At 72.7% G+C, this 112170-nt stretch carries 105 protein-coding genes, 2 tRNA genes and 1 pseudogene (1 of these 108 cut by a window edge); 31 read left to right on the top strand and 77 right to left on the bottom strand.

Annotation, left to right across the window (positions count from 1 at the left end; genetic code table 11):
- The 6 genes from ABD067_RS01335 to ABD067_RS01360 all read right to left on the bottom strand — a co-directional run.
- On the bottom strand, positions 1 to 528 hold a 528-nt coding region (locus ABD067_RS01335), incomplete at its 3' end, for a hypothetical protein (RefSeq protein ID WP_343893330.1).
- A complete protein-coding gene (locus tag ABD067_RS01340; RefSeq protein WP_343893331.1) occupies positions 518 to 802 on the bottom strand; it encodes a hypothetical protein in 285 nt (94 codons plus the stop codon). The genes ABD067_RS01340 and ABD067_RS01335, both read right to left, overlap by 11 nt.
- 231 nt (positions 803 to 1033) lie before the next feature.
- Positions 1034 to 4177: an efflux RND transporter permease subunit gene (locus ABD067_RS01345; protein WP_343893333.1), complete on the bottom strand. Its 3144-nt coding sequence runs from the start codon at positions 4175 to 4177 to the stop codon at positions 1034 to 1036.
- A 22-nt stretch (positions 4178 to 4199) separates the two neighbouring features.
- Positions 4200 to 5300 carry an efflux RND transporter periplasmic adaptor subunit gene (locus ABD067_RS01350; protein WP_343893334.1) on the bottom strand — a complete coding sequence of 367 codons (1101 nt, stop codon included), beginning with the start codon at positions 5298 to 5300 and terminating at the stop codon, positions 4200 to 4202.
- Between the two features lie 66 nt (positions 5301 to 5366).
- Positions 5367 to 5993, bottom strand: coding sequence for a TetR/AcrR family transcriptional regulator (locus ABD067_RS01355; RefSeq protein WP_343893335.1), 627 nt, complete (start codon positions 5991 to 5993; stop codon positions 5367 to 5369).
- Positions 5994 to 7441: 1448 nt separating this feature from the next.
- A complete protein-coding gene (locus tag ABD067_RS01360; protein WP_343893336.1) occupies positions 7442 to 9085 on the bottom strand; it encodes a flavin-containing monooxygenase in 1644 nt (547 codons plus the stop codon).
- 176 nt (positions 9086 to 9261) lie between these two features.
- Between ABD067_RS01360 and cuyA the strand changes: the two genes are divergently transcribed.
- Both cuyA and ABD067_RS01370 read left to right on the top strand, forming a co-directional pair.
- On the top strand, positions 9262 to 10278 hold the full coding sequence (gene cuyA, locus ABD067_RS01365; protein ID WP_343893338.1) for a D-cysteate sulfo-lyase: 1017 nt from the start codon (positions 9262 to 9264) through the stop codon (positions 10276 to 10278).
- A complete protein-coding gene (locus ABD067_RS01370; RefSeq protein WP_343893339.1) occupies positions 10275 to 11321 on the top strand; it encodes a YeiH family protein in 1047 nt (348 codons plus the stop codon). The genes cuyA and ABD067_RS01370 overlap by 4 nt, the downstream gene beginning before the upstream one ends.
- Before the next feature lie 31 nt (positions 11322 to 11352).
- On the opposite strand, the gene ABD067_RS01375 is transcribed toward ABD067_RS01370, so the two are convergent.
- The 14 genes from ABD067_RS01375 to ABD067_RS01440 all read right to left on the bottom strand — a co-directional run bounded on the left by ABD067_RS01375 (position 11353) and on the right by ABD067_RS01440 (position 23271).
- The gene (locus tag ABD067_RS01375; protein WP_343893340.1) at positions 11353 to 11844 is read right to left on the bottom strand and encodes a flavodoxin family protein; all 492 of its coding nucleotides are present in this window, start codon (positions 11842 to 11844) and stop codon (positions 11353 to 11355) included.
- A 47-nt stretch (positions 11845 to 11891) separates the two neighbouring features.
- Positions 11892 to 13028, bottom strand: a complete 1137-nt coding sequence (locus tag ABD067_RS01380) for a DegT/DnrJ/EryC1/StrS family aminotransferase (protein ID WP_343893341.1) — start codon at positions 13026 to 13028, stop codon at positions 11892 to 11894.
- Between the two features lie 19 nt (positions 13029 to 13047).
- The gene (locus ABD067_RS01385; protein WP_343893342.1) at positions 13048 to 14343 is read right to left on the bottom strand and encodes a glycosyltransferase family 4 protein; all 1296 of its coding nucleotides are present in this window, start codon (positions 14341 to 14343) and stop codon (positions 13048 to 13050) included.
- Positions 14340 to 15377, bottom strand: a complete 1038-nt coding sequence (locus ABD067_RS01390) for a glycosyltransferase family 4 protein (RefSeq protein WP_343893343.1) — start codon at positions 15375 to 15377, stop codon at positions 14340 to 14342. Before ABD067_RS01390 ends, ABD067_RS01385 begins: the two co-directional genes overlap by 4 nt.
- Positions 15374 to 16414, bottom strand: coding sequence for a glycosyltransferase family 4 protein (locus tag ABD067_RS01395; RefSeq protein WP_343893344.1), 1041 nt, complete (start codon positions 16412 to 16414; stop codon positions 15374 to 15376). Before ABD067_RS01395 ends, ABD067_RS01390 begins: the two co-directional genes overlap by 4 nt.
- Positions 16411 to 17046: a NeuD/PglB/VioB family sugar acetyltransferase gene (locus tag ABD067_RS01400; RefSeq protein ID WP_343893345.1), complete on the bottom strand. Its 636-nt coding sequence runs from the start codon at positions 17044 to 17046 to the stop codon at positions 16411 to 16413. The genes ABD067_RS01395 and ABD067_RS01400 overlap by 4 nt, the downstream gene beginning before the upstream one ends.
- 20 nt (positions 17047 to 17066) lie before the next feature.
- Complete coding sequence (locus ABD067_RS01405) at positions 17067 to 18455, bottom strand: FkbM family methyltransferase (RefSeq protein ID WP_343893347.1); 1389 nt, start codon at positions 18453 to 18455, stop codon at positions 17067 to 17069.
- A 46-nt stretch (positions 18456 to 18501) separates the two neighbouring features.
- Positions 18502 to 18584 (bottom strand) — tRNA-Leu (locus tag ABD067_RS01410).
- Between the two features lie 26 nt (positions 18585 to 18610).
- Positions 18611 to 19528, bottom strand: coding sequence for an NAD(P)-dependent oxidoreductase (locus ABD067_RS01415; RefSeq protein WP_343893349.1), 918 nt, complete (start codon positions 19526 to 19528; stop codon positions 18611 to 18613).
- 56 nt (positions 19529 to 19584) lie between these two features.
- Entirely contained in the window at positions 19585 to 20520 is a 936-nt protein-coding gene (locus ABD067_RS01420; RefSeq protein WP_343893350.1) for an SAM-dependent methyltransferase, read from the bottom strand.
- Positions 20517 to 20885, bottom strand: a complete 369-nt coding sequence (locus tag ABD067_RS01425) for a DUF423 domain-containing protein (RefSeq protein WP_343893351.1) — start codon at positions 20883 to 20885, stop codon at positions 20517 to 20519. The genes ABD067_RS01420 and ABD067_RS01425 overlap by 4 nt, the downstream gene beginning before the upstream one ends.
- A gap of 9 nt (positions 20886 to 20894) precedes the next feature.
- Entirely contained in the window at positions 20895 to 21605 is a 711-nt protein-coding gene (nfi, locus tag ABD067_RS01430) for a deoxyribonuclease V (protein WP_343893352.1), read from the bottom strand.
- Positions 21602 to 22519 (bottom strand): metal ABC transporter solute-binding protein, Zn/Mn family, encoded by a 918-nt coding sequence (locus tag ABD067_RS01435; protein ID WP_343893353.1) that lies wholly within the window; start codon positions 22517 to 22519, stop codon positions 21602 to 21604. The genes nfi and ABD067_RS01435 overlap by 4 nt, the downstream gene beginning before the upstream one ends.
- A complete protein-coding gene (locus tag ABD067_RS01440; RefSeq protein WP_343893354.1) occupies positions 22516 to 23271 on the bottom strand; it encodes a hypothetical protein in 756 nt (251 codons plus the stop codon). The genes ABD067_RS01435 and ABD067_RS01440 overlap by 4 nt, the downstream gene beginning before the upstream one ends.
- A 135-nt stretch (positions 23272 to 23406) precedes the next feature.
- Between ABD067_RS01440 and pip the strand changes: the two genes are divergently transcribed.
- Positions 23407 to 24357 (top strand): prolyl aminopeptidase, encoded by a 951-nt coding sequence (gene pip / locus ABD067_RS01445; protein ID WP_343893355.1) that lies wholly within the window; start codon positions 23407 to 23409, stop codon positions 24355 to 24357.
- Between the two features lie 19 nt (positions 24358 to 24376).
- Here pip and ABD067_RS01450 read toward each other — a convergent pair whose 3' ends face one another.
- A complete protein-coding gene (locus ABD067_RS01450; protein ID WP_343893356.1) occupies positions 24377 to 24886 on the bottom strand; it encodes a ferritin-like domain-containing protein in 510 nt (169 codons plus the stop codon).
- Between the two features lie 128 nt (positions 24887 to 25014).
- Between ABD067_RS01450 and ABD067_RS01455 the strand changes: the two genes are divergently transcribed.
- Positions 25015 to 25091 (top strand) — tRNA-Arg (locus ABD067_RS01455).
- Positions 25092 to 25114: 23 nt separating this feature from the next.
- Here the strand turns inward: ABD067_RS01455 and purD are convergent.
- Positions 25115 to 26389: a phosphoribosylamine--glycine ligase gene (gene purD / locus ABD067_RS01460; RefSeq protein ID WP_343893357.1), complete on the bottom strand. Its 1275-nt coding sequence runs from the start codon at positions 26387 to 26389 to the stop codon at positions 25115 to 25117.
- 70 nt (positions 26390 to 26459) lie between these two features.
- Between purD and xseA the strand changes: the two genes are divergently transcribed.
- Complete coding sequence (gene xseA, locus ABD067_RS01465; RefSeq protein WP_343893358.1) at positions 26460 to 27959, top strand: exodeoxyribonuclease VII large subunit; 1500 nt, start codon at positions 26460 to 26462, stop codon at positions 27957 to 27959.
- Positions 27956 to 28774 (top strand): M23 family metallopeptidase, encoded by an 819-nt coding sequence (locus ABD067_RS01470; RefSeq protein WP_343893359.1) that lies wholly within the window; start codon positions 27956 to 27958, stop codon positions 28772 to 28774. Before xseA ends, ABD067_RS01470 begins: the two co-directional genes overlap by 4 nt.
- Here the strand turns inward: ABD067_RS01470 and ABD067_RS01475 are convergent.
- The 10 genes and pseudogenes from ABD067_RS01475 to ABD067_RS01520 all read right to left on the bottom strand — a co-directional run bounded on the left by ABD067_RS01475 (position 28716) and on the right by ABD067_RS01520 (position 40691).
- Positions 28716 to 29567, bottom strand: a complete 852-nt coding sequence (locus tag ABD067_RS01475; RefSeq protein WP_343893360.1) for an RNA methyltransferase — start codon at positions 29565 to 29567, stop codon at positions 28716 to 28718. The two genes, ABD067_RS01470 and ABD067_RS01475, sit on opposite strands and share 59 nt — an antisense overlap.
- A complete protein-coding gene (gene cysS / locus ABD067_RS01480; protein ID WP_343893361.1) occupies positions 29564 to 30997 on the bottom strand; it encodes a cysteine--tRNA ligase in 1434 nt (477 codons plus the stop codon). The genes ABD067_RS01475 and cysS overlap by 4 nt, the downstream gene beginning before the upstream one ends.
- Before the next feature lie 4 nt (positions 30998 to 31001).
- Complete coding sequence (gene gltX, locus ABD067_RS01485) at positions 31002 to 32339, bottom strand: glutamate--tRNA ligase (protein WP_343893362.1); 1338 nt, start codon at positions 32337 to 32339, stop codon at positions 31002 to 31004.
- Between the two features lie 8 nt (positions 32340 to 32347).
- Positions 32348 to 32737 (bottom strand): hypothetical protein, encoded by a 390-nt coding sequence (locus tag ABD067_RS01490; RefSeq protein ID WP_343893363.1) that lies wholly within the window; start codon positions 32735 to 32737, stop codon positions 32348 to 32350.
- Positions 32738 to 32778: 41 nt separating this feature from the next.
- Positions 32779 to 33639, bottom strand: a complete 861-nt coding sequence (locus ABD067_RS01495; RefSeq protein ID WP_343893364.1) for a DMT family transporter — start codon at positions 33637 to 33639, stop codon at positions 32779 to 32781.
- 103 nt (positions 33640 to 33742) lie between these two features.
- Positions 33743 to 34879, bottom strand: a pseudogene (locus ABD067_RS01500) (nicotinate phosphoribosyltransferase); the annotation flags it as partial.
- Between the two features lie 4 nt (positions 34880 to 34883).
- A complete protein-coding gene (locus ABD067_RS01505; protein WP_343893365.1) occupies positions 34884 to 36278 on the bottom strand; it encodes a class II 3-deoxy-7-phosphoheptulonate synthase in 1395 nt (464 codons plus the stop codon).
- A gap of 78 nt (positions 36279 to 36356) precedes the next feature.
- The gene (gorA, locus tag ABD067_RS01510) at positions 36357 to 37736 is read right to left on the bottom strand and encodes a glutathione-disulfide reductase (RefSeq protein ID WP_343893366.1); all 1380 of its coding nucleotides are present in this window, start codon (positions 37734 to 37736) and stop codon (positions 36357 to 36359) included.
- A gap of 83 nt (positions 37737 to 37819) precedes the next feature.
- A complete protein-coding gene (locus ABD067_RS01515; RefSeq protein ID WP_343893367.1) occupies positions 37820 to 39052 on the bottom strand; it encodes a YeeE/YedE family protein in 1233 nt (410 codons plus the stop codon).
- Between the two features lie 160 nt (positions 39053 to 39212).
- Complete coding sequence (locus ABD067_RS01520; RefSeq protein ID WP_343893368.1) at positions 39213 to 40691, bottom strand: NAD-dependent succinate-semialdehyde dehydrogenase; 1479 nt, start codon at positions 40689 to 40691, stop codon at positions 39213 to 39215.
- Positions 40692 to 40834: 143 nt separating this feature from the next.
- On the opposite strand from ABD067_RS01520, the gene ABD067_RS01525 reads away from it, so the two are divergent.
- The 8 genes from ABD067_RS01525 (at position 40835) to ABD067_RS01560 (ending at position 50063) form a co-directional block, all read left to right on the top strand.
- Complete coding sequence (locus ABD067_RS01525; protein WP_343893369.1) at positions 40835 to 41788, top strand: tripartite tricarboxylate transporter substrate binding protein; 954 nt, start codon at positions 40835 to 40837, stop codon at positions 41786 to 41788.
- A 143-nt stretch (positions 41789 to 41931) separates the two neighbouring features.
- Positions 41932 to 43548, top strand: coding sequence for a flavin-containing monooxygenase (locus ABD067_RS01530; protein ID WP_343893370.1), 1617 nt, complete (start codon positions 41932 to 41934; stop codon positions 43546 to 43548).
- A gap of 575 nt (positions 43549 to 44123) precedes the next feature.
- Positions 44124 to 46991: a monovalent cation/H+ antiporter subunit A gene (locus tag ABD067_RS01535; RefSeq protein ID WP_343893371.1), complete on the top strand. Its 2868-nt coding sequence runs from the start codon at positions 44124 to 44126 to the stop codon at positions 46989 to 46991.
- A 1-nt stretch (position 46992) separates the two neighbouring features.
- Positions 46993 to 47364, top strand: coding sequence for a Na+/H+ antiporter subunit C (locus ABD067_RS01540; protein ID WP_343893372.1), 372 nt, complete (start codon positions 46993 to 46995; stop codon positions 47362 to 47364).
- Complete coding sequence (locus ABD067_RS01545; RefSeq protein ID WP_343893373.1) at positions 47361 to 48908, top strand: monovalent cation/H+ antiporter subunit D; 1548 nt, start codon at positions 47361 to 47363, stop codon at positions 48906 to 48908. The genes ABD067_RS01540 and ABD067_RS01545 overlap by 4 nt, the downstream gene beginning before the upstream one ends.
- A 2-nt stretch (positions 48909 to 48910) precedes the next feature.
- A complete protein-coding gene (locus ABD067_RS01550) occupies positions 48911 to 49402 on the top strand; it encodes a Na+/H+ antiporter subunit E (RefSeq protein ID WP_343893374.1) in 492 nt (163 codons plus the stop codon).
- The gene (locus tag ABD067_RS01555) at positions 49399 to 49668 is read left to right on the top strand and encodes a K+/H+ antiporter subunit F (RefSeq protein ID WP_343893375.1); all 270 of its coding nucleotides are present in this window, start codon (positions 49399 to 49401) and stop codon (positions 49666 to 49668) included. The genes ABD067_RS01550 and ABD067_RS01555 overlap by 4 nt, the downstream gene beginning before the upstream one ends.
- A gap of 11 nt (positions 49669 to 49679) precedes the next feature.
- Positions 49680 to 50063 (top strand): Na+/H+ antiporter subunit G, encoded by a 384-nt coding sequence (locus tag ABD067_RS01560; protein ID WP_343893376.1) that lies wholly within the window; start codon positions 49680 to 49682, stop codon positions 50061 to 50063.
- A gap of 149 nt (positions 50064 to 50212) precedes the next feature.
- Here ABD067_RS01560 and glmS read toward each other — a convergent pair whose 3' ends face one another.
- From glmS to thrC, 8 genes are all read right to left on the bottom strand, one after another.
- Positions 50213 to 52036 (bottom strand): glutamine--fructose-6-phosphate transaminase (isomerizing), encoded by a 1824-nt coding sequence (glmS, locus tag ABD067_RS01565; protein WP_343893377.1) that lies wholly within the window; start codon positions 52034 to 52036, stop codon positions 50213 to 50215.
- On the bottom strand, positions 52036 to 53355 hold the full coding sequence (gene glmU / locus ABD067_RS01570; protein ID WP_343893379.1) for a bifunctional UDP-N-acetylglucosamine diphosphorylase/glucosamine-1-phosphate N-acetyltransferase GlmU: 1320 nt from the start codon (positions 53353 to 53355) through the stop codon (positions 52036 to 52038). The genes glmS and glmU overlap by 1 nt, the downstream gene beginning before the upstream one ends.
- Before the next feature lie 142 nt (positions 53356 to 53497).
- Positions 53498 to 53677, bottom strand: a complete 180-nt coding sequence (locus ABD067_RS01575; protein WP_343893381.1) for a hypothetical protein — start codon at positions 53675 to 53677, stop codon at positions 53498 to 53500.
- A 143-nt stretch (positions 53678 to 53820) separates the two neighbouring features.
- The gene (locus ABD067_RS01580; RefSeq protein WP_343893382.1) at positions 53821 to 54807 is read right to left on the bottom strand and encodes a Tim44 domain-containing protein; all 987 of its coding nucleotides are present in this window, start codon (positions 54805 to 54807) and stop codon (positions 53821 to 53823) included.
- 268 nt (positions 54808 to 55075) lie between these two features.
- Entirely contained in the window at positions 55076 to 55501 is a 426-nt protein-coding gene (locus tag ABD067_RS01585; RefSeq protein WP_343893384.1) for a hypothetical protein, read from the bottom strand.
- A 7-nt stretch (positions 55502 to 55508) separates the two neighbouring features.
- On the bottom strand, positions 55509 to 56852 hold the full coding sequence (locus ABD067_RS01590; RefSeq protein ID WP_343893385.1) for a TldD/PmbA family protein: 1344 nt from the start codon (positions 56850 to 56852) through the stop codon (positions 55509 to 55511).
- Positions 56853 to 56877: 25 nt separating this feature from the next.
- Positions 56878 to 58143, bottom strand: a complete 1266-nt coding sequence (locus ABD067_RS01595) for a M16 family metallopeptidase (protein ID WP_343893386.1) — start codon at positions 58141 to 58143, stop codon at positions 56878 to 56880.
- 34 nt (positions 58144 to 58177) lie between these two features.
- The gene (gene thrC, locus ABD067_RS01600; protein ID WP_343893387.1) at positions 58178 to 59587 is read right to left on the bottom strand and encodes a threonine synthase; all 1410 of its coding nucleotides are present in this window, start codon (positions 59585 to 59587) and stop codon (positions 58178 to 58180) included.
- 156 nt (positions 59588 to 59743) lie between these two features.
- Between thrC and ABD067_RS01605 the strand changes: the two genes are divergently transcribed.
- A complete protein-coding gene (locus tag ABD067_RS01605) occupies positions 59744 to 59905 on the top strand; it encodes a hypothetical protein (RefSeq protein ID WP_343893388.1) in 162 nt (53 codons plus the stop codon).
- A 28-nt stretch (positions 59906 to 59933) separates the two neighbouring features.
- Here ABD067_RS01605 and ABD067_RS01610 read toward each other — a convergent pair whose 3' ends face one another.
- A complete protein-coding gene (locus tag ABD067_RS01610) occupies positions 59934 to 60749 on the bottom strand; it encodes an alpha/beta fold hydrolase (RefSeq protein WP_343893389.1) in 816 nt (271 codons plus the stop codon).
- 165 nt (positions 60750 to 60914) lie between these two features.
- On the opposite strand from ABD067_RS01610, the gene ABD067_RS01615 reads away from it, so the two are divergent.
- Both ABD067_RS01615 and ABD067_RS01620 read left to right on the top strand, forming a co-directional pair.
- Positions 60915 to 61535, top strand: coding sequence for a DUF938 domain-containing protein (locus ABD067_RS01615; protein WP_343893390.1), 621 nt, complete (start codon positions 60915 to 60917; stop codon positions 61533 to 61535).
- A gap of 310 nt (positions 61536 to 61845) precedes the next feature.
- A complete protein-coding gene (locus ABD067_RS01620) occupies positions 61846 to 62226 on the top strand; it encodes a hypothetical protein (protein WP_343893391.1) in 381 nt (126 codons plus the stop codon).
- Between the two features lie 80 nt (positions 62227 to 62306).
- Here the strand turns inward: ABD067_RS01620 and ABD067_RS01625 are convergent, their stop codons facing one another.
- The 9 genes from ABD067_RS01625 to ABD067_RS01665 form a co-directional block, all read right to left on the bottom strand.
- On the bottom strand, positions 62307 to 63788 hold the full coding sequence (locus ABD067_RS01625; protein ID WP_343893392.1) for a carboxypeptidase M32: 1482 nt from the start codon (positions 63786 to 63788) through the stop codon (positions 62307 to 62309).
- Positions 63785 to 64465, bottom strand: coding sequence for an SURF1 family protein (locus tag ABD067_RS01630; protein ID WP_343893393.1), 681 nt, complete (start codon positions 64463 to 64465; stop codon positions 63785 to 63787). The genes ABD067_RS01625 and ABD067_RS01630 overlap by 4 nt, the downstream gene beginning before the upstream one ends.
- 91 nt (positions 64466 to 64556) lie before the next feature.
- A complete protein-coding gene (locus ABD067_RS01635; RefSeq protein WP_343893475.1) occupies positions 64557 to 65396 on the bottom strand; it encodes a cytochrome c oxidase subunit 3 in 840 nt (279 codons plus the stop codon).
- 183 nt (positions 65397 to 65579) lie between these two features.
- Positions 65580 to 66221: a cytochrome c oxidase assembly protein gene (locus tag ABD067_RS01640; RefSeq protein WP_343893394.1), complete on the bottom strand. Its 642-nt coding sequence runs from the start codon at positions 66219 to 66221 to the stop codon at positions 65580 to 65582.
- Between the two features lie 45 nt (positions 66222 to 66266).
- Positions 66267 to 66425, bottom strand: coding sequence for a hypothetical protein (locus ABD067_RS01645; RefSeq protein ID WP_343893395.1), 159 nt, complete (start codon positions 66423 to 66425; stop codon positions 66267 to 66269).
- Complete coding sequence (locus ABD067_RS01650) at positions 66422 to 67375, bottom strand: heme o synthase (protein WP_343893396.1); 954 nt, start codon at positions 67373 to 67375, stop codon at positions 66422 to 66424. The genes ABD067_RS01645 and ABD067_RS01650 overlap by 4 nt, the downstream gene beginning before the upstream one ends.
- A gap of 27 nt (positions 67376 to 67402) precedes the next feature.
- On the bottom strand, positions 67403 to 69022 hold the full coding sequence (ctaD, locus tag ABD067_RS01655) for a cytochrome c oxidase subunit I (RefSeq protein ID WP_343893397.1): 1620 nt from the start codon (positions 69020 to 69022) through the stop codon (positions 67403 to 67405).
- 56 nt (positions 69023 to 69078) lie between these two features.
- Positions 69079 to 69990, bottom strand: coding sequence for a cytochrome c oxidase subunit II (gene coxB / locus ABD067_RS01660; RefSeq protein ID WP_343893398.1), 912 nt, complete (start codon positions 69988 to 69990; stop codon positions 69079 to 69081).
- A 158-nt stretch (positions 69991 to 70148) separates the two neighbouring features.
- On the bottom strand, positions 70149 to 70475 hold the full coding sequence (locus ABD067_RS01665; protein WP_343893399.1) for an ArsR/SmtB family transcription factor: 327 nt from the start codon (positions 70473 to 70475) through the stop codon (positions 70149 to 70151).
- A 139-nt stretch (positions 70476 to 70614) separates the two neighbouring features.
- On the opposite strand from ABD067_RS01665, the gene ABD067_RS01670 reads away from it, so the two are divergent.
- Complete coding sequence (locus ABD067_RS01670; protein WP_408871498.1) at positions 70615 to 71988, top strand: Nramp family divalent metal transporter; 1374 nt, start codon at positions 70615 to 70617, stop codon at positions 71986 to 71988.
- A gap of 27 nt (positions 71989 to 72015) precedes the next feature.
- Here the strand turns inward: ABD067_RS01670 and ABD067_RS01675 are convergent, their stop codons facing one another.
- The 3 genes from ABD067_RS01675 to ABD067_RS01685 all read right to left on the bottom strand — a co-directional run bounded on the left by ABD067_RS01675 (position 72016) and on the right by ABD067_RS01685 (position 74277).
- Positions 72016 to 72702, bottom strand: a complete 687-nt coding sequence (locus ABD067_RS01675) for a class I SAM-dependent methyltransferase (protein WP_343893477.1) — start codon at positions 72700 to 72702, stop codon at positions 72016 to 72018.
- A 69-nt stretch (positions 72703 to 72771) separates the two neighbouring features.
- Complete coding sequence (locus ABD067_RS01680) at positions 72772 to 73638, bottom strand: DMT family transporter (RefSeq protein ID WP_343893400.1); 867 nt, start codon at positions 73636 to 73638, stop codon at positions 72772 to 72774.
- 135 nt (positions 73639 to 73773) lie between these two features.
- Complete coding sequence (locus ABD067_RS01685; protein WP_343893401.1) at positions 73774 to 74277, bottom strand: GcrA family cell cycle regulator; 504 nt, start codon at positions 74275 to 74277, stop codon at positions 73774 to 73776.
- Positions 74278 to 74463: 186 nt separating this feature from the next.
- Between ABD067_RS01685 and ABD067_RS01690 the strand changes: the two genes are divergently transcribed.
- On the top strand, positions 74464 to 74862 hold the full coding sequence (locus ABD067_RS01690) for a DUF6152 family protein (protein ID WP_343893402.1): 399 nt from the start codon (positions 74464 to 74466) through the stop codon (positions 74860 to 74862).
- A 7-nt stretch (positions 74863 to 74869) separates the two neighbouring features.
- Positions 74870 to 75331, top strand: a complete 462-nt coding sequence (locus tag ABD067_RS01695) for a DUF2214 domain-containing protein (RefSeq protein ID WP_343893403.1) — start codon at positions 74870 to 74872, stop codon at positions 75329 to 75331.
- 4 nt (positions 75332 to 75335) lie between these two features.
- Here ABD067_RS01695 and ABD067_RS01700 read toward each other — a convergent pair whose 3' ends face one another.
- The 7 genes from ABD067_RS01700 to ABD067_RS01730 form a co-directional block, all read right to left on the bottom strand.
- On the bottom strand, positions 75336 to 76310 hold the full coding sequence (locus tag ABD067_RS01700; protein ID WP_343893404.1) for an acetamidase/formamidase family protein: 975 nt from the start codon (positions 76308 to 76310) through the stop codon (positions 75336 to 75338).
- 67 nt (positions 76311 to 76377) lie between these two features.
- Positions 76378 to 77058, bottom strand: coding sequence for a hypothetical protein (locus ABD067_RS01705; RefSeq protein ID WP_343893406.1), 681 nt, complete (start codon positions 77056 to 77058; stop codon positions 76378 to 76380).
- Complete coding sequence (gene corA / locus ABD067_RS01710) at positions 77055 to 78044, bottom strand: magnesium/cobalt transporter CorA (RefSeq protein ID WP_343893407.1); 990 nt, start codon at positions 78042 to 78044, stop codon at positions 77055 to 77057. The genes ABD067_RS01705 and corA overlap by 4 nt, the downstream gene beginning before the upstream one ends.
- Positions 78045 to 78310: 266 nt before the next feature.
- The gene (locus ABD067_RS01715) at positions 78311 to 79123 is read right to left on the bottom strand and encodes a glucose 1-dehydrogenase (RefSeq protein WP_343893408.1); all 813 of its coding nucleotides are present in this window, start codon (positions 79121 to 79123) and stop codon (positions 78311 to 78313) included.
- Between the two features lie 342 nt (positions 79124 to 79465).
- Positions 79466 to 80452 (bottom strand): Bug family tripartite tricarboxylate transporter substrate binding protein, encoded by a 987-nt coding sequence (locus tag ABD067_RS01720; protein ID WP_343893409.1) that lies wholly within the window; start codon positions 80450 to 80452, stop codon positions 79466 to 79468.
- A gap of 130 nt (positions 80453 to 80582) precedes the next feature.
- Complete coding sequence (locus ABD067_RS01725; RefSeq protein WP_343893410.1) at positions 80583 to 81653, bottom strand: methyltransferase; 1071 nt, start codon at positions 81651 to 81653, stop codon at positions 80583 to 80585.
- A gap of 82 nt (positions 81654 to 81735) precedes the next feature.
- Positions 81736 to 82257, bottom strand: coding sequence for a MarR family winged helix-turn-helix transcriptional regulator (locus tag ABD067_RS01730; protein WP_343893411.1), 522 nt, complete (start codon positions 82255 to 82257; stop codon positions 81736 to 81738).
- A gap of 254 nt (positions 82258 to 82511) precedes the next feature.
- Between ABD067_RS01730 and ABD067_RS01735 the strand changes: the two genes are divergently transcribed.
- Both ABD067_RS01735 and ABD067_RS01740 read left to right on the top strand, forming a co-directional pair.
- Positions 82512 to 83288 (top strand): IS5 family transposase, encoded by a 777-nt coding sequence (locus tag ABD067_RS01735; RefSeq protein ID WP_343893412.1) that lies wholly within the window; start codon positions 82512 to 82514, stop codon positions 83286 to 83288.
- 483 nt (positions 83289 to 83771) lie between these two features.
- Positions 83772 to 84749, top strand: coding sequence for a Bug family tripartite tricarboxylate transporter substrate binding protein (locus tag ABD067_RS01740; protein WP_343893413.1), 978 nt, complete (start codon positions 83772 to 83774; stop codon positions 84747 to 84749).
- Between the two features lie 15 nt (positions 84750 to 84764).
- Here ABD067_RS01740 and uraD read toward each other — a convergent pair whose 3' ends face one another.
- From uraD to phnC, 7 genes are all read right to left on the bottom strand, one after another.
- A complete protein-coding gene (gene uraD / locus ABD067_RS01745; RefSeq protein WP_343893414.1) occupies positions 84765 to 85259 on the bottom strand; it encodes a 2-oxo-4-hydroxy-4-carboxy-5-ureidoimidazoline decarboxylase in 495 nt (164 codons plus the stop codon).
- 13 nt (positions 85260 to 85272) lie between these two features.
- Positions 85273 to 85599 carry a twin-arginine translocase TatA/TatE family subunit gene (locus tag ABD067_RS01750; RefSeq protein WP_343893415.1) on the bottom strand — a complete coding sequence of 109 codons (327 nt, stop codon included), beginning with the start codon at positions 85597 to 85599 and terminating at the stop codon, positions 85273 to 85275.
- 228 nt (positions 85600 to 85827) lie between these two features.
- Positions 85828 to 86811: a Bug family tripartite tricarboxylate transporter substrate binding protein gene (locus ABD067_RS01755; RefSeq protein WP_343893416.1), complete on the bottom strand. Its 984-nt coding sequence runs from the start codon at positions 86809 to 86811 to the stop codon at positions 85828 to 85830.
- Positions 86812 to 86892: 81 nt separating this feature from the next.
- On the bottom strand, positions 86893 to 87756 hold the full coding sequence (gene phnE / locus ABD067_RS01760; protein ID WP_343893417.1) for a phosphonate ABC transporter, permease protein PhnE: 864 nt from the start codon (positions 87754 to 87756) through the stop codon (positions 86893 to 86895).
- Entirely contained in the window at positions 87756 to 88691 is a 936-nt protein-coding gene (phnE, locus tag ABD067_RS01765; RefSeq protein ID WP_343893418.1) for a phosphonate ABC transporter, permease protein PhnE, read from the bottom strand. The genes phnE (ABD067_RS01760) and phnE (ABD067_RS01765) overlap by 1 nt, the downstream gene beginning before the upstream one ends.
- Before the next feature lie 17 nt (positions 88692 to 88708).
- Positions 88709 to 89707, bottom strand: a complete 999-nt coding sequence (gene phnD / locus ABD067_RS01770; RefSeq protein ID WP_343893419.1) for a phosphate/phosphite/phosphonate ABC transporter substrate-binding protein — start codon at positions 89705 to 89707, stop codon at positions 88709 to 88711.
- A gap of 26 nt (positions 89708 to 89733) precedes the next feature.
- The gene (gene phnC, locus ABD067_RS01775) at positions 89734 to 90555 is read right to left on the bottom strand and encodes a phosphonate ABC transporter ATP-binding protein (protein WP_343893420.1); all 822 of its coding nucleotides are present in this window, start codon (positions 90553 to 90555) and stop codon (positions 89734 to 89736) included.
- A 142-nt stretch (positions 90556 to 90697) separates the two neighbouring features.
- Here phnC and ABD067_RS01780 point away from each other — a divergent pair, with 142 nt between their 5' ends.
- Complete coding sequence (locus ABD067_RS01780; protein WP_343893421.1) at positions 90698 to 91681, top strand: Bug family tripartite tricarboxylate transporter substrate binding protein; 984 nt, start codon at positions 90698 to 90700, stop codon at positions 91679 to 91681.
- Between the two features lie 105 nt (positions 91682 to 91786).
- Complete coding sequence (locus ABD067_RS01785) at positions 91787 to 93427, top strand: long-chain fatty acid--CoA ligase (RefSeq protein ID WP_343893422.1); 1641 nt, start codon at positions 91787 to 91789, stop codon at positions 93425 to 93427.
- A 60-nt stretch (positions 93428 to 93487) separates the two neighbouring features.
- On the opposite strand, the gene ABD067_RS01790 is transcribed toward ABD067_RS01785, so the two are convergent.
- The gene (locus tag ABD067_RS01790) at positions 93488 to 93922 is read right to left on the bottom strand and encodes a YybH family protein (protein ID WP_343893423.1); all 435 of its coding nucleotides are present in this window, start codon (positions 93920 to 93922) and stop codon (positions 93488 to 93490) included.
- A gap of 163 nt (positions 93923 to 94085) precedes the next feature.
- On the opposite strand from ABD067_RS01790, the gene ABD067_RS01795 reads away from it, so the two are divergent.
- The 3 genes from ABD067_RS01795 (at position 94086) to ABD067_RS01805 (ending at position 99378) form a co-directional block, all read left to right on the top strand.
- Positions 94086 to 97361, top strand: coding sequence for an AAA family ATPase (locus ABD067_RS01795; protein ID WP_343893424.1), 3276 nt, complete (start codon positions 94086 to 94088; stop codon positions 97359 to 97361).
- A 128-nt stretch (positions 97362 to 97489) separates the two neighbouring features.
- A complete protein-coding gene (locus ABD067_RS01800) occupies positions 97490 to 99112 on the top strand; it encodes an ABC transporter substrate-binding protein (RefSeq protein ID WP_343893425.1) in 1623 nt (540 codons plus the stop codon).
- A gap of 38 nt (positions 99113 to 99150) precedes the next feature.
- Positions 99151 to 99378, top strand: coding sequence for a hypothetical protein (locus ABD067_RS01805; RefSeq protein WP_343893426.1), 228 nt, complete (start codon positions 99151 to 99153; stop codon positions 99376 to 99378).
- Here ABD067_RS01805 and ABD067_RS01810 read toward each other — a convergent pair whose 3' ends face one another.
- From ABD067_RS01810 to ABD067_RS01820, 3 genes are read right to left on the bottom strand one after another with little or no spacing between them, the layout of a single operon-like run.
- Positions 99379 to 100176: an N-acyl homoserine lactonase family protein gene (locus ABD067_RS01810; protein ID WP_343893427.1), complete on the bottom strand. Its 798-nt coding sequence runs from the start codon at positions 100174 to 100176 to the stop codon at positions 99379 to 99381.
- On the bottom strand, positions 100173 to 101075 hold the full coding sequence (locus tag ABD067_RS01815) for an NAD(P)-dependent oxidoreductase (protein WP_343893428.1): 903 nt from the start codon (positions 101073 to 101075) through the stop codon (positions 100173 to 100175). The genes ABD067_RS01810 and ABD067_RS01815 overlap by 4 nt, the downstream gene beginning before the upstream one ends.
- Before the next feature lie 2 nt (positions 101076 to 101077).
- Positions 101078 to 101476, bottom strand: a complete 399-nt coding sequence (locus ABD067_RS01820) for a carboxymuconolactone decarboxylase family protein (protein ID WP_343893429.1) — start codon at positions 101474 to 101476, stop codon at positions 101078 to 101080.
- A gap of 110 nt (positions 101477 to 101586) precedes the next feature.
- Here ABD067_RS01820 and ABD067_RS01825 point away from each other — a divergent pair, with 110 nt between their 5' ends.
- The 3 genes from ABD067_RS01825 to ABD067_RS01835 all read left to right on the top strand — a co-directional run bounded on the left by ABD067_RS01825 (position 101587) and on the right by ABD067_RS01835 (position 104882).
- Positions 101587 to 102465 (top strand): alpha/beta fold hydrolase, encoded by an 879-nt coding sequence (locus ABD067_RS01825; protein ID WP_343893430.1) that lies wholly within the window; start codon positions 101587 to 101589, stop codon positions 102463 to 102465.
- Between the two features lie 14 nt (positions 102466 to 102479).
- Positions 102480 to 103454: a Bug family tripartite tricarboxylate transporter substrate binding protein gene (locus tag ABD067_RS01830; protein ID WP_343893431.1), complete on the top strand. Its 975-nt coding sequence runs from the start codon at positions 102480 to 102482 to the stop codon at positions 103452 to 103454.
- Between the two features lie 171 nt (positions 103455 to 103625).
- Entirely contained in the window at positions 103626 to 104882 is a 1257-nt protein-coding gene (locus ABD067_RS01835; RefSeq protein WP_343893432.1) for a calcium-binding protein, read from the top strand.
- 42 nt (positions 104883 to 104924) lie between these two features.
- On the opposite strand, the gene ABD067_RS01840 is transcribed toward ABD067_RS01835, so the two are convergent.
- The 3 genes from ABD067_RS01840 to ABD067_RS01850 form a co-directional block, all read right to left on the bottom strand.
- A complete protein-coding gene (locus ABD067_RS01840; RefSeq protein ID WP_343893433.1) occupies positions 104925 to 105923 on the bottom strand; it encodes a GNAT family N-acetyltransferase in 999 nt (332 codons plus the stop codon).
- A complete protein-coding gene (locus tag ABD067_RS01845; protein WP_343893434.1) occupies positions 105920 to 107122 on the bottom strand; it encodes a pyridoxal phosphate-dependent aminotransferase in 1203 nt (400 codons plus the stop codon). The genes ABD067_RS01840 and ABD067_RS01845 overlap by 4 nt, the downstream gene beginning before the upstream one ends.
- Before the next feature lie 75 nt (positions 107123 to 107197).
- Complete coding sequence (locus ABD067_RS01850) at positions 107198 to 108400, bottom strand: pyridoxal phosphate-dependent aminotransferase (RefSeq protein WP_343893435.1); 1203 nt, start codon at positions 108398 to 108400, stop codon at positions 107198 to 107200.
- 219 nt (positions 108401 to 108619) lie between these two features.
- Between ABD067_RS01850 and ABD067_RS01855 the strand changes: the two genes are divergently transcribed.
- Positions 108620 to 109831, top strand: a complete 1212-nt coding sequence (locus ABD067_RS01855) for a TAXI family TRAP transporter solute-binding subunit (RefSeq protein ID WP_343893436.1) — start codon at positions 108620 to 108622, stop codon at positions 109829 to 109831.
- 28 nt (positions 109832 to 109859) lie between these two features.
- Here ABD067_RS01855 and ABD067_RS01860 read toward each other — a convergent pair whose 3' ends face one another.
- The 3 genes in view from ABD067_RS01860 to ABD067_RS01870 are tightly spaced (each overlapping or abutting the next) and all read right to left on the bottom strand, a layout consistent with a single transcriptional unit that may run on beyond the window.
- Positions 109860 to 110690 (bottom strand): ABC transporter permease subunit, encoded by an 831-nt coding sequence (locus ABD067_RS01860; protein ID WP_343893437.1) that lies wholly within the window; start codon positions 110688 to 110690, stop codon positions 109860 to 109862.
- Complete coding sequence (locus ABD067_RS01865) at positions 110687 to 111547, bottom strand: ABC transporter permease (RefSeq protein ID WP_343893438.1); 861 nt, start codon at positions 111545 to 111547, stop codon at positions 110687 to 110689. The genes ABD067_RS01860 and ABD067_RS01865 overlap by 4 nt, the downstream gene beginning before the upstream one ends.
- A protein-coding gene (locus ABD067_RS01870) for an ABC transporter ATP-binding protein (protein ID WP_343893439.1) crosses the window boundary here: on the bottom strand, positions 111544 to 112170 show its 3' portion. It continues 444 nt past the right edge of the window; 627 of the gene's 1071 nt are visible here — the last part of the coding sequence; its start codon lies beyond the right edge, outside the window — the gene reads right to left on this strand; its stop codon occupies positions 111544 to 111546. Before ABD067_RS01870 ends, ABD067_RS01865 begins: the two co-directional genes overlap by 4 nt.

A 112170-nucleotide genomic window follows, 5' to 3' on the forward strand; every position in this document is an offset into this window, starting at 1 on the left:
CTCGCGATACCGATCGGCGAGAGCTTCCGGTCCGAGATCAGCGAAGCACTCCGCAGGGTTCTCCCGTCTATAGCTCTCCGCTTCGTACGTCAGAACCTCCAAAAAGAAGGTATAAGGATTAGGTGATTTTTTTGTGAACGTTGTTTCCGAAACCCGGCGCATGAACTCGCCACGAACTTTCCTCAAAACCGGCCTGACAAGCTGCTGCACATGCTTAATCTGAAGTTCTTCGGATGGGCACCAGACCTGGGCCAGGTAGTCGAAGAACGCCGCAGGGGCATCAACCGCGCGAGCGAAGCGGCAGCAATGCTTTGAGGTTCGAAACTGTTTGATCGCCAGGTCGAGCGGAACCCCCATGAACTCCAAGTTATTGAAGATCATCACGCCTAGCGGGTCGGAAGTGGAGAGTTCGAACAGCTTGTCCGCTGAAGGATAAATCTTCTCTGCACCGCCGATCGTCATGGTCACTGCGCTGTCCGCTGCGAGTGTCACGGCAGACCGGTTGATGATGGCGACCTCAGCGGTCATCGCGCTTCCACCGCGCTGCGGCCGCAACGCGCGCGATCTCCCGCCTCTGTTCCTGCGTGAGCTTCTCTGCCCGTGCAGCACCGCCTTTGAGCCCGCCGCGCCGGCCGAGTGCGACGGCGGCAGCGTTCTTGCCGTCCGGGGTCAGGAGTGGGTCTTCTTGCTCGCCCGTGGCTATGTCCACCAGGAGCTTCGCAAGTTGGTTAAGGTCACGCGGGCGTTTGCTTGAGCGGTTTGGCATGGCCGGACCCTGCACCAGCCAGTCGTGGCCCGTCAAGGATGCCTTTCCGCTCAAGCAATCCAGCAGGATTTCGAACTGGGTGCCTACCGGGCGGACAGCCGCGCGTTCCGCGCGAGACCCGACCCGCTGACCAGCCCGACGCAGGCCAGCCAGAGCGCGAGCCCGACCGGCACGAGGCGGGCGGCCCCGCGCGGCAGATGGCGCCTGGCGCCGGCAGCCAGGGCGATCGCGGTGGCCGCGAGGGAGCGAGGGAGGACGCGGCCGCCGTCAGTCGGCCCCCGCCGAGGCCAGCGGCAGCGCCCGCTCCGGGAAGGCTCCCGCGTCCGGCGCGCGGCGGGCGCCCGGGGCGGCGCGGCCGAGGAAGCGCCGGACGGGGCCGGGCGCCGCCTTGGGCAGCGCCAGGGCGTAGAGCGCCGGGGCGACCAGCAGCGTGGCGAAGGTCGCCAGGGTCAGGCCGCCGATCATCGCCACCGCCATCGGCCCCCAGAACACGGAGAGCGTCAGCGGCACGAAGGCCAGCACGGCGGCGAGCGCGGTCAGCAGCACCGGCCGGGCGCGGCGCACCGTGCTCTCCACGATGGCCTCGCGCAGCTCCGCCCCGGCCTCCAGGTCCTGGCGCACCTGGTCCACCAGGATCAGCGTGTTGCGCATCACCATGCCGGCCAGCGCGATGACGCCGAGCAGCGCCACGAAGCCGAAGGGCTTGTCCATGAGCAGCAGCGCCGCCGCCGCGCCCGGGATGCCGAGGGGCGCGGTGGCCAGCACCAGCGCCGTGCGTCCGAAGTGGCGGAGCTGCCACATCAGCAGCAGGAGCATGGCGCCGACCATCACCGGGAAGAGGGCGTAGAGCGCGGCGTTGGCCTTGGCGCTCTCCTCCACCGCGCCGCCGGTGACGATGCGGACGCCGGGCGGCAGGGCGGCGCGCAGGGCCTCGATGCGCTGCAGGGCCGCCATCGTCACGTCCGGCCCTTGCAGGCCCTCCGCCACGTCGGCGCGCACGGTCAGGAAGGGCTCGCGGTTGCGGCGCCAGAGGATCGGCTCCTCCATCACCGGCTCCAGCCGCGCGAGCTGGGACAGGGGGACCGCGCCCGCCGGCGTCGAGACCGTCAGGTCGCCTATGGCGCCGAGGCCGAGCCGTTCGGCCGCGGGGGCGCGCACCACCACGTCCACCAGCCGGTTGCCTTCGCGGAGCTGGGTCGCGGTCGTGCCGGACAGGAGCGCTTGCAGGGACTGCGCGACCGAGGCGGGCGAAAGGCCGAGTTGCGCCAGCCGTTCGCGGTCCAACGCGATCCGCATCGCAGGCGCGCGCTCGCCCCAGGAGAACTGCACGTCGCGCGTCCCCGGCGTGGCGCGCAGCGCGCCCATCACGTCGTCGGCCGCGCGGCGGAGCGCCTCCGCGTCCGGGCCGTGGACGCGGAACTGCACCGGGAAGCCGACGGGCGGGCCGAATTCCAGGCGGGACACGCGGACGCGGGCCTCCGGAATCGTGCCGTCGTCGGCCAAGGCCCGGAGCTTCGCCAGCAGCCGCTCGCGCGCGGGCAGGTCGGCGCTCTGGATCACCACCTTGGCGAAGGCCTCGTTGGGCAGGTCCGGGTTGAGCGCCAGGAAGAAGCGCGGGGCGCCGGCGCCGAGGTAGGTGGTGAAGGTGCGCGCGTCCGGGTCGCCGCGCAGCGCGGCCTCGACGGCCTCCGCGGCCTTCTGCGTCGCGCGCACCCCGGCGCCCTGGCGCAGGTTGATGTCCACCAGCAGTTCGAGCCGCGCGGAGGTGGGGAAGAACTGCTTGCGCGTGGCCGCCATGCCGGCGAAGCCCGCGGCCATCACCGCGAGCGTGGCGAGGAGCACGGCGGCGCGGTGGTCCACGCACCACGACACCGCGCGCCGGAGGGCGCGGTAGCCGCGCGTGTCGTAGGCCTCGTGGTGGCCCGCCGCGCGCTTGGGCATCGGCAGCAGCTTCACGCCGAGGTAGGGCGTGAACACCACGGCGACGAGCCAGGACGCGACCAGCGCCGCGCCCACCACCCAGAAGATGCCGCCCGCGTACTCGCCCGCGGTGGAGGCGGCGAAGCCCACCGGCAGGAAGCCCGCCACCGTCACCAGCGTCCCGGAGAGCATGGGGAAGGCGGTGGAGGACCAGGCGAAGGTGGCCGCGCGCACCCGGTCCCAGCCCCCCTCCAGCTTCACCGCCATGGCCTCGATGGCGATGATCGCGTCGTCCACCAGGAGGCCGAGGGAGAGGATGAGCGCGCCGAGCGTGATGCGCTCCAGCTCCATCCCCCAGGCGAGCATGACGAGGAAGACGACCGCCAGGGTCAGCGGCACGGAGAGCGCGACGATGATCCCGGCGCGGAAGCCGAGCGACAGGAAGGAGACGAGCATCACCACGGCCAGCGCCGCGGCGAACTTCAGCAGGAACTCGGACACGCTCTCCTGCACGACGCGCGGCTGGTCGGCGATCTTCTCGATCTCCAGGCCGGCGGGCAGCTCGGCGCGGGCGGCCGCCACGGCGGCGTCGAGGTCGCGGCCGAGTGCCAGCACGTCGGCGCCGGCGCGCTTGGCGACGCCCACCAGCACCGCGGGCTTGCCTTCGTGCCGGATGGCGTTCGTCGGGGGATCGGCGGTGCCGCGGCCCACCGTGGCGATGTCGCCGAGGCGGAGCGTGCGGCCGCCGCTCTCGATGGGGATGGCGCGGATCGCGGCCAGGCCGTCGAAGCCCTCCTCCGCGCGGAGGAAGACGCGGGAGGAGCCGGTTTCCGCCACGCCGGCGGGCGAAACGGCGTTCTGGCGCGCGAGCGCCTCGACCACCGCCGCGGGCTGCACCGCGAGGGTCGCCAGCCGGGCGTGGCTCACGTCCACGAAGACCTTCTGCGCCTGCTCGCCGAAGATGGCGACCTTGCCGGCGCCGGGGAGCGCCAGCAGCCGCAGCCGGATCGCCTCCGCTTGCCGCACCAGCTCGGCGTTGTCGGCGCCGGTGACGGCGAGCACGGAAGCGTAGACGTCCGAGTACTCGTCGTCGAAGAACGGCCCCTGCACGCCGGCGGGCAGGAAGTGGCGCATGTCGCCGACCTTCTTGCGCACCTGGTACCAGAGGCCCTGCACCTCGCGCGGCGGCGTGGTGTCGCGCAGCACCACCGTCGTCACGGCGGCGCCGGGCCGGGTGTAGGTTTGCAGGTAGTCGAGGTGGGGCAGGTCCTGGAGCTTGCTCTCGATCCGGTCGGCGACCTGGGACTGCATCTCCTCCGCCGTGGCGCCGGGCCACTGGGCGGAGACGACTATCAGCTTGAGGGTGAAGCCCGGGTCCTCGGCGCGGCCGAGCCGGAGGTAGGAGAAGGCGCCGGCGGCGGCCAGGATCAGGATGAGGAACAGGGTCAGCGCGCCGTTCCGCACCGCCCAGTCGGAGAGGTTGAGCTTCATCGCGGCGGCCCTCCCGTGGCGGTCAGCGCAGGGTGGCGGACAGGCGGGTGCCGGCGACCCGCACCCGCGAGTCCGGGTCCAGCACCTGCGGGCCGACCGCGACGACCCGGTCGCCGTCCGCGAGCGGGCCGCGGAGCGTCGCCGTGACCTCGCCGAGCGAGACCACCTCCACCGGCACGGCGGAGACCTTGGCGCCCTCCACGCGCCACACCATCGGGCCTCGCCCGCGGTCGTGCAGCGCGGAGAGCGGCAGGGTGGCGGCCGCCTCGCCGCCGCCATCGGCCGCGGCGAGGCGCACCGTCCCCGTCATGCCGAGCGCGACCCAGTCGGGGGCGCCGGGCAGGGAGAAGCGGGCGGTGTAGGTGCGGAGCGCGGTTTCGGCCTGCGGCGCCAGCTCGCGCAGCCGCGCTGGGAGCACCTCGTTGGGGCGGGCCCAAAAGGCGGCTTCGGCGCGCCCCCCGGCGGCCTCGGCCATCGCCGCTTCCGGCACCTGCACGACCAATTCCCGTTCTTCCGGGTTGGCGACGCGGAGCACGGCTTGGCCTTCCGCCACGACCTGCCCGGCTTCGGCGAGCAGGGCCGTCACCACGCCGTCCGTCGGCGCGCGCAGGACCGCGTAGTCCAGGCGGCGCTTGGCCAGATCGAGTTGCGCGCGGGCGGAGGCCGCGCGCTCGGCGGCGCTGCGGGCGGCGGCGACGCGCTGGTCGTCAAAGGCGGCCGAGACGTGGCCGGCGGCGAGCAGGGTCCGCGAACGGGCGGCGTCCGCCGCCGCTTGGCGCGATTGCGCTTCGGCCGCCGACAGGTCGGCCTCGGCGGCGCGTACCGACAAGGCCAGGTCGGCGGGGTCGAGGCGGGCGAGTTCCTGCCCGGCCGTGACGCGGCCGCCGACCTCCACCAGCCGCGCGGCGATCCTGCCGCCGACGCGGAAGCCGATGTCGGCCTCCCGCCGCGCCCGGACGAAGCCGGTGTAGGCCTGGGCGGCGCCGGCCGGGGCGAGCCGGACCTCGGCCACCTGCACGGGCTTGGGCGCTTCGGCTTGCGGCGTCGGGGTGCCTTCGGCCTTGCACCCGGCGAGGGCGGCGGACGCGAGGGCGGCGAGGGCTAGGTGCTGGACGGGACGCATGGCGCTCTCCGGCATGGGCCTGAGCGCAGATTAGCTAATGACTGATGATTGTCAATAGTCGTCACATCAGGAAGCATCGGGCCGGAGGGCGCGGAGGACGAACGCCGTCATCTGCTCCGCCTGCGCCGCCATCTCCGCCTCCGGCATCAGCCGGGACATGCACTCCTCGACCAGCACCGGGTGGTTGAAGGCCAGCACCGCCTGCTTGACCGTGCGCGCGGTTTGTTCCGGGTCCAGCTTGGCGAAGTCGCCGGCCGCCATGCCGTCCATCAGCACGTGCCGGATCGCCCCTTGGACGCTGTGGATGAAGCGTTCGATCACGCCCCAGTGCTCGGCCATGGCGGCGGTGACCATGTCGTGCATGCGCTTTTCGCTGAAGAACAGGGCCACGTGTTGGGTGTGGATGTGCCGGAGCAGGGCGGCCAAGCGCTCCGGCGCCGGTTCCGGGCCGCGCGCGATGGCCCAGGCGGCGTCCACCAGCCCTCCCAGCAGGCGTTCCGCTATGGCCTCGTTGATGGCGCTCTTGGAGGGGAAGAAGCGGTAGACGTTGGCCGGCGACATGCCGAGTTCGCGGGCGATGTCGGCCACTGCGGTTTTCTGGTAGCCCATGGTCCGGAACAGCCGCTCGGCCGTTTCCTCGATGCGGGCTCGGGTGGCTTCGGCGCGGTTCTTCGGGCTGGTCGTGGCCGACATGGTCTGACGGTTTTCCTCAATCGTCACAGACTGCACCGGTGAATCGCTTCGTGGAAGCTCGAGGCGCGGCATGAGACCGCAACGCCGGCGGCGGGCGGTCGTCACCCGCGCCCGCCGGCCAGCCGCGCCGCCGCCGGGCTGCGGCCGAGGCGCAGCATCGCCACGCAGCCCAGCGCCGGGCCGATCGCCAGCGCGGCGAAGGCCCCGCCCCAGCCCAGGCGGGCCACCAGCACGGGCATCAGGTGGATCGTTACCAGCGTCAACGCGAAGCCGAGGCAGGTCTGCACCGTGAGCATGGTGCCGGTCAGGCCGGGTTCGGAAAGCTCCGCCACGCTCGCGGAGAACTGCGCGGAGTCGGCGACGGCCGCCGCGCCCCAAACCAAGCAGAGCCCGACCGTGAGCGACGGGTGCGAGCCGAAGGCCGGCCCGGCGAGCAGGCAGCAGGCGCCGGAGGTCGCCATGGCCCACACCGTCACCCGCACCCTCCCCACCCGGTCCGCCAGCAGCCCGGCCGCGACGCAACCGACCGCGCCCGCCGCGATCACGGCGAAGGCGGCCAGCGCCGCCACGCCCGCCGCGGCACCGCCTCCCGCGTCGCCGCCGGCACCCNCCGCCGCCAGCTTCGCCGCCACGCCCGGCGGCGAAGCTGGCGGCGAGGTAGGGCCCGACCCAGGCCCACAGGGCGTACAGCTCCCACATGTGCCCGAGGTAGCCGAGGGTCGCCAACCGCGTGCCGCGGTTGCGCCACAGCCGCAGCGCGTCGCCGGGCCGGAAGCCGAACGGGGCGGGCGCGTGGCGCGGGCCGAGTTCGGCCAGCCCGACCAGCGCCGCCCCGGCGACGGCCGCGAGCGAGGCCGCGCCCACCGTCAGCCGCCAGTCCAGCCCGCCCAGGGCGTTGACCAGGTGCGGCGAGGCCGAGCCCAAGGTGAGCCCGCCCACCAGCAGGGCCACCACCAAGCCCGTGTCGCCGCGGTCGGCCCAGCCGGCCGCCAGCTTCATCCCCACCGGGTAGACTCCCGCCAGCGCCGCCCCCGTGGCGAAGCGCGCCGCGATGGCGGCGTCGGCGCCCGCCGGCACCGCCAGCATCGCGGCGTTCGCGGCCGCGCCGAGCAGCGCGGCGGCGGCGAGCACCCGCCTCGGGTCGTAGCGGTCGGGCAGGGACAGGGCGGCGCTGAACAGCGTGCCGGCCACGAAGCCCGCCTGAACGGCCCCCGTCAGCAACGATTGGAAGCCGGCGCCGGCCGCCGCCGCGGCTTCCCGCGCCATCCCGGGACCGGCGGCGGTGCCCGAGAACCACAACGACAACGCCAGCACCTGCGCGGCGATGATCAGGGCCAGGTTGGCGGCCTTGCCGGCCAAATCGCGTCCTCCGTTCCGTGCCCCGGGCGGGAATCGGGCCTCCCGCGCCGGGGCCGCCGAGGCGCCGCGGGCCGGCCCCGCGGTCCGGCCTAGGCCAGTTCGAGTTCCCGGTACCCCTTCGCCGCCACCTCGTCGCACCACGCGCGGTACGCGGGCGCGCTCCCGCTGTAGCGCGCGACGATGCGGGTCTGCTTGCCTTCCACGTTGGTGTTGACGCCGGTGAACCAGGAATCGACCTCGTTGGACAGGAGGCCCGAGCCCACCGCCTTGACGTGGTCGGTCCAGGCCGCGACCGCCTCCGGCCGGGCGTCGACGCGGGTGAGGCCCCGCTCCCACATGTGGCGGAGCAGGCCCGTCACCCAGTCGACGTTGTACTCGATGCTGCGCGGGATGTTGCCGAGGGCGGTGTGCGGCCCCATCAGCATCAGCATGTTGGGGAAGCCTTCGACCAGGACGCCCATGAAGGTCTGCGGCCCGCCCGCCCACCGGTCCTTCAGCCGCTGCCCGCCCGCGCCCCTGATGTCGATGCGGTCGAAGCTGCCGGTGATGGCGTCGAACCCCGTCGCGTAGACGATCATGTCGAATTCGTGCTCGGCGTCGGTGGTCCGGATGCCTTGCGGCGTGATGCGCTCGATCGGCGTTTCCCGGAGGTCCACCAGCCGGACGTTGGGCTGGTTGTAGACCTCGTAGTACCGCGTCTCCAGCGGCACGCGGCGGGTGCCGAAGCCGTGGTTCTTCGGGATCAGCTTCTCGGCCACCGCGGGGTCCTTCACCCGTTGGCGGATCTTGCGCGCGACGAATTCGGTGATGGCCGCGTTCGCCTCCCGGTCGGTGAGGACGTCGCGGAAGTTGCCTTGCCAGATGCCGAAGCCGGGCGAGGCGTACAGCTCCTCGAAGAACGCTTCGCGCTCCTCCGGCGTCACCTCGAAGGCGCCGCGCGGGTCGGGCGTGTGCAGGAAGCAGGCGAAGGACTCGCGGCAGCGCGCGAAGATCCCCGGGTAGCCGGCCTTGATCCGGCGCTGCTCCTCTTCGGTGATCGGGCGGTTGTGCAGCGGCGCGCACCAGTTCGGCGTGCGCTGGAACACGGTCAGGTGCGCGGCGGTCTTGGCCACCTCCTGGATGGTCTGCACGCCGGTGGCGCCGGTGCCGATCACCGCCACGCGCTTGCCCGCGAAGCTCACCGGATGGTGCGGCCAATGGTAGGTGTGGAAGGCCTCGCCCCGGAAGGTCTCGACCCCTTCGATGCGCGGCAGGGTCGGCGCCGAAAGCGGGCCGACGGCGGTGATCAGGAAGCGCGCGGTGTGGCGGCTGCCGTCTTCCAGCGCCACGTCCCAGCCCCGGAAGTCCTCCCGCCAGTGGGCGGCGGCCACCCGGCTGCCGAAGCGGATGTCGCGGCGCAGGTCGAACTTGTCGGCGACGTGGTTGAGGTAGCGCAGCGTCTCGGGCTGGGGCGCGAAGTGCTCGGACCAACTCCACTCCTCCAGCAACTCCTGCGAGAAGGAGTAGCCGTAGGAGTAGCTTTCCGAGTCGAAGCGCGCCCCGGGGTAGCGGTTCCAGTACCAAGTGCCGCCGACGCCGGAGCCGGCCTCGAACACGCGCACCCGCAGGCCGAGTCCGCGCAGGCGGTGGAGCTGGTACAGGCCCGACATGCCGGCGCCGATGATGATGGCGTCGTGGTCCAAGGCCGGCGCCGCGTCCGCCGCGGCTGCCCCCATCTCGCGCGAGGTGGCCATCCGTCGTTCCTCCCGCATCCGGCGCCGGAGAAGATTGCGCCGTCCGTGCCGTCCATCCCATAGCGGCGGCCGGGCGGGCGGGATACGGGTCCGATGACTCCCCGGGAAATCGCGTCCGCCAGCGCCCGCGGGTATCGTGCCCGCCGCCTGACCAGACCCACGAGAGGACGACGCCCATGAACCTGGCCCGCTTCCCGCGCATCCGCCTCGGCCACGGCCCGACGCCGCTGGAGCCGATGGAGAACCTGACCAAGCGCCTCGGCGGGCCGCGGCTCTGGATCAAGCGCGACGACTGCACCGGCCTGTCCACCGGCGGCAACAAGACGCGCAAGCTGGAGTACCTGATGGCCGACGCGCGGGCGCAGGGCGCGGACACCGTCATCACCCAGGGCGCGACCCAATCCAACCACGCGCGGCAGACGGCGGCGGCTTGCGCCAAGCTCGGCTTCCGCTGCCACATCCTGCTGGAAGACCGCACCGGCTACACCGACGACGCCTACCGCATGTCCGGCAACGTGCTGCTGGACAAGCTGCACGGCGCCAGCGTGGAGCGGCGTCCCGGCGGCGCCGACATGCAGGCGGAGATGGAGGCGGTCGCGGAGCGGATGCGCGGGGAGGGCAAGCGCCCCTACGTCATCCCGGGCGGCGGCTCCAACCCCATCGGCGCGCTGGGCTACGTGACGGCGGCGCTGGAGTTGGTGAACCAAGCGGCGGAGATGGGCCTCAAGATAGACCACCTCGTCCACGCCACCGGCAGCGCCGGCACGCAGGCGGGGCTGGTGGCCGGCTTGGTCGGGCTGAACAGCGGCATCCCCGTGCTCGGCATCGGCGTGCGCGCGCCGCGGGAGAAGCAGGAGGCGAACGTGCTGGCGCTGGCGCAACGCACCGCCGATCACCTCGGGCTGCCTCCCGGCACGGTGCGGGCGGAGCACGTGGTGGCCAATTGCGACTACGTCGGCCAGGGCTACGGCATCCCGACGCGGGGCATGGTGGACGCGGTGCGGCTGGTGGCCGAGACGGAGGGCGTGCTGCTCGACCCGGTGTACTCTGGCAAGGGCATGGCGGGGCTGATCGACCTCGTGCGGAAAGGCTCCTTCCCGGAGGATTCGAGCGTCGTGTTCCTGCACACCGGCGGCGCGGTCGGCCTGTTCGGCTACCCGGACGCCTTCGACTTGCCCGCCGAAGCGGCGTGACGCTGGAGGCCGCGCGCCGCGTCGCGCCCGGCCTGCTGCTCGCGGCCGCGGTCGCCGCGGCCTCCCTGGCCTTGGCGCCGGCTTCCGGTGCGCTGGTGCGCGCGGCCTTCGGCCCGCAGGCGCCGGCGGTGCCGGCGATGGTGCTCGCCCTCGTGCTCGGCATGGCTTTGGGCAGGGTCGCGGCGCGGCCGGCCTTCGCGGAGGGGCTCGGCTTCTGCGCCAAGCGCCTGCTGCGCGTCGCCGTGGCGCTGCTGGGGCTGCGCATCGCGGTCGGCGACGTCTTCGCGCTCGGCGCCGGCACGGCCTTGCTGGTCGTGGCGGCGATGGCGGGGACGCTCGCCTTCGCGGTCTGGATGGGGCGCCGGCTGGGGCAGGAGGCCGGCGCGGGCGCGCTCGCCGGCGCCGCGACCGCCATTTGCGGCGCCTCGGCCACCCTGGCCGCGGCGGCCGCGCTGCCGGCCTGGCGGGACAAGGGGCGGGACGTCGCGTTCACGGTGGTCGCGGCGAACGCCGCCTCCACGCTCGCCATGCTGGCCTACCCGCCGGTCGCGGCGGCCCTCGGCTTCGACGCGCGGGAGACGGGCGTGCTGCTGGGGGCGACCATCCACGACATGGCGCAGGTGGTCGGCGCGGCCTACGCGGTGTCGCCGGGGGCGGGCGACGCGGCGGTGGTGGTGAAGCTGTTCCGCGTGCTCCTGCTGCTGCCGGCGGTGCTGGCGCTGGGGTGGTGGTTCGCGGCGCGCGGGCCGGCGACGGGCGGGGCGCCCACGCCGGCCGTGCCGGGCTTCGCGGTCGGCTTCCTGCTGCTCTGCGCCCTGAACTCGGTCCTGCCCGCCACGGGCGCGGTCGGCGCGGCCTGGGTGCCGCTGCGCGCGGCGCTGGTCGAAGCCTCCTCGCTCGGCCTGCTGGTCGCCATCGCGGCGCTCGGGCTGGGCACGTCGGTGCGCGCCGTCCTCGGCGTGGGCTGGCGGCACTTGGCCGTGTTCGGCGGCGCGAGCTTGGCGCTGTTGGTCTTCGTCGCCGGCGCGCTGGCGCTGGGTTGAGCGTCGTCCGGGCGGGGTAGGCGCCGCGGTCCTAGAAGATGCCCATCGCCATCCCGGCCGCGAGCGTCGCCCCGAGTTCTTCGCAGCGGGCCAAGTCGCCGGCGCCGATCGTCTTGGTCGCCAGGATGGCCTCGGGCGTTTGGGCGTGGGTGCAGACGATGAGCGGCCCGGCGACGGCGCGCAGCCGCCAGCCGGTGCAAATGCGCTCGATCTGGCGCGCGGCGTTGCGGCCGTCGCTGCCGGCGCAGACCATCGCGGCGTAGGGCCGGCCTTCGATGCGGCCCAGCGCCGCGTAGTAGGTGCGGTCGAAGAAGTCCTTCATCAGCCCGGACACGGCCGCGAGGTTCTCGGGCGTGGCGAAGACGTAGCCGTCGGCCGAGAGCACGTCCGCGGGCCCGGCGTCCGTGGCGTGCAGCAGGCGCACCCCGACCTCCGGCTCGGCTTCCGCCGCCCGCGCCGCCGCCGAAGCCATCTGGCGCGTGCCGCCGGTCATGGAATGGAAGACGACCAGCAGCGTCCTCATGGGCGTGTACCCGGCGGCGACGGCTCACGGCCTCCGGCGGAGGACCGTCACGCCAAGCCTTGCCCCCGGAGGGCCGCGCCGAGCGCGTCCGCCACCCGGTCCATGTCCGAGTCGGAGAGCGTCGGGTAGCTGGGCAGCGACAGGCCGCGGGCGGCGATGTCTTCCGCGACGGGGAAGCGCTCGCCCTTGGCGTACATCGGCATCTCGTGGGCGCAGAAGAAGACGGGGCGCGTGTCCACGCCGCGGGCCGCCATCTCCTTCTGGACCGCGTCGCGGTCGGCGCCCGGCGGCAGCAGGACGCTGACCAGCCAGTGCGAGCTTTCGACGCCGTCCATCGGCCGCTGGAACGCGACGGGCAGGCCGCGGAGCAGCGCCTCGTACCGGGCGGCGAGGGCGCGCTTGCGGGCCAGGATGGCGTCCAGCCGCTCTATCTGCGCGAGGCCGATCGCGGCGACGATGTTGGTCATCCGGTAGTTGAAGCCGAGCACCTCGTGCCAGTAGCGGCGCGTCGGGGACTGGCCCTGGCCGCGGACGATGCGCATCCGCTCCGCCAGCGCCCCGTCCCGGCTGATGACCATGCCGCCTTCGCCGGTGGTGATGGTCTTGTTGCCGAAGAAGCTGAAGGTGCCGACGTCGCCGAAGGTGCCCACGTGCCGGCCGTCGAGCGTGGTGCCGAACGCCTCGGCGCAATCCTCCACCACGCCGAGGCCGCGCTCCTTCGCCAAGGCCCCGAGCGCCCGCATGTCGCAGGCGGCGCCGTAGAGGTGGACGGGGAGGATGGCCTTGGTCCGAGGCGTGATCCGGGCCGCGGCGTCGGCGGGGTCGAGCAGCCAATCGCCCTCGCGGCAGTCGGCGAAGACCGGCGTGGCGCCGCACTGCGCGATGGTGTTGACGGAGGCGATGTAGGTGAAGGTCGGGACGATCACCTCGTCGCCCGGGCCGACGCCGAGGCAGTGCAGCGCGAGGTGGAGCGCCACGGTGCCGTTGCACAGGCCGGTCGCGTGTTCGGCGCCGGTGGCGGCGCGGACGGCGCCTTCGAACCGCTCGATGAAGCCGCCGAGCGAGGAGATCCAAGTGGTGTCCAGGCATTCGAGCACGTAGCGCCGCTCGTTGCCCGACAGGTCCGGTCGGTACACGGGTATGTTCGGCAGGGGGCCGGGGGCCGCGGCGCGGAGCGGTGTCATGGGTGCCTTCTTTCCGCCCTCAACCCCGCCGGTCAAGCAGGTCGTCCAGCGCGTCGGCGACGCGACGGCCCGCCGGGTCGTCCGGCGGCATGCCGAAGCCGGCCAGAGTCCGCCCCAGATCCATCGCGGCGCGCACGGCGGGGAGGTGTTCCGTGACGCGGTCGATATGGGCGAGGAGGCCGTCGACGTACCGTCCCGCCGTGAAGGTTTCCTCCGCGTAGGCGCGGGCCTGCTCCGCCGTGGCGCGGGCCGGGGCCGGGTCGGCCAGCAGCGCCTCCAGGTGCAGCCGCACGTCGGTCGCTTCGTGGCCCGGGCGGCACTTCAGCACGAGCCCGTCGGGCACCTCGGCGTAAGGCCCGTGGTCCGACACCAGCACGGGCCGGCCCGACCGCATGGCCAGGATCAGCGAGGCCGAGGCGCCTTCCAGCACCGGGTTGCGGAGGCAGCACATCACGTCGACCGCGGCCAGGTGCCGAGGCATGTCGGCGTCGTCCACCCAGCCGGTGAATTCGGGCTCCGGCACCCCGAGCGAGCGGGCGAGGTCGCCGAGCGCCGCCCGCTCCGCCGGCTCCACCGGCCCGATCAGGCGGTAGCGCACCCGCTCCCGCAGCGGCTCCGAGTCGGCCATGGCGCGGAGCATGTCCGCCACGCGCTTGTTCCGGTTGATGTGGCCGATGGTCGCGACCACCACCTCCGGCCCGACCTCCCGCGGCGGCGGCACGGCCGCGCCGCCTCCGAAGGCGAGCGGGATGACCTCGACAGGCCCGGGGCAGACCGACCGCAGGCGCCTCGCGTAATGGTTCGCGTGCGCCACGGCGCCGCCCGCGAGGGCGGCGAACCATTCGAGCATCGGGCGGCGGGCGGCCATCTCTTCCAACGGCAAAAGGAACGGGTCGGGGGTTTCCCCGGCGCCGTACACGGCGGACAGCGCGGGGCCGGCGGCCGCGCCCCCGCCGCCGGCCACGATCCACCCGTTGAACAGGTTGGCCAGGAACGCGTCGTGGAAGACCAGCAGCGCCGGCGTCCGGAGGAGCACCGGGATCGCCGCGCCGTGGTGGCCGTAGTGGTCGCCGAGGTTCACGACGAACGCGTCGTAGTCGCGGGCCAGCGTTTCGGGCGGGGCGCCGGCGAGGGGCGACACCGGGCCGGGCGCCGGGCGCGGGGGGAGGTCGAGGAGTTCGCCCGTTTCCGTGCGGAACACCTCCACCTCGTGCCCGCGGGCGGCCAGCTCGGCGACGACGAGCCCGCCGAACGCCGCGATGGCGGAGCGGGCGTTCCACGGCCCGGCCCAGGCGATGCGCCGCGGCGCCGTCACGCCAGCAGCTTCTCGATCGTGGCGGGCCAAGTGATGCCGCGCGAGGCCAGCAGCGCGCGGGCGTCGCGGCCGAGGCGGGCGGCGCGCGCGGGCTCCGCCGCCAGCGCGGAGAGCGCGGCCCCGAGCGCCTCGGGCGTCGGCTCGCACACCACGCCGGTCTCGCCGTCGCGCACGATCTCCAGCACGCCGCCGGCGTCGCTCGTGGTCAGGACCGGCTTGCCGGCGTGGAAGGCCTCCATGGTGACGTAGCCGACGGAGTCCTCGTCGAACGGCAGGTAGGCCACGGCCGTGGCGCCGTTGACCAGGCGCGCCAGGTCCGCGCGGGGCAGGAACCGTAGGTCGAGCGTCAAGCGGTCCTCCACGCCTTCTTCGGCGGCGAGGCGGCGGAGGTCGTCGGCGTCCTCCGGCCGGTCCGGCGGTCCGGCGACGACCAGCCGCAGCCCGGGGGCGTGCCGCATCGCCCGGACCAGCAGGTGCTGCCGCTTGCCGAGCCCCACCCGCCCGCTGGCGAGCACGTAGCCTCCCGCCTCGCCGCCGGGGAAGAGTTCCGGGTCGTTGAGCGGTTGCGGGAGGATCTCGGCCCCGAAGCCGTTGTACCGCCGCAGCCGGTCCGCGCCCGTGGGCGAGAGGGTGAAGATGCGCCGCGCTTCGCGGAAGGCCCGGTCGTCCGCGGTCCGGATCATCGCCCGCAAGGCGTCGCCGCGCGCATCGGTCCCGATGTTCGACTGGCCGGCGTCGAACAGGTCGTAGGCCTGGCGGTACTGGTGCAGGAGCCAGAGCACCTTGTTCGGGTGCGGCGCCAGGTAGGCCGGGAACTTCAGCGGGATCAGGCGGTCCACGTTGAAGATGCCCAGCGACCGCGCGATCAGCATCTCTTCGACCAGCCCTTCGGCCGGGTCCCACGTGAAGGGGATGCGCATCGCTTCCGCCTCCACGCCGCGCCGGAGCCGCAGGTTGCGGACCAGGTGGTCGCACAGCTCCTCCGCCCCGCCGCGCACGAACGGCACCATGGTGCTGAGGACGAGGACCTTCACGCGAGCAGCTTTCCCACCACGGCGCCCCAGTCGATCCCCAGCTCCGAAACGCGCTCGGCGGCGTTGGCGCCCAAGCGGCGCGCGAGGGCGCGGTCGCTGTGGAGCCGGTCGAAGGCCTCGGCCAGAGCCCTGGGTTCCGGCTCGGCGACGAGGCCCGTCACGCCGTCCTGCACGAATTCGGTCACGCCGCCGGAGTCCGGCACGGTCACGGTGCAGCGCCGCGCGTGCGCCGCCTCGATCGTGGGAAAGCCGTATGAGTCCTCGTCGAACGGCACGTAGGCCGCGGCCAGCGCGTGCTCCAGGCGGGCCGCCTTCTCCTCCTCGGTTATCCAGCGGTCCTCCACGACGACGCGGTCGGCGACTCCGCCCTCGGCCGCGGCGCGCCGGAGCGACCGGACGTACTCGGCGCTGGTGCCGACGCCGCAGAGGCGGAGGCGCACGGGCGTCCGCGTGTGGCGCATCGCTTCGACCAGCAGGTGCTGGCGCTTGTGCCCTTCGACCCGGCAGACGCAGACGATTTCGTCCCCGTGGTCGCCGGAAGCGAAGAGTTCGGGCCGCAGCACCGGCGGGTAGAGCACTTCGCTGTCCACGCCGTTGAAGCGGCGGAGGCGGTCGCCCACCACGCGGGAGTTGGTGAAAACGCGGTGCGCCTCGCGCAGCGCCGCCGTGTCGGCCCGGATGATGGCGGCGCGCAAGGCGCGCTGCGTGGCGCGGTCCGGCACGGGCCGGTACGGCGTGTCCCAGAGGTCGTAGAAGACGCGGATGTGGTGGATGAACCAGACGACCTTGCGGGGGTGCCGCACCACATGGGAGGGCGGCCGGAAGGTCACGACCCGCTCGAAGTAGTCCTGGAGCCGCATCATGCGGAACGCGGCCATCTGCGGGAGTATGGCCTCCGGGACGATCTCGTTGCTGGGGACGTACACGGTCTCGACCTGGTGGCCGTGCTCCTCCAGCTTCTCCCGCAGCCAGTCCACGATGAAGCGCCCCCCGCCGCCGATGAGCGGGACCGCGGAGGACACCAACCCGATCTTCATCGCGCCGCCGCCCCGCCGCGCGCGCGCAGCGGGCGCGCCGGGACGCCGCCGACCGTGGCGCCCGCCGGGACGTCCGCCACCACCGCCGCGCCCGCGCCCACCACGGCGTCCGCCCCCACCGAAACGCCGGGCCGCACCGCGGAGCCGACGCCGATCAGGGCGCGCGCGCCCACGCGCACGTTGCCCGCCAGGGCCGCCAGGGGCGCGACGTGGGCCGCCGCGCCGATGAGGTTGTCGTGCTCCACAACCGCGCCCGTGTTGAGTATCGCCAGGTCGTCCACCCGCGCCTCGGCGCTCACCGCCACGCGGGCCATGACGACGGCGCCCTCGCCGACGGTGGCGCTGGGCATGACCTCGGCGCTCGGATGCACCAGCGTCGCCAACCGGAAACCCGCGGCGCGGAGCTCGCCGCCGATGCGCTCGCGCAGTGCGTTGCCTCCGAGGGCCACGAACGCCCACGCGACGCCGTCGGCGCGCAGCCGCGGCAGCGCCTCGTCGCCGCCGAGCACGGGCACGCCCAGCACGCGCGGCCCGGGCGGGCGCGGATCGACCACGCCCACGATTTCGAAGCGGCCTTGGGCGCGCGCGACCTCGATGACGACCTTGGCGTGCCCGCCCGCGCCGACGAGCACCAGCTGTTGCGGCCCCCTCGTCACGCGAACACGAGGCCCGGGTGCCGTTCGGCCGCGCCGGGGCGGAGGAGCAGGACGTTGACGGAGAACACGTCGGACAGCGAGGACGCGCTCGCCGGCCGGCAGACGCCCGCCATGTCGTCGATCATGTACGGCACGAAGCCCGGCGCTTCGACCTCCCGCAGCCACGCCTCCGGGGAAACGCCGGCGCGCGCCAGGTGGGGGCGGCCGAACTCCAGCACCGCGGCGAGGCCCGGGCTTTCCGCCAGTATCCGTCCCATGCCGCGCCAGACCTGCAGCTCCGCGCCTTCCGCGTCCACCTTGGCGACGTCGACCGCCGTGCCCGCCGGCACCAGGGCGTCCGCCGGCGACACCCGCACGCGAACGGTGCCGCGGCCCTCCGCCTCGTCGGGCGGGAGCAGCGTGTTGTGGCTCATGACCTCTTCGAGGTGGAGCAGCGCCTCGCCCTCCCCGTCGCCGGCGGCGCACTCCGAGATGGCGACGCGGTCGGCCACGTCGTTGACCGCCATGCTCCGGCGCAGCAGGGCGGCGATGCGCGGCGTCGGCTCCACCGCGAAGACGCGCCCGGCCGGACCGACCGCTCGGGCCGCGAACAGGGTCATGGTGCCGACGTTGGCGCCGACGTCGAGGAAGGCGGACCCGGGGCGCAGCAGGGCGGCCAGCACGCGGCGCGTGCCGGTTTCCAGGACGCCGCCATCGGCGATCACGGCCAGGAAGCGGAGGTCTTCGCCCGGCACCAGCAGCATGCCGTCGGGTGTGTGGACCAGGAAGTCGCCGCCGACCGGGATCGGCGGGCGGCGCGGCGCGTTCGAGCGCACGGCGTCGGACACCGACGCGACGTCGCCCCGGAGCGCGTCGAGGCGGCGCGCGTTGTCCGCGGCCACTTCCATGACGCCCGCGACATCGCGCTTGGTCGCGGCGATCTCCGCAGCTTCCGCGATGTCGCGCCTGGTCGCGTCCGACGACCGGCCTAGGGCCTCCAGCCGCCGCGCGTTGTCGGCGGCGAGGCGCCTGAGCCCGGCGATCTCGTGCAGTATGGCGGCCTCCGCGTCGTGCCGCTCGCCCAGCCTCGCCAGAGCCCGCTCGATCCCGGCGATCCGCGCGGCGGCGTCCGACTCGTCGACGGCCGTCCTGACGCGCATCTGGAACCGGTGCAAGAACGGCGCCGCCAAGGGCCGGACCGCGAGCAATCCGCGACGCCCCGCGGCGCGGAGCGACGCGCCGAAACCGCGCGCCGGCGCCGGCTTCGGGGCCGCCTCCGCCGCCGGCGGCGCTTCTTCCGCGTCGCCGGCGGCCATCGCCGCCAGGACGCCGCCCCGCACGGCGTTGTGGGTGGACGACGCCGGGTGCGCGCGCGGTTGCGGTTGGCCGGCGTCGTCAGGCGGCATGATTCTTCCCCGGGCGCCCCCGCGCGCCGCGGCGCCGGCCGCGGCCTGCCCGCCGGGGGACTCGAACCCCCACGCCCTCGCGGGCTGCGGATTTTAAGTCCGCTATGTCTACCGTTCCATCAGGCGGGCGGAGCGTCACGTCGGGCAAGCGGCCCCTAAGCGCCGGTTTGCGCGATGCGCCGGCAATGGTCCAGCGCGGCGCCGATCAGGTTGTCGCTCGCTTCCGGCGTGCGGAAGGCGCTGTGCGAGGTGAGCGTCGCGTTGTCCAGCTTGGTCAGCGGATGGCCGGCCGGCAGCGGCTCCTCCGAGAACACGTCGAGCGCGGCGTGGCCCAAGTGCCCCCGCTCCAGTGCGGCCACCATCGCCGCCTCGTCCACCACCGCCCCGCGCGCGGTGTTGACCAGCACGGCCCCCGGCCGCATCGCCATGATGCGATCCCGCGACAGGAAGCCGCGCGTCTCGTCGTTCAAGGCGAGGTGGAGCGACACCACCGCGCTCTCCGCCAGCAGGCGTTCCAGATCCACGAACCCCACGCCCGGATGCGTTTTCGGCGTGCGATTCCAGGCCAGCACGCGCATCCCGATCCCGGCGCAGAGCCGCGCCATCTCGGCGGCTATGCCCCCGAAGCCCACCAGCCCGACCGTCTTGCCGGTGAGCTGCGTGCCCTCGCTCCGCGGCCACCCGCCCTTGCGGATGGCGCCGTCCATCATCGCGGTCTTGCGGGCGGCGTCCCACATCAGCGCGAAGGCCATCTCGGCGACGGCCGTGTCGCCGTAGCCCTTGATGGTGTGGACCCGGACGCCGAGTTCGGCCAGCTCCTCGGGATTCATGTAGGAGCGCGGGCCTGTGCCGAGGAACACCACGTGCTTCAGGTCCCTGCACTCCCGGACGACGTCGGTCGGGAAGTGCGTGTGGTCGTCGATGGCGATGGGGTGGCCGGCCAGCAGGGCCGGCAGATCCGTGGCCTTGATGTCCGGGTCGCGGTTGATCGCCACCGGCGGGTCGCCGGGGCGCATCAGCCGCTCCGTCACCGCCGCGAGCGACGGGTTCGCGTCCACGAAGATCGCGCGCATCGCGTTCCTGTTCCTGTCTCCTCGGGGCGCACCGTAGCGGCGGCGGCGGCTCGTTGCTAGGCCGCGCCCTCGCCATCGTCCGGGGCGAGGCGGCAGAAGGTCAGCTCGTGCCGGTTGTGCGCGCCGTGGAACAGCACGGCGCCCGGGATTTCGGCGAAGGCCGCGGCAGTCTCGTGGTCCGTGGCGCCCTGGAACTTGACGGTGCAGACGAGGCGGCGCGCCCGCCCCGCGTCGAGCCAGCGCCGCACCAGCCCGAGCAGCCTTTCCGGGTAGCAGACCACGTCGCTGAACAGCCAGTCCACCGGCTCCTCCCGCCGCGGGTCGAGGCCGAAGGCGCTTTCCTGGCGGACGGAAACGTTCGGCAACGCCGCCACCGCCGGGTCCAACGGGGCCTTGTCCACCGCCACGACTCGCGCGCCGAGTCGCGCCAGCGCCCAGGTCCAGCCGCCGGGCGCGGCGCCGAGGTCGAGGCAGGTCTCGCCAAGCGCCGGCCACCGGCCGATGCGCGTGAGCGCTTCCCACAGCTTGAGGTAGGCGCGGGAGGGCGGCCCTTCGCGGTCCTCCACGAAGCGGGGTTCGCCGTTGACGAAGGGGCTGGTCTTGGCCGGGCTCGCCAGCACGCGGTCGGCGTCGAGCAGCGTCCAGGCGCCGAGCGGCGCTGCGGGCGCCGGCTCCGGGAACGCCAGCGGGCGGGCCTTCACCGGCGGCAAGCGCGCCTCGATCAAGGCCGCCCGGCGGAACTGCGCCGCGGCGTAGAGGCTCCAGTTGCGCTGGATCGCGCGCAGCGCGCCGGCGGCCGCCGAGATGGACGGAGCGGGCAGCTCGCGCGGATCGGTCCAGGTGTCGAGCGCCCAGGCGGCGGCGGCGGGCTCCTCCGGCGACAGCGCGAGGCGGCCGTGCCACCGGGCGACGGAACGGCCCGCGCGGCGCAGCTCCTCCTCCAGCTCCGCCTCGAAGCCCTCCGCGGCCAGATAGGCGGCGCGGACGGTCAACGGCGCAGCACGGCGGCCACGAGCAGCAGCAGCCAGCCCCCGATCAGGAGCGTCCCGCCGGCCGGCGCCACCGGGCCGAGCCGCGCGCCCGCCACCGCGCCGAGCACGCCGCCGCAGAAGAGCAGCAGGCCGAGCGCGAAGGCGCCGCCGGCGAGGTGCGGCAGCCGCCCCCCGGGCCGGCGCTCCGCCCAAAGCCCGGTGGCCAGCAGCGCGAGGGCGTGCCAGCCGAGCATGGTGGCGGCGTTCTGCGCCATGCCGAGGCGGGCGGCGTCCAAGCGGGCCGGCGCGCCGTGCGCCAGCCACGCCGAGAGGGCGACGGCGGCCGCGCCGGCGAGCGCCCCCGCGCCCAACCAGATGCGATGCATGGGCGGAGTCTAGCGCGGGGCCCCCGCCTCCGCCACGCGCAGCGCGTTCGCGGCCAAGTGCGCCTGCCGGGTCGGTTCCGGCAGCCGGTAGCCGCCGGCCGCGCGCCGCACCCAGGCCACGGCGGTTTCCAGCGAAACGCGGTGCCCGACCGAGACGTAGAGCGGGTTGGCCCGGCGCCGCGTCCGCAGCGCCGTGCCGATGCGCTCGCCGCGCCACACGAGGGGCGTTTCGGCGCCCGCCTCGTCCGCCAGCGGCGGGTCCTCCGCGCCGACCAGCACCGATTTGGCCACGCCTACGGAGGGCACGTCGAGGACCACGCCCAGGTGCGCGGCGATGCCCAGGCCGCGGGGATGCGCGACGCCGTGCCCGTCCACCAGCAGCAGGTCGGGTTTCGCGCCGAGCTTCCCCCAGGCGGCGAGCAGCGCCGGTATCTCGCGGAAGCCGAGCAGGCCGGGGATGTAGGGCATCGCGGCCCGCGCCGCCGCGCCGGCCGTTTCCGCCACGCGGAGGTCGGGGACGGACAGCGCAACCACGGCGGCGAAGACGCGCCCCTCCGGGTCGAAGCGGTTGTTGCTGACGTCCACTCCGCCGAGGAGCCGCACCTCCCCGAGCGCGTCCTCCCGCACCACCCGTTCCGCGAGCGCGGCCTGCACGCGCCGCGCCGCCGCGGGGTCGGACGGGTCGAGCCATTCGGCGGGGACGGCCGGTCGCCCCGTCACACGGCCCCGCCGCGCATCCCGGCGACCAGCAAACCGACGTTGTGCCGCTGCATGGCTTCGTAGGTCGGCGCCGGGCCGTCCGGGGCGGAGAGCGTGTCGGCGTAGAGCCGCCCGCGCGGCCGCACGCCGGCTTCGCGCGCCAAGCGCTCCATCACCGCTTGGCTGCCCGGCCCGTCGATGAACACGGCGGTGACCCGCTCCGCCCGGATCTGCCGGAGCAGCGCAGCGACCTGCGCCGCGGAGGGCTGCGACCCGGTGGCGATCCCCTGCGGGGCGAGGAAGCGGACGCCGTAGGCGGCGCCGAAATAGCCGAACGCGTCGTGCGAGGTGACCACGACCCGGCGCTCCTGCGGCACTTCCGCGATCCGCTCGCGGACGTGCCGGTCGAGGGTTTCCAGGCGGGAGTCGTAGGCCGCCGCGGCTTCGCGCCACGCCGCCGCGCGCGGCGGGTCGGCATCGGCCAGCCCTTCGCCGATCCTCGCAACGTAGGCGCGGGCGCGCCCGACGTCCTGCCACGCATGCGGGTCCGTGGCGCCGTGGCCGTGCCCATGGCCCGACGACGCCTGAACCGGCGCGACGCCGTCGCTCGCCGTGACCACCACGCCGCGGTGCCCGGCGCTCCGCAGCAGCCGGTCGAGCCAGGGCTCGAAGCCGAGGCCGTTGCGCACCACCACCGCGGCGCCGCGCACAGCCTCGGCGTCGGACGGCCGCGGCTGGAAGGCGTGCGCGTCCGTGTCCGGCCCGGCGAGCACGCGCAGCGCCACGCCGTCGCCGGCGATCTGCCGCACCATGTCGCCGAGGATGGAGAAGGACGCCACGACCGGGAGCCGGGCCCGCTCCTGCGCCCGTGGCCCGGACGGCGCGGCTAGGGCCGCCGCCACCAGGACCGCGCGGCGCGGCAGGTCCGGGCTCACCCCCCGCGGAACCAGCGCTTCAGGCGCGCGAAGAAGGGTTCGCCCCGCCCCGCGATCCGCTGGTGGGCGACGTGCGGCCGCCGCGCGGGCGGAGGCAGCGCGCTGGCCACGGTGTGGCGCCCGGAGTCGCCGGCGCCGATCAGGCGGCGTTCGAGGGCGAGGACCTGCGCCACCGCTTCCGGCGGGTTCGACTTGGCCAGCGCCGCCGCCGTCGCTTCGGCGTCGTCCCAAGCCTCGGCGCGGCGCAGGGCGTCCACGACGCGGACGGTCTGTTCGGCGTCGAGCGGCGGGCCGCTGCGCCAGAGCGCGACGGCTTCGAGGCGCCAAGTCCGCGCCAGGTCGGGCCGGCTGAGGTCGTCGGCCACCCACGCGGCCTGGAGGGACGCTTCGGCCGCGGCGTGCAGCGCGCCGGTTTCCTCGAGCACGTGCGACCAGGCGAGGAAGCGTCGCGCAAGCGCCGGGTAGCTGGCGTCCGCCATCAAGGCCCGGAACGGCGCCGCGAGCACGGCCTGGGCCGCCGCGGGGTGCGCGCGGCCGATGTTGGGCGCGGCGTAGCCGCAGTTCGGGCATTGCTGCAGCCACCGCGCCATCGTCGAGCGCACCGGCTCGCCCGGCCGGAGGTCGAGGTCGGGCGCCTGTTCCGGCGGATCGGGCCGGAAAGGCGGCTGGCGGCTGCCGGTTCCGCACACCGCGCAACGCGGCAGCGCGTCGGCGCCGCCGGGCCTGGAGTTCGCGGGGGACGGGGCGGGCATGGCATTGCAAGTTAGGTGCGCCGGAGCCAAAGGCGAAGGGGCGGGGCGCCCCCGAGCCCGATGTTGTGTCCGCGGCCTCGTGTTCCGGTCGGCCGTATTGCCCTGCGGACACGGCTTGCCGATAGTGCCGGCACCATGCCCCGCGGCGACCTCTTCCCCGACATCGCCCCCTACGAAACCGGCCTGCTTCCGTTGTCCGGGCGGCACGTGATGTATTGGGAACAAGTCGGCAATCCGCGCGGGCAGCCGGTGCTGTTCCTGCACGGCGGGCCGGGCGCGGGGGCCGGCGCGGTGCACCGCCGGTTCTTCGACCCCGGGCATTGGCGCGTCGCCATCTTCGACCAGCGCGGCGCCGGGCGGTCGCGCCCCATGGGTGAGTTGCACGAGAACACCACGCCCATCCTGGTCGAGGACATCGAGGCGCTGCGGCGCTTCCTCGGCATCGAGCGTTGGCTGCTGTTCGGCGGATCCTGGGGCTCGACTCTGGCGCTCGCCTACGCGCAGGCGCACCCGGAACGCGTCATCGGCTGCGTGCTCCGCGGCGTGTTCCTGGGCCGGCCGAGCGAGGTGGAGTGGTTCCTGTACGGCCTGAAGCGGGTGTTCCCCGACGCCTGGGCCGCCTTCGCCGAACACCTGCCGCTCGAAGAGCGCGGCGATCTGCTGGGCAGCTACCTGAAGCGCCTGTGCGACCCGGACCCGGCGGTGCATCTTCCGGCGGCGCGGGCCTGGAGCCAATACGAAGGCAATTGCAGCACCCTCCTCCCCAGCCCGGACACGGTGGCGAGCTTCGCGCAAGACCGCACGGCGTTGGGGCTGGCGCGCATAGAAGCGCATTACTTCGCCAACGGCCTCTTCCTGCCGCCCGGCGGCCTGCTCGGCGGCATGCACCGCATCGCGCACGTGCCGGCCGAGATCGTCCAGGGCCGCTACGACATGATCTGCCCGCCGGAAACCGCTTACGATCTGGCCATGGCTTGGCCTCGGGCACGGCTCACCGTGGTGGCCGACGCCGGGCATTCGGCTCTGGAGCCCGGCGTGCGCACCGCGTTGGTGGCGGCAGTGGAGCGGTTCCGCCGCAGGGGCTGAACCGCTCCGACGGCCAAGGTCAGACGCCCGCCTTCTGGCCGGCCGCGGTGAGCTGGACGTACTTGCGCGTGGTCGCGTCCAGGTTGTCCTCGATCCACTTGGCCATGCGGATCTCCTCGTTGAGGCTCTGCTGAAGCAGCTTCGGGCTGCTGTTGTCGCCGGCGAGTTCCGCCATGGTCAGCAGCGAACGGTAGGCCGCGATCTCGAAATGCTCGAAGGCGAAGTTGGCGAAGGTGTTCTTCATCACCTCGTCCTGCATCGGCGCGTGCGCCAGCGCGGCCATGTTGCCGGTGAAGGAGGTGACGAGATCCTTCAACGTCGAATGGCTGGTGCCGAGCGATTGCAGGATCTCTTCGAGCCGCTGCGCTTGCGCCTTGGACTCGTCGATGTGCAGCCGGATCTGCTCCGACATCTCGGGGTAGCTCTCGAGCCGTTCGACCTGGCGGCTGAGGATGCTGACGGCTTGGTTCTCCAAGGCGTGGGCGTTGACGAGGCCGGTGATGTAGGTGTCGCGCGGGCTGGTGGCCATTGTTTCGGTCTCCTCAGGACGATGACCCGGCGAAAACTCGACTGCCCCGCCCAAGTTCATTGGCGCTGCCGAATGGCCCGACGGCGATCCTTCCTGGGCCGGCGGCATTGTGGTAGCCCTCCCCTCGGGTCCTCGTAGCTCAGCCGGATAGAGCACCAGATTCCTAATCTGGGGGCCGTGGGTTCGAATCCCGCCGAGGACACCACGCGCCCCTGCCCGCCGGCCAGTTCACCGCAGCGCGCGGTGGCCTATGTCCCGCCTGTAGAACCCTTCCGGCCAGTCGACCGCGGCCGCTGCCTCGTAGGCGGCCTCGTAGGCTTCCCGTAACGTCCCGCCCGTGGCGCCGACGCCGAGCACGCGCCCGCCGTCCGCCAGCACCGCGCCGCCCGGCCCCGCCCTCGTCCCCGCGTGGAAGATCCGGGCGCGCGGCACGGCGGCGGCCCGATCCAAGTTGCGTACCGCCGAACCCTTGGCGTACGCGCCGGGGTAGCCGCGGGCCGCCATCACCACGACCAGACTGTGCCCCGCGTCCCAGCGCAGGCCCGTTTCCGCCAACCGGCCGTCGCAGGCGGCGAGCAGCGCCCCGAGCAGGTCGGAGCGCAGCCGCAGCATCAGCGCTTGGCATTCCGGGTCGCCGAAGCGGACGTTGAACTCGATCAGGCGCGGGCCCGACGCCGTCAGCATCAACCCGGCGAACAGGACGCCGCGGAAGGGCGCGCCGCGCCGCGCCATTTCCGCCAAGGCGGGCCGCACGATGCGTGCCATCGCCTCGTCGCGCAGCGCGTCCGTGAAGGCGGGAGGCGGCGAGTAGGCGCCCATGCCGCCGGTGTTGGGGCCGGTGTCGCCTTCGCCGACCCGCTTGTGGTCCTGCGCGGCGCCGAGCGGCAGCGCCGCCTCGCCGTCGCAAAGCGCGAAGAAGGAAACCTCCTCGCCGATCAGGCACTCCTCGACCACCACCGAAGCGCCGGCCGCGGCGCCGTGAACGCGGCTTTCCATGATGTCGGCGATGGCCGCCTCCGCTTCGGCGACGGTGGCGGCCACGACCACGCCTTTGCCCGCCGCGAGCCCGTCGGCCTTCACCACGATCGGCACCCCTTGTTCCCGCACGTTGGCGCGGGCGGCGGCCGGGTCGTCGAACCGGCGCCAGCGCGGGCCGGGCACGCCGGCGGCGTCCGCGACCTCGCGCGCGAAGGACTTGCTGCCCTCCAGCCGCGCCGCCGCGGCGCTCGGGCCGAAGCATCGGATGCCCGCGGCGGCGCAGGCGTCCGCGAGGCCGGCGGTGAGCGGCGCCTCCGGCCCGGGCACGACGAGGTCCACCGCCCGCTCCCGCGCGAAGGCGACCAGGCCGGCCACGTCCTCAGCCGCGATCGGCACGCATTCGGCGTGCTCCGCGATGCCGGCGTTGCCCGGGGCCGCCCAGAGTTCGGAAAGGAGGGGCGACTTGGACAGGGCCCAGGCGAGGGCGTGTTCCCGGCCGCCGCCGCCGACCAGCAGAACCCTCATGCGCGACGACTCCGAGGAAAGCCGTTGGGAATCGTTCCCAACCGGTGCGGCCTTAGCATAAGGTCGCCGCATGGACATGCCCCCTCCCCGCGAGCTCCCGGTATCGCCGGCCGACAACGTGCCGGACTACGCCGTGTCCGAGATCGCCGGCGCCATCAAGCGCACCCTGAAGGACGCCTTCGGGCGGGTGCGGGTGCGCGGGGAGATCACGGAGCTGAAGCGCTACCCCTCCGGCCACGTGTACCTCTCGTTGAAGGACGAGACCGCGAAGCTGGAAGCGGTGGTGTGGAAAACGAACGTGCCGCGCCTCGCCATACGGCCGGAGAACGGCGTGGAGGTGATCGCCACCGGGCGGATCGACACCTACGCGGACCGGTCCAAGTACCAGCTCGTCATCGACCGGCTGGACTACGCCGGCGAGGGCGCGCTGCTCGCCCGGATCGAGCGGCTGCGGGCGCGGCTGCTGGAAGAAGGGCTGTTCGATCCGGAACGCAAGCGGCCCATCCCGCTGCTGCCGCGCGTCATCGGCGTGGTGACGAGCGAGCGCGGCGCCGTCATCCAGGACATCCGCACCACCGTCGCCCGGCGCTTCCCGCGGCGCATCCTGCTCTGGCCCGTCCCCGTCCAGGGCGCCGGGGCGGCGGAGCAGATCGCCGCCGCCATCGAGGGCTTCGGCGCGTTGCCCCCCGACGGTCCGGTGCCGCGCCCGGACGTGCTGATCGTGGCGCGCGGGGGCGGTAGCCTCGAAGACCTGATGGCGTTCAACGAGGAGATCGTGGTCCGCGCCGCCGCGGCCTGCCCGATCCCGCTCATCAGCGCGGTCGGCCACGAAACGGACACCACGCTCATCGACTTCGCCTCCGACCGCCGCGCGCCGACGCCCACCGCGGCGGCGGAAATGGCGGTGCCGCAGCGCGCCGACCTGCTGGCCGACGTGGCGCAGCACGAGGCGCGGCTCCGGCACGCCATGCAAGCCGCGCTGGAGCGCTCGCGGCGGCATCTGATGGTCGCGGAGCGCGGGCTGCCGGACCTGCCGGGCATCCTCGGCGGCCTGCGCCAGCGCATGGAGGACCGGGCGGAGCGCCTGGACCTCGCGCTACCCGTCGCCCTGGACCGCAAGCGCGGCGCGCTCGGCCGGCTGGCGCCGCGCCTGCCGCACCCGCGCGAGGGCATCGCCAACCGGCGCGCGGCCCTCGCGGCGTTGTACGGGCGGGCGGAGGTGGGCGCGCAACGCGTGCTCGCGCGCGGGCGGACGGAGAAGGCGTTCGTTTGCTTCTCGCCGGCGCCGATGCGGGCGCTGCTGCGCGAGAACGCGGTCCGGCTGGAGGGCGTCGGCGCGCGCTTGGGCAGCGTCTCTTACCAAGCCGTGCTGGCGCGTGGGTTCGCGCTGGTGCAGGACGCGGAAGGCGCGACAGTGACGGCGGCGGCGGACGTCCCCGGCGGTGGACGGCTGACCCTGACCTTCGCGGACGGGCGGGTCGGCGCCACTGCGGACGGGACCGCCAAGCCGCCGAACGGCCGCCGCCGCAGCGACGGCCGCGACTCGGCCGGGCAGGGCGCGCTGCTGTGACCATCCCCCGCCGCGCGGCGCTGTTCGCCCTCCCCGTGCTGACGGCGAAGCCCCGCGCCGCGGCGGCCGCGACGTGGCGGGGCGAGCCCGCCCAGGGCGCGCTGCTGGTCGGCCAAGCGGGCGCCGGCACCCGTTTGGCGCTGGACGGCAACCCTGTGCGCGTCGGCGCCGACGGCGCGTTCGTCCTGGCCTTCGGCCGGGACGCGAAGCCGGACGCTGTGCTGGAGATCGCCCACGGCGGGGGGCGGAAGGAAGCGCTGCGCCTCTCGGTCGCGCGGCGCGAGTGGCAGATCCAGAGGATCGAAGGCCTGCCCGGTGGCATGGTGACGCCGCCGCCCGACGTGCTCGACCGCATCGCGCGGGAGCGGGCGGCCATGGCCGCGCTGCGGAAGGTGGACAGCCCCGAAGCGCTGTTCGCCGGCGGCTTCTACTGGCCGGCGCAGGGCCGGATCAGCGGCGTCTACGGCAGCCAGCGCGTCCTGAACGGGGAGCCGCGGGCGCCGCACCTCGGACTCGACATCGCCGCGCCGGTGGGGGCGCCGGTCGCGGCCATGGCGCCGGGGCGGGTGCTGCTGGCCGCGGACTTCTACTTTTTGGGCAAGGTGGTCGTGCTCGACCACGGGCACGGCGTGCAGTCGCTCTACGCGCACCTTTCGCGCTTGGACGTGGCAGAGGGCGAGGCCGTGGCGCGGCGGCAAGGCATCGGCGCGATCGGCGCCACCGGGCGCGTCACCGGCGCGCACCTGCACCTCGGGCTCAACTGGTTCGCAACGGCGGTCGATCCGCAGCCGCTGCTCCCCCCGGTGCAGGGGTAGGCTCCTCCGGGTCTGGGCGGCCGCGCCGCATCCGGCCGCGCGACAGCTCCGTCACCACGCCGTGCAAGGTGCGCAGCTCCTGCTCCGTCACCTCGCCGCGCTGGAACCAGTGGCGGAGGTTGCGCACCATGCCGGGGCGCTTCGGCCCGTTGTCGAGGAAGCCGCAGGCGTCCAGCTCCGCCACCAACCGGCCGAGGAAGCCTTCCAGTTCGCCCTTGGTCGCCACGCGCGTCTCGTTCGTCACCAGCTCGCGCGGCGGCGTGGCTTCGGCGGCCGTCCACCACTCGTAGGCGAGGATCATCACCGCCTGTGCCAGGTTGAGGGACATGTGCGCCGGGTTGAGCGGGTAGCGGACGAGCGTGTCGGCGCAGGCCATGTCGTCGCTGTCGAGTCCGGCGCGCTCCGGCCCGAAGAGCACGGCGGCGCGCAACCCGCCGGCGTTGGCCGCGCGCAGGTCCTCCGCGGCGGCCCGCGCGGTGCGGAGCGGCTTGATGACGTGGCGCGGCCGCGGGCAGGTGGCGAAGACGCGGTGGCAGTCCGCTACGGCCGCCGGCACGTCCGGGAACACGACGGCGGCTTCGAGGATGCGGTCGGCTCCGGAGGCCATGCGCCAGGCGCGGTCCTGCGGCCAGCCGTCGCGCGGCGCCACCAGCCGGAGGTGGAACAGGCCGCCGTTGGCCATGGCGCGCGCGGCGGCGCCGATGTTCTCCGCCAGTTGCGGCCGTACCAGCACGACGATCGGCGACTCGCCGGGCGGCGGGGCGAGGTCCGCGCCGCCCTCGCGGCCGGTCACGCGCGCCGCCAGACCGTTCCCTGCGGCCCGTCCTCCAGCACGATGCCCTCGGCCGCGAGTTCGTCGCGGATGCGGTCGGCCCCGGCGAAGTCTCGCGCCTTGCGCGCCGCCGCGCGCGCCGCGATGGCGGCTTCTATGCGTTCGGCGTCATCGCCGGCGCCGCCGCGCAGCCAAGCCTCGGGATCGGACGACCACAGCCCGAGGAGGCCCGCCGCCTCCCGGAACGCCGCCGCGGCCAAGCCCGGCGACACGGGCCAGTCGCGGCCGATGCGGCGCAGCACGGGCTTGGCCGAGCCGCCGACGCTGGCCACGTTCTCCAGCGTCCGGAGGTCCCGCAGGCGAGACAGTGCCAGCGGAGTGTTCAGGTCGTCGAGCAGCGGCTCCGACGCCCAGGCGGCCATCTCCGCCACCGTCGCGCCCATGTTCTCCAGCGGCGCTTCGGCGCGGGCGAGCATGGCGTAGGCGTCGTCCAGCTCCGCCTTGGCCTCGTCCAGCCCTTCCAGGGTGAAGTCCACCGGCTGGCGATAGTGCGTCCGCAGCACGAGGAGCCGGAACGCCTCGCCGGCCCACGGGCCGCGTTCGAGGATGTCGCGAACGGTGGAGAAGTTGCCGAGCGACTTCGACATCTTCTCGCCGTCCACGCGCAGCATGCCGTTGTGCAGCCAGATGTTGGCCATGCGTTGCGTACCGAAAGCGCAACGGCTTTGCGCGATCTCGTTCTCGTGGTGCGGGAAGACGAGGTCGTGGCCGCCGCCGTGGATGTCGAACACCTCGCCCAGCGCCTGCCACGCCATGGCGGAGCACTCGATGTGCCAGCCGGGCCGGCCGGGGCCCCAAGGGCTGTCCCAGGCGGGAACGCCGGGCGGCGAGGGCTTCCACAGCACGAAGTCGCCAGGATCGCGCTTGTACGGCGCCACGTCGATGCGCGCGCCCGCGAGCAGCTCTTCCCGGTCGCGGCCGGAGAACCGGCCGTACTCCGGGAAGGAGGACACGGAGAACAGCACGTGGCCTTCGGCCGCGTAGGCGTGCCCGCGCTCGACCAAGCGCCGGATCAGCTCGACCATCGGCGCGATGGAGGCCGTCGCGCGGGGCTCGTGGGTCGGCTGGAGGCAGCCCAGGGCCGCCATGTCGCGGTGGTAGTCGGCCGTGGTGCGCGCGGTGATGACCTCGATCGGCTCGCCGCTCTCCTGGGCGCGCGCGTTGATCTTGTCGTCCACGTCCGTGATGTTCCGGACGTAGGTGACGCGCGGGAAATGGTGCCGCAGCAGCCGGAACAGCACGTCGAAGACGATCGCCGGCCGCGCGTTGCCGAGGTGCGCGAGGTCGTAGACCGTGGGGCCGCAGACGTACATGCGGACGTGCGCCGGGTCGATCGGCGCGAAGTCCTCCTTGGCGCGGGTCAGGCTGTTGTGGAAGCGCATGGGGGCCATGCCGCTAACCGCCCGTCGCCGCCGTGCGCAGCCGCTGCGCCGCGCGCTCGCGGCCGATCAGCGGCAACAGGTCGTGCAGGTCCGGGCCGTGGTCCTCGCCGGTCAGGGCGAGGCGGAGCGGCAGGAACAGCGCCTTGCCCTTGCGGCCCGTCCTCTCCTTCAGCGCGCCGGTCCAGCCGGTCCAGGTCTCCTTGCCCCAAGGCTCGGGCGGCAGCGCGTCGAGCGCGGCCCGCAGGAAGTCGCCCTCGCCGGGCTGCGGCGGCGGCACCACCGTGCCCCGCGCGACCTCCCACCACTGCCGCGCCTCGCCCAGCATGTCGAGGTTGCCGCGCACCGCCTCCCAGAAGGCCGGGTCGGCGCCCTCCGGCAGACGGTCGCGCACGCTCTCGAACGCGGCCGTGTGCAGGAGGCGGCGGTTCAGGGCGAGCAGTTGCTGCGCGTCGAAGCGCGCGGGCGAGTGCGACACGGCGCCGAGGTCGAAGCGCTCCACCAGCTCCCGCGGCGCGCCCGGGACGGGGTCGTGCGAGGTGCCGAGCGCCGCCAGGTACCCCGTGAGCGCAGCCGGCTCGATGCCGTCGCGCCGCAACTGCCGCAGCGAAAGGCTGCCCAGGCGCTTCGACAGCGGCCCGCCGTCGGAGTCCATCAGCAGCGGCAGGTGGGCGAAGCGCAGCGCCGACGGGTCGCCGCCGAGCGCTTCCCAAAGGTCGATCTGCACGCCGGTGTTGGTGACGTGGTCCTCGCCGCGCACGACGTGGGTGACGCCGCTCTCCAGGTCGTCCACGACGGAGGTGAAGGTGTAGAGCGGCGTGCCGTCGGCGCGGATCAGCACCGGGTCGGACAGGCTGGGCAGCTTCACCGTCCGCCGCCCGAGCACGCCGTCCTCCCATTCCACGCTGGCGCCGCTGAGCAGGAAGCGCCAGTAGGGCGTCTTGCCGTTGGCGCGCGCGCGCTCCAACTGCTCCGGCGTCATCTTGAGGGCGCCGCGGTCGTAGATCGGCGGCCGGCCTTGGCGGATGCGCTGCTCGCGCTTGGAGCGCAACTCCTCCTCGCTCTCCAGGCACGGGTACAGCCGGCCGGATGCCTTCAGCCGCTCAGCCGCCGCTTGGTAGCGCGCCATCCGGTCGGATTGGCGGAAGCTCTCGTCCCAATCCAGGCCGAGCCAGCGCAGGTCCTCTTCCAGCGCCGCCGCGTACTCGGCGCGCGACCGTTCGGCGTCGGTGTCGTCCAGGCGCAGCAGGAACGTGCCGCCGCCCCGGCGCGCCAGCAGCCAGTTCGCCAAGGCGACGCGGGCGTTGCCCACGTGCAGCAGGCCGGTCGGGGACGGGGCGAAGCGCAGCTTCATAGGGCGGCTCACTCCTCGTCCTCGCCCTCTTCGCCGTCCTCGTCGCGCCGCGGGTCGAGGGCGCGCCAGTTCCGCTCCTCGCCGTCGCGCACGGGCCGGTCGGCGAAGTCGCGCAGTTCCGGGCCGCTGCGCCAAGCGCCCTCCGCGTCGCCCACGACCTCGGCGTCCTCGCCGAAGGCGAACCACGCGGCGACGACCTGCTCGGCCGTCATGCCCGCCACGCGGCAGCGCTCCAGGCTGTCGCGCACGTAGCGCCGGGCGAAGCCGTTGGCGTGCTCCAGCGTGCGGAAGCCCTTGATCGTCTCCACCGGTTCGGAGCCGTTGCCGCCGGACAGGTCCATGATCCGCACGGAATAGCCGCCGGCGGCGAAGAGGCCGGGATCGAGGCCGCCGCTCATGGCGACGGCGCGGTTCGGAGGGGTTCGGTCATCGCCCGAAGCTAGGTACGGGGCACCGGGGGGTCAACGCGCCCGGCCGCCGCGGGCGTCGGCGCCGCCACGCCGAGCGCCATGCCCGCGGAGACCAGCAGCACCGCCAGCAGGCCGAGCGGCGGCAGCGCCTCGCCCAGCAACGGCCACGCCGCCAGCGCCGACAGGGCGGGCACGGCGGCGCCGACCATCGTGGTCGGCCCCGGCCCGATCAGCGTCACCGCCTTGGTGTAGAGCAGGCCGGCCAACACCGCCGCGAAGGCCCCCTGGAACACCGCCTGGAACAAGGCGGCGGCGGGCGCGGCCTGCCCGATGGTGGACGGCAGGGCCAGCCACCAGACGGGCAGGTACGCCGGCGCGGCCATGAGCCCGATGGCGAGCATGGAGTCCAGCGCCGGCAACCTCCAGCGCTGCACCATGATGGTGTAGGCGGACCAGGACAGCACGGCGGCGAGGAACAGCAGGTCGCCCTTCCAGGCGCCCTCCCAAGCCCCGCCGCCGGTGGCGGCCGCCAGCAGGACGCTGCCCGCCACGACGACGGCCAGGCTGAGGGCGCGCCGGCCGTCGATCCGGGCCACCCCGAAAGCCACGCCGAGCAGCGCTGTGCCCACCGGCAGCCCGGCCGCCATGACGGTCGCCCCGTGCGCCGCCGGCGCCAGTTGATAGCCGGCGAAGGCGCAGAGCGGGAAGCCGAAGCCGGCGAAGAGGAGCACCCCCAGCGCCCTTCCCGGCGCGATGCGCGGCGGCCCGCGCCAGAGCGCGAACGGCAACACGGTGAGGAAGGCGCCGACGAAGCGGAGCGCCGCCACGTCCCAGGCCGTCATCGATTGCGCGGTGGAAAGGCGCGAAACGATGTGGAAGCCGACCCACACGAGGAGCAGCAGCCCCGCGCACGCCCAGCCGGCGGCGCGCTCCCGGCGCCACCGGGCGCCCGCCTCGGCGGCNNNCGGCGGCGTCCCCGCCGCCGTTCTGCCGCCGGCCGCCGTTCCGGCGCAGCAGGAACTCGCGCCCGACCTTCACGCGCGGCTCGCCGTCGTAGGAGACGATGTCGGCGGTGGCGTAGGTCTCGCCCCAGCGTTCGGGGAGGAAGCTGCCGGTGCCGACCGTGTCGATCGGCGCCTTGGCGTCCGCCATAACCCGGCATTTGTCCACCCCGAAGCCGGACGACGCGACGATGCGGACGCCGGTGAAGCCGGCGTCGTCCAGCGCCTCCCGCATCCGCCAGACGGCCGCGGCCGAGACCCCGGTGCCGACTAGGTAGCGCAACTCGGCCTCGCTGCGGTAGCGGCGGATGGCGCCGGGCACGTGGCGCTCCAGCGCCGCGTAGCTTTCCGCGGGGTCCAGCCCTTCGAGGAACCGCCCGCCGTGGGTGTCGAGCCGCACGGCCAACCGCCCGGCCGCCGCCAGGTCGGGAAAGCGCCGGCAGACCTCCAACCCGTCGCTGATCTCGCGCCCGAAATAGTCCACCAGCACCGTCAGGTCCACGTCGGGGAAGGTTTCGTGGAACATCTCGGCGGCGCGCAGCGTGGACCGCGCGTAGCCGATCAGCGCGTGCGGCATGGTGCCGCGGCCGGCGTTGGCGCCGAACCAGTGGGCGGTCGCGTCCGTGGCGTTGCCGATGAAGCCCTTCGCCCCCTCCCGCTTGGCGGCGTCGCTGCCGACGCTGGCGGCGTAGGCCATCATGTCCTGCATCTCGAAGCCGGCGCAGTGGCGCGCGTCCATGGCCAGGAAGGCGACCCCCGGCAGGGCCATGCACATCTGGTAGGCGTTGTGCGCGGCGACGCAGGGCGGGCCGATCTTCTGCAGGAACAGCGTTTCCAGGTCGGCGAGTTCGCGGAAGGAGCCCGTCAGGTAGAGCACGGGGTCGCCGGCGCCGACCCATGTGCCTTCCGGGTGCACCAGGTCGATATCGAATTCGGTCCCCCGCGCGGCCGCCACGCCCCGGAGCCAGTCCACCATGAGGCGCGGGGCGCTGACGACGGGGCGCCGGAGGAACACCGCGTAGGTCACGCGCGAGTCGCCGAAGCGCTCCACGACGGCGCGGGTGCGGTTGAAGTAGGCGTCGGTCCGCGTCTGGACGTCGGCGTCGGCTTTGCGCGCCACCCCCGTCACGATCCTACTGCGCCGCCTGCGCGGGTTGCGAGGCCGCCGCTCCGGACGCCGCCGCGCCCCGCCGCTCCTTCAGCTCCTCCGCCAGCAGGAAGGCCAGTTCGAGCGACTGCTCGGCGTTGAGGCGCGGGTCGCAGAAGGTTTGGTAGCGCAGCGCGAGGTCGGATTCGGACAAACGGTGCGCGCCGCCGAGGCACTCCGTCACCTCCTGCCCCGTCATCTCCACGTGGACGCCGCCGGGCTGGGTGCCCTCGGCGGCGTGGGCGTCGAAGAAGCGACGGACCTCCGCCAGCACGGCGTCGAAGCTGCGGGTCTTGTAGGCGCCGACGGTGGTGGTGTTGCCGTGCATCGGGTCGCAAAGCCAGGTCACGTTGCGGCCGGCGCGCGAGACGGCGCGCAGCAGCGGCGGCAGCTTCTCCTCCACCATGCCGGCGCCCATGCGGGAGATGAGGGTGAGCCGGCCGCCGGTGTTCGCGGGATTCAGGATTTCGGTGAGGCGCACCAATTCGCCGGCGTCCGTGCTCGGCCCGACCTTCAGGCCGATGGGGTTCTTCACGCCGCGCAGGAATTCGACGTGCGCGCCGTCCGGCTGGCGGGTGCGGTCGCCTATCCAGAGGAAGTGCGCCGAGCAGGCGTAGCTGTCGCCGGTGGTGGAGTCCACGCGGGTCAGCGCCTGCTCATAGGGCAGCAACAGCGCCTCGTGGCTGGTGTAGAACTCCGTCTCGCGCACCTGCGGCAGGTCGGACATGCCGCAAGCGCCCATGAAGGACAGCGTCTCGTCGATGCGGTGGGCGAGGTCGGCGTAGCGCGAGGCGAGCGGGCTGCGCGCCACAAAGCCGAGGTTCCAGCGGTGGACCTGGTGCAGGTCGGCGTAGCCGCCGGTGGCGAAGGCCCGCAGCAGGTTCAGCGTGGCCGCCGACTGCATGTAGGCGAACTCCATCCGCGACGGGTCGGGGACGCGCGCCTCGCGGGTGAAGTCGGGGCCGTTGACGATGTCGCCGCGGTAGGAGGGCAGGGTCTGGCCGTCGCGCGTCTCCGTGTCGGAGGAGCGCGGCTTGGCGAACTGGCCCGCCATGCGGCCGAGCTTCACCACCGGCAGGCCGCCGCCGAAGGTCAGCACCACCGCCATCTGCAGCAGCACGCGGAAGGTGTCGCGGATGATGTTGGCGGTGAAGTCGGAGAAGCTCTCGGCGCAATCGCCGCCCTGGAGGACGAAAGCCTTGCCCTCGCCGGCGGCGGCGAGGCCCGCTTGCAACCGCCGCGCCTCCCCGGCGAAGACCAGCGGCGGCCAAGCCGCGATGCGCCGCTCCGCGGCTTCCAGGCCGGCCGCGTCCGGGTACTCGGGCACCTGCCGGATCGGCATGTCCCGCCAGCTTCCCGGGTGCCACGCGCGCGAGTCCATAGCTCCGCATTCCTCCACAAGATCGGGCAGCTTAGACCGGAAACGCCCCCGCCGTGGAAGGGCAAACAGCGCCGCCGGTCATTCCGCCGCCGCGCGCACCCCGGCCTCCCGCGTCCGGGTGCGGAGCGTCACGAACTCCTCCGCCGCCGTCGGGTGGATGCCGATGGTGCGGTCGAAGTCCTCCTTGGTGGCCCCCATCGCCACCGCGATGCCGATGCCCTGCATGATCTCGGGCGAGTCCTCGCCCAGCATGTGCGCGCCCAGCACCCGCCGCGTCCGCTGGCACACCACCAGCTTCATCAGCGCCTTCCGCCCCTCGCGCCGGCTGATGCTGTGGCGCATGGGCGTGAAGCGCGTCGTGTAGATGTCCACCGGCCCGAGCGCCGCCGCGTCCGCCTCCGTCATGCCCACCGTGCCGATGGGCGGCGAGGTGAACACCGCGGTCGGCACGTCGCGGTAGCTGGCGCGGCGGGGGGTCTTGCCGAACAGCGTGTCGGCCAGCGCGTGGCCCACCGCCGTCGCCATGGGCGTGAGGTTCAGCTTGTCGGTCACGTCGCCTATGGCGAAGATGTTCGGCACGGTGGTGCGGTGGTCTTCGTCCACCTCGATGGCGCCCATCTCCGTGCATTCCACCCCGGCGGCGTCGCATCCCAAGCCGTGGAGGTTGGGCGCGCGGCCCGTCGCCAGCAGCACCGCGTCCGCCTCGATGCGCGAGCCGTCGTCCAGCGTCACCGCCACCCCGCCCCCGGCGGCGCGGTCCAGGCGCGCGAGTTGCCGCGGCGCGTGCTGCCGGATGCCTTGGGCCGCCAGCGCTTCCTTCAGGGCGGCGCGTATGTCGTTGTCGAATCCGCGCAGAGGCAGCTCGTTCCGGTAAACGATGTCCACCTCCGACCCGAGGCCGTGGAACACGCAGCCGAACTCCAGGCCGATGTACCCGCTGCCCACCACCACCAAGCGGCGCGGCAGCTCTTTGAGGCCGAACACGTCGTCCGAGACCATGCCGAGTTCCGCGCCCGGCACCTCCGGCCGCACCGGCTTGCCGCCCACCGCGATGACGATGCGCTCCGCCGTCACGCGCCGGCCGCCGACCTGCACCGTGTGCGGATCGACCAGCGTCGCCCGCGCTTCGAAAATCGTGCACCCGGCGCCCTGGAGCAGCTTGCCGTAGATGCCGTTCAGCCGCGCCACCTCGGCGTCCCGCGCGGCGGCGAGGCGGGCGAGGTCGAAGCCCGTCCGTTGCGCCGCCCACCCGAAGGCCGGCGCGTCGGCGATCCACTGCCCGTACTCGGCGGCGTTCACCATGATCTTCTTCGGCACGCAGCCGACGTTGACGCAGGTGCCGCCCCAGAACCGCTCCTCCGCGATCGCCACCTTGGCGCCGTGCGTGGCGGAGATGCGGGCGCAACGGACGCCCGCCGAGCCGCCGCCGATGACGAAGAGGTCGTAGTCGTAGGGCATCCGCCGCCTTCCCTCGCACCGGCCGGGGCCGGATCTTTCCTCCCAGTATGCGCCCGGCCGGCCCGGAAGGTAACCTGCGGCCGTCAGCAGCCGGTCTGCCGCGGCAGGCGCTCGACCTCCAAGCCGAAGAGCGGGCGCAGCCGCGTGCCGAGGACGTTGCCGAAGAAGGCCGCGGCCAGCCAAGCCCAGCCGTGCAGGCTGCCGGAGGCGATGCCGGAGAAGTACGCGCCGATGTTGCAGCCGTAAGCGAGGCGCGCGCCGTAGCCGAGCATCAGCCCGCCCACCACCGCCGCCACGGCCGAGCGCAGCGGCACCCGCCAGTTCGGGGCGAAGCGGCCGGCGAGCGCCGCGGCCAGCAGCGCGCCGAGCACGATGCCGAAGTCCATCACCGAGGTGACGTCGGCGAGCACGCTGCCCTCGAGCGCCGCCCGCTGCGCCGGGGCCGACCAGAACGGCCAGCTCGCAGGGTCGAAGCCGATCAGCGCCGCCGCTTTGGAGCCCCAAAGGGCGAAGGCCGAAGTGATCCCCCAGGGCCGCCCGGCGAGCGCCAGGGTGGCGAAGTTCAGCACCGCCAGCGCGACGGCGCCGGCCACCAGCGGCCAGGGACCGCGCAGAAACCGGGCCAATCCGGCGCGCGGCGCGGGACCGGCACCCACCAGCCTCCCATGGCGCCGGCGCTCCAGCACCACGGTGAGACCGGCGACGGCGGCGAAAACAGCGAGGTTCGCGGCGAGCGCCGGCCAAGGTCCCCACTCCTTCACCAACGAGATCGGGGGCAGGTGCGGCAGCGCCGCCCACCAGTGCAGGTGCGCCGCGCCAATGGCCGAACCGGCGATGAAGGCGGCCAAGGTCAGCAGCATCCGCACGGAGCCGCCGCCCACAGTGTAGAGCGTGCCGGAGGCGCAGCCGCCGCCGAGTTGCATGCCGATGCCGAAGAGAAAGGCGCCGAACAGCACCGAAACGCCGGCCGGCGCCACCAACCCTTGCACCGGCTGGCCGAAGAGGGTGCCGGACGCGAGGACCGGGAAGAACAGCGCCGCCGCGACGGCGAGCATGACCATCTGCGCCCGGAGGCCCTCGCCGCGCCGGTCGGCGATGAAGACCCTCCAGGCCGAGGTGAAGCCGAACGCCGCGTGGTAGAGCACCAAGCCGAGCGCGGCCCCGAGCAGGTAGAGGGCCGCTTGGCGCGGGCTGACCGCTTGGCCGATGGCGAAGGCGCCCGCGAGCAACAGGGCGCCGGCGCCGAGGGCGGCCGGGGCGTTGACGGCGCCGCGCGGCGACGGGATTGGGGCAGCGGCGAGTGTTGTTGCGGACATGCGGCGGGCGTCCCCTCAAAGGCGGCAGATGATCGCTGCCGCCGAGATGGCGCCGCCCGCCGGCGATTTCACCAGCGCGACAGGGGCGATCGTTGAAAACCCGCCCTGCCGCTGCTGCATGGCTGAGGTTCCACGTCAACGCGACGTGGAACCTACCGGGTCACGTTCCGATGCCGCCAAGGGCGAGGTATTTGACCTCCAGGTACTCGTCGATCCCGTAATGGCTGCCCTCGCGCCCGAGGCCGCTCTCCTTCACCCCGCCGAACGGCGCCACCTCGGTCGAGATCAGCCCTTCGTTGATGCCGATGATGCCGGCCTCGAGCGCTTCCGCCACGCGGAAAATGCGGCCCACGTCGCGCGCGTAGAAATACGCCGCCAAGCCGAAGGGCGTGTCGTTGGCGAGGCGAACAGCCTCCTCTTCCGTCTTGAAGCGGAACAACGGCGCCACCGGGCCGAAGGTCTCCTCGCGGAACATCATCGCCTCGGGCGGCACGTCGGCCAGCACGGTGGGCTCGTAGAAGTTGCCGCCGCGGCTGTGGCGCTTGCCGCCCGTCACCACCTTCGCGCCGCGCTTGGTGGCGTCCGCCACGTGCTCCTCGACCTTGGCCACGGCGTCGGCGTTGATGAGCGGGCCCTGTGTCACGCCCTCCTCCGTGCCGGGGCCGACCTTCAGCGCCTCCACCGCCGTCTTCAGCTTGGCGGCGAAGGCGTCGTACACGCCGTCCTGCACCAGGATGCGGTTGGCGCACACGCAGGTCTGGCCGGTGTTGCGGTACTTGGACTGCATGGCGCCCTGCACCGCCGCGTCCAGGTCGGCGTCGTCGAACACGATGAAGGGCGCGTTGCCGCCGAGTTCCATCGAGGTCTTCTTGATGGTGGGCGCGCACTGCGCCAGCAGCGTGCGGCCGACGTCCGTGCTGCCGGTGAAGGTCAGCTTGCGCACCAGCGGATTCCCGGTCAGCTCCTTGCCCGTCTCCCCCGAAGGCCCGGTGATGACGTTGCACACGCCGGGCGGCATCCCCGCCCGCTCCGCGAGCACGGCGATCGCCAGCGCCGAGAACGGCGTCTGCGAGGCCGGGCGGATCACGCCGGTGCAGCCGGCGGCCCAGCCCGGCCCGGTCTTGCGGGTGATCATCGCGGCCGGGAAGTTCCAGGGCGTGATCGCGGCGAAGACGCCGATCGGCTCCTTCTGGACGATGATCCGCCGTCCCTTGGCGTTCTGCGGGATGGTGTCGCCGTAGACGCGCTTCCCTTCCTCGGCGAACCATTCGATGAAGCTAGCGGCATAGGCGACCTCGCCCTTGCTCTCGGCCAGCGGCTTGCCTTGTTCGGCGGTCATGATGGCGGCGAGGTCGTCGGCGTTCGCCAGCATGAGGTCGTTGAGCTTGCGGAGGATCGCGGCGCGGTCCTTGGCCAGCATCGCGCGCCAGGCCGGTTGCGCGGCGTGCGCGGCCTCGATCGCGCGGCGCGTCTCTGCGGCGCCCATCGCGGGCACCTCGCCCACCGGCTCGCCGGTGGCGGGGTTGCGGACGGTGAGGGTCTTGCCGCTGTCGGCCTTCACCCACTTGCCGTCGATGAAATTCGCTTGCCGGAACAGCTCGGGGTCCTTGAGCGGCAGCGTCGCGGTCGCGTCCAGCATGGGGCGATCTCCTTCCCGGTGGCCCGGAAGATAGGTCCCGGCCCCACGGCTGTCACCGCGTTGCCCCGCCAACGGCGGTCCGGCTACCCTCCCCGAAACGAAGCGGCGCGGCGGCTGTCCGCGCGGCCGGAGGGAGACCGTCCATGCGCCTCTTGGTGGCCGCCGCGGCTCTGATTGCCGCCTTCCTGCCCGCCGGGCCCGCCCGGGCTTTTCCGGATCGGCCGATCACGGTCGTCCTGCCCTATTCACCGGGCAGCGCGGCGGACGCCTACGCCCGCGCGCTCGGCGACCACATGGCGCGCGCCCTCGGCCAGAACGTGGTGGTGACGAACCGCGACGGCGGCTCCGGCGTGGTCGGGATGCGCTCCGTCGCGGCGAGCCCGCCGGACGGCCACACCCTCGGCCTGACGCCCATGACGGCGATCGTCGTGCAGCCGCACCTCGTCAAGAACCTCGGCATCGGGCCGGAGAGCTTCTCGCCGGTGTGCGGCACGAACGAGAACGTCATCGGCGTCGTGGTGCGCGCCGACAGCCCGGTGCGCGACCTGTCCGCGCTGGTGGCGCTCGGCCGGCAGCGCCAGCTTTCCTTCGGCAGCGCCGGCCCGAACTCCCTGCCGCAGCTCGCCGTGTGGCGCGTCCAGCGCGCCGCAGGGAACCTCGACTTCACCCACATACCCTACCGCGGCGACCCGCCGCACCTGAACGAGCTGCTGGGCGGGCGGCTCGACTTCTCCTCCACGGTGGTCGCCTCCGCGAGCGAGCTGATCGACTCCGGCCGCTTGCGCCTGATCGCCGTGTTCTCGCGCCGCCGCCACCCGGACTACCCGGACGTGCCGACCGCGCGGGAACAGGGCTTCGACGCCGAGCAGTTCAGCCAGGTCGGCATCTACGCGCCCCGCGGCACGCCGGAACCCGTGCTCGACCGCTTGGAAGAGGTGTGCCGCGCCGGGTTGGACGACCCGGCCTTCCGCCGCGTCGCGGCCAGCAGCCGCGTGGTGGTGAACTTCATGCCCAGGGCCGACTTCGCGCGCATGGTGCAGGACGAATTCGCCAACTACGCCCGCATCCTGCGCGACCTGGGCGTGAAGGCGGAGTAGCCGGCCGGGCCGCCCGTCGCGCCGCGGCCGATCCTTGCCGCGCCGGAGCGGAGCTTGAAACGCGCACGGCGAGTCGTTGAGAGTCCTCGGAGGCCCGAAGGGGCCAAGTCCGTTGGCGAAACGAGAACGGATCGGAGGGACGAATGGCGAGCGCAACCCAGGGCCTCGACGCGGTGGTGGTGGGCGCGGGCTTCTCCGGCATGCACATGCTGAAGTCGCTGCGCGACAGGCTGGGGCTGAAGGCCCGCGTTTACGAAGCCGGCGAGACCGTCGGCGGCACGTGGTACTGGAACCGCTACCCGGGGGCGCGCTGCGATTCCGATTCCTACGTCTACTGCTTCACCTGGGACAAGCAGCTCCTGCAAGAGTGGGAGTGGTCCGAGCGCTACCCGGAGCAGCCGGAGATCCTCCGCTACCTCGAGCACGTGGCCGCGCGCCACGACCTGAAGCGCGACATCCAGTTCAACACCCGCGTGACCGGCGCCGAGTTCGACGAGGACGCCAATCTTTGGCGGGTGCGCACGGACAAGGGCGAAGAGGTCGCGGCGCGCTACCTCATCACCGCCGTGGGCACGCTGTCGACCACGAACATCCCGCAGTTCAAGGGTTTGGAGAACTTCAAGGGCAAGTGGTACCACACCAGCCGCTTCCCCAAAGGCGGCGTGGACTTCACCGGCAAGCGCGTGGCGGTGGTCGGCACCGGCGCGACCGGCGTGCAAGCCATCCCGGTGATCGCGCAGCAAGCCAAGCACCTGACGGTGTTCCAGCGCACCGCCAACTACTGCGTGCCGGCGCGCAACGGCAAGGTGGACCCCGAGGTGGTCCAGGCCCGCAAGGCGGAATACGACGCGATCAACAAGCGCGTCCGCGAGTCGCCCTTCGGCCAGGAGCGCTGGCCCATGCCGAAATCCGTGCTCGAAGCCACGCCCGAGGAGCGGGAGCGCGAGTTCGACCGGATGTGGGACGTGGGCGGCTTCGATTTCTGGCTCGCCAACTACCAGGACATGCTCACCGACCGGGAGGCCAACGAGGTCTGCGCCGAGTACCTCCGGCGCAAGATCCGCAGCGCGGTGAAGGACCCGGCGGTCGCCGAAAGGCTCATTCCCAAGGGCCATCCCTACGGCACCAAGCGCCAGCCGCTCGACACCAACTACTTCGAGACCTTCAACAAGGACAACGTGCTCCTGGTGGACGCCAAGACCGACGGCGCCATCGGGGAGGTCACCGAGAAGGGCATCCGCGCGGGCGGCAAGGAGTACGGGTTCGACATCATCGTCTTCGCCACCGGCTTCGACGCCATGACCGGCCCGCTGAAGGCGCTCGGCATCAAGGGGCGCGGCGGCCGCGCGCTGGCGGACGAATGGGCGGACGGGCCGCGCACCTACCTCGGCGTCGCGGTCGCCGGCTTCCCCAACCTGTTCACCATCACCGGCCCGCAGAGCCCGTCGGTGCTGACCAACATGCCGGTGGCGATCGAGCAGCACGTCGAATGGATCACCGACTGCATCGACGCCATGCGGAAGGAGGGCAAGACGCGCATCGAGGCGACGCCCGACGCGCAGGACGCCTGGGTGGCGCACGTCAACGAGGCCATCGGCGGCACGCTCTTCCCGGCTGCCAATTCCTGGTACATGGGCGCCAACATCCCCGGCAAGCCGCGCACCTTCCTGCCCTACCTCGGGCCGGAAGGCGTCGGCGGCTACCGGAAGAAGTGCGACGAGATCGCGGCGAAGGGCTACGAGGGCTTCGGATTGGCGTAGCGCCGCTCGCCGGAACGGACCCGGGGCGGGCCGCGGGCGGCGGCCCCCGCCCGCCCAGGACCGCTGCGCACGAGGGAAACGATGGTCGAGAACCGCTGCTGCCCGCGAGACGTGCGCGGCCCTTGCGGGCTGCGCGACACCGGCGACCTGAGACTGGACGAAGGCGGCGCCAACCGCTCCTTTCCCGAAGCCCGCGCCCGCAATGTCGCTGATGCCTTGATGGCCGCGGGCGTCGCGCCCGGCCGCATCCGCTGCTCGCAACCGCGCGGACCCGCCCCCGCCGGCGCGACGCCTGCGGAGGCCAGGCGGGGGTGCCGTCGCGGCGCCCCCTACCTCTCCGCCGGGCCGGCCCAGGCGCCGGTGAGGGCCGGTGCCGCGCCGGCCACCGGACGCCGGTCTTGTCCAGCAACTCAGAACCGCGGCCGGGACGCGATGTTGAACGTTCCTTCGCCACGCCCCACACCCGGTCGCCCCCTCAGGGGATCGGCGCGGACGCGTGCGCAATCGCTCGCAGGCCGCGGTGCGGCGCAAGCCGTTCTGGCGGGCTGTGAAGGGAGGACGAGCTTGTCGGGAGCATGCTGATCGCCCTTGTTCCCATCCTGCCCTTCCTCGGGGCGGCCATCCTCCCTTGGATGGCGAGGGCCGGCCGGACGTCTTGCGCGCTGGTCGCGGCCAGCGCGACGTCCGCCGCCCTGGCGCTCCTGCTCGCCGCCGCCCCGGCCGTTTACGGGGGGGCGGTCGTCCAAGCGCGGCATGAGTGGGTGCCGCAGATCGGGCTCTCGTTCGGCTTCTTCGTGGACGGCCTGGGCTTCTTCTTCGCGTCGATGATACTCGCCATCGGCTTGCTCGTCATCGCCTACGCCCGCTTCTACCTGTCGCCGAAGGACTCCATCACCCGGTTCTACGCCTACCTGCTGCTCTTCCAGGGGGCGATGGTCGGGATCGTGTTGAGCGACAACATCCTGCTGCTCGCGGTGTTCTGGGAACTGACGAGCCTCAGCTCCTTCCTGCTGATCGGCTTCTGGCGCCATTCGGCCGAGGCGCGCCAGGGCGCGCGCATGGCGCTGGTGGTCACGGGCGGCGGCGGGTTGCTGCTGCTGGCCGGGCTGCTCGTGCTGGGCGGGATCGCCGGATCCTACGAGCTGACCGAGATCCTCGGGCAGGGCGAGCGGGTGAAGGCGTCGCCGCTGTACCCGCTCGCGCTGCTCCTCATCCTGGGCGGGGCCTTCACCAAGTCGGCGCAGTTCCCGTTCCACTTTTGGCTGCCGCACGCCATGGCGGCGCCCACGCCCGTCTCGGCCTACCTGCACTCGGCCACCATGGTGAAGGCGGGCGTGTTCCTCCTGGCGCGCCTCTGGCCGGTGCTCGCCGGCACGGAGGCCTGGTTCCTGGCCGTGTCGTCGGTCGGCCTCGTCACCATGCTGGTGGGCGCCTGGATCGCGCTGTTCAAGGACGACCTGAAGGCCATCCTCGCGTACTCCACGGTGAGCCACCTCGGCCTGATGGTGATGCTGCTGGGCTTCGGCACGCCGTCGGCCGCGCTCGTGGCGGCGTTCCACATCCTGAACCACGCGACGTTCAAGGCGGCGCTGTTCCTGAGCGCCGGCATCGTGGACCACGAGACCGGCACGCGCGACGTCCGCCGCTTGGGCGGCTTGGCGCGGCTGATGCCGATCAGCGCGGCGCTCGCCCTGGTGGCCGCCGCATCCATGGCCGGCCTGCCGTTCTTCAACGGCTACCTGTCCAAGGAGATGATGCTGGAAGAGGCCGCGCGCACCCGGTACCTGGGCCAGGACTGGTTGGTGCCCGCCTTGGCGACGCTGGGCGCGCTGCTGTCGGTGGCCTATTCGGCGCGGCTCGCCATCAAGGTGTACCTGGGGCCGGCCCGGGGCGACTACCCGAAGCCGCCGCACGACCCGCCGGCGGGGATGTGGCTGCCGGTGGCGGCGCTGGTCCTGCCCGTGGTCGCGATCGGCCTGCTCCCGGCTACGTTCGCGGGCCCGGTGGTGGAGCGGACGGCCCTCGCCATCGTCGGCGGCCCGCTCCCGTACCACAGCTTGGCGATCTGGCACGGCTTCACGCCCGCGCTGTTCCTGGGCATCGCCGCCATCCTCGGCGGCTTCGCGGCCTTGGCCTCCCACCGCGCGCTCGACGGCGCGCGCCGCGCGTCGCCGAGGCCCGACGCCAAGCGCGCCTTCGACGCGGCGGTCGCGGGCGCCGTCGCGGCCTGCCGGCGCACGACCGACGCGCTGCAGAACGACTCCCTGCCGCGCTACTTGGCGGCGATCTCCGCCGTGGTCGTCGGCGTCGGGGCGTTCGGGTTCTACACCGGGGCGCACGCGCCCGGCTTCCGCGAGGTCCAGCCGGCCAACCTGCCGGCGCTGGTGTCCTGGGCGGTGCTGCTCGCCGCGTGCGGCGCGGTCGTGCTGACGCACCGCGACAGGCTGCTCACGTTAATCCTGACGAGCGTCGCCGGGCTGGTGGTCTCCTTGGCCTTCGTCCAGTTCTCGGCCCCCGACCTGGCGCTGACCCAGATCTCCGTGGAGGTCGTGTTCACGATCCTCCTGCTGCTCGCGCTCAACCTCCTGCCGAAGGAGACGCCGCCCGAGCCCGCGCGGCTGCTCCGCCGCGCGCGCGACGGCCTCCTCGCCGCCGCGGCCGGCATCGGCGCGGCCGGCCTCGCCTTCGCGGCGATGACGCGGGACGTGCGCTCCATCTCCGAGTACCACCTCGCCCAATCGAAGCCGGGCGGCGGCGGCACCAACGTCGTCAACGTCACGCTCGTGGACTTCCGGGGCTTCGACACCTTCGGCGAGATCATCGTCCTGTGCGTGGCGGCCCTGGCGATCTACGCCCTGCTCGACGGCGCGCTGCGCGGGGAAGCGGCGCGCCGGCTCGCCTCCATGCGCCAGGGCGAGGAGGCGGCCGACGCCCACCCCCTGCTGCTGGTCGTCGCCACGCGGGTGCTGCTGCCGCTGGCGCTCACGGCGGGGGCCTACATCTTCCTGCGCGGCCACAACCAGCCGGGGGGCGGCTTCATCGCCGGCCTCGTGGTCGCCATCGCACTCCTGATGCAATCGATGGCGAGCGGCTACGAGTGGGCGGCGCGGCGCCGGCGGGTGGAGGCGCACACCATGCTGGGCCTCGGCGTGCTGATCGCCGGCCTGACGGGCGCGGCGTCCTTCGCGTTCGGGCGCCCGTTCCTCACCAGCGCCTTCGGCTACTTCCACCTGCCCGTCGTCGGCGAGGTCGAACTCGCCTCCGCCATCGCCTTCGACCTCGGCGTGTTCCTCGCCGTGGTGGGGACGGTGCTGCTGTCCCTGTCGCAGATCTCGCGGGTGCAGGGGCGCGCGGAGCGGAAGCCGGTGCCCGCCGGCCCGACCGACATCCGGCTGCCGCGGCGCGAACAGGTGGCCGAGCCCGCCGCGCAGGGGGGCGATTGAGGTGGAGTACCTCGTCGCCAGCGCCATCGGCGCACTCACCGCCGCCTCCGTCTACCTGTTCCTGCAGGCGCGGAGCTTCCCGGTCGTCGTCGGGCTGACCTTCCTGTCCTACGCGACCAATCTGTTCCTGTTCGCCATGGGCCGGCTGGAGGTGAACAAGCCGCCGATCATCGCCCCGGAGACCTCCGCGTACGCCGACCCGCTGCCGCAGGCGTTGGTGCTCACCGCGATCGTCATCTCCTTCGGGATGACGGCGCTGATCGTCGTGCTCGCCCTGCGCGGATTCCTCGAATCCGGGACGGACCGGGTGGACGGGCCCTTGCCCGCGGACGACGGGCCCGGGCCGGCGGCGGAACGGCCGGCGCGCCGATGAGCGGCGCCTGGATCATCGCGCCGGTCCTGCTGCCGGCGCTGGCCGCGCCCTTCCTGATCCTCGCCCTGCGGCACGACCTCGGGCGGCAGCGCCGGGTGTCGCTGGCGGCCACTTGGCTGCTGCTCCTCGCGGCCGCGGGCCTCTACGCCCTCGCGTCGGACGGCGTCACGCGGCCGTACCTCCTGGGCGACTGGCCGGCGCCCTTCGGCATCGTCCTTGTGCTGGACCGCCTTTCGGCGACGATGGTGCTGCTCGCCGCCGTGCTGGCCGTGGTGGTGGCCCACTACGCGGCGCGCGGCTGGGACGCGGCGGGGCGGCACTTCCACCCGCTGTTCCACTTCCAGCTCATGGGCATCAACGGCGCCTTCCTGACCGGCGACGTCTTCAACCTTTTCGTGTTCTTCGAGGTGATGCTGATCGCCTCCTACGGGCTGCTGCTTCACGGCGGCGGGCCGCGGCGGATCGGGGCGGGTTTCCACTACGTGGCGATCAACCTGGTCGGTTCGACGCTGTTCCTGTTCGCCGTGGGGCTCATCTACGCCGTGACCGGGACGCTCAACATGGCGGACCTCGCGCGCAAGGTCCGCGAGGTGGGCGCGGGCGATGAGGCCTTGCTGCGCACGGGCGCTTCGCTTCTGTTCGTGGTGTTCGCCCTCAAGGCCGCGCTCGTCCCGCTCCACTGGTGGCTGCCCCGGGCCTACGCCGCGGCGCCCGCGCCCGTGGCCGCGCTGTTCGCGGTGATGACCAAGGTGGGCGCCTACTGCATCATCCGGGCGTCCACGCTCATGTTCGGCGTGGAGGGCGGGGCGGCCGCGCAGATCGCCGCCCCGCTGATCGCCCCGGCCGCGCTGGCGACGCTCGTCGTCGGGGCGGCGGGCGTCCTGGCGAGCCGCTCGCTCTCCGACCTGACCTGCTTCGCCATCGTCTGGTCGATGGGGTCGCTGCTGGTCGCGGCGGCGCTGCCCGGCGTGGGCGGCTTGACGGCCGCGCTCTACTACACGCTCCACAGCACCCTGGCCGGCGCCGCCCTGTTCCTCATCGCCGACCTCGTGGCGGCGCGGCGCGGGCGCTGGCGCGACCGCCTCGCGGAGTCGCCCGGCATGGCGCAGGTCTCGTCGGTCGGCGGCGTGTTCTTCCTCGCCGCCATCGCCATGGCGGGCTTGCCGCCGCTTTCGGGCTTCGTGGGCAAGGTCATGATCCTCGACGCGTCCCGGGACGCGCCGGCGGCGGCCTGGATCTGGGCGGTGCTGCTCGGCACGAGCCTCGTGGTCATCGTGGGGTTCGCGCGCGCCGGCAGCCTGCTGTTCTGGAAGAGCGGATCGGCGGCGGGCGACGGCGACGCGCCGGAGAACGGCCCCGCGCGGGGCCGCGCGGGGCCGGTGGCCGCCGCGGCGCTCCTGGTGGCCGGGACGGCGCTGTTGACCGCGTTCGCCGGCCCGGTGACCCGGCATCTGGAAGCCGCCGCGCGGCAGGCGCTCGACCCCGCCTCGTACGTCGGCGCCGTGCTCGGGCCCGTGTCCGAGACGCGGCTTTCCGGGAGGTGACGATGCGGGCGCGCCTGCTGCCCCACCCCGTGCTGAGCGCCTCCCTGGCGGTGCTGTGGCTCTTCCTGGTGAACGACTTCTCGGCCGGCCACGCCGTGCTCGGGGTCCTCCTGGGCGTCGCCGTGCCCTTGGCCACCAGCGTCTACTGGCCTGGCAGCCCGCGGCTGAGGCGCCCGGCGGCGGTGCTGGGCTACGCCGCCGTGGTCCTGGCGGACATCGTCGTGTCCAACGTCGAGGTCGCCTACCTCGTGCTGTTCCGGCGCGGCGAGACGCTCCGTTCGCGCTTCGTGACCGTGCCGCTGGCGCTCAAGAGCCCGGAAGCCGTCGCCGTGCTCGCGGGCACCATCACGCTCACCCCCGGCACCGTCAGCGCGGACCTGTGCGCAGACGGCGGCGCGCTCCTGGTCCACTGCCTCGAAACGGAGGACCCGGACGGCGTCGTCGCGCGGATAAAGGACCGGTACGAGAGCCGGCTCAAGGAGATCTTCGAATGATCGACGCCGCCTGCGTGGTCGCCCTCGTGACCATCGCCGCCGCCATGCTGCTGTGCGTGTACAGGCTGGCGCTGGGGCCGGACATCCTCGACCGTGTGCTCGCGCTCGACACGCTCGTCATCAATTCGATCGGGCTCATCGTCGTGGTCGGGCTGTGGTACCGGAGCACGATGTACTTCGAGGCCGCCCTGCTGTTCGCCATGGTGGGCTTCGTCACCACGGTGGCGTTCTGCAAGTACCTCCTCCGCGGCAACGTCATCGAATAGGGGCGGAAGCGATGCTCACCGAAGCCGTCGTGGCCGCCACGCTCCTGGTCGGCGCCCTCTTCCTGTTCGTGGGTTCGTTCGGGCTTGCGAAGCTCCCGGACCTCATGCGGCGCCTGCACGCGCCGACCAAGGCGACGACGCTGGGGATCGGGGCGTCCCTGGTCGCGTCCATGCTCTACTTCCTCCTGGTCGAGGGCGACCCGTCCGTCCACGAGTTGCTGATCACCGTTTTCCTTTTCCTGACGGCGCCGGTCAGCGCCCAGATGATCTCCAAGGCGCACATGCTGCGCGAGAGGCGCCTCCGCGACGCCCTGCCCGGCACGGGCCGTGCCGTCGGCTGGGCGACGCTCGACCCGGCGCGGGCGGACAAGCGGGCGGAAACGGCGGAGCGCTGAACCGCTCGGGCAGGCCGCCAAGTCCCCGGCGCGCGTGACGCCGGCCGAGTCCGAGCGGCGCACGGGGGGCGGGGCCGGCTGGCGAAGCGCGGGCGCAATTGGCGACACCCCATTGGGGGCGGACGTGATCGGGGCGGCGGAAGGCGCCGCTACTCCACCGTGACGCTCTTGGCCAGGTTGCGCGGCTGGTCCACGTCGGTGCCCTTCAGCACCGCCACGTGATAGGCCAGGAGCTGCACGGGAATCGCGTGAAGTATGGGCGCTGCGAAGGCGCACGCGTGCGGCAGCTCCACCACCCGTTCGGCGAAGCGGCGCAGCGCCGGCGCCCCTTCCGCGTCGGTGAAGGCCATGATGCGGCCGCCCCGCGCCGCCGCCTCTTGCAGGTTGCTCATCGTCTTCTCGAACAGCGGCCCGGACGGGCACAGCGCCACCACCGGCACGTCGGAGTCGACCAGCGCGATCGGGCCGTGCTTCATCTCGCCGGCGGCGTAGCCCTCGGCGTGGATGTAGCTGATCTCCTTCAGCTTCAACGCGCCTTCCAGCGCGATCGGGTACAGCGGCCCGCGCCCGAGGAACAGCACGTCCCGCGCCTTGGCCACCTCGGCGGCCAGCTCCCGGATCTCGGCGTCGCGCTCCAGGATGGCGGCGGCGTTGCCCGGCACCTCCAGCAGCGCCTGCGTCAACCGGCCCTCGTCGAGCGTGCTCAGCTCCCGCCGTGCCCGGCCGAAGCCGATCGCCAGGCAGGCCAGCACCGCGAGCTGCGCGGTGAAGGCCTTGGTCGAGGCGACGCCGATCTCCGGGCCGGCGACGGTCAGGAGCGCGCCGTCGCTCTCGCGCGCCATGGAGCTTTCCGGCACGTTCACCACTGCCAACACGCGCTGCCCGCCGGCGCGGAGGAGCTGGAGGGCGGCCATGGTGTCCGCGGTCTCGCCGCTCTGGCTGACCAGGATGGCGCCGCCGCCCTCGGCCAACGGCGGGTCGCGGTAGCGCAGCTCGCTGGCGACATCCGCGTCCACCGGCAAGCGCGCCAGCCCTTCGATCCAGTAGCGGCCGACCAGCCCGGCGAGGAAGGCGCTGCCGCAGGCGCTGATCGTCAGGCGCGGCAGGCGCGCCGGGTCGAACGGCAGGCGCGGCAGCCGCACCTCCAGGGTCTTGGGGTCGAGGTACTGCCGGAGCGTGTCGCCCAGCACGGCCGGGTGCTCGTGCAGCTCCTTTTCCATGAAATGCCGGTAGTTGCCCTTGCCCGTCACGGCGCCGGTCAACGCGGTGACGCGGACGGCGCGCTCCACCGGCCGGCCCTGCGCGTCGTGGAACCGCGCCCCGTCGTCCGTCACCACCGCCCAGTCGCCCTCTTCGAGGTAGGCGATGCGGCGCGTCAGAGGCGCCAGGGCGAGCGCGTCGGAGCCCACGAACATCTCGCCTTCACCGTAGCCGACCGCGAGCGGCGCCCCCTGCCGCGCGGCCATCAGGGTTCTCGGGTGCCCGGCGAACACCGCGGCCAGGGCGAAGGCGCCGTGCACCCGCTTGAGCGCCGCGGCGAAGGCCTCTTCCGGCGCTTGGCCGCGCGCGAGGTGCCGGTCGACCAGCCGCACGAAGGTTTCGGTGTCGGTCTCCGTCTCGAACTCGGCGCCCTCGGCCTCCATCTCGGCGCGCAGCTCGGCGTGGTTCTCGATGATGCCGTTGTGGACCACGCTGACGCGGCGCGTGCTGTGCGGGTGGGCGTTGCGCTCCGTCGGCGCGCCGTGGGTCGCCCAGCGGGTGTGGCCGATGCCGGTGGTGCCGGGCAGCGGGTCGCGCTCCAGCGTCGCGGCGAGGTTGCCGAGCTTGCCCTCCGCCCGTCGCCGCTCGATGCGGCCGTCGACCAGCGTGGCTATGCCCGCGCTGTCGTAGCCGCGGTATTCGAGCCGGCGCAGCGCCTCCAGCAGCAGCGGCGCGGCTTCGCCCCGGCCGACCACGCCCACGATCCCGCACATTACGCGCCGCTCCCCTTCGCCGCCTTCGGCTTCACGCCCCGGCCCGGCTTGTTCACCTGCCGCCCGCGCGCGAGCGCCATGGCGTCGTCCGGCACATCCTCCGTCACCACGCTGCCCGCCGCCACCAGGGCCCGCGCGCCGACCCGCACGGGCGCGACCAGAGCGGTGTCGCTGCCGATGAAGGCGTTCTCGCCGATCTCGGTGCGGTGCTTGCTGGCGCCGTCGTAGTTGCAGGTGATGGTCCCGGCGCCGATGTTGGCGCCGGCGCCCACTACGGCGTCGCCGAGGTAGGACAGGTGGCCGGCCTTGGCGCCTTCGCCGAGCAGCGCGGCCTTGATCTCCACGAAGTTGCCGACATGCGCCCGCGGCCCGACCTCCGTCCCCGGCCGCAGCCGGGCGAAGGGGCCGATGGTGGCGCCGCTTCGGACGGTGCAGCCGGCGAGGTGGCTGAAGGCGTGGATCTCGGCCCCATCCTCCACCACCACGCCCGGGCCGAAGACCACGTTCGGCCCCACGGTGACGTCCTGGCCGAGCCGGGTGTCCCAGGACAGGAACACCGTCTCGGGCGCGGCGAGGGTGGCGCCGCCTTCCAGCGCCGCCGCGCGCAGCGCCGCCTGGGCCGTGGCTTCCGCCTGCGCCAGCTCGGCCCGGCTGTTGATGCCGCGTAGTTCCGCTTCGGGCGCCTCCTCGGCGACCACGCGCTCGCCGTCGGCGCGGGCGAGGGCGACCGCGTCCGTCAGGTAGTATTCGCCCTTGCTGTTGTGGTTGCGGAGCGCGCGCAGCCAGCGCAGCAGGCTGGCGGCCGGGGCGCAGACCACGCCGGCGTTGCAGAGGCCGATGCCGCGCTCGGCCGCGTCAGCGTCCGCCCATTCCACCACCCGGAGCACGTCGCCTGACGGCCCCCGCACCACCCGGCCGTAGCGTCCGGGGTCCGCCGGCCGCATGGCCAGCAGGGCGAGGCCGGCCTCGGCGCGGCGGGCCAGGAGGCGGCGCAGGGTGTCGGCGGAGATCAAAGGGTTGTCGGCGTAGAGCACCGCTGCTGTGCCGTCGAAGCCTTCCAGCAGCGGTGCCGCCTGGAGGGCGGCGTGGCCGGTGCCGAGCCGCTCGGCCTGGACCACCGTGGGGTGAGGCGCCGCGGCGCGTTCCAGGGCCTCCATGCCGGGCCCGACCACCACCACGATGCGGTCGAAGGCCGCTTCGCAAGCGGCGATCAGGTGGTTCAGCATGGGCCGGCCGGCGATGGGGTGGAGCGCCTTGGGCAACGAAGAACGCATCCGGGTGCCGAGCCCGGCGGCGAGGATGATGGCGGCGGCTGGCATCCCGCTTCGGTATCCGCTGCGCCCCGCCGGCGGCAAGTCTGGCCGGGCGGTCAGAAGGTTCATCTCGTGTTGCCGGATGTGACGGTGGCGAGGGTGGGAGGGGAGCCGCCTCGATTCCTTGCTGTGGTACTTGCCCCGGCGCTCAGCCTTGGTGGCGGAGCGCGATGACCGCCGCCGCGAGCCCGCTCAGCAGCGACGTGAGGCCGAAGGCCGGCGCGGCCAGCAGGGCCGGCGTGGCGAGGGTGGCGGTGCCGAGGGCCAGTCCGACGGCCCCGAACCCCGCGATGGCGGCGAACACGGCCAAGAAGCACAGGGGCAGCATTGCGAAATCCTCATGACAAATCGGACACGATACGTTGCGCCACGATCTTGCCATGATGTGGGGGCGGATTGCCACAATTACGATGCCGCCGTCCTCACCTCCCGGCGAGGACGGCGGCACAGCCCCTGACAGGGAACTGGTTTTCAGGCGTTGGCGGTTTGCTGGACGGCCGAGAGCAGCCAAGGGCCGCCTTGAGTCCGCGTGAAGGTCCAAAGCTCGACCGCCTCGGTGCGACGGTCGGGGTGGCCCTCCACCACCGCGCCGTCCGACAGGCTCCGGGTCACGTCCACCAGGGAGAAGCGCATGGCAACGGTGGCGTATTCGCGCTCGCCTTCGCGCCACGCTTCGGACAAATCGCCCTGCTCCAGCTTCACGTCGCGGGTCTCGTTGCGCCAGCCGCGGGCTTCCAGGTCGGAAAGGTCGCGGCGGAAGTAGCCGGCCATTTCCGGCGTGGACAAGCGCTGCAAGGCCGTGAGGTCCTGACGCGACCAAGCCGCGTTGACGTCCTTCAGGTTGCGCTCGAACGCCTCGAAGTCGCCTTGGGTGAGCGCGACCGGCGCGCCGGCCGGCGCGCCGCCCGATCCGGAGCGGAGCGCGTGGCCGGGTCCGCTTTGCATCTCCCGCGCCATCGCGCCGCGCGGCGCGGCGCCGGCCATCGCGGGCTGCCCGGCCGGCAACGACCGCCGGCGCAGGAAGCCCACCACCAGCCACACCAAGCCGGCGATCAGAGCGATCTGGAGCAGGAAACCAAGGAAGGACGCGAAGCCGGTGAAGCCGCCGAACAGCCCGTGGCCGAACAGCAAACCGCCGAGGCCCACGCCGATCAAGCCGCCCATCATGCCCGCCATGAAAGGCGAGCGGGAAAAGAAGCCGCCGGCCGGGTTGGGCTGGCCGATGGGCGTGCGCTGGCCCTGCTGGGCGACGGCGCCGCCGCGGCCCGGCTCGGTCATGGTCCGGTCGAATTGGCGGGTCTGGCCGGGGGACGTGCTGGTGCTCGGCGGTGCCGAGTAGGTGCGGGCGCCGCGGCTGCCGGACGACGCGCCGCCGCCCGGCCGGGCATCGGCCAGGGCCGGGGCGAGCGCCAGGGCCGCGGCCGCGATGGCGGTCAGGACGAAAGAGGGGCGACGCATTCTCGGGTCTCCACCGGGTTATGAGTTACCGATGATATAGGAAGCCGCCCCGCAATTGCGACGCCAACCCGGCAGGGGCGCCAAGCCGGTTGGAAGCCGTTCCCCGGACCGCGGCGCCCTCCCTTTCAGGTTCCGAGGCTTTGTCAGTCGCGCTGGGGCCGACGACCTCGCGGCCACCGATCGCGCGGTGCCCAAGTGGGCGGCGGGCGAGCGCTACCCGGCGGCGCAGCTAGGGCACCTAGGCGGCGGCGCGCGCCGGCCTGAGCTATCAGCGGTGCTCGGCCGGCACCGCCAGGTTGTTCGCCGGATTGGTGTCGTGCCTGGTCATGCGCGTGACCGGGCCGCCGCCGACGAGGGGCCGCAACGCCGCTTCGAGCGCGTCCGCGGCCTCCTTCGCGTAAATCTCCTGGCCGGCGACGCGCACGGCGAAGGCCTTTTCGTGCTTCGAACGCTTCTCGGCGTCTTCGAGCGTCGCCTTGGTCCACCTGTAGAGCGGGAACTCCTCCGGGCCTTCCTTCTCTGCCTCGGCGACGTAGCCCTCGAACGAGTCGAGCTGGCTGACCAGCGTCGCGCGGTGCTCCTCCAAGATGTCCAGCAGGGGGCGGAGCGCCGGGGCCCCGCCGCCCGAGCGCGCAGCGTCGGCCGCCTCGTCCGTCAGATAGACCCGGATCTGGTATTGCCATTCCGCGCCCATGTGCGCCTCAAGCCCCCGCCACCGTCAGCCCCTCGACCCGCACCGTCGGCGCGTCGGTGCCGCGCTTGAACACCAGGTCGTCGGCCGGGTGCAGGTTGAGCAGCATGTCCTTCAGGTTGCCGGCGATGGTGATCTCGCTGACCGGCTCGGCGAGCGCGCCGTCGCGGATCATGAAGCCGGCGGCGCCGCGGCTGTAGTCGCCGGTGAGGCCGTTCACGCCCATGCCGATCAGCTCCGTGACGTAAAGCCCTTCGCGGATGTCCGACATCAAGGCTTCCGGCGTCACGGCGCCGGGTTCCAGCCAGAGGTTGGTGGGCGACGGCGAGGGCGGGCCGCCGGTGCCGCGGCTGGCGTGGCCGGTGCTGGCCATGTTGAGCTGGCGGGCGCTGCGCCAGTCCAGGATCCAAGTGGTGAGGACGCCGTCCTCGACGATGGCGCGGCGCTCGCCCTTCATGCCTTCGCCGTCGAAGGGCTTGCTGCGGAGGCCGCGGCGGCGCGTCGGGTCGTCCACCACCGTGAGGCCGGCGGGCAGCACGCGCTGGCCGAGCTTGTCCTTGAGGAAGGAGGTGCCGCGCGCGACCGCCGCGCCGTTGATTGCGCCGGCGAGGTGGCCGAGCAGGGAGCCGGCCACGCGCGGGTCGTACACCACCGGCAGCTTCGCCGTCTTGGGGCGGCGCGGGTTGAGGCGCGTGACCGCGCGTTCGCCAGCGCGGCGGCCGAGCGCGGCGGCGTCTTCCAGGTCGGAGAGGTGGACGGCGTAGGAGTAGTCGTAATCCCGCTCCATCGCCGTGCCCTGCCCGGCGAGGGCGGTGACGGAAATGGAGTGGCTGGTGCGCCGGTACTCGCCGGCGAAGCCGTTGCTGGCGGCCAGCGCGATCGTGGTGCGGCCGAAGCCGGCCTCGGCGCCTTCGGAGTTGTTCACGCCGGACACGGCCAGCGCCGCCTCCTCGGCGGCGGCGGCGCGCGCCGCCAGGGCGTCGGCGTCCGGCTCGGCGGTGTCGTCGAACAGGTCGAAGTCCACCGAAACCAGCCCGTCCGGCACGTCCGCCAGGCCGCCGAACGGGTCTTCAGGCACGGCGCGGGCCATCGCCACCGCGCGCTCGGCGAGGGACGCGAAGCCGGCGGGCGAGGGGTCGGTGGAGGAGACGATGGCTTGGCGCAGCTTGCCGCCCTCGCCGACGAAGACGCGCAGGCCGAGGTCGAAGCCCTCCGCGCGCTCGATCTGCTCGGTCTTGCCGAGGCGGCGCTGCACGGAGAGCGAGGCGGCGTTGACGAGGATGGCGTCCGCCGCGTCGGCGCCGGCCTTGCGCGCGGCCTCCACCAGCGCCTGGAGCGTGTCGGGGTTGTTCATCGGCGCACCTCCGGTGCGACGCCGCTCATGCCGCGAGCGCCTCGGCGATGGCGGGCACGGCCGGCACCTTGCCGGCGGGGCCGAGGGCGGCCAGCGTCGGCGCAGCGCGGAAGGCCGCGGCGGCGGCCTGCTGCACCTGCTCGACCGTGACGGCGGCGATCTTGGCCTTGGTCTCCTCCACCGGGATGACGCGGCCGTGGACGCGGAGCTGGGAGGCGAGTTGCTCGGCGCGGCTGCCGGTGCTCTCCAGCGACATCAGCAGGCCGGCGCGGAGCTGCGCCTTGGCGCGGTTCAGCTCGTCCTGCGTGACGTCGCGCTGCACGCGGCGCAGCTCTTCGAGGGTGACGGGCACCAGTTCCGCCGCTTCCGCCTCGCCGGTGCCGGCGTAAATGGCAAAGAGGCCGCTGTCCCGGAACGGGTGGGCGAAGGAGTAGATGGAGTAGACCAGGCCGCGCCGCTCCCGGATCTCCTGGAACAGGCGCGAGGACATGCCGCCGCCGAGCAGCGTGGAGAGCAGCATGGTCGGGTAGTAGAGCGGCGCGCCGTAGGGGACGGAGGGGAAGCCGAGCACGATGTGGACCTGGTCCAAGTCGCGCTCCTCTCGGAACTCGCCGCCGCCGTAACGGGCGGCTTCCGGCGGGGGTGGGGCCACTTCCGGCATGTCTTCGAAGTGGCGCTGCACCAAGTCGAGCAGGCGGTCGTGGTCCAGCGCGCCGGCGGCGGCGACCACCATTCGCTCCGGCCCGTAGTGGCGGCGCATGTAGCCGGTCAGCGCCTCGCGCTTCATGGCGCCGATGACCTCCTCGGTGCCGAGGGTCGGGCGGCCCATCGGCTGCTTGGGGAAGGCGGTGGCCTGGAAGTGGTCGAAGATGATGTCGTCCGGCGTGTCGTTCGCTTGGCCGATTTCCTGGAGGATCACGCCGCGCTCGCGCTCCAGCTCCTCTGGCGCGAAGGTGGAGTGGGTGAGGATGTCGCCGATGATGTCGGCGGCGAGCGGCAGGTCCTCCTTCAGCACCTTGCAGTAGTAGGCGGTCTGCTCGCGCGCGGTGTAGGCGTTGAGGTGGCCGCCGACGTTCTCGATCTCGCGGGCGATGGCGGCGGCGTCGCGCTTCTCCGTGCCCTTGAAGGCCATGTGCTCCAGGAAGTGGGAGACGCCGTTCTCCTCCGCCGTCTCGTCGCGGGTGCCGGCGGCGACGTAGGCGCCGAAGGACACGGTTTCGACCCGGGGCATGGTTTCGGACACGACGGTCAGGCCGTTGGGCAGGCGGGTCACGCGGACGGCTTCGGACATGCGGTTCGGGGTCTCTCTTTCGCTGCGCGGAACGTCAGGCGGCGACGTTGCGGCGGGTGTGGGCGCGGACTCCGGCCTCGACCTCGGCTAGGTCGGGGGCGAGCACGGCGTAGCGTTCCTCCCGACCATATAGGTCGGCCAGGGCCGGGGGCAGAGGGGGGCGGGCGCCGGTGGCCTTCTCCACCGCGTCCGGGAACTTGGCCGGGTGGGCGGTGGCGGCGACCACCACAGGGACGCCCGGGTCCTCCGGCGCCAGGGCGCGGGCGGCGGCGGTGCCGATGGCGGTGTGCGGGTCGGCGAGGTAGCCGGCGGTGTCCTTGAGGCGGCGGATCTCGGCGAGGGTGGCGTCGTCGTCGAGCGTGAAGCCGCGGAACAGCGTCGTGGCCCTGCGCCACGCCGCGTTGGGCACCGGCATCCGGCCTTCCTCGCGGAAGCGGAGCATCTGGGCCTCGGTGGCGGCGGGGTCGCGGTCCAGCAGTTCGAACAGCAGGCGTTCGAAGTTGGATGAGACCTGGATGTCCATGGAGGGCGAGAGGCTCGCCTCCACCCCGCGCACGGACATGTCGTTGGCAGCGAGGAAGCGCGCCAGGATGTCGTTGCGGTTGGCGCCGACGATCAGCCGCGCCACCGGCAGGCCCATGCGCCGGGCGGCCCAGGCGGCGAAGACGTTGCCGAAATTGCCGGTCGGCACGCTGAAGGCCACCGGGCGGTCGGGGGCGCCGAGCGCGAGCGCCGCGTAGGCGTAGTAGGGTATCTGCGCCGCGATCCGCGCCCAGTTGATGGAGTTCACCGCCGCCAGGCGCTGCTCCGTGCGGAAGGGCGCGTCGTTGAACATGCCCTTCACCAGGTCCTGGCAGGTGTCGAAATCGCCTTCGACGGCGAAATTGCGGATGTTGGGTGAGAGCACGGTGGTCATCTGCCGCCGCTGCACCTCGCTGGTGCGGCCGAGCGGGTGGAGAATCACCACGTCCAGCGCCTCGCGGTCGCGGCAGGCCTCGATGGCGGCGGAGCCGGTGTCGCCGGAGGTGGCGCCCACGATCGTCACCCGTTCGCCCCGCCGCGCCAGGGCGTGGTCGAACAGGGGGCCGAGGAGCTGCATCGCCAAGTCCTTGAAGGCGAGCGTCGGGCCGTGGAACAGTTCCAGCGCGAAGGTCCGGTGGTCGAGCTGGATGAGCGGGGCGACGGCCGGGTGGCCGAAGCGGGCGTAAGCCGCGCCCGTCATGGCGCGCAGGGCCTCGAACGGCAGGGCGTCGCCGCAGAAGGGGTGGATCAGCCGGGCTGACAGCTCCGCGTAGGGCAGGCCGCGCAGGGCGCGCCATTCGGCGGTGCTGAGCGCCGGCCAGGTTTCGGGCAGGAACAGGCCGCCGTCCTCGGCCAAGCCGGCCAGGAGGACGCCTTCGAAGTCGCGGGGCGCGGCGCGGCCCCGGGTGGAGATGTAGCGCATGTCGGCGGCAGGGTAGAGGATTCCGGCCGCGCCGGGTATCGGCGCGGGCCTTGCGCGTTCGTGATCGGGCGCGTCCCTCTCGCCCCCCCGGCCGTTAGCGTTCCGTTCAGGCCCGGCGCCCAACCTCGGCGGCCTCGGACGAGAGGAGATCGCGCCGTGGTCGCCGTGGTTCTGTGCGCCGCCTTCAGCGGCTTGGCCGGGTTCGGCTTGTCGCTCGCCATGTTCGAGGGCTGGGCGTCGGGCGCGGGGTCCGGGGCGCTGGCGCTCGGGCTGGCCGGCTTGGTCGGCGTGGCTTCCGCGCAGGCGCGGGCCGCGTAGGCGCGCCGCTCGGAAAGCTTCCCGCTTTTCAGGCCCGCGCGGCGAGTCCGGCGACGAAGGCCGCGACGTCGGCCGCGACGCGGGCAGGCTCCTCCCAATGCGGCGCGTGCCCGGCGCCGGCGTGGACCACGAGCCGCGCCCGCGGCATGGCGGCCAAGAGCGCGTCCTGGTCGGCGCGGGTGGCGATCGCGTCTTGGTCGCCCCAGAGGAGCAGGGCCGGCGCCTCGATGCGGGCGGGCGCGTCCGCGGGTTCCATCTGCGCCTGCAGCGCCGCCCGCCAGATCCGCGCCGGCACCTTCAGGCTTTCCGCGACGGCCGTGTCCAGCAGGGCCGGCGGCACCTGCCGGGCGACGGTGCTCTCCTGGAACGCCCGCACGAAGGCCGGGTCGACTGGGTCTTCGAGCGTCGAGACGGCTCCGTCCCACAGCTCGCGCACCGCCGGGTTGCCGTGCAGCGTGGCGAAGGCGCCGACGAGCACCAAGCCGCGCACGCGCCCTGGGCGGTCGGCGGCGAGGCGCCGGGCGACCTGGGAGCCCATCGAATGCCCGAGGACGACGGCGGAATCGAGCCCGAGCGCGTCCATGAGCCCCGCGATGTCCGCGGCGAGGTCGGCGGCGCGGTAGCCGGAGTCGGGGCGGCCCGCGTCGCCGTGGCCGCGCATGGAGGGGGCGACGGCTCGGATCGACGCGGGCAGGCGCGGCAGCATGGGCGCGAAGGAGCGCCAGGAGTCGGTGTAGCCGTGGAGCAGCAGCAACGGCGCCCCCGCGGGATCGCCGTGCTCCGCGTAGGGGAGGTGCAACCCGCCCGGCAGTTCGGCTTGTGCGGTGGTGATGGCGTCCATCATCGTCGCGCCCTCCGTCCGTTTGCGCCACGCCGCTTGGTGGACGAATGGGGCTCCGGCGGCGATCGCGCGTTTCGAACACGGCCTACCGGCGGTATTCCTGCGCACATCCTGGGCTTTCGGGTCAAGTCCGGGGCGTGCCGCAGCCGGAGGGACCGGGGAGCAGCGATGACCAGTGACGACGCGCGCCACCACGCCCCGGCCACGGCCCGCAACCGCGAGCCCATCCTCGCCGCGCTGCGGCGGCACCTGCCCGAGCGGGGCTTGGTGCTGGAGGTGGCCAGCGGCACCGGCGAGCACGCGATCCATTTCGCCTCGGCCTTGCCCGGTTTGGTGTTCCAGCCGAGCGACCCGGACCCGGGCGCGAGGGCCAGCATCGACGCGTGGGCCGCGGGCGCGCGGCTGTCCAACCTGCGCGCCGCGATCGCCCTGGACGCGGCCGCGCCGGATTGGGAGCGGGCCGTCGTCGGCGGGATGGTGGACGCGGTGCTGTGCGTCAACATGGTTCACATCGCGCCCTGGGCCGCGACGCCGGGATTGGTGCGCGGCGCGGCGCGGCTGCTGCCGGCCGGGGGCGTGCTGTGCCTCTACGGGCCGTTCAAGCGCGGGGGTTGGCACACGGCGCCGAGCAACGCGGCCTTCGACGCGGACCTGCGCGCCAGCGACCCGGCCTGGGGCGTGCGCGACCTGGAAGCGGTGGCCGACGAAGCGGCCGCGCGCGGGTTCGCGCAGCCGGTCGTGGATGAGATGCCGGCGAACAACCTGTTCGTGGTGTTCCGGCGGGGATGAGGCATGTTTGAAGACCGCAATGACCAACTTGGAAGGCGCCGCTGCCAATGCTCCCGCTTCGACACGGCATCCCCGGGCGGAGCCGACCGCTTGTCGCCAACAAATTCGAGGGAGCCGCGCGACGCTTGAGCGCATGTTGAACGGGACGCCGTTCCCTTCCTCGCTTCCTGAGCGAGTGGATGCGTGGTCGCGCGCGATTTACGATCTGTTGTAGCACTGGTGCCTAGCGCGGGGCGGTCGCTGAAGCCGTTGGGAGCCCGGGTACCTGCTCCTCGAAATCAAGGAAGCGCGCGGCGAGGAGATCGATCCGGTGCTGATCTACACGGCCGACGAGGAACTCACCGTCGAATTCGGCCGCTGCATAACCATTCTGCCGACGTGGCGAGCCGAGGGCGAGGATGATGCGACCGCCGAAGAAGCTGCGTCCGCGGCGGAGGATGCTCAGCGGGTCGTGTCGCGGTGGCTCGACGGTGAGCTGATGACGGCCGTCCACTCCGATGGGAACAGCAAGTGGTGCGGGAGCACCTTCATCGAGCCTGGTGGCCTGCTGTCCCGGCTCAAGGGCGGAGCGGATTGGATCAGGGTCTCCTCCCCCGTTCAGGTGGAACTCCGCCGTGCTCGACGCACCGGATGGCGCAAGTTCTCCATCAACGGCGATGTTTCTGAGGAGATCGGGGCAGAAGGCTTTTGAGATCCGCATCGCGCGGCGCCGTCCCGCACCGGCGCGATGCTCGGGGACAACGACTCCTAAAATCGGCGGCGGTCCTGCGTTCAGGTCAAGTACCGCCCCCGCAGGTGCTCGGTGAAGTCGTTGGGGCCCAGCGGCTTGCCGGTGGCGTGGCGCAACAGGTCTTGGAAGCCGAAGCGCGAGCCTTGGGCGTGGACCTTGTCGCGCAGCCACGCGACCAACGGCAGCAATTCGCCGCGCGCGAGTTCCTCGTCCATCGCCGGGTCGTCGCGCCGGGCGGCGCGCATGAGCTGCGCCGCGGCCATGGCGCCGAGGGTGTAGCTCGGGAAGTAGCCGAAGGCGCCGTCGTGCCAGTGGATGTCCTGGAGGCAGCCGTGGGCGTCGTCGGGCGGCGTCACGCCGAGCAGGGCCGTGAAGGCTTCGTTCCAGGCGCCGGGGAGGTCGGCCACCGACAGGTCGCCCCCGATCATCGCGCGTTCGAGGCGGAAGCGCAGGATGACGTGGGCGGGATAGGTCAACTCGTCGGCGTCCACGCGGATGAAGCCGCGCTCCACGCGGCGCCACAGGCCGGCGAGGTTCTCCGCCCGGTAGGGCGCGGCGTTTCCGCCAAAGGTCCGGTGCAGTTCGCCGCCGAGGAAGCCGAGGAAGGCGTCCGAGCGGCAGGCCTGCATCTCGACGATGAGGCTCTGCGACTCGTGCGCGGCCATGCCGGCCGCCTCGCCCACCGGCTGGCGCGCCCATGCCGCGGGGAGGCCACGCTCGTAAAGGGCGTGGCCGGTCTCGTGCAGCACGCCGAGCAGCGACTTGGCGAAGTCCGTTTCGCTGTAGAAGGTGGTGATGCGGATGTCGGTGGGCGTGCCGCCGCAGAAGGGGTGCAGGCTCTCGTCCAGACGGGCGTGGTCGTAGTCGAGGCCGATGCGCTCCGACAGGCGCTGGCACAATGCGCGCTGCGCCACCGCCGGGAAGGGGCCGGCCGGCGGCGTCGGCGCGGGGCGGTGGGCTTGCAGCTCCTCGGCCCGCGGCAGCGCGTCGGCGAGGAAGGCTTCGTAAGCGGTGAAGACGGGCTCCACCTCGGCGGCGGTGACTCCGGGTTGGTAGCCGTCCATCAGCGCGTCGTAGGGCGGAAGGCCGAGCGCGGCGGAGAACGCGGCGGCGGTTTCGCGTTGGAGGCGGACCACCTCCTCCAGGTGCGGGCGGACGGCGGCGAAGTCCGAAGCGGCCTTGGCCCGGCGCCAGACCTTCTCGCAGGCGCTGTTCGCGCGGGCCGCCGCTTCGACGAGGTCGGTGGGCAGCGCGGAGGCGCGGGCGTGGGCCCGGCGCATCAGCGAAAGGTTGGCGGCGTCCCATTCGCCCCCCGCTCCGGCCGCGGCCAAGTCGTCGGAGACCGCCGGGGAGGTGAGCATCTCGTGCGCCAAGCCCGCCAGCGTCGCCAACTGTTCGCCGCGCGCCGCGGCGCCGCCGGGCGGCATCATGGCGCTCGCGTCCCAGTGCAGCACCGCGCCGGCTTCGCCCACCAGGGCCATGCGGGCGAAGCGGGACTTGAGGCGGGCGTAGGCGGCGTTCATGCGCTGTGGTCTCCCGTCGTCGTCGCAGCGTCGTCGCGCCGGCGCGCGAAGGCCACCAGCACCGCGACCAGCGACGCGGCCAAGCCGTACCAGGTGATCGCGTAGCCGAGGTGCGGGTTGTTGGGGCGCGGCAGGCCCCGCGCGGGTTCGGGCAAGGGGGACGGGCCGGCGCCGGCGGGCGCGGCCGTCCGCGGCGCGAGCGCGACGAGGCCGAAGGGCGCCGGCGCTTCCGGCAGCCCCAGCGCCGAGCCGATCGCTTCCGGATCGAAGACGTAGAAGCGCCGGCCGGGCGCATCGTCCTCCGGGCTGAGCCAGTCGCGCCGGTCGGCGTCCCGCACGAAGCCGGTGACGGAAATTTCGCCTTCCGGGCGGTCCACCGGCCTGTTCCGCTCCAGCGGAATCCAGCCGCGGTCCACCAGCACAGGGGCATGCCCGGCGCGGAGCAGCGGCGTCAGCAGGTGCGCGCCGAGCGTCGTGCCGCGCACCTCCACCCCGAGCAGCGCTTCCCGCTCGTGGTCGAAGCGGCCCGCGGCGACGACTTTGGCGTAAGGTTCGGCCGAGGCGCCGAGCGGTGTGGGCGGAGACCGCTCGGACGCTTCGATGCGCGCGAGGACGTCGTTCTTCCAATGCAGCCGTTGCACCTGCCACGTGCCGAGGGCGCAAAGCGCAACGAACACCGGCAGGGCCGCGAGGACGGGCAGCAGCGCGCGGCGGCGGCTCGGGCCTGGCGCCGTGTCCTCCGGCCGTCCGGGACGTGGCGGGGCGCCGTCAGTGCTCGGCGATTTCGCCAGCGCCCCACCAGTAGATGCAGATGAACAGGAACAGCCACACTACGTCCACGAAGTGCCAGTACCAAGCGGCCGCTTCGAAGCCGAAGTGCCGCTGCGGCGTGAAGTGGCCGCGGATGGCCCGGAACAGGCACACAGCCAGGAAGATGGTGCCGACGATTACGTGGAAGCCGTGGAAGCCAGTGGCGAGGAAGAACACCGAGGGGTAGACGCCTCCGGTGAAGGCGAAGGGCGCTTCCGCGTACTCGATTGCCTGGAACGCGGTGAAGGAAATGCCTAGCACCACCGTAAGGGCCAGCCCGGTGATGAGGCCCTGGCGATCGCCGTGCAGCAGCGAATGGTGCGCCCAGGTGACGGTACATCCCGAGAGCAGCAGGATCATCGTGTTCAGGAATGGCAGACCGAACGGGTCGAAGGTGAGGATGCCTTTGGGCGGCCAGATCGCCGCCTCCGCGCCGGAGACGTGGCCCGGGTACAAGGCGAAGTGGAAGTAGGCCCAGAAGAACGCGACGAAGAACATCACCTCGGAGGCGATGAACAGCGTCATGCCGTAACGCAGGCCGATGCGGACCACCGGCGTGTGCAGGCCTGGCGTGCGCGACTCTTTGATGATGTCGCGCCACCAGAAGAACATGGTGGCGACCATGCCGAGCAGGCCGAGGATCAGCATCCACCACTGGCCGTAATGCGCCTGGAGGATGATACCGAGCACCAGCGCGCCGCCGGCGAAGCTGCCGACCAGCGGCCATGGCGACGGGTCCACCAAGTGGTAGGGGTGCTTGTGGGGAGCCGCCGGCTCCGACGCCAGTTGGGCCGTCATGTCTGGCGTGGTGACGGCGGCGGGGTTGGCGGTCGCGGCGTTGGCGGTGGTGCTGCTGGCCATGGTGCGTCCTGGTGTCGCGGGTACCGGGTCCCGCGGGACCCCTCTCGTTCGCCGGGCATCAATGCCGGAAAACCGGGCCGGATCAAGCCTGGGCGGACAACGAGGCGCCCGCCTCCTGGTTCATGGCGTTGCGCGGGGCGCCAACGCCGCGCCGACATGCGGGCCGGCGTTCGCCACCCCCCCGGAGCGCTCGGCATCGTCCAGGGAGCGGAAGAAGCTGTAGCTCACCGTTATGGTGCGGATGCCGCGGGTGTTCGGGTCTTCGGCGATGCGCGGGTCCACCCAGAAGGCGAGCGGCATGTCCACCGCCTGCCCGGCTACCAAGGTTTGCTGCTCGAAGCAGAAGCAGGCTGTCTTGTGGAAGTATTTGCCAACCACCTCGGGCGTGACGTTGTAGGTGGCGACGCCCGTGACCGGGGCGCTGCCCAGGTTGCGGGCACGGTAGAACGCCAAGCCCTCCTCGCCCAAGCGGAGCGGCATCGTCCCTTGGGCCGGCTCGAAGCGCCAGGGCAGGGCCGGGTGCGTCGTGGCGTTGAAACGGATGTTCACCGACCGCTCGCCTACGGCGCCGGGGGCGGCGCCTCCGGCGGTCTGCACCGTGCCGTTGTAGCCCGTCACCTGGCAGAAGAGCTGGTAAAGCGGCACGGACGCGAAAGCCAACCCGACCATCCCGGCCACGAAGGCGCTGACGCCGAGGCCGAGGCGGCGGTTCCGCTTGCGGAGCAGGGCGTCCTTGGAGGCGGCGTCGGAGGTCTCTTGCATAGCCACGGTCACATGGCCGCAGAGGGCCGGCGCGGCAAGCGCGGCTCAGACTGGAAAGAGCGGGATGCCAGCCAGGGCCGTCGAGCGACGCGCTAAAGTGATGAAGTAGAACAGCGCCACCAAGCCCAACAAAGCGATGAACACGGCCCAGTTGCGGGCGCGCCGCCGCCGGACGAACTCCGCCGCCGTCTCTTCCGGCGTCACGGCGAAACCAGCCGGTCGAGCGGCAGGGCGGCGAAGAGAAGCGCGAGATAAAGCAGCGAGTAGCGGAAGGTCCGCTTCGCCGCGGCGTCGCCCGCCAAGCTGTGGCCGAACGCGTCCTGCGGCTCTCGCCACACCCGCCACGCGTGCCACAGGAAGCCGAGGCCGAGCAGCGTCGCGGCGGCTGCGTAGGCCGGGCCGGCAAAGCCCAGCGCCCAGGGCGCCAGGCCGAGCGGCGCCAGCGCCACGGTGTAGAGCAGGATCTGGAGGCGCGTGGAGCGTGCGCCCGACACCACGGGCAGCATGGGCACGCCGGCGCGCTCGTAGTCGGCGTGCGCCCACAGGCTCAGCGCCCAGAAGTGCGGCGGGGTCCACATGAAGATGATGGCGAAGAGGACCAACGGTTCCAGCGTGATGTCGCCCGTCACCGAAGCCCAACCGACGATGGGCGGAAAGGCGCCGGCCGCGCCGCCGATGACGATGTTCTGCGGCGTCCGGCGCTTCAGCCAGATAGTGTAGACGAAGACGTAGAAGGCGATGGAGAACGCCAGAGACGCCGCCGCCACCGCGTTCGTCGCCAAGCCCAGGATCAGCACGGACGCGACTGACAGGGCGATGCCGAAGCCCAGCGCCGCCCCCGGCTCTATCCGCCCGGCCGGGACCGGGCGGCGCGCGGTGCGGCGCATCACCGCGTCTATGTCGCGGTCGTACCACATGTTGATGGCGCCCGCGCCGCCGGCGCCGAGCGCGATGCACAGGATGGCCGTCGCCACCAGGGCCGGGTGGAGGCTGCCGGGTGCCAGCAGCAACCCGATCAGCCCAGCGAATACCACCAGGTACATGACACGCGGCTTCAGCAACGCGATCCAGTCGCCGACTTCGGAGAGGTCCGGCGTCCCGGTCAAAGGTAGGGGGGCCTGCGCCCCCCGTCCTGTCGTCGCTGTGCCGCTCATCGTAGCCTCAACCGTCCTCTGCCGTCGTCACCGCACCCGCGGGAGTTCTTCGAAGGTGTGGAAGGGCGGCGGCGAGCTGACCTGCCACTCCAGCGTGGTCGCGCCCTCGCCCCAGGGGTTCTCCGCCACCTTCTCGCCGGCAGAGAAGGTCCGCCACACCACGTAGAGGAAGACGAGCATAGAGGCCCCCGCCACGTAGGCGCCGAGCGAGGACACCAAATTCCAGCCCCAGAAGGCGTCCGGGTAGTCCGGGTAGCGCCGCGGCATCCCCTGCGCGCCCAGGAAGTGCTGCGGGAAGAAGATCACGTTGGCGCCGATGAACAGCATCCAGAAGTGGACCTTGCCCCAGAACTCCGGGTACTGGCGGCCCGTCATCTTGCCGATCCAGTAGTAGAAACCGCAGAAGATGCCGAACACTGCGCCGAGCGACAACACGTAGTGGAAGTGCGCCACGACGTAGTAGGTGTTGTGCAGCACCGGCGACAGGCCGGCGTTGGCGAGCTTCACGCCCGTCACGCCGCCCACGGTGAACAGGAAGATGAAGCCGATGGCGAAGAGCATCGGCGTCTTCAGGCTGAGCGAGCCGCCCCACATGGTGGCCACCCAGGAGAAGATCTTGATGCCGGTGGGCACCGCGATGACCATCGTGGCCGCCATGAAGTAGGCGCGCGTGTCCACGTCGATGCCGGAGGTGAACATATGGTGCGCCCACACCACGAAGCCCACCACGCCGATCGCCACCATGGCGTAGGCCATGCCGAGGTAGCCGAACACCGGCTTCCGGCTGAACGTCGACACGACGTGGCTGATGATGCCGAAAGCGGGCAGGATCATGATGTAGACTTCGGGGTGGCCGAAGAACCAGAACAGGTGCTGGAACAGCACCGGGTCGCCGCCGCCTTCGGGCCGGAAGAAGGCCGTGCCGAAGTTGCGGTCGGTGATGAGCATGGTGATGGCGCCTGCCAGCACGGGCACCGCCAGCAGCAGCAGGAAGGCCGTCACCAGCATCGACCACACGAACAGCGGCATCTTGTGCAGCGTCATGCCCGGCGCGCGCATGTTGAAGATGGTGGTGATGAAGTTGGCCGCGCCGAGGATGGAGGAGGCGCCCGCCAAGTGCAGCGAGAACAGCGCCAAATCCATGGACGGGCCCGGGTGATACTGCCCGTCGGAGAGCGGCGTGTAGATGGTCCAGCCGGCGCCGGGGCCGAGGCCCACGAACAGGCTCGCGCCCAGCATCAGGAAGGCCGGCACCAGCAGCCAGAACGAGATGTTGTTCATGCGCGGGAACGCCATGTCGGGCGCCCCGATCATGATCGGCACGAACCAGTTGCCGAAGCCGCCGATCAGCGCCGGCATGACCACGAAGAACACCATGATCAGCCCGTGCGCGCTGACAAAGGAGTTCCAGGTCTGGCCGTCCGCGAAGAACTGCAAGCCAGGCTGCTGCAGCTCCAGGCGCATGATCATCGACAAGCCCACACCGATCAGCGCGGCGATCACCGAGAAGATCAGGTAGAGGGTGCCGATGTCCTTGTGGTTGGTGGAGAACAGCCACCGCGCCACGAAGCCGGGCTTGTGGTCGTGGTGCGCGTCGTGGCCGTGGTGGTCATGGACCCTCACCGGGCCTTGCTTCGCGGTCGCCATGGTATCCGTCCGCCTCGTAAGGAACTGGTCAAAGGAAGGTCAGCCGCGTCGCCCGGTCAGCGGGCGGCCCCGGCCATCCGCACTTCGGGCGCAGCGCCGTCGGTCTGCGCGTACTTCTTCTTCGTCTCTTCGACCCAGGCCGTGAACTCGGCTTGCGGCACGACCCGGACGGCTATGGGCATGAACCAGTGGTTCGTCCCGCAGATCTGATTGCACTGGCCGTAGAACACGCCTTCGCGGTCCGGCCGGAACCACGTCTCCAGGGTGCGACCAGGGATGGTGTACTTCTGCACGCCGAGCGAAGGCACGAAGAAGCTGTGGATCACGTCCTGGCCCGTTGTCAGCACCCGCACGGTGGCGCCCACCGGGATGACGAGGGGCTCGTCCACCGCCAAGTTGCGCGGCTGCCCGGGCTGGAGGTCGTCGTCGGGGATGGGCCGGCTGTCGAAGGTGAGGCCGTCATGATCGGGGTAGGTGTAGTTCCAGTACCACTGCCGACCCTGCACATTGATGGTCATGTCCGCTTCGCGCGCCCGGTCCTGGTAGTAGATCAACCGGAAGGACGGGATGGCGATCACCAGCAGGATCAGCACCGGGAGCACCGTCCAGGCGATCTCCAGAATGGTGTTGTGACTGGTGCGGGACGGCGTGGGATTGGCATTCTCCCGGAAGCGCCACACGACGTAGGCCAGCAACGCCAAGACGAAGATCGTGATGGCGACGATGATCCACAGCACCAAGCTGTTGAAGTCGGCTATCTCGTCGTGCACCGGCCCGATGCCGGCTTGGAGCCCCGTGCCCCAGGGGATGGGCGAGCCGACGGTGGAGGTCGTCTCCCCGACGTAGCCGCCGGACACGCGGCCATCCTGCGACTGCAATTGCGCCAGTGCCGCCCCGAAAGGAAGCGACGCCACAAGGGCACCGGTCAGCGCGAGCCCCAATGCCTTACCGAACAGCCGTCCGATCACGCGTCTTACCCCGTGTCTCCGGCGCGCCGCACGCGCCGCCAGATTTTTCGTTCCGCCAGCCACTCAAGCCGTCGGTGCGGCCGGACCATAGTCGCGCGGAGCAGCGCTAGACAAGTGAGCCTTCCCCGCGGAATCACAAGGCTCGGCGGAGTCGGCCGTCAGGGCGCCGCTTCCGTTTCGGCGTCCTCTTCGGCGACGTGGTCCACCATGTCGGAGAGCATGGACCGGATGTGCTGGTCGCCCACGACGTAGAAGACTTGGCGGCCGCGCCGCTCCGCGCCGAGCAGGCGCGCCGCGCGCAACAGGCGCAGGTGGTGCGAGACGAGCGACGCAGAGATTCCCAAGCGTTCTGCCATCTCGCCCACCGCCGCCGGCGCATCCAGGCAAGCCAGGATGATGCGCAGACGGGTCGGGTCGCTCATGAGGCGGAACATCTCCGCCAACTCGACCACTTGGTCATCCCCGATCCGGACGCGCCCGCGCATTCCACGCTCCTCCATGACCGCGGCCAGGGTTGCCCTTGCGCCGTGCCCCGGCAAGCGACGCTTGACAGGGGACTGGGCGGACCGCATTTGCACGACCCTAACGTTTTGAAATCCAAAGGATATCTGAACAGTTGAAGACGTGTTCAGTCGTTGCGGCGAGTCCGGCCCGGTGCTGACCCGCCCGGAGCCGACCGCGGCCGCGGAGGCGCCGCCTGCGCGCGAGGTGAGCCTCCCCGAAATCCACCGCAGCGTGGTGGTGCCCAACGCGGGGGGCTGGCTGCGGCGGCTGCTCGCCTTCGTCGGCCCTGGCTACTTGGTGGCGGTGGGCTACATGGACCCCGGCAACTGGGCCACCGCGCTCGCGGGCGGATCGGCCTTCGGGTACACGCTGCTCTCCGTCGCCCTCGTCTCCTCGTTGATGGCCATGCTGCTGCAGGCCCTCTGCGCGCGGGTTGGCATCGCCACCGGGCGCGACCTCGCGCAGCTCTGCAGGGAGCGCTTCCCGCGCCCGGTCAACGCCGTGCTCTGGGTGCTGGCGGAGGTGGCGATCTGCGCCACCGACCTCGCCGAACTGATCGGCACCGCCATCGCGCTGCAATTGCTCTTTGGCATCCCGCTGCTGCTCGGCGTGGTGCTGACGGCGGCCGACGCCCTGCTGATCCTCTGGCTCCAGAACCGCGGGGTGCGCTGGCTGGAGGCGCTGATCGCGGGCCTCATCTTCCTCGTCTTCGGCTGCTTCGCCGTCCAGCTCTTCATGGCGCAGCCGGTGTGGTCGGAGGTGTTCGCGGGCTACATCCCCTCCGCAAGCATCGTGACAGACCAGACGCAGCTCTACATCGCCATCGGCATCCTCGGCGCCACGGTGATGCCGCACAACCTCTACCTGCACACGGCCTTGGTGCAGTCGCGCGCTTACGGCCTGGACGTGCCGGCGAAGCGCGAAGCGATCCGCTTCGCTTCCGTGGACAGCACGGTGGCGCTCTGCCTCGCGCTGACGGTCAACTCCGCCATCCTCATCACCGCCGCCGCGGTGTTCCACGCCGGCGGGCGCACGGAGGTGGCCGAGATCGGCGAGGCTTACGAGCTGCTGGCGCCCATGGTCGGCAGCGCGGCGGCGGCGACCTTGTTCGCGGTAGCGCTGCTGTTCTGCGGCTTAAACGCCACCGTCACCGCGACCATCGCGGGGCAGGCGGTGATGGAGGGCTTCCTGGGGCTGCGCCTGCCGCCGGTCCTGCGGCGGCTCGTGACCCGATTGGTGGCGATCGTGCCGGCCATCATCGTGACCTGGTTCTACGGCGAGAGCGGCACCGCGCAGCTGTTGATCCTGAGCCAAGTCATACTGTCGCTGCAACTGCCCTTCGCGGTGGTGCCACTGATGCTGTTCGCCTCCGACCGGGCGAGGCTCGGCGCGCTGACCGCCCCGCGCTGGCAACTGGCGCTGGGCTGGGCGACCACCGCGGTGGTCGTCATGCTCAACCTCAAGCTGCTCTGGGATTTCGCCCTGGGCGAATGACGGCGGGCGCGGCGGCGCCCGCCGGCGTCAGGCGAAGGCCATCCGGTTCGGCACGCGCACGAGCGTGAACAGGCCGAAGGGCGGGCAAGGGGCGATCTCGGCCGCCGCGTCGGGATGCTCCAGCAGGTCGCCGAGCGAGAAGTCCGGGTGCCAGCCCAGCACCCGCGACAGCGGCGCCAGGGTGCGTTCCGCCCACCAGCGCACGCCCTTCTCGGCGGCGAAGTGGTTCACGAACAGCAACTCGCCGCCGGGCCGCACCACGCGGCGCATTTCGCTGAGCAGGCGCCGAGCGTCCGGCACCACGGTCGCGGTGAACATGGCCACGGCGATGTCGAAGCTGGCGTCGCGGAAGGACATCGCCTCCGCGTCCATCTCCACCAAACCGACCACGTTCCGCAGGCGCTCCCGCTTCACCCGCTTCCGGGCCTGGAGGAGCATCTCGCGCGAGAGGTCGATGCCGACCACCCGCTTCTCCGGCGCGTAGCGCGGCAGGGCGAGGCCGGTGCCGACGCCCACCTCCAGCACGCGCGCGCCGGGCAGGCCGTTCACCGCGGCGACGGCGCGCCGCCGCCCTGCGGCCGAAACGGCGCCGAACACCTCGTCGTACACGCCGGCCCAGCGGCGGTACGCCTCGCGCACTGCCTCGGCGTCGAGCGCCGCGCGCGGGTGGCCGTGCCTATCGGCCTGATGGAGCCCTGCTTGCGAAATGGTAATGCCTCCTCCGTCGGCGGTGCGCTAGACCACCGGGGCCGCGGACGCAAGCAACACGGACCGGTCGTTCGGCTATCGCCGGTCCCGGTCCGGAAACGCAACCATAACCCCGCCCAACGCGATCACCGCCGCGCCGGCCAGAGACGCCGCGTCGGGCCAGTCGTTGAAAACCAGCACCCCCGCCAAAGTTGCCCAGATGAGTTGCGTGTAGGTCAGCGGGGCCAAGAGGCTGGCCGGGGCGCGTGCAAAGGCCAGCACCAGCAGCCCGTGACCAGCGCCGCCGAGGAGGCCGCGGCTCGCCAGCAACAGCCAGTCGCCCAAGGGCGGCGCCGTCCAGAACAGCGGTTGTGCCAGGCTGGTGGCGACGGTGGCGGCGAAGCCCGTGTGCAAGATGGTGGTGCGGGGGTCGTCCACCGTCGCCAACTTGCGGGTGAGGATCTGGTACACCGCGAAGAGCATGGCGGTGCCTAGCGGCAGCACCATCGCCCAGTTCGACGGCGCTTCCCCGGTGAGGGCGGGCGGGCGCAGAGCGATGGTCACGCCGAGCAGGCCGATGCCCACGCCCATCCAGCGCCGCCACCCCACGGGCTCGCCCAGCCACAGCGCGGCCAGCGCCACGGTCAGCACCGGCGAGGCGAAGCCGACCGCCGTTGCGTCGGCCAGCGGAATGCGCGCCAGGGCGGATGAGAAGAGCAGGTTGGACGCGGCGAGCAACAGGCTGCGCGCCGCTTGCAAGCGAGGGGCTCGGGACCGCCAAGGCAAGCTCCCCGTTGCGATCCTGATGACCAACGCCGCGCCGAGCAGGCTGAACAGGAACCGCGCCCACATGAGCTGCGGCACGGCGTAATACACCGTCAGCCGCTTCACGAGCGTGTCCATCACCACGAAGAGCGCCAGCGCGGACAGGTGCAACGCGACGCCGGCGAGCCGGCTGTTCACGGACGTCGGCCAGGAAATTCAACCATGCCGCGAGAATGGCTGGCCGGCCGGCATCGGCCAAGCGCGGAAACGGCATGGCTGAGGCGACCGGCGCGCCGCGTGGCGCGTCGGACACCGCCCCCGCCCCCGCCCGCGTCAGGCCGCGTCGGAGCGGCGGTCGCGGACCCTCACGTAGGCGATGGCGGCGTGCTCGGCGCAGTAGGGCTTCCCGGGCGCCGCCTCGCAACCGCAGAAGCGGAACTCGCGCTGGCCGGGCTCGCCGATCGGCCAGCAGCAACTCCGCAAGGAAGCGCGCGGGAAATGGCTCACCTGGGCGGATACGACGGGGGCGGGTGCGGCGGATGGCCGCGGCACCGGCTGGGGCTGCGGCGCTTGCGGAACCGCCCGCGCGGCAGCGGCTGCGATGGCTGGCGCGGCGTCGTGAGCGGCGGCGGCGGGCTTGCGGCGGGGCGCCGACGACGGGACGCCCAACCCTTCCAGCTTGCGGATGGGGCTCGGCCGGGCGGGGAGGTCCAACCGGTGCGCCTTGCCGACGATGGCGTTCTTCGTGACCCCCATGCGGCGCCCGATCTCGGCGGTGGAGTGGCCCTCGGCCCAGAGGGCGCGGAGCAGGTCAATAGACTTCGCCGTCCATTCCATGCGGGTCTCCCTCGCCGTGACCCACCACATCTCGTGGGTCACAATATACGGTAGGACAACACAGAACGGCTCCACAAGTTCTAGCTGGCCTTTCTGGATCGAAAAGTTGTGGAAAACCTGGGGTTTCGTTGACTCGCGCCGGCACCGGTACCTTTTCCTCCCCAGGTGCCACCGAAGGAGCGATCCATGCATTTCGCATCGAACCCGCCGCGCCGCCGGCCGCTGGCGGCGGGCCTCGGCCTGCTCGCGCTCGGATGGGCCGCAGCCGCCCCGGCGCTCGCCCACCACGGCTGGTCCGGCTACGGCTCAGAGGAATTCTCGATGTCCGGCACCGTCCAGTCGGCCAACCTCGGCGGCCCGCACGGCGTGGTACGGGTGCTCGACGGGAACGGGCGGGTGTGGGACGTGGTGCTCGGGCCGCCGCGCAACCAAAGCCGGGCCGGGTTGACCGAGGCCGCGCTGCCGGCCGGCGCCGCCGTGACCGCTTGGGGCCACCGCCACCTCGACCCGAACCGGCTGGAGATGAAGACGGAGCGCCTGCGCGTCGGGACGACGGTGTTCGACATCTACCCCGACCGCTCGTAGCCGCGGTTTGGCGGACGTCGCCGTTTGGCTCGAAGCGTCGCTGTTGGCGCGGGCGTTGAAGTCCGGGCCTTGGGTCTACCCGCTGGTGAACCTCGCCCACCTGCTCGGCGTCGCGCTGTTGCTGGGCGCCATCGCCGCGCTCGATCTGCGCTTGGTGGGGCTCTGGCCGGGCACGCCGGTCCCGGCGCTGGCGCGCGCGACGGTGCCGGTGGCGGGCGCCGGCCTCGCCTTGGCCCTCCTGACCGGCCCGGCGCTGCTCACCGTGCGGGCGACCGAGTACGTGGAGAACCCGTTTCTCTGGATGAAATTCGGCGCGGTGGCGCTCGGGCTCGCCAACCTCGCCGCGCTGCACCGGTCCGCGGCGTGGCGGAGCGGCGGGCGCGGGCGCCGCCTCGCAGTGGCCGGGGCGGTGTCCTTGGCCGCTTGGCTCTCGGCCGTCTCGGCGGGGCGGATGATCGCCTACTGGTGAGGGCTCAGAACAGCAACCCCTTGCGCAGCATCCCGTGGACGCCCTTCTCGCCGTTCACGGTCTGCGTCACCCGGAAGTCCACGGCGAGCGAGCAGAGCTGGTAAGCATCGGCGGCGGAGAGGTTCGCGCGCGACACGATGAAGGCGATCATCTCGCGCAGCGCCTGCTTCATGGCGAGGTCCAGGTCCTCGTGCATCCCCATGCTGATGAAGTGCGTGGCCGTCTCGGCGCGGGGGAAGCGCAGGACGGGGTCTTTCGCGCCGCCGCCCTTCTCCAGGCCGAGGCGGAAATGCCCGGTGAGGCACATCTCCAGCGCGTTGATGCAGACCTCGCCGTCGCCCTGCACGCCGTGCCCGTCGCCGGCGGAGAACAGGGCGCCTTGGTTGAACACGGGCAGGTAGAGCGTGGCGCCCTCGCCGATCTCCTTGTTGTCCAAGTTGCCGCCGTGGGCGCGCGGCTCCTTGGTGGAGATCTGCCCCCACTCCTCCGGCGGCGCCACGCCCATCACGCCGAAGAAGGGCGAGAGCGGCAGGGTGATCCCCGGCCCGACCGGGACCTTGCAGGTGCGCGCCGCGCGGTCCACCGGGATGTGCAGCACGCGCTTGTACGGGAAGTCCTCCGGCAGCGTGCCGACCAGCGGCCGGAAGCCGCAGAAGCCCCAATCGGCGCCCAACTCTATCTTCTCCACCGTCACCCGGAGGCAGTCGCCCGGCTCCGCGCCGCGCACCGCCACCGGCCCGGTGATGATGTGCGGGCCGAGGCGCGGCACGTTGCCCTTGTGGATGGCGAGCAGCCGCTCCGGGATGGAAAAGGCGCCGCCGGGCGCCGGGCACTGCTCCGGCCCGCCGGACACGCATTCCAGCACCACGAGGTCGCCCGGGTCGGCAGTGGCGACCGGCTGGAACGCGGCGTCGAAGGCGCCCCAGTGGACGGTCTCGGGCGTGGGCGTGACGTGGTGCGTGGCGGGGGCGGTGGGCATCGCGGACGGGCTCCTCGGTGGACGCGCCAAGGAAGGCAGAGGGGCGCCCGCGGTCAATCCGCCTCCGCTACCGTCCCCGCAGCCGTTCCCCGAGCGCTTTCTGCTCGTCCGGGCACACTTGGCCCAGGCGCTCGTACTCCTCGGGCCGGTCTATCCCGCGGTGCGCCGCCTCCCGCGCGGCCTGCATGGCTTCGAAGGCGGGCACGATGGCGCGGCGCAAGGCCTCTTGCAGCGCCGCCACCGCTGACTGCTCGGTGGCCCCGCGCCCCGCCGCCGACGCCGCCCACCGCCGGGTCGCCGCTTCGGCATCGGCGGCGGCTCGCCGGAAGGTGTCCCTGTTCACGGCGACGTGGCGCCGTTCGTGCGCCTCCGTTTCGCGGAACAAGCAGCTCCCGCGCGGCACCTCGCGGGCGATGCGGACGCCGAACTCGGCGTGGCGGACGTTGAGCGAAACCCGCTCCGGCCGCGCGCAGGCCCGTCCGTCCGCCGACGCGATGCGCGCCTCGATCTCGCTCCGCCATTCCACCCGGGAGGTGGTGGAGCCGAGGTGGCGGAGCGCGGCGCCGCGCGGCGCGTTCGCTTCGGCGCGGAGGGCGTCCATGCCGGTCCCGAGGTCCAGCGTCGGCTCGGGGTCGTGGAGCGAGACCTCGACGCGCGGGCTGGTCTCCGGACAATCCGGCTGCGCCACGGCCGCGGTCCCCGCCACCACGGACGCGGCTGCCGCCGCGAGGATCACGACCGGCTTCATAGCCATCCCTTCCGCTTGAAGTAGAGGACGGGCAGCGCCGCCGAGACCACCATCAGCAGCAGCGCGAATGGGTAGCCGACCGCCCAGCGCAGCTCCGGCATGAACTCGAAATTCATGCCGTAGATGCTGGCCAGGAGGGTGGGCGGCATCAGCGCCACCGAGGCCACGGTGAAGGTTTTGATGATGTTGGTCTGCTCGACGTTGATGATGCCGAGCACCGCGTCCAGCAGGAACTGCGCCTTGCTGTTCAGGAAGCTCGCGTGCTCCACCAAACTACGGACGTCGCGCACCAGGGTCTTGATGAGCCCTTGGTTCTCCTTGCGCACCGCCCCTGACTTCTCGGCGCTGACGAAGCTCAGGATGCGCGACAGCCCGAGCAGCGTCTCGCTGGCGCGCGTCGTCACCTCGCCCACCTGCCCGAGGGTGATGAGCGTCTCCTTCAGGCCGGCGTCCTTCGCCGTGGCCTTGGCCTTGGCGCGGGCGGTGCGGAAGGCCGCTTGGCTGGCGCGGTCCATGTCGGCGCCGATGCGCTCCAGGATGTCGGCCAAGCGGTCCACGATCTGCTCGAACAGGTGCAGCATCACCGCGTCCGGCCCGCCGAACAGCAGGGTGCGGGGCGTCCTTTGGCAACGGGCGCCGAACACCTCGAAGGCGCGCGGCGTGGCGTAGCGCACCGTGACCAGGTTCTGGTTGCCGAGCACGAAGGTGATGGCGGTGGAGCCGTACTCGCCGCCCTCGACGCCGTAGAGGAAATTCGCGGTCAGGAACAGCGCGTCGCCTTCGCGGTAGAGGCGGGAGGAGCTTTCGATCTCCTGCATCTCCTCGCGCGTCGGCACCTCCAGGCGCAGCGCGGCCTGGACCTGCTTCTCCTCTTCGGGCGTCGGGCTCAACAGGTCGATCCAAACGGCGCGGCGGAGCGCCTCGGCGTCCTGCGCGCCTTCCCGCATCGAAAGGCCGCCGTTGTCGACGGTGTAGGTGGTCAACATGGGGCCACTCCCGGCCGGTCGGGCGCCCCAAGGCGCGAGGAGAGCCAACCAGGTTCACGCCGAGCGGGGGCACCGAGCCTCCTGGCGCCGGCACCCGCGGAGACGCGCGAGCGCCGCGGCCCCGGCGCGGAAGATGCCCCGCCGGTCGGCTCGCGGTCCTGATTGCGTGTCCGACGTTAGCGGGAAGGGGCGCCCGAGTCACTCCCGCGGCGGAGCACGGAGCGGTGCCCCGCCCGGCCCCGCAGGCACGGCCGGAAGGGCGCCGGTCAGCGCGGGGCGGCGAGGCTCCCCAACCGCCCCGCTGTCAGGCCGCCGTCGATGACCAGCTCCGAGCCCGTCACATGGCGCGAGGCGTCGGAGGCGAGATAGAGCACCCCGTCCGCGATGTCGGAGGCTTGGCCGGGCTCGCCGAGCGGCACGCCTTGGGCGGCGATGGCGCGGGGGTCCAGCGGGGCGTTGCGGCCGTCCGGCAGGCCGCCCGGCATCTTCTCCCAGATGGCCGTGTCGATGATGCCGGGGTGGACGGAGTTGACGCGGATGCCGTCGCGCGCCCCGGCGCATTCCAGCGCCACCGACTTGGCGAAGAGCCGCACCGCGCCCTTGGTGGCCGAGTAGCCCGCCAGCCCCGCGGAGCCGCGTAGGCCGGCGACCGAGGACATCATGACAATGGAGCCGCCCTTTCCGGTCCGCCGCATGGCGGGGATGGCGTGCTTCACCGACAGGAACACGCCGTCGAGATTGACCGCCGTTTGCCGGCGCCAGTCGGCGAGCGCCATGTCCACGACCGGGCTGATGATGGCGATGCCCGCGTTCGCTACCAGGACGTGGAGGCCGCCGAACAGGCGCTCGGTTTCGGTCACCGCCTCGGGCCAGCGCGCCTCGTCCGTCACGTCCTGGAGGACGAAGCGCGCTTGGCCGCCCGCGGCGCGGAGCCGCTCGGCCAAGGCTTCGCCGCGCTCCGCGTCCAGGTCCGTCAGCACGACCTTGGCGCCTTCCCGCGCCAGGGTTTCCGCGCAGGCGGCGCCGATGCCGGCCGCGCCCCCGGTGACGATGGCCACCTTGCCTTCGACTTGGCCCATTGGCGTTCCCTTCCTCTTCTGGCGCGGCGAGGCTAACCGCTCCGGGACCGGCCCGACACCGTCCCGTCGGGATGCGGTAGGCTCGCCGGCAGGCGGCGGTAGGCCTCGCGGTCGTCGGGCTGGGCGCGGGCGCGCTAGGGCGCGTGGACAAAGCACCACAGGCAGAGTTGGTGACCAACACGCCGGCACCTCGGTGATGCCGGCGCAAGGCGGTCGGGACGACACAGCCGGTCGCGGGACCGGCAGCAGGGTGGTTTCGGTGTTCGGCCTCGCGGCGTTCGCCGGCGCCGGCGTGCACCGGCATCGGCAGCCGAGCGACCGGGTGCCCCGCTCGCCCCTCCGCTACTCCTCGGGCTTGAAGCCATTGGCCCGCACCATCTCGGCGTAGCCCTCGCGCTCGGCTCGGATGCGGGCGGCCAGCGCGGCCGGCGGGAGCACCAGCGGGGCGATCTCGGCCGCTGCGAGCCGCTCGCGCAGGGCCGGCCCTTCCACCGCCGCCGCCACCGCCCCGTGTAGCGACTCGACCAGCGCGGGCGAGGCGCCGGCCGGCAGGAAGGCGGCGCCGGCGGCCTCGTCCTCGGGCAGGCCGGGGAAGCCGGCCTCGGCCAAGGTCGGCATATCGGGCAGCGAGGCCAAGCGGGAGGCCCCGCTCACGGCCAGCAACCGGACCTGCCCGGCGCGCGCCGCCGGGACGCCGTCGCCCGTGATGCCGACGAAGGCGTCGATCTGCCCGGCGAGGAGGTCCTGCATGGCCGGCCCGCTGCCGCGGTAGGACACCGCGGTCAGCGGCGCCCCGGACAGGCGCGACACCGCCAGGCCGATCATGTGCTGCGGCGCGCCGAGCACCGGGGGCGCGAAGCTGGCGCCCCCTTTGGCCTTCGCCCAGGCCAGGAACGACGGGAGGGTCTGCGCCGGGTGGTCGGGCCGCACCATCCAGCAGAAGCGGACGGTCCCCAGGGTGGCGACCGGCGCGAAGTCGGCCACCGGGTCGTAGCGCGTGGTCCGCGGGAAGGCGACCGGCGTCAGGGTCATCACCGGCAGCGGCGTCACCAGGATGGTGGCGCCGTCCGGGGGCGACGCCTTCACGTGCTCCACCGCCAAGCGGACGCTGGCCCCGGGGCGGTTCTCGACCACCACCTGCGGCGCGTAGCGGCCGCGAAGCTGCTCCGCCAGCAGGCGCGCGAGGACGTCGGTGCCGGCGCCGGGCGGCAGCCCGATGACGATCCGCGCCGTGCGGTCGATGGCGGTGGCGGCCCGGCCATGCCGGGCGACGAGGCAGGCGGCGCCGAGTGCGAGGGCGCCGCGTCGGCCGATGCTGCTGATGCCCATTGCCCGTTTCTCCTTCGGTGCTGTGACCCGACCCCGCTCCGGCGCGGGGGGACCTCCTCCGTGCGGCCCTGCCGGAGGGCCGTGGTCGCCTCGGGGCGGTGCGCGATGCCCCGGGAGGCGCATCAGCCGATCAGCACGGCAGCGCCTCGATGAGGCCGACGCCCGACGCGGTGGGGAGGGCCCGGCCGGGCGCGAAGCCCGCCGCGGCGAGCAGGTCCCGGTGCTCGGCCTCGGTGCGCTCGCGGCCGCCGACGTAGACCAGCATCAGCAGGTCGAGCCACTTGGCCTCGGAAGGCAGGTTGCCTTCCGGGACCACCGGCTCGGCGACGAGCAGGCGCCCGGTGCCGGGCATGGCGGCGCGGCAGCGCGCCAGGATCGCGCGCGCGTCCTCGTCGCCCCAGTCGTGCAGGACTTTCTTGAGCAGGTAGACGTCCCCGCCCGCCGGCACCGCCACGAAGAAGTCGCCGGCCACCAGGTCGCACCGCCCCGCGACGCCCGCCGCCTCCAGCCGCCCCCGCGCCATCTCCACCACGGGCGGCCTGTCCAGCAGCACGCCCCGCAGCCCCGGCCTGGCCGCGAGGACGGCGGCGAGCAGCGAGCCCTGCCCGCCGCCAACGTCCACCACCGTCCCGCCGGCGGGGAAGTCGTAGGCGGCGAGGATGGCGGCGTCGTCCGCCGCGCTGAGGCTGCGCAGGGCTTCGACGGAGACGCGGCCGGCCTCCGGGCGCGCGGCGTAGTACTCGAACAGCGGCGCGCCGAAGACGTGCTCGAAGGCGGGCCGGCCGGTGCGGACGCTGTGCTCGATCTCGCCCCAGGAGCGCCACACCCAGCGCTCGCCGTTCATGACGGCGTAGGCGCGCAGCGAGCCGGGCGCGTCGCTCCGGAGCGGCTCCGCCATCGGGGTCAGGGCGAAGCGGCCCTGCGCGTCCGCGGCGAAGATCCCGACGCCGGCCAGCGCGCGCAGCACGCGGTGCAGCGAGGGCGCGTGCGCCCCAGCCGCCACGGCGAGGTCGGCGGCCGACCACGGCCCGTCGCGCAGCAGGTCGGCGATCCCGAGCTTGGCGGCGACGAAGATGGCCTGCGCAACCCAGGCGCCGGAGAGCAGGCGCATCAGCGCCCGCTCCGGGGGCTCCGCGGCGGCGTCGGCCGCCTGCGCCGTGCCGGACGATACCCCCTCTTCGCCGCCCGCCGACCCGCTCACGGCGCTGCGCTCGGGCCAGGGGCGGCGGGGAGGACCGGCGGGGGCGGCGCGTGTCGTCGCGTCATGGGCGGCGGTCTCCTGCTCAGGCGGTCGGTGGTCCGGGCGGTCCCCGCCGAGGTCGGCTGCGGCCGTTGCCGGGTCGGGCGTAGGCGGCGTGGCCCTCGACAACGCGGGCCAGCAGCTCGACCAGCAGGACCCGCTCCTCGGGCCGGAGCGGGGCCAGGATGCGGTCCTGGGCGGCGAGCGCGGCGGGTTGGAGCCGGCGGCGCAGCGCCAAGCCTTCCGGCGTCAAGTGCAGCACGCGGGCGCGGCGGTCGGTCGGGTGCGGGTCGCGGCTGACCAGCCCGCGCGCCGCGAGCCGATCCACCATCTGGCCGGCGCTGACCTTGTCGATGCCGAGGCGCGCGGCGAGGCCCTGCTGGTCCACGCCCGGCTCGGCGTCGAGCGCGGTGAGGGCTCCGTACTCGCCCCACTTGAGCGCTTCGGGCGCGAGGACCTCGGCCATGATGCCGAGGCAGAGCTGGTGGAAGCGGAAGGCGAGGAAGGAGGGCACCCTGTGCCCCGGCGGGACGGGGCCGGCCGGCCTCCGTTCGGACGCCGACACGGGGCCGCCGCCAGGCGCCGCGGGCGCGGCAGGCGGGGCATCGGCGGGAGCGGTGCGCCTGGGCATGCATGCCCTTCAATAAGAATTCTGACAGTAAAAAATCTTACTGGCCTTGCGGTCAAGCCCCATCTCCCGGACCGGGCAGCGGCGCTCAGTCCTGGGGCGTCGGGCGATGGCGGGCGGGCGGTGTCGGACACCGGCAGGAGGACGACCACGTCGCAACCCAGGCTGGCCTCCGCGGCTGGAGGGCTACGGTGAGGCGGGGGCTCCTGACAGACGCCGAGTGGGCGACCTTCGAGCCCTTCTTGCGCACAGCGGGGCCGCGGCGTGGGCGACCGCCGAGGAACCATCGGCGGGTGCTCGACGCCATCCTCTGGATCGGGCGCACCGGCACGCCGTGGCGCGACCTGCCGGCCGAACTGGGCAACTGGAACTCCGTCCACCGCCAGTTCAGGCGGTGGACCGCGTCCGGCGTGTGGGATCTCCTGCTGCAAGCCCATGCCGACGGCGGCGGCGAAGCCGATGCGCTCCAGATGATCGACAGCACCATCGTCCGCGCACACCACTGCGCTGCGGGCGGGAAGCGCGACCAAACGCGGCACCTCGGCCGCTCGCGCGGAGGCCTCTCGACCAAGGTCCACCTCCGGGCCAATGCCGACGGTCTGCCCATCGCCGTGGTGCTGACGCCCGGCGAGGCCCACGACGTCACGGCTTATCCGGAGCTGATGGGCGAGCGCGACAGCGACCCCGGCGTGCTGCTGGGCGACCGTGGCTACGACAGCGACGAGATCCGCAGGGATGTCCGCGACCGCGGCGCCACGCCCGAGATCCCGACCAGGCGCAACCGGAAAGCCCGGCACTCGGTCGACCGCCGCCTGTATGCACTGAGGGCCCGGATCGAGTGCTTCATCAACAGGCTGAAGAACAACCGCCGGGTGGCCACACGCTACGACCACACCGCGAGCAGCTTTCTCGGCTTCGTCCTGCTCGGCTGTGTCCGTCTATGGATCAAGTTTGTCCACGCGGCCTAGGACGCGGTGCTCGCGGCGCCGAGTGGCGGCGAGCGCGTCGCCCGCGGCGCGGCGGCGGGCGCGTTCGCCGCTATGGTGCCGACCTGGGTTGCACATCGCGCTGGCACTCGGCGCGGCGCCGCTCGCCCGCGGCAGCTTGACCGCCGCGGCGGCGGTCTGCGTGCTCGTCGGCACCCGTCGGCCATCCTGGGCCGGCATGGTCGCCGGCAGCCTGGACGCGCGCCTTCCTGCCGGTCGCCGAGGGGAAGGGCGCTGGCCGGCGGCGCCCTGCTGGGCGCGGCGCTCGCCTTACCCGCCTTCTTCGGGGTGCGGCGGGCGATCGCCGCCCGGAACGCCGCCCGGAACGCCGCCCGGACCGGCGACGGCGACCCGGACGGCGCGCTTCGCGGGGCTCCGGGCGGCGGGTGACGGCGGCGGCGCGTGCTGGCGCGCTGTTTGCAAGGCTGCGCCCGGCATCCGCCGTCCTCCGCCCGGGAGTCGCCCATGAAGCGCCGCCTTTTCCTCGCCGCCCCGACCGCCGCCGCCCTCCTGTCTCGGCCCGCGATTGCGCAGCAACAGGCTTGGCCGACCAAGCCGGTGCGGATCATGGTGGTGTTCCCGCCCGGCGGCGCTTCCGACATCGTGGCGCGGGTGCTGGCGGAGGCGCTGTCGGCCCGCATGGGCGCCCGGTTCGTGGTGGACAACCGCGCCGGCGCCGCCGGCACCATCGGCGCGGCGCACGTCGCCCAGCAGCCGGCCGACGGCTACACCCTGATGCTGTCCAACACGGCGCCGATGATCACGTCGCCGCCGCTCTACCAGAAGGCCGGCTACGAGCCGCTCCGTTCCTTCACACACATCGCTTGGCTCGGCACCACGCCGGCCGTGATCACCGCCAACCCGGCCGTGGTGCCGGCGACCGACCTCGCCGGGCTGATCGCCTGGATCAAGGCGCAGCCGAGGCCCCCGGCCTACGGCACCTCCGGCAACGGCTCGGTGCCGCACGTGCTCGGCGTGATGATCGAGCGCGAGACGGGCGCTAAGATGGCCCATGTGCCGTACCGGGGCAGCGCGCCGATGCAGGCGGAGCTGCTGGGCGGCAACCTCGGGCTCGGCTTCGACGTGCTGCCCGACACCATGGAGAACATCCGCGCCGGCAGGCTGCGGGCCTTCGCCGTGACCAGCCGCGCGCGGCAGCCGATGGCGCCGGAGGTGCCGACCACCGCCGAACTGGGCTTCCCCGAGATCAACATCGACAACTGGGTCGGCCTGAGCGGCCCGGCCAACCTGCCGGCCCCGGTGGTGGAGCGGCTGCACGCCGAAACCTTCGCGGCCCTCGCCGCCCCGGAGGTCCGCCGGCGGTTGGAGGAGCGAGGCATCACCGGCGAGCCCTTGGGGCAGCAAGCCTTCACCGCCCTGGTGGAGCGGCAGGTGCGCGAGATCGGCGGGCTCGTGGCCGGCCTCGGCATGACGCTGGACTGACCGGGACGCGGCGCGTCAGGCTTCGCCCAGCCGACCCTTGAGCCGCAGCAGCAGGATGCGCTCGACCTGGCGCAGGGCTTCGGTGCGTTCCTCTGCCTCGGTGTTGCGCAACCGGGACTCCAGGGCGGCCAGGATCTCACCGGGCCGCTTGCCCTTCACCGCCAGGATGAAGGGGAAGCCGAACCGTTCTCGGTAAGCCTTGTTCAGCTCCAGCAGCCGGGCACCGGCCGAGGCATCGAGGGCGTCGAGGCCGGCGGAGCCTTGTTCGCGCCGCGAGTCCGGCGTCAGGTCGGCCGGCCGCGCCGACCGGGCGGCGAGGTCGGGGTGGGCGTTCAGGAAGGCCAAGAGGGCGTCGGCCGGGAGGTCGCGGAGGACCGCCACGAAAGCCGGGTGCAGCCCGGCGGAGCCAGCGCTAGGGTCCGATGGGCCGCGGTCCCAGGCTGCGGCAGCGAGGTCCGGCCGGTTCTCGAAGACGGTGCCGAAGCGGGCGAGGAATTCCTCGCGCGTCACGGCGTCGCCGCCGTCAGGCGGCGGGGCGGCTGGTGTTCGCCGTGCCGGCGGCCGTGGTGCCGGTCTGATGCGGGGCGGTACCGGCCGCGGTGGTGCCGGCCGCGCCTGCCGTCGTTCCGGCGGGGCCGGGAATGCTGCCGGCGGGGTGGGTGCCGGGCGCCGGCGGGGCGGAGTCGGCCGCCATGGAGGCGTCCTTGTCCTCCTCGGCCATGTTCTTCTTGAACGACTTGATGCCCTTGGCGAGGTCGCCCATCAGGCCACTGATCTTCGACCCGCCGCCGAAAAGCAGCAGGATCACCAGCAGCACGACGAGCCAGTGCCAGATGCTGAAGCTACCCATGTGGAATCTCGACGATCCTGTCTGTTGAGGGCGACCGCCGGGGACGCCCTTTTGCGACGGACACTAGGGCTCCGCCCCCCGCGGCGCAAACGCCATTTCCGAGTACCGGAACGGGCGGCCGCGGCGCCTTCCCGGATGGAAGGCGCGGTCGGGGCGTCGGCGGACGGAGTGTACCTTTTCCGTTCCGGCCGTGCGAGTTTTTCCCGCCAAGCCGGCCTGTTTCCGGCCTCAGGCTTCGGCCTTGATGCCGAGGCGGGTGATGAGGCTTCCCCAGCGGTCGCTCTCGGCGGCGATGAAGCGGGCGAATTCGGCGGGGGTGCCGGTGACGACCTCGAACCCGGCCCGTTCCAACGCGGCGCGGGTCTGGGCGTCGCCGAGGCCGCGCTTCGCCTCCTCGGCCAGCCGCGCCACCTGCGCGGGCGGCATGGAGGCGGGCGCGACCAGGCCGATCCAGGCGTAGCTGGCGGCGTCCGGCACCCCGGCCTCGGCGAGCGTCGGCACGGAGGGCGCCTGCGGGATGCGGCTCTCGGCCGTGACCGCTAGGGCGTGCGCCTGCCCGGACTGCACCTGCGGCAGGATGCCAGCGGAGATGACGAACATCGCTTCGATCCGGCCGGCGACGAGGTCCAGCGTAGCCTGCGGGAAGCCGCGATACGGGACGTGGACCATGTCGAGCCCGGCGCGGGACATCAGGTCCACCATGGCCAGGTGGGCGCCCGAGCCGGAGCCGACGGAGCCATAGGACAGCTTGCCGGGGTTGGCCTTGGCGTGGGCGATGAAACCGGCGAGGTCCGTGGCGGGCACGGAGGGGTGCGTCACCAGCATCTGCGCGCCGCGCACCAGCAGCGACACCGGCGCGAGGTCCTTCGCCGGGTCGTAGGGCAGGTTCGGGTAGAGCGCCTTGGCGGTGGACAGCGGGGCGTTGATGGAGACGCCGATAGTGTGCCCGTCGGTCGCCTTGGCGACCGCGTCCGTCCCGATGGTGCCGCCGGCGCCCGGCCGGTTCTCCACCACGAAGGGCTGGCCGAAGGCGGTGGCGAAGTGGTTCGCCGCGGCGCGGGCCGCGGTGTCCGGCGTCGAGCCCGGCGGGAACGGGACGATGACGCGCACCGGCCGCTCCGGCCAGGCGGCCTGCGCTCGGCCAGGTGTGGCGGCCAGGGCTGCTGGCGCGGCGGCGCCGAGGGCGAGCAGCGCGCGACGCGGCAATTCCATGTCGAGATGATCTCCCGTGTTCCGGAGGGTTGCTTGCAGCACGGAAAGACGCGCGCCGTCCAGTCCGGACGAGCCAACCGCTCAGGCCGTGGCGGCGGGTCCGCCGATGAGGCGGCGGCGCAGCCGGCCGGACACCCAGTCGATCGCCGCCACGGTGACGACCATCAGCAGGATGATGAAGGCCACCTCGTCCCAGTGGCGGACGCGGATGCGCTCGGCGATTTGGAGGCCGATGCCGCCGGCGCCCACCACGCCGAGGATGGCGGCGGAGCGGGTGTTGCTTTCGAAGAAGTAGAGCGCCTGGGCGAGCATCACCGGCAGCACCTGCGGCAGGAGGCCGAAGCGCAGCCGCGCCAGCCGGCCGCCGCCGGCGGCGACCACGCCCTCCACCTGCTTGCGCTCCGCGTTTTCGATCGCCTCGGCGTAGAGCTTGGCGAGCACGGCGATCTCGGCGGTGGCGATGGCGAGGACGCCGGCGAGCGGCCCGAGGCCGACCGCGCGCACGTAGGCCAGCGCCCAGATGAGCTGGTCCACGCCGCGCATCCCGTCGAAGAAGCGCCGCAGGGAGAAGCGGAAAAGGGTGTTCGTGACGACGTTCCTGGCGCCGAGGAAGCCGAGCGGCACGGCGATCAGGGCCGCCACGAAGGTGCCCAGGAACGCCATGGCGACGCTCTCCGCCAAGCCGCGCAGGATGTCGAACCACAGCTCGCCCGGCGAGGGCGGGATCATGAGGCTGATGATGGTGCCGAGGCCGGCAAGGCCGTTCCACAGGCGCGCGGGCGAGAAGCCGAACCACCACAGCGCGCCGGCGAGCCACGCGGCGAAGAGGGCGGCGCCGGCGATCCGCATGGCGCGGCGGCCGGGCATGGCGCCGAAAGCGGCGGGCATCCGCTCCCGCCAAGAGGCGGCGTCGTTCGCGGCGGCAGCGGCGGCGGTGGCCGGCATCAATGCGCGCCGCCGACGGCGCCGATGGCGCGGTGGCGCAGCCGCTCGGAGAACAGGTCGATGGAGGCCACGGCGAGGACGATGAGCAGGATGATGGCGCTGACCTCCTCGTAGTAGTTGAAGGAGATCACCTTGTAGAGCTCCTCGCCGATGCCGCCGGCGCCGACGAAGCCGATGACGCTGGCGGAGCGCACGTTGGTCTCGAAGCGGAGCAGCCCGTAGCTGAGGACGTTCGGCAGGGCCTGCGGCAGGATGGCGAAGCGGCACGCTTGCGGCCACGAGGCGCCGGATGCGCGCAGGGCCTCCCAGGGGCGCATGTCGGCGTTCTCCATCGCCTCGGCGAACAGCTTGCCGAGCGCGCCGGCGGTGTGGAGCGTTATGGCCAGGATGCCGGCCAGGGCGCCGACGCCGAAGGCCCAGACGAAGATCAGCGCGAAGACGATCTCGGGGATGGTGCGGAGCGCCTCGCAGGAGCGGCGCGCGAGCTGGTAGCCGAGGCCGCCGCCCGAGAGGTTGCGCGCCGCCGGGAAGGCGAGCAGCAGCCCGGCGCAAAAGCCGAACAGCGTGGCGAGCGCCGCCATGTTGGCGGTTTCGAACAGCAGCCACGCCCAGGAGTCGAGGCGGTACATCCAGAAGGCGAGGCTGCCTTCGGTGTCCGCGCCGGCGAGCAGGGCGTCCCAGCGCAGGTCGGGCAGGATGCGCCAGAAGTACTCGCCGATCCGCGGCAGGCCGGCCAGGAGCGTGGCGGGGTGCGCTTCGCTGACCCAGGCGCTGAGGAGCAGGCAAGCGAGGAGGGCCGCGAGGGCGAAGAGCGCCGCGGCCCGCCGCTGCCGGCGTGCCGCTTGAAACGCGGCCTCGCCCTTGCCGATGGCGGGGGACCATGCGGCGGGGACGGGGCCGCCGCCGGCCGCCGCCGCGAGGGGGGTGGCGTCCACGCCGCCCGGCCGTCCGTTCAGCGCCGCCGGCGCTCCTGCGCCTCGGTGCGGCGCAGGTCCACGATGAGCTGGAAGTCTTCGTGCCGCGCTTCGCGGTAGCCGACGCCGCCGCCGCGTTCGATCTGCTCGTAGATCTGCCGGTGGGTCTTCGGCAGGGCGAGGTGGAAGAGCTTCAGGTCCTCCTTGAACGCGGCCGGCAGGTCGGTACGCACGGCGATCGGGCCGTTCGGGATAGGGGTGGAGCGCCAGATGATGCGCAGGTCGCGCATGTTCAGCATCCCCTTGTCCACCATCGAGCGCAGGTTGCCGCGGGTGAAGCCCTGCGCCTCCTCGCCCTGGCCGGAGGCCCAGGTGACGCAGGCGTCGTACTGCTTCTGGAGCACGGCGACCACCGCCTGCTCGTGCCCGCCGCCGAAGCCGGTGCGCGAGAAATAGGGGCCGCTCTCCGGGTTGATGCCCTGCTGGCGCAGCGCGAAGCGCGGGATCAGGTAGCCGGAGGTGGAGTTCGGGTCGGCCCAGGCGAGCGACTTGCCGCGCATCCCTTCGAGGCTGGTGATGCCGGAATCGGCGCGGACGACCATCACCGAGATGTAGGAGACGGAGCCGTCCACCTCCTCCGGCACCACGAGCGGCTCGACGCCGCCGTTCGTGTCGAGCCACGCGCCGGCGTAGGCGGAGGCGCCGAGGTTCGCCGACTCTATCTGCTTCGCGCTGTAGGCCTGGAGCACGCCGCCGTAGTCGGAGGCCGGGAACAGGCGCACCGGGACCTGGAAGGTCTCCTCCAACAGGCGCTTGTAGCCGTCGTTGCGGGCGAGGCGGTCGGTCTCGTTCTCGCCGCCCATCAGGCCGATGCGGATCTGCGGCACCTGCTCCGCCCAGGGACGCTTGCCTGGGGCGGGCATCGTGACGTTGGGGTCCACGGTGCGGCGCATGTCGGACTTCTGCGCGCGGGCGATGCCGGGCACGGAAAGGGCGCCGGCGGCGAGGCCGGCGGCGAAGAGGCGGCGGGTTGGCATGGGGCGAGCGCTCCTTGGTTGCGCCGTCACGCGGCGTTGGCGGCGACGGGTTCCGGGCGGTTGGCGGCGGCGGAGCGGCGCAGGGCGGCCGCCGCCTGCTCCTCGAACTCGGCCTCGTCCACGCCGTAGACCTCGCGGACGCGGGCTGCGGTCAGCTCGGCGGGCGGGCCGTCGAACACCACGCGGCCGGCCTGCATGGCGACGATGCGGTCGCAGTACTCGCGCGCGGTGTCGAGGTGGTGGAGGTTGCAGAGCACGGTGATGCCGTCTTCGCGGTTCAGCGCGTGCAGCGCGTCCATGACGATCTTGGCGCTGCGCGGGTCGAGGCTGGCTATCGGCTCGTCGGCGAGCAGCACGCGGGGCTCCTGGAGCAGCGCGCGGGCGATGGCGACGCGCTGCTGCTGGCCGCCGGAGAGCGTGTCGGCCCGTTGGAGGGCGGCGGCGGCGAGGTCGAAGCGATCCAGCGCGGAGAGGGCCATCGCGCGCTCCTCGGATGTGAAGCGCTTGAACAGGGAGGACAGCGCGGGGCGGTGGTTCAAGCGGCCGACCAGCACGTTCGTCAGCACGTCGAGGCGCTGCACGAGGTTGAACTGCTGGAAGATCATGGCGCAGCGCGTGCGCCAGTTGCGCAGCGCCTGCCCGCGGAGCGCGGTAATGTCCCGCCCCTCGAACAGCACGCGGCCTTCCGAGGGCTCGGTCAGGCGGTTCACCATCCGCAGCAGGGTGGACTTGCCCGCGCCCGATCGTCCGATCACTCCGACCATCTGCCCGGCCGGTATGGTGAGGCTCACGGCGTCCACCGCCGCCACGCCGCCAAAGCGGCGCCCCAGGCCCTGGATTTCCAGCATCGCCACGCTCCCGCGTTTGGCGCGCCTATAGCGGCGGGCAGTGACAGCTTGATGACGCCTCGATGACAGGGATGTTGAGAGGCGCGGGGTTGCGGCCCCCGCGCGCCGCGCCGAACCTGCAACCAAACGCAGGAGGGAACGCATGGTCCACCGCCGCACGCTGCTCGCCGCATCCTTGGCCGCGCCGCCGCTGGCGCGTGCCGCTTCGGCGCAGACGGGGGCGGCGGATGGCTACCCGAGCCGCCCGGTGGCGGTGCTGACCGGCTACACGCCAGGGGGCGTCACCGACACCGCCGCGCGTGCGGTGGCGGAGCGGATGCAGCGCGAGTTGGGTCAGCCGGTGGTGGTGGAGAACCGGCCCGGCGCGGCGACGGCGGTGGCGAACACGGCGGTCGCCCAGGCGCGGCCCGATGGATACACGCTGCTGATGGGCACCTCGACTCTCGCCATCAACCCGGCGTTGCAGCCCACCCTCACGCCGCGCGAGCCGATGCGGGAACTGGTGCCGGTGGGCATGGTGTTCCGCACCGCCTTCGTGCTGCACGTCCACCCCTCCGTGCCGGCCAAAAACACGGCGGAGTTCATCGCCCACGCCAAGGCCAACCCCGGGCAGGTGAACTTCGGCTCCTCCGGCACCGGCGCGGTGAACCACCTTTGCCAAGCGCTCTTCGCGCAGCGGGCCGGGATAGAGGTGACGCACGTGCCGTTCCGGGGCGGCGCGCCGGCGCTTTTGGAACTGCGCCAGGGCCGCATACAGGCGATGTTCCAGGCGGTGCAGGAGGCGCTGCCGGTGCTGCGGGAGGGCACGACGCGCGGCCTCGGCATCTCCTCGGCCGAGCGCTCGCCGCTGCTCCCCGAAGTGCCGCCGGTGGCAGACACGTTGCCGGGCTTCGACGTGGTGTTCTGGCAGGGACTGTTCGCGCCGGTGGGGACGCCGGAGCCGGTGCTGGCGCGGGTCGGCGCGGCGCTGCGCGCTGCCACGGACGACCCGGCGCTCCGCGCCCGCATGGCCGAGCAGGGCGTGTCGGTGCAGACGGGCGACGCCGCCATGCTCCGCGATCTCCTGGCGCGGGAAACCGAGAGCTGGGGCAAGCTTATCCGGGAGGCCGGGATCAAGCCCGACTGATCAAGCCCGTTCGGGGGCGCCTTGCCCCGCTGGCCGAGCGGACGGCATTATCGGCATCATGAACGTGGCCGCAACGAAGCGGCCCGCCACAGGGAGCTTCCGTCCATGCAGGGCCTGATGCAGGACCGTCCGCTGCTGATCTCCGCCATCCTGGAGCACGCGGCGCGCAACCACCCGGCGTCGAAGATCGTCAGCGTCCGTGCGGACGGCAGCCAGGCGCGGCACACCTGGCCGGAGGTGGCGGCGCGGGCGGCGCAACTGGCCCACGCGCTGACGGCGCGGGGGGTGCAACGGGGCGAGCGGATCGCCACCCTAGCCTGGAACGAGCACCGGCACTTGGAGGCCTACTACGGCGTGTCCTCCATGGGCGCCGTGCTGCACACGGTGAACCCGCGCCTGTTCCCGGACCAGATCGCCTTCATACTCGCGGACGCGCAGGACACGCACCTGTTCGTGGACCCGACCCTCTTGCCGGTGCTGGAAGGCTTGGCCGAGCGGTTGCCGCCTTCGCTCCGCGCCGTGGTGGTGATGGGCGAGGAGGTGCAGATCCCGGGGTCATCCAAGCTCTCCGGCAAGGTGGAGCTGCTGGCGCAAGAGGCGCTGATCGCCGGCAAGCCCGGGCGCTACGACTGGCCGGACCTCGACGAGCGCGACGCCTCCTCGCTCTGCTACACCTCCGGCACCACGGGCGAGCCGAAGGGCGTGCTCTACAGCCACCGCTCCACCGTGCTGCACGCGCTCGCCACCTTGCAGAAGGACGTGTTCAGCATCGGCGCGGCGGACGTGGTGATGCCGGTGGTGCCGATGTTCCACGTCAACGCCTGGGGCATCCCCTACAGCGCCGGCATCGCCGGGGCGAGCCTCGTCCTGCCGGGGCCGAAGCTCGACCCGGCGAGCCTGCACAAGCTGTTCGAGGAGGAGCGCGTTTCCTTCTCCGCCGGCGTGCCGACGATCTGGACCGCGCTGCTGCAATGGCTGCGCGCCGACCCGTCGCGGCGCTTCGCCACGCCGCCGCGGCTGGTGGTCGGCGGCACGGCGCTGCCGCAGGCGATCAACGCCGGCTTCGCCAAGGAGTACGGCGTGGACATCCTGCACGCCTGGGGCATGACGGAGACCAGCCCGCTCGGCACCGCCAACGCCCGCAAGCCGGAGAACGCGGATTGGGACCTCGACCGGTTCCTGGACTACGCGCGCAAGCAGGGGCGGGCGCTGTTCGGCGTGGAGCTGCGTGTGAACGACGCTTCGGGCAACCCCATCCCGCACGACGGCGCGGCGTTCGGCGAGCTCGAGGTGCGCGGCCCCTGGATCGCCAGCGCTTACTTCAACCGCGCCGACGACCCGGCCTTCACGGAGGACGGCTGGTTCCGCACCGGCGACGTGGTGACGGTGGACGAACTGGGCTGCATCGAAATCGTCGACCGGGCCAAGGACGTCATCAAGTCGGGCGGCGAGTGGATCTCCTCAATCACCCTGGAGAACACCATCATGGGCCACCCCGCGGTGCAGGAGGCGGCGGTGATCCCGGCGCGGCACGCCAAGTGGGACGAGCGGCCGCTCCTCTTGGTGGTGCCGAAGCCCGGGACTTCGCCCACCGCGGAGGAAATCCTCGGCTACTACGAAGGCAAGGTGGCGAAGTGGTGGGTGCCGGACGCGGTGGAGTTCGTGGACGAGCTGCCGCACACCGCCACCGGCAAGCTTTGGAAGGCGGACCTCAAAAAGCGGTACAAGGACCGCGTGCTGGGCTGACGGCGGCCCCAGCGGGGGCCCTGCACACGTGCCCGCCCGGCGAGCGACGCACGGAGCGCCTCAGGGGCGACCATCCGGCAGCCGCGCGACGTTCATGTTCGCGATCAGCCAGTCGCCGTTCCGCCGGACCCGCGTTATGGAGTACCGGATGAAGGTCGCAATCAGTTCCGGCGAGGGCGGGCGGTCCATGTACATCTCCATGTAGCCGGTCTCGACCGAGACGTTGTCGGCGTAGAGACGCGTTTCGACATCGCGGAACCGGACCAGGCGCCTTTGCGTGCCGCCGAGGTAGCGGTTCCAGAGGTCGCGGACTTCCGGACCGTGCAGCCAGAAGGGCTGCAGGGTCCCGGCGAACGTCGAGTCGGGAAGGTGCAGCGCCATCAGGCTGTCGAGGTTGCCGGCCTCGTAGGCCTGCACGAAAGCTTCTCGTGCACGGCTTATCTCAACTTGCTGCGCCAGGACTTGTTGCGGGGCTGCAAGTGTGATGGCCGTCACCAAGGCCGCTATCGTTGCACGCATTGCCGTCTTCCTTTTGCTGCGAAGCAACAAGGCAGTATACGATTTTACCGCTTTACATGATACGCGGGTACCGCTTTCTGCCGGACTTGAACAAACTTCCGTTGCTCGGCCTGGAATCTTTAACGGAAAGGGCCCCGCCATGGACTGCGTGTTGTGCAAGTCCGCGGCCCAAACCGGCCGTTTTTGCTCCGCTTGCGGCGCCAAGCTGCCCCTGGTCTGCCCGAGTTGCCGCGCGGCCGCCGACGCGTCGGCGCGCTTCTGCTCGGACTGCGGTCACGCACTCCCGTCCCTTGATGGGGGGTCGATCTGGACGGAGCGCGCCGGAGAACGGAAGCACGTCACCGTCCTGTTCGCGGACCTCGTCGGCTCCCTCGCCCTGCTGGCCGAAGACCCGGAAGAGGCGACCGGCCTGCTCGATGCCGTGCTCGATCGCTTGAACCACGCCGTCGCCGAGTGCGGGGGCACCGTCGCGCAGGAAACCGGCGACGGCATCATGGCGCTGTTCGGCGCGCCGAAGGCCTGCGACGACCACGCGTTGCGCGCCTGCCGCGCGGCACTGGCGATGCGGGAGGAAATCCTGGCCTTGGCGTCCGAGCGCGCCGTCCCGCTCGCCATGCGCGTCGGAATCCACACCGGGGAGGCCGTGGCCAGCGAGCGCGGCCAAGGGCGGTCCCTCTACTACACCGCGCGCGGCCGCACGACCCACCTCGCGTCCCGCATGGAGAGGCTGGCGCCGGTGAACGGCGTCCTGATTTCCGCGAGCACCCACGCGCTCGCCGCCGGCTGGATCGAGGCCGAGGAGTTGGGCCTGCTGTCGGTGCGCGGCGCTGCCGCGCCGGTGCAGGCTTGGCTGCTCCACCGCCTGCGCGACACCGCCGTCCTGCCGGATGTGGAGTGGCACCTCACCCCCTTCGTCGGCCGCGACCGGGAGCTGGCGCTGCTGGCTCGGCTGGCGCAAGAAGCCGACGCCGGCCGCGGCCGAGCGGTGTTGCTCGTCGGCGAGCCAGGCGTCGGCAAGTCCCGCCTGCTGCGGGAGCTGGCTCGCACCCAAGCCGCGGCGGGCTGGGACGTGGCCACGACCCGGGGCGTGTCGCATCTCCGTTTGCCGCCACTTCACGGGGCGGTGGAGGTGCTCGCCAACATGCTGCCTAGCGGACGCGGCGCGGCAGGGCCGCAGGAAATCGCGCCGGAACTCGCCGCCCATGCCGAGGCGCTGACGGCCATGGCGGGGAAGGACACCTCCGCATGGCGTGCCCTGCCGCCGGCCCAGCGCCGGGTGCAGGTCGCACGAGCGGCCTTGGCGGCGCTCGCGGTTCGCAGCCAGGGGCGGCCGTTGCTGGTGTTGGTCGATGACCTGCAATGGGTGGACCCGGACAGCCGCGAGATCTTCCGGCGGATCGCCGACGCGGCAGGCGGCGCCAGGATGCTGCTGGTCGCCGCCTGCCGGGCGGACGATGCCGTCGCCCATCCGGGAGCTTGGTTCCACCTGCCGCTCGCCACCCTGGACGAGTGGAAGCTGGAGCGGCTGCTCGACGTGCTGATCGGCCGCGATCCGACGCTGGACGGCTTGCGCCCGCTCCTGATCGCCCGCACCGGCGGCAATCCCCTTTTCGCCGAGGAGGTGGTGCGCAGCTTGGCGGCCTCGGGCGTGCTCGCCGGAGCGGCCGGCGCCTACCGGCTGCTCAAACCGGTTCCGACGCTCGGGGTGCCTGCCCGGGTGCAGGACGTCGTCGCATCGCGTGTGGACGGCCTCCCACCATCCGGCAAGCGCGCGCTCCAAGTGGCGGCGGTCTGCGGCGCCGAGTTCGACCTCGACCTGCTGGGCGCGGTCCTCGGTATCGATGCCGATGCCTTGGCGCCGCATCTGGAGCAGTTGGAAACGCTGCGCTTCGTCGAGGCGAGGGACGCCGGGCGCAAGGCGTTCGCCTTCCGGCACGCCCTGATCCACGAGGTCGCCTACCACGGTTTGCTGCACAGCGAGCAGAGGGCGATCCACGCCTTGGCGCTCGCCAGCCTGGCAGCGGCGAACGCGTCTCCCGATCGACTGGCTTTCCACGCGGTACGGGCGGAGCGCTGGGCCGACGCCGTGCATTGGCTCGAACTCGCCGGGCAGGCCGCCCTCTCGCGCTCGGCTTGCGAGCAGGCGGCGGCCCGGTTCGAAGAGGCCATCGGACTGCTCCCGCGCTTGCCTGCGGACGCGTCGCGCGACCGGCAAGAGGTGGAGCTGCGCCTCAACCTGCGGAACGCCCTGTTCGCCCTTGGCCGGCACAGCGAAATCCTGGACCATTTGGAGGCCGCGGCGGCTTGCCAGGCGCGGTTGGGCGATCCCGCACGGCTCGCGCAGATCGACGGCTACCGTGCGCACGCCGCTTGGCTGCTGGGGCATTGGCGGGAAGCCGAGGTCGCCGGCCGCCGGGCGTTGGCCGTCGCGGAGCGGTTGCGCGAGCCCGGACTGCTGGCGACCACCCGTTTCTTCCTCGGCCTGGCGGCCTACTCCAGCGGCAATCTCGGTGCGGCCATCACCTACTTCAGCGCCAACACCGAGGAGGCGACGCGGGAGGCCGAGTTGCAGCGCCTGGCTTTCTATGCCCCGCTCCCGGCCGTCGTCTCCCGCGCTTGGTTGGCGTGGTGCCTGGCCGAATGCGGCCGCTTCGCCGAGGCGCGGGCGCAGGCGGAAGCCGCGCTGCGCATCGCCGAAGCCGCTGGCCGTTCCTTCGACCACATCCAATCCCTCCTGAGCCTCGGCGCCGCATGGCTCATGCAGGGCCGTTGGGCAGAGGCTTTGCCTCCGTTGCGGCGGGCCCGTGCCATGTGCGAAGAATCCGGAACCGCGGTGCTGATGCCGCGGCTCTCGGCCGCGTTCGGCTTCGCCCAGGCCCTTGCTGGGCGGCACGCGGAGGCGATGGCGCTGGAAGCCGCCGCGGTGCAGGGCGCCGACCGATTGGAACTGCCAGCGATGCGGCCGATCTGCTTGCGCTGGCACGCCGAGACGGCCCTGCTGGCGCGGCAGCGGGATGTGGCGTTGCGGTCGGCGCAGCGCCTGCTGGAGGAGGCCGGGGCCTCCGGCCAGGACGGCCACGCGGCGTGGGCCACCTATCTCCGTGGCCGTCTGGCGGCCGAGGCCGGGGAGGTGGGCCCGGCCGAGGCCGATCTCGCCGCCGCCCGGGATGCGGCGCATCGCCTCGGCCTCCGCCCACTGCTCGCGCATTGCACGTTCGAGCTCGGGCGGTTGTGGATGGTGGCCGGAGACATGAACCGAGCGCAGGTGGCGCGGGCTGAAGCCAGGGCATTGGATCGCGCGATGGGTTTGATACGTCCCAGCGAGGCACGCCCGTTGTGCGATGCGACTGCCGACGGCGCGCCGCCACGACGCCCCGCCGCTCTCAACGGCGCGCAACCGGCGGCAGGCGCGTGATTCTTGGCGGAGCGCCTCGCGGCGCTCCGGGGCGGGGGCGTTTCGGGGAACAGGGCTCCGCCGTCGCCGGCGTCCTTGCGCGCGCCCTGCTCTGCTTTACGCTCTTCCTCATGGTTGGGAGCGGAGCCATGAAAGCTCGCCGAAGGTCCACGAACACGGTGGCGCTCGCGGCCGCCCTCCTCGGATGGGGCGCGCTGCCGGCCGAGGCGCAACATCAGCAGAAAGTGCTGCGCATCGCCATGACCGCGGCCGACGTGCCGACCACCTCCGGGATGCCGAACAACGGCTTCGAGGGGACGCGCTTCCTCGGCTACCCGGTGTTCGAGCCCCTGGTTGGCTGGGACCTGTCGCGCGCCGACGCCCCGGCGGGGTTGAAGCCGGTGCTGGCCGAGTCCTGGGAGCAGGACGCCGCCGACCCGCGCAAGTGGCGCTTCCGGCTGCGGCAGGGCGTCGCCTTCCACGACGGCACGCCGTTCAACGCCGACGCGGTGGTGTGGAACCTGGACCGCTTCTTCAAGAACGACAGCCCGCAATTCGACGCCGCCGGCAGCGCCATCGTCCGGGGGCGCATCCCGGTCATGGGCGCTTACCGCAAGCTCGACGACCGCACGGTCGAGTTGGAGACCACGCGGCCGGTCAGCTACTGGCCCTTCCTCGTCGTCTACATCCTGATGACCTCGCCCCAGAGCTGGGAGCAGGCGGGCCGGGACTGGTCGCGCGCCGCCGCGCTGCCGCCCGCGGGCACCGGCCCCTTCCGCCTGACGCGCTTCGTGCCGCGCCAGCAAGCGGAGCTGTCGCGCAACGACGCGTACTGGGACGCCGAGGGACGCGCCAAGTTGGACCGGGTTGTGCTGCTGCCGATGCCGGAGGCGAACACGCGCTTGGCCGCGCTGCGCAGCGGCCAAGTGGACTGGATCGAGGTGCCGCCGCCCGATGCGGTGCAGTCGCTGCGCAACGCCGGCTTCCAGATCACCACCGGCAGCTACCCGCACATCTGGCCCTGGGTGTTCGCCGCCGGCAAGCAAGGCAGCCCGGCGGCCGACACGCGGGTCCGGCAGGCGCTCAACTGGTGCATCGACCGCGACGGCATGGCGGCGCTGCTGAACGGCTTGGCGGAGCCTTCGGTCGGCTTCTTCAAGGCGAACGACCCGAACTTCGGCGAGCCGCAGAACCGCTACCGGCTCGACCCCGCGCGGGGCCGCGCGCTGTTGGCCGAGGCGGGGTTCACTGCGCAGCGGCCGCTCCGCCTGAAGGTCGGCATCTCCACCTCGGGCTCCGGCCAGATGCTGCCCTTGCCTATGAACGAGTTTCTCCAGCAGTCGCTGCGCGAGAATTGCGGCGTCGAGGTCGCCTTCGAGGTGGTGGAGTGGAACACCTTGCTCGCCGGTCTGCGGTCCGAGCCGACCCAACCGCAATGGCTCGGGGCCGACGCGCTGAACATCAGCCTCTACTCCTCGGACCCCTCGGCCGCCGCGCGTTGGTTCCTGTCGTCCAACGCGACGCCGCGCGGCTCCAACTCGGGCCATTGGAAGGACGAGCGGTTCGACGCCGCTCTGTCGGCGTTGGAGACGGAGCGCGACCCGGCGAAGATCGCCGGGCTGCTCCGCGCGGCGCACGAGCGGCTGGTGGACAACCCGCCTTGGCTCTGGATCGTCCACGACCTGAATCCGCGCGCCATGTCGCGGCGCGTGCGCGGCTTCGTCAGCCCGCAATCCTGGTTCATCGACTTGGCGCGGGTGGACATGCAGTAGGCGCCGGCCCATCTCGGGGAGGAACGCGGAGACACCGGATGCGCCTCGTCCTCGCCTTGCTGCTGGTTCCGCTCGGCGCCTGCTACGGCCCGGACGGCGAACCGTTCATCCGCCCGGGCGGGCAGTACTCCGGCGTGCCGGACAGCACGGTCGGCGATTGGCGGCAGCCGCTGGGCACGCTCTCGACCGGCGGGGACATCCGCCTTGGCCGGGAGATGCCATACCGGGGGGACGCCCCGCTCCGCCGGTTGACGCCGTTCTACTGATCAGCCGGCCACCGGCGGCAGATGGAGCGTCACCACCTCGCCGTCCTGGCCCGGCACGGCGGGGAAGCGGTTCCGCACCTCCGGGTCGTGGCCCGGTATGACACGGGTCTCGTCGCCATCGGCCAGGCGCTTGGCGATGCGCCAGCCCTGCGTCATGGCGCCCAGGTCGAAGACGATCGGGAAGGGGTTGCCGCCGCGCCAATTGGCGTAGAAGTGCATCGCGTCCGAGGCGAGCACCACCGGGCCGCGCGCCGTTTCCACCCGCACCACCTGCAAGCCGTCCGAGTGGCCGCCGACGCGGTGCAGCGTCACGCCCGGCGCCACCTCGCCGTCGCCATCGTGGAACTCCACGCGCTCGGCGAAGACGGCGCGCACCATGGCGACGACGTGGTCCGCCTCGAAGGGCAGGCGGATGGAGTGGGTGCACATGTGCCGGCCGGTGGCAAAGGCCATCTCGCGGTCTTGGATGTGCAGGCGAGCGGCGGGGAAGATGCCGATGGAGCCGGCGTGGTCGTAGTGGAGGTGGGTGATGACCACGTCCGAGACCTTCGCCGGGTCCGTGCCCATGGCGCGCAGGCTTTCGGCGACGGAGCGGCTGATCTTGCGCCCGCGCCGCTCCGCCAGCTCGGCGTCGAAGCCGGTGTCCACGACGATCTCGCGCCCGCCGGGGCCGCGCAGCAGCCAGACGAAGTAGTCGAGCGGCATGGCCTCGTGCGGGTCGGCGACCGGGAGCAGGTGGTTCATCTGCGCCGGGCGGTCGTGCCTGCCGTAGCGGATGGCGTAGGCTTCCCAGGTCATTTGTTGCCCCCCAGGGTCTCGCCGGCGAGCCGCTCCGAGAGCTGCGCCATCGCCGTGTGGTCCTGGCCGGGACCGAGCATTGCGGCGGCGCCGGCCCACATCTCGCGGCACAAGGCGGCGAAGGGCGTCGGCGTCGCCGTGTCGCGTCCGACCTCCAGCGCGATGGAGAGGTCCTTCACCATCAGGTCGAGGCCGAAGCCGGCGTCGAAGCGGCGCGACAGCACGAACTGGCGCATCTTCTTCTGCGTGCTGTTGTTCATGCCCGTGGAGGCGTTCAGCACGTCCACCATCAGGCCGGCGTCGAGGCCGAAGCGCTGGCCCATGAGCAAGGCCTCCACCGCGATCAGGAAACCGCCGGCGCTGACCAGGTTGTTCAGCGCCTTCATCGCCTGGCCCGCGCCGATGCCGCCGCAGCGGTGGACGCTGGTGCCCATGGCGCGCAGCACCGGCTCCGCCCGGTCCAACGCCGTGTCGTCGCCGCCGGCCATGATGGCGAGCTCGCCCGTCTTCGCGCGCGGCACGCCGCCCGAAACCGGACAGTCCACCATCTGGACGCCCTTGGTGGCGAGGGAGGCGGCGATCTCCCGCGTACGGCCGGGCTGGCCGGAGGTCATGTCGATGACCAGCGCGCCGGGCGCGAGCGCCTCCGCCATCGCAACCGCCGCCTCGGCGACCTGGGCGCTGGTCGGCAGCATGGTGACGACGCAATCGGCGTCGCGCGCCGCTGCGGCCGCGTCCGCCGCGGCGCGGCCACCGACCTCGCCCGCGAATTGGGCCGCGCGGGCGGGCGCGGCGTCGCACACGGCCACGTCGAAGCCGGCCTTCAGCAGATTCGCCGCCATCGGCCAGCCCATGTTGCCGATGCCGACGAAGCCGACGAGCTTGATGGCGGCGGCCATGGCTACTTCTTCCCCGGCAGCGCGCCTTCCGCCACCAGCACCTCGTGCGCCGCCTTGAAGGCGTCGAGCCCGGCGGGGATGCCGCAATAGGCGGTGGCGTGCAACAGCACGGCCTTGATCTCGTCCACCGTGAGGCCGTTGTTCAGCGCGCCCTTCACGTGCAGCTTGATCTCCGGCGTCTTGCCGAGCGCGGTCAGCATGGCGAGGTTGAGCATGGAGCGGGTCTTGCGCTCCAGGGTCGGGTCGCCCCAGGCCCAGCCCCACGCCCATGCGGTGGTGGCGCGCTGGAAGGCCATCATGAAGTCGTCCGCCTTGGCCATGGAGCCGTCCACGTACTCGGCGCCCAGCACCTCGCGGCGGATCGGCAGGCCCTTGTCGAACAGCGCGGCGTCTTCGGACATGGCTTCCTCCTTCGTTTGGAAAGCAACGCTCGCGCGAGCGGCGGCGCCGGTCAACGGGTGGCTTGGCGCCCGGCGGCGGGTAGGATGCCCGGACAGGGAGGGAACGGGCGATGTTCTTCGAGGGCTTCACGCTCGAACACCGCGAGGCGAACGGGCAGCGGATAAGGCTGCGGCGCGGCGGCTCGGGGCCGCCCTTGCTGCTGCTGCACGGCAATCCGCAGACCCATGCCATGTGGCACCGCTTGGCGCCGGCCCTGGCCCGGCGCTTCACCGTCGTCGCGCCCGACATCCGCGGCTACGGCTTCTCCGCCTCGCCGCCGGCGGCGCCCGGCCACGCCGCCTACGCCAAGCGGGAGATGGCGAAGGATTTGGTCGCGCTGATGGCGGACCTCGGTTTCGAGCGCTTCCGCGTGGCGAGCCACGACCGCGGGGCGCGCGTGGCGCACCGCCTGGCGCTGGACCACCCGGAGCGGGTCGAGCGGCTCTGCACCATGGACATCATCCCGACGCTGGAGCACTTCGAGCGCGCCGACATGGCGTTCGCCATGGGCTACTGCCACTGGTTCTGGCTGGCGCAGCCGCACGACAAGCCGGAGCGCATGATCCTCCGCGACGTGGAGGATTGGTTCGACATCCAGACCACCCGCGAGCCCAAGGACCGCGATTTCTTCCACCCCGAGGCCCGTGCCGACTACCTGGCGGCGCTGCGCGAGCCGGGCACGGTGGTCTCCATCTGCGAGGACTACCGCGCGGCGGCCACCATCGACCTCGAGCACGACCGCGCCAGCCGCGCCGCGGGCGAGAAGATCGGCTGCCCGTTGCTGGCGCTGTGGGGCGCTAAGGGGCTGGTCCACAAGTGGTACGACGTGTCCGCCATCTGGCGCGGGTACGCGGCCGGGGAGGTGACGGGGGCGGCCGTGAACTCCGGCCATTACCTCCCCGAAGAAGCACCGGACGAGGTGTTGGTACACCTCGACCGCTTCTTGTGACCCGGTGGCGCGCCGTGGCGCAGCTTTCCCGCCGCGCCTTCGTGACCGCCGCCGCCTCCACGGTCGCCGGTCCCCTCCGGGCGCAAACCGGTTGGCCGAGCCGCCCGATCACCGTGCTGGTGCCCAATCCGCCCGGCGGCGGCACGGACTTTGCCGCGCGGCTGTTCCAGGACGCCCTGTCGCGCGCCCTCGGCACGGGCGTCGTCATCGACAACCGCCCCGGCGCGAACGGCAACATCGCCATCCTCGCCGCCGTCCGCGCCGCGCCGGACGGCCACACGCTGCTGATGCAGTACAGCGGCTACCACGCCGGCAACCCGGCGATGATGCGCGATCCTGGCTGGGACCCGCTGCGGGACCTCCAGCCCGTCGGCATGGCGACGGTGGCGCCGCACGGCATCTTCGTTTCGCCCGAACTGCCCGTGTCCGACCTGGCGGGGTTCATCGCCTACGCGAAGGCGCGGCCGGGGCGGCTCAACTACGCCTCCTCCGGCAACGGCTCCGTCCAGCACATCGCGGGCGTGCTGTTCGGCCGCGCGATCGGCGTGGAGATGGCGCACGTGCCCTACCGCGGCGCGGCGCCGGCCTTGCAGGACGTGGCCGGCGGGCGGGTGGAGATGTTCATCACCACGCCTTCCTCGGCCATCGGGCTGGTGCGCGGCGGCAAGCTGAAGGCGCTCGCCGTCGCCAGCGAGGCGCGCGTTCCGGCGCTGCCGGAGGTGCCGACCGCGGCGGAAGCCGGGCTGGCCGGCTTCGTGGTGGACGCTTGGTTCGCCTTCTTCGCGCCCGCCGGCACGCCGCCGGAGATCGTGCAGCGGATCAACGCGGCGCTGCGCGGGGCCGCGGCGCAGCCCAACCTGCGGCGCCGGGCCGAGGAGGCCGGGGTGCTGCTCCGGCCCCTGACCGTGGCGGAGATGGACGAGGTGGCGCGACGCGAGATCGAAACGCTGGGACGCATCATCCGCGAGAACGGGATCACGCTGGAATAGCGCGAACCGCGAACCGGCGCCGTGTGATCTTCGGCACAGCGCCAAGCGCCTCGCCTCCGTAAAATATGCGGAGGCAGGGAACGTTCCCGCCGGCCGGACTGGCGCGGCCCCTCCAGACCGGTCCGGCCCCGGCGCGCGTGCTCCCCGCCTCAACACAGGAGGCGCGCGGCCATGGCTGAGATCTTCCGGGGCGACGACGACGACGTGGTGGTCGGGACGCAGGACGCCGACAGCATCCGGGGCGGCGGCGGCGATGACGACATCAACGGCCTCGGCGGCGACGACGAGATGGACGGCGGGGACGGCGACGATCGGCTCCGCGGCGGGTCGGGGAACGACACGATCTTCGGGGGCGGGAACGGCGCTGACAGCCTCGAAGGCGGTTCGGGCGACGACCGCCTCGAAGGCGACGTCAACGACGACACGCTGGTCGGCGGGACGGGGTTCGACTTCCTGCGCGGCGGCACGGGGGCGGACCTGCTGAGCGGCGGGGACGACGGCGACACGTTGGAAGGCGGCGGCGACGGCGATCAGGTCTTCGGCGGGGGCGAGGACGACCGGATCGTCTGGCGCGCCGGCGACGGCGAGGACGAGATCGACGGCGGCGACGGGATCGACACGCTGGAGATCAACGGCTTCCCCACTGCGGACGGGCTGTTCTCGCTCGGGGAGGAGGACGGCGGGCGGCTGGTGTTCGAGCTGCGCGAGCGCACGGCCATGGCGCCCTTCCCGCTCGACGCGCGCCTGGACGAGCTGGACAACCTGGAGTTCGTCGAGCTGCTAGGCGGCACCGGCGACGATTCGTTCTCCATCGGCCCGATCGCGGCCGGGAGTCTCGCGGCCATCCGCGTCTCCGGCAGGTCCGGCGACGACTCGGTGTTCGGCGGCGGGGAGCCGCTCGACCCGGACCGCAACGAGGCGCCGATCGACTTCTTCGGCGGCATCGGCGACGACTTCGCCATCGGCAGCTTCGGCGACGACACGCTCGACGGCGGATTCGACGACGACCGGCTCAACGGCGAGGTGGGGGACGACCTGCTGATCGGCGACAACGGCAACGACGTGCTCGACGGCGGCTTCAACGGCATGGACACGCTCGACGGCGGGAACGGGTCCGACCAGATGACCGGCGGGGCGCGCGACGGCCCCGACACCTTCCGCTTCAGGTTCGGCGTCGCGCAGGGCGTGGACGACATCACGGATTTCGAGACGGAGGACAGGATCGAGCTGTTCGGCGTGACGCAGGACCAGCTCGATTCCAACGGCGACGGCGTTCTGGACAACGCCGACGACGCGGTGTTCGGCGGCTTCGGCGTTTTGCAGATCTCCGGGCCCTTCCCGCTGTCCGGCACGCTCCGGGTGGCCGGCTTCGGCGGGGCGGACGTGAACTCCCTGGTGATCGGCGACGACGTGTTCTTCTTCGCCTGAGGCCAGGACGGGGCGGGGCTCCGCGGCCCCGCCCCGGCGGCGTCAGCCGAGGCGCTTCCAGAGGAACGCGGCGTCCACGGGCTTGCGGTCGGCGTCCAGCGCGTGGCCCGGCACGCGCCCGGCCTCCTGCCAGCCGAGCTCGCCGCGGAGTCGCCCGGCGAAGTCGTCCGCGCGCGTCTCCAGGGTGAGCAGGCTCCGGCCCAGCCGGCGCGCCACCTGCTCGGCGCGCTGCATCAGGGCCCGGCCGACGCCGGTGTTGCGCGCCGGCGGGTCCACCAGCAGCGACTCGACCGCGGCGCGATGCGGCTGGTTCTCCGGCGTGCCGAGGTCGAGTTGCGCCGTGCCGATCAGCGCGCCGTCGCGCCACGCGGCCAGCAGCACGCGCGTTCCGGCCGCGACCTCGGCCGAAACCCTGCGCCAGACATCGCGCGCCCGCTCCGGTGCGAGCGGCGGGAAGAAGGGCACGGAGCCGCCGGCCGCCACGCAGTCGATCAGGATGCGCGACAGGCGCCGCTCCGCGCTCGCCGCACCGGCGGCGTCCAGCGCCTCCACCACCAGCCCTCGCGCGGGCTTGGCGTAGCGGAACTCCAGCGACTTGGAGAGGTCGTCGAGGATGCGGATGGCGCCCTGGCGGACGTAGCCGTGCTTCTCGTAGAAGCGGTGCGCGGCTTCGAAGCGCGTGTCGGTCCACAGCACCATGCGCGCCGCACCGGCGTCCCGCGCCCAGCCTTCGGCGAGCGTCAGCAAGCGCCGGGCGAGGCCGGTGCCGCGCGCCTCGCGCGCGACGTACATGCGGCAGATCTCGTAGGCCTCGTCGTGGCGGAGGGGGCGGGTGGCGACCATGCCGACCAGCCGCCCGTCCTCCTCGGCGGCCCAGAGCGCGCCACCGGCCTTTCCGAAATGGGTCGCCAGGGCGCGCAGCTCCGGCATCTCGGCGTCCACGTCCATGACGCAGCCCGGGTACTCCGCCCAGGCGCCGCCGATCAGCGCGATGAAGCCTTCGGCGTCCTCGTCGCGGCCGGGCCGGATCTCCGCCGTCATGCCAAGCCTTTGCAGAACTCCTGGATGCGCGCGCAGGCTTCGCGCAGACTCGTGGTGTCCGTGGCGTAGGAGATGCGGATGTATGGGCTCATGCCGTAGGCCGCGCCCTGCACCGCCGCGACGTGCTTCTCTTCCAGCAGCGCCAGCGCGAAGTCCGTGTCGGTCTCGATCCGCCGGCCACCCGTGCTGGTCTTGCCGAGGCAGCCCGCGATGTTCGGGAAGACGTAGAAGGCGCCTTCCGGCTTGTGGCAGTTGACGCCGGGCGCGGCGTTCAGCATCTCCACCACCAGGTCGCGGCGCTTCCGGTACTCCTCCGCCCGCTCGCGCACCAAGTCCTGCGGCCCGTCCAGCGCGGCGGCGGCGGCCGCCTGGCCGACGGTGGAGACGCCGCTCGTCGCCTGGCCCTGCATGTTGACCATGCCCTTGATGAGCGGACGCGGGCCGCCGCAGAAGCCGACGCGCCAGCCGGTCATGGCGTAGGTCTTGGACGCGCCGTTGACCGTGAGCGTGCGGTCGCGCAGGCGCGGCTCCACCTCCGCGATGGTGCAGAACTCGAAGCCGTCGTAGACGAGGTGCTCGTACATGTCGTCCGTCATCACCCAGACATGCGGGTGGTGGAGGAGCACTTCGGCGAGCGCCTGCATCTCGGCGCGGGAGCAGGCGGCGCCGGTCGGGTTGTTGGGGAAATTCAGCATCACCCACTTCGTGCACGGGGTGATGGCGGCGTCGAGGTCCTCCGGCCGCAGCTTGAAGCCGTTGTTCTGCGGGCAGTTCACCGGCACCGGGCGCGCGCCGGCCACCTTCGCCATGTCGGCGTAGCTGATCCAGTAGGGCGCGGGGATCACCACCTCGTCGCCCGGGTCGCAAGTGGCCATCAGGGCGTTGAAGATGCTCTGCTTGCCGCCGTTGGTGACCATGATCTCGTCGAGCGCGTAATCGAGGTCGTTGTCGCGCTTGAACTTGCGCTGCACCGCCTCCTTGAGCGCCCTGGTGCCGTCCTGCGGCGGGTACTTGGTGTCGCCCTCGCGCGCGGCGCGGTACGCGGCCTCGATGGCGTGCAGCGGCGTCGGGAAGTCCGGCTCGCCGGAGGCGAGGCTGATGACCTTGACGCCCTTCGCCGCCAGCTCGCGCCCCTTTATCGTCATGACGACGGAGGCGGAAACCTGGAATTCGTCTAGGCGCTTGGCGAGGGCGGGCATCGCTGATCCTGTGCTGCGGCGTCGTGTCCTGGCCGCCGGACCCTAATCCCGCCCCCGCCCTTTCTCAACCTCCGGTCAACGGAGCCCGGCGCAGAACTTCTGGATGCGCCCGCACGCCTCGGTCAACACAGCGTCGGAGGTCGCGTAGCTGATGCGGAAGTGGCCCGGGAACATGAAGGCCGCGCCGTGGACGCAGGCCACGCCCGCCTCCTCCAGCAGCGCGGTGCAGAAGTCCTCGTCCGTTTCGATGCGCTTGCCGCCGGCGGTGGTCTTGCCGACGCAGCCCTGCATGGAGGGGAAGACGTAGAAGGCGCCCTCCGGCTTGTGGCAGCGCAGGCCGGGCGCGGCGTTCAGCATCTCCACCACGAGGTCGCGGCGGCGCTGGTACGCCTCCTTCATCACGTCGATGCTGTCCTGCGGACCGCTGAGGGCCTCCACGGCGGCGGCCTGGCTGACGCTGCTGGTGTTGCTGGTGCTCTGGCTTTGCAGCTTGTCCATGGCCTTGATGAGCGGCACCGGCGCCGCGGCATAGCCGATGCGCCAGCCGGTCATCGCGTAGGCCTTGGAGCAGCCATTCATGGTCACGGTGCGGTCGCGCAGCCGCGGCTCCACTTCCAGCACCGTCGGCGGGCGGAAGCCGTCATAGGCCAGCTTGTTGTAGATGTCGTCGGTGAACACCCACACGTCCGGATGGCGCAGCAGCACCTCGGTGAGCGCCTTCAGCTCCTCCCCGGTGTAGGCGGCCCCGGTCGGGTTGCTCGGGTTGTTCAGGATGAGCCACTTGGTGCGCGGCGTGACCGCCGCCTCCAACTGCTCGGGGCGCATCTTGAAGCCCTGGTTCTCGCCGCAGGGGACGATCACCGGCTTGCCCTCGGCCAGCTCGACGATGTCCGGGTAGCTCACCCAGCAGGGCGCAGGGATGATGGCCTCGTCGCCCGGCCCGATGGTGGCGAGCAGCGCGTCGAAGATCACCTGCTTGCCGCCGGTGGCGACCAGGATCTCCTCCGGCGTGAAATCGACGCCGTGGTCCGCCTTGAAGCGGGCGCAGACGGCCTTCCGCAGTTCCAGCGTCCCGGCGACGTCCGTGTACTTGGTTTCGCCGCGCTCGATGGCGGCGATGGCGGCGTCCTTGATGTTGCGCGGCGTGTCGAAGTCCGGCTCGCCGGCGGAAAGGCCGATCACGTCCTTGCCCGCAGCCTTCAGCGCCCGCGCCTTCGCCGTCATGGCGATGGTGAGCGAGGGGGAGATGCGGTCGAGGCGGTCGGCGACGAGCTTCATGGCGTCCTGCGGTCCGGGGCGGAGACGGCAGACGCTACCCCCCGGACGCCGGCCATTCAACTCGGGCGCCCCGCTCCGCCGCGGCTGGCGGTCCTGTGTATGGAGCGATTCGGCAACGCTTCCGGAGTTGGCGCGGATGGCATCGTTTCCGTAGGGTCGCGCGCAAAACGGCGGCAAGCCAGCAGCGACACGACAAGCCAACCGATGGGGAGTCTTTCGATGGCACAGTATCCTTCCGCCGCGGCGTTGCGACGCGCGGCCGGCGCTTCCCTCCTCGCCGTCGCCCTGCTCGCCCCGGCCGGGCAGGCCAGGGCCGCCGACACGGAAAACAAGGCGGCCGGTGCCGAGGCCGAGTCGCCGGCGCCCGCCCAAGCGCCGGCCAGGTTGCCGCCAAGCCCCGCCGCCCGGCCACCGGCCGCGCCACGGGACGAACCGCCGTCCGACACCGCCCCGTCGCCGCGCGACACGGCCGCGCAGCCCGCCGCTCCGACTCCGGCGCCCGCCCCCGCCGCCGCGCGGGACGACGGGCCGCGGCGGCCGCGCTTCTGCGCCGGCATTCGCGCCGGCAACTACACCTTCGCGGCCGAGCGGATCGCGGAGCGTGCCCGCTCCGACGGGCTCGACCTCGAGGTCGTCCACACGGCCGGCGCGGCCGAGAACCTGCGGCGGCTGAGCGCGGGCGAGTGCGACTTCGGCCTGTCGCAGAGCGACCTGTTCGATCTGCGGAGCGCGGAGGAGCCCGAAGCCGTGCGCGGCATCGCGCCCTTCAAGCGCGTCTACACCGAGTACGTCCACGTGCTCTGCCCGATCGCGTCCGGCCTGACCGGCACGGCGCAGTTCGGGCCGAACACCCGCCTCATCACCGGCGCCGAGGGCAGCGGCACCTCCGAGACGTGGCGCGCCTTCCGCGCCGCCGTGCCGCGGCTCGACGGCGTGCAGCGCATCCCGGACCCGGTGAACCTCGTCGCCGTCAACCGCGTGAAGGACGGCCGGGACGTGTGCATGCTCTGGGTGTCCGGGCTGAACAGCAGCGACATCCAGGGCGCGAACGCCATGTCCGCCAACACGCCGGACAAGCGGCGCACCATGCGCCTCATCAGCGTGAACGAGCCGGTGCTGCGGGCCGCCCGCGGCGGCGACGGGCGGCCGATGTACCGGTTCGAGCCCATACGCGCCCGCTTCGGCTCCTACGACAACCTGATCGACCCTGTGCGCGACCCGGAATCGCGGGCGCTCCGCCCCGGGTCGGTGGTGGTCCCGGTGGTGGACGCCATCATCTTCGCCAGGGAAGGGGCGCTGTCCGCGCTGCCCAACAAGGGCTCCGAACTGGTGAAGGCCGCGGAGGAGGCGGGGCCGGCCATCTGGGCCCGGGTGAGCCCGCCACCGCCCCAGCAGCGCGCCGAAGCGCCTCCGCCGTCCGGCCGGCGTTGACGGCGCGGCGGGCCGGCGCCTGAGGCGGTCAGGCCCCGGGCGCCCTGCCGGCATGGCGGCCCAGCAGCGCCCACCAGCCGGCCGCCGCCAGTCCCGCCAGGAGCAGGAAAAGCACGCCGATCGCGTTCACCTCCGGCGTCACGCCGACGCGGAGCGCCGAGAAGACCAGCATCGGCAATGTCGTGCCCGCCGGGCCGCTGACGAAGCTCGCCAGCACCACGTCGTCGAGCGAGAGGGTGAAGGCGAGCAGCCAAGCGGCCGCCAGCGCCGGGGCGATCAGCGGCAGGGTCACGGTGCGGAACACGGTGAAGGGCCCGGCGCCGAGGTCGGCCGCCGCTTCCTCCAGGCTGCGGTCCAACGTGGCGAGCCGCGCCTGCACCAGCACCGCCGCGTAGGCGAGGCCGAGCGTCGCGTGCGCGAGCAGCACGGTGAAGGCGCCCCGGTCCGCTTGCCAGCCGAAAAAGGCTTCCAACGCCGCCTGCGCGGAAACGAAGAGCAGCAGCAGCGACAGCCCCGTCACCACCTCCGGCAGCACCAGCGGCGCCCCGGCCAGCGCGCCGAACAATGCCCGCCCGCGGAACCGCCCGAAGCGCGCCAGCGCCCAACCGGCCATGCCGCCGAGCAGCACCGCGAGCGTGGCGGCGCCGGCCGCGACGCGCACCGAGAGCCACGCCGCCTCCAGCATCCGCTCGTTCGCCGCCAGCGACCGGAACCAACGCAAGGAGAAGCCGCCCCATTGGAACGGGATGCGGTCGGCGCTGAAGGCGTAGACGGCGAGCAGCAGGATCGGCGCCCAGAGGAAGCCCAAGCCCAGCGCCAGCCCCCAACGGCCCGACGAGAACCGCCGTCCCGCCTTCACCGCGCCTCCAGCCGCTGGAACAGGCGGATGGGCGGAATCAGCACCAGGAGCAGCAGCACCGCCACCGCCGCCGCCAGCGGCCAGTCGCGGTTGCGGAAGAACTCCTCCCACAGCACGCGCCCCACCAGCCGCGCCTCCGGCGGGCCGAGCAGTTCGGGGATCACCACCTCGCCCATCGCCGGGATGAACACCAGCAGGAAGCCCGCGGCGGCGCCGGGCAGCGTCAGCGGCAGGACCACGGTGCGGAAGGCGGCGGCGGGCGAGGCGCCGAGGTCGGCCGCCGCCTCCTCCAGCGACGGGTCGAGCCGCGTGAGCGCCGCGACCAGCGGCAGCACGGCGAAGGGCAGGTAGGCGTGGACCATGCCGAGCAGCAGCGCGCCGTCCGTGTAGAGCAGCGGCACCGGCGACTCGACCAGGCCGAGCCCCATCAGTACGCCGTTCACCCAGCCGCCGTCGCGGAGCAGGCCGATCCAGGCCCCGACGCGCGGCAGGAAGCCGGTCCAGAATGGCAGCAGCACCAGCGCCAGCAACAGCGTCCGCCGCTCCGGACGCGCCCGCGCGATGCCGAGCGCCATCGGGTAGGCCAGCAGCAAGCAGGCCAGGGCGGTGAGGATGGCCGTGCGGAAGGAGCGGAGGAAGGCGGCGAGGTGCCAGCCCTCCTCCCTCAGCACCTCCAACGCCTCGCCGCCTTGCCAGACGGGCCGGCCGCCCTCCCACCGGAACGGCGGCGAGACGGGCGGCACGCCGTCGCCCGGCGCGGCCAGCGCGATGGCGAGGAGCACCGCCACCGGCGCCGCCACCAGGAACAGCAGCCACAGCCAGGGCGGCAGCAGCACGGCGGCGCGGCGCGCCATCATTCCTTGAGCACCACGTTCGCGCCGTCTTCCCAGGCGAGCGCCACGCCGTCGCCGGGCGGTGGCGGCGCGGCGCCGCCCGGCAGCACGACGCGCAGCACCTGCCCGCCCGCGGTCGCCACCAACGCCACCCACGCCTCGCCGCGGTAGGCCAACTCGCGCAGGGTGCCGGCGGCGGTATTGGCGCCCCGCGGCGCGTCCGTCGCCGGCAGCAAGCCGATGCGCTCCGGCCGCACCGCCACGGAGACGGCCGCGCCCGCCGGCGGCGCGGCACCGGGCAGACGCAGCGTGCAGCCCACTGCCGGGCACTCCACCGCGCCGTCCGCTCCCGCGCGCCCTTCCAGCAGGTTCGCCCCGCCCAGGAATTCCGCGACGAAGCGCGTGGCCGGGCGGTCGTACAAGACCCGCGGCGCGTCGCACTGGACCAGCCGCCCGCCCTCCAGCACCGCCACGCGGTCCGCCAGAGAGAGCGCCTCCGCCTGGTCGTGCGTCACCATGACGAAGCCCGCGCCGGTGCGCCGTTGCAAGGCGCGCAGCTCGAAGCCGGTGCGCTCCCTCAACCCGGCGTCGAGCGCGCCCAGCGGCTCGTCCAGCAGCAGCAGGGAGGGCCGCTTCGCCAGGCTCCG

It is taken from the genome of Craurococcus roseus, assembly GCF_039523795.1.
Taxonomy (GTDB): Bacteria; Pseudomonadota; Alphaproteobacteria; order Acetobacterales; family Acetobacteraceae; genus Craurococcus; species Craurococcus roseus.

Excerpts from the sequence above, each read along its gene's own strand:
- ABD067_RS01685 (WP_343893401.1), bottom strand. The coding sequence starts at position 74,277 with ATGGAATGGACGGCGAAGTCTATTGACCTGCTCCGCGCCCTCTGGGCC.
- ABD067_RS01610 (WP_343893389.1), bottom strand. The coding sequence starts at position 60,749 with ATGATGGACGCCATCACCACCGCACAAGCCGAACTGCCGGGCGGGTTG.
- ABD067_RS01740 (WP_343893413.1), top strand. The coding sequence starts at position 83,772 with ATGAAGCGCCGCCTTTTCCTCGCCGCCCCGACCGCCGCCGCCCTCCTG.
- ABD067_RS01690 (WP_343893402.1), top strand. The coding sequence starts at position 74,464 with ATGCATTTCGCATCGAACCCGCCGCGCCGCCGGCCGCTGGCGGCGGGC.
- glmS (WP_343893377.1), bottom strand. The coding sequence starts at position 52,036 with ATGTGCGGGATCGTGGGCGTGGTCGGCCGGGGCGAAGCCGCGCCGCTG.
- ABD067_RS01785 (WP_343893422.1), top strand. The coding sequence starts at position 91,787 with ATGCAGGGCCTGATGCAGGACCGTCCGCTGCTGATCTCCGCCATCCTG.
- cysS (WP_343893361.1), bottom strand. The coding sequence starts at position 30,997 with ATGGCCCCCATGCGCTTCCACAACAGCCTGACCCGCGCCAAGGAGGAC.
- ABD067_RS01755 (WP_343893416.1), bottom strand. The coding sequence starts at position 86,811 with ATGGAATTGCCGCGTCGCGCGCTGCTCGCCCTCGGCGCCGCCGCGCCA.
- cuyA (WP_343893338.1), top strand. The coding sequence starts at position 9,262 with ATGAACCTGGCCCGCTTCCCGCGCATCCGCCTCGGCCACGGCCCGACG.
- ABD067_RS01580 (WP_343893382.1), bottom strand. The coding sequence starts at position 54,807 with ATGCGTCGCCCCTCTTTCGTCCTGACCGCCATCGCGGCCGCGGCCCTG.
- ABD067_RS01380 (WP_343893341.1), bottom strand. The coding sequence starts at position 13,028 with ATGACACCGCTCCGCGCCGCGGCCCCCGGCCCCCTGCCGAACATACCC.
- ABD067_RS01650 (WP_343893396.1), bottom strand. The coding sequence starts at position 67,375 with ATGAGCGGCACAGCGACGACAGGACGGGGGGCGCAGGCCCCCCTACCT.
- ABD067_RS01705 (WP_343893406.1), bottom strand. The coding sequence starts at position 77,058 with ATGAAGCCGGTCGTGATCCTCGCGGCGGCAGCCGCGTCCGTGGTGGCG.
- ABD067_RS01535 (WP_343893371.1), top strand. The coding sequence starts at position 44,124 with ATGCTGATCGCCCTTGTTCCCATCCTGCCCTTCCTCGGGGCGGCCATC.
- phnE (WP_343893417.1), bottom strand. The coding sequence starts at position 87,756 with ATGCCGGCCACCGCCGCCGCTGCCGCCGCGAACGACGCCGCCTCTTGG.
- ABD067_RS01560 (WP_343893376.1), top strand. The coding sequence starts at position 49,680 with ATGCTCACCGAAGCCGTCGTGGCCGCCACGCTCCTGGTCGGCGCCCTC.
- glmU (WP_343893379.1), bottom strand. The coding sequence starts at position 53,355 with ATGCCAGCCGCCGCCATCATCCTCGCCGCCGGGCTCGGCACCCGGATG.
- ABD067_RS01750 (WP_343893415.1), bottom strand. The coding sequence starts at position 85,599 with ATGGGTAGCTTCAGCATCTGGCACTGGCTCGTCGTGCTGCTGGTGATC.
- ABD067_RS01395 (WP_343893344.1), bottom strand. The coding sequence starts at position 16,414 with ATGAAGATCGGGTTGGTGTCCTCCGCGGTCCCGCTCATCGGCGGCGGG.
- ABD067_RS01845 (WP_343893434.1), bottom strand. The coding sequence starts at position 107,122 with ATGCCCGCCCTCGCCAAGCGCCTAGACGAATTCCAGGTTTCCGCCTCC.
- ABD067_RS01700 (WP_343893404.1), bottom strand. The coding sequence starts at position 76,310 with ATGCCCACCGCCCCCGCCACGCACCACGTCACGCCCACGCCCGAGACC.
- ABD067_RS01415 (WP_343893349.1), bottom strand. The coding sequence starts at position 19,528 with ATGCGCGCGATCTTCGTGGACGCGAACCCGTCGCTCGCGGCGGTGACG.
- phnC (WP_343893420.1), bottom strand. The coding sequence starts at position 90,555 with ATGCTGGAAATCCAGGGCCTGGGGCGCCGCTTTGGCGGCGTGGCGGCG.
- ABD067_RS01515 (WP_343893367.1), bottom strand. The coding sequence starts at position 39,052 with ATGTCCGCAACAACACTCGCCGCTGCCCCAATCCCGTCGCCGCGCGGC.
- purD (WP_343893357.1), bottom strand. The coding sequence starts at position 26,389 with ATGAGGGTTCTGCTGGTCGGCGGCGGCGGCCGGGAACACGCCCTCGCC.
- ABD067_RS01350 (WP_343893334.1), bottom strand. The coding sequence starts at position 5,300 with ATGCGTCCCGTCCAGCACCTAGCCCTCGCCGCCCTCGCGTCCGCCGCC.
- ABD067_RS01425 (WP_343893351.1), bottom strand. The coding sequence starts at position 20,885 with ATGCATCGCATCTGGTTGGGCGCGGGGGCGCTCGCCGGCGCGGCCGCC.
- ABD067_RS01820 (WP_343893429.1), bottom strand. The coding sequence starts at position 101,476 with ATGTCCGAAGACGCCGCGCTGTTCGACAAGGGCCTGCCGATCCGCCGC.
- ABD067_RS01810 (WP_343893427.1), bottom strand. The coding sequence starts at position 100,176 with ATGACCTGGGAAGCCTACGCCATCCGCTACGGCAGGCACGACCGCCCG.
- corA (WP_343893407.1), bottom strand. The coding sequence starts at position 78,044 with ATGTTGACCACCTACACCGTCGACAACGGCGGCCTTTCGATGCGGGAA.
- ABD067_RS01780 (WP_343893421.1), top strand. The coding sequence starts at position 90,698 with ATGGTCCACCGCCGCACGCTGCTCGCCGCATCCTTGGCCGCGCCGCCG.
- ABD067_RS01530 (WP_343893370.1), top strand. The coding sequence starts at position 41,932 with ATGGCGAGCGCAACCCAGGGCCTCGACGCGGTGGTGGTGGGCGCGGGC.
- ABD067_RS01555 (WP_343893375.1), top strand. The coding sequence starts at position 49,399 with ATGATCGACGCCGCCTGCGTGGTCGCCCTCGTGACCATCGCCGCCGCC.
- ABD067_RS01825 (WP_343893430.1), top strand. The coding sequence starts at position 101,587 with ATGTTCTTCGAGGGCTTCACGCTCGAACACCGCGAGGCGAACGGGCAG.
- gorA (WP_343893366.1), bottom strand. The coding sequence starts at position 37,736 with ATGCCCTACGACTACGACCTCTTCGTCATCGGCGGCGGCTCGGCGGGC.
- ABD067_RS01865 (WP_343893438.1), bottom strand. The coding sequence starts at position 111,547 with ATGATGGCGCGCCGCGCCGCCGTGCTGCTGCCGCCCTGGCTGTGGCTG.
- ABD067_RS01840 (WP_343893433.1), bottom strand. The coding sequence starts at position 105,923 with ATGACGGCGGAGATCCGGCCCGGCCGCGACGAGGACGCCGAAGGCTTC.
- ABD067_RS01355 (WP_343893335.1), bottom strand. The coding sequence starts at position 5,993 with ATGTCGGCCACGACCAGCCCGAAGAACCGCGCCGAAGCCACCCGAGCC.
- ABD067_RS01625 (WP_343893392.1), bottom strand. The coding sequence starts at position 63,788 with ATGAACGCCGCCTACGCCCGCCTCAAGTCCCGCTTCGCCCGCATGGCC.
- ABD067_RS01640 (WP_343893394.1), bottom strand. The coding sequence starts at position 66,221 with ATGCAAGAGACCTCCGACGCCGCCTCCAAGGACGCCCTGCTCCGCAAG.
- ABD067_RS01795 (WP_343893424.1), top strand. The coding sequence starts at position 94,086 with ATGGACTGCGTGTTGTGCAAGTCCGCGGCCCAAACCGGCCGTTTTTGC.
- ABD067_RS01715 (WP_343893408.1), bottom strand. The coding sequence starts at position 79,123 with ATGGGCCAAGTCGAAGGCAAGGTGGCCATCGTCACCGGGGGCGCGGCC.
- ABD067_RS01545 (WP_343893373.1), top strand. The coding sequence starts at position 47,361 with ATGAGCGGCGCCTGGATCATCGCGCCGGTCCTGCTGCCGGCGCTGGCC.
- phnD (WP_343893419.1), bottom strand. The coding sequence starts at position 89,707 with ATGCCAACCCGCCGCCTCTTCGCCGCCGGCCTCGCCGCCGGCGCCCTT.
- ABD067_RS01520 (WP_343893368.1), bottom strand. The coding sequence starts at position 40,691 with ATGCTGGACGCGACCGCGACGCTGCCGCTCAAGGACCCCGAGCTGTTC.
- ABD067_RS01850 (WP_343893435.1), bottom strand. The coding sequence starts at position 108,400 with ATGAAGCTCGTCGCCGACCGCCTCGACCGCATCTCCCCCTCGCTCACC.
- ctaD (WP_343893397.1), bottom strand. The coding sequence starts at position 69,022 with ATGGCGACCGCGAAGCAAGGCCCGGTGAGGGTCCATGACCACCACGGC.
- ABD067_RS01550 (WP_343893374.1), top strand. The coding sequence starts at position 48,911 with ATGCGGGCGCGCCTGCTGCCCCACCCCGTGCTGAGCGCCTCCCTGGCG.
- ABD067_RS01450 (WP_343893356.1), bottom strand. The coding sequence starts at position 24,886 with ATGGCCACCAGCCCGCGCGACACCTACATCACCGGCCTCGTCAACGCC.
- ABD067_RS01665 (WP_343893399.1), bottom strand. The coding sequence starts at position 70,475 with ATGCGCGGGCGCGTCCGGATCGGGGATGACCAAGTGGTCGAGTTGGCG.
- ABD067_RS01805 (WP_343893426.1), top strand. The coding sequence starts at position 99,151 with ATGCGCCTCGTCCTCGCCTTGCTGCTGGTTCCGCTCGGCGCCTGCTAC.
- ABD067_RS01360 (WP_343893336.1), bottom strand. The coding sequence starts at position 9,085 with ATGGCCACCTCGCGCGAGATGGGGGCAGCCGCGGCGGACGCGGCGCCG.
- ABD067_RS01635 (WP_343893475.1), bottom strand. The coding sequence starts at position 65,396 with ATGACGGCCCAACTGGCGTCGGAGCCGGCGGCTCCCCACAAGCACCCC.
- ABD067_RS01615 (WP_343893390.1), top strand. The coding sequence starts at position 60,915 with ATGACCAGTGACGACGCGCGCCACCACGCCCCGGCCACGGCCCGCAAC.
- ABD067_RS01405 (WP_343893347.1), bottom strand. The coding sequence starts at position 18,455 with ATGCCGCCTGACGACGCCGGCCAACCGCAACCGCGCGCGCACCCGGCG.
- ABD067_RS01720 (WP_343893409.1), bottom strand. The coding sequence starts at position 80,452 with ATGGGCATCAGCAGCATCGGCCGACGCGGCGCCCTCGCACTCGGCGCC.
- pip (WP_343893355.1), top strand. The coding sequence starts at position 23,407 with ATGCCCCGCGGCGACCTCTTCCCCGACATCGCCCCCTACGAAACCGGC.
- gltX (WP_343893362.1), bottom strand. The coding sequence starts at position 32,339 with ATGAAGCTGCGCTTCGCCCCGTCCCCGACCGGCCTGCTGCACGTGGGC.
- ABD067_RS01525 (WP_343893369.1), top strand. The coding sequence starts at position 40,835 with ATGCGCCTCTTGGTGGCCGCCGCGGCTCTGATTGCCGCCTTCCTGCCC.
- ABD067_RS01440 (WP_343893354.1), bottom strand. The coding sequence starts at position 23,271 with ATGCCCGCCCCGTCCCCCGCGAACTCCAGGCCCGGCGGCGCCGACGCG.
- ABD067_RS01835 (WP_343893432.1), top strand. The coding sequence starts at position 103,626 with ATGGCTGAGATCTTCCGGGGCGACGACGACGACGTGGTGGTCGGGACG.
- thrC (WP_343893387.1), bottom strand. The coding sequence starts at position 59,587 with ATGCGCTACATCTCCACCCGGGGCCGCGCCGCGCCCCGCGACTTCGAA.
- xseA (WP_343893358.1), top strand. The coding sequence starts at position 26,460 with ATGGACATGCCCCCTCCCCGCGAGCTCCCGGTATCGCCGGCCGACAAC.
- ABD067_RS01590 (WP_343893385.1), bottom strand. The coding sequence starts at position 56,852 with ATGAACAACCCCGACACGCTCCAGGCGCTGGTGGAGGCCGCGCGCAAG.
- ABD067_RS01345 (WP_343893333.1), bottom strand. The coding sequence starts at position 4,177 with ATGAAGCTCAACCTCTCCGACTGGGCGGTGCGGAACGGCGCGCTGACC.
- ABD067_RS01375 (WP_343893340.1), bottom strand. The coding sequence starts at position 11,844 with ATGAGGACGCTGCTGGTCGTCTTCCATTCCATGACCGGCGGCACGCGC.
- ABD067_RS01575 (WP_343893381.1), bottom strand. The coding sequence starts at position 53,677 with ATGCTGCCCCTGTGCTTCTTGGCCGTGTTCGCCGCCATCGCGGGGTTC.
- ABD067_RS01585 (WP_343893384.1), bottom strand. The coding sequence starts at position 55,501 with ATGGGCGCGGAATGGCAATACCAGATCCGGGTCTATCTGACGGACGAG.
- ABD067_RS01505 (WP_343893365.1), bottom strand. The coding sequence starts at position 36,278 with ATGGACTCGCGCGCGTGGCACCCGGGAAGCTGGCGGGACATGCCGATC.
- ABD067_RS01815 (WP_343893428.1), bottom strand. The coding sequence starts at position 101,075 with ATGGCCGCCGCCATCAAGCTCGTCGGCTTCGTCGGCATCGGCAACATG.
- ABD067_RS01490 (WP_343893363.1), bottom strand. The coding sequence starts at position 32,737 with ATGAGCGGCGGCCTCGATCCCGGCCTCTTCGCCGCCGGCGGCTATTCC.
- ABD067_RS01855 (WP_343893436.1), top strand. The coding sequence starts at position 108,620 with ATGGCACAGTATCCTTCCGCCGCGGCGTTGCGACGCGCGGCCGGCGCT.
- ABD067_RS01595 (WP_343893386.1), bottom strand. The coding sequence starts at position 58,143 with ATGTCCGAAGCCGTCCGCGTGACCCGCCTGCCCAACGGCCTGACCGTC.
- ABD067_RS01800 (WP_343893425.1), top strand. The coding sequence starts at position 97,490 with ATGAAAGCTCGCCGAAGGTCCACGAACACGGTGGCGCTCGCGGCCGCC.